Genomic DNA, 115,343 nt, shown 5'->3' with positions numbered 1-115,343 from the left:
TATTGAGGGACTTTTCGAGCAAAATTATTACTTTAAAAAGAGCATGTTGGTATGGCTATATTTAAAAAGGTATTTTTCTAGTTTATTAGATTTTAATTATATATTTGCATTATTTTCCAAATGTTCTCTGTATCAGCTTAAGCAATGGTAAATGTCTTATTATTTAGAATAATGAGTCTTTATTCATATTGTAATCTCGTCGTTTATTTTTTTTATGTGATAACATGTTTCAAACCGGCGCGGAAATAATCCCATCCTGTCCATAATGTAAGCAGAGCTGCAATCCATAGCATAGTAATGCCGAATTCTGTTGTGTAAGGAATTATTTTATTACCAGCAGGTCCTGCTAAGAGTAATATAATAGCTATCATTTGTACAAAAGTTTTCCATTTTGCAAAACGAGAGACGGGAACACTCACTTTTAACTCAGCTAAATATTCACGTAGTCCAGAGACAAGAATTTCTCGGCAGAGAATAATAATCGCTGCCCAAAGTGACCAGCCGGCGATAGTACTTTCTGCAGCAAGTAAGAGTAGGCAGGCAGAGACGAGAAGTTTATCTGCAATTGGATCCAACATGCGACCAATATTAGAGGTTTGTTGCCAAATACGGGCAAGATAGCCGTCCAAAAAGTCGGTAATAGATGCAATAATAAAAATAGAAACAGCAGTCCAACGAGCAATATCACTTGATTGTAGGCGACCTTCTAAGAAAAAGCACGCTACAACCAATGGTACAGCAATGATTCGTGCATAAGTTAGAATATTAGGAAAAGAAAAAGTATGATTTTTCATAGAGCAATTTTCAGTTTTTAGAGTATAATGTATTGTATAAAAGTAACAAGGCAAAGCTTATGAAACAAGCCTTATTTTTTATTAAAATAATTATGAATTTTGTACGCAATTTCTTTAGAAATGCCTGTAACTTTTGTTAAGTCTTCAACAGATGCTCTGGAAACTGCTTTAGAGCTTCCGAAATAGTTAAGCAAAGCACGCTTTCTCGTAGGGCCTATGTTTTCAATTTCATCAAGTGGATTTTTGAATGTTTCTTTTTTTCGTTTTGCTTTATGAGTTCCAATTGCGAAACGGTGTGCTTCATCGCGTAGGCGTTGTAGAAAATAAAGAATAGGATCGTGTGGGGGGAGTGTAAAAGGTTGCTTCCCTTTCATAAAAAAACGTTCTAGACCAGCTTTCCGGTCAGGGCCTTTAGCTATGCCAATTACTGTGATAAAATCATCTAAACCTAATTCAGATAATACCGTATTAGTAATATTTATTTGTCCTTGCCCTCCATCAATTAAGATAAGATCAGGCCATAGAGGATAAGAATCTTCATAGCCAATATTTTTATTTTTGTTAGGTAAACCATATGTTTTAAGAAGGCGTAAAAATCTTCTTTCAATTACTTCTTTCATCATACCAAGATCATCACCAGGTTTGATATCGGTCGAGCAAATATTGAATTTACGATATTGATTTTTGACAAAACCTGTTTGGTCAACAACAATCATTACGCCAACTGCATTAGTTCCCATAAGATGTGAGTTATCATAGACTTCTATACGGCGTGGAGTATGGGATAGCTGAAATGTTTTAACGATATTACAAAGGAATTTTTTATGTGCTGATGTTTCAGAAAGCTTGCGTTGGAGTGCTTCATAGGCATTTGTGTAAGCATGATTCACGAGAGCTTTGCGTTCTCCTTGTTTTGGTAAAGATAGAGATATTTTATGGTTTGCTTTCAGGCTTAATGCTTCAGTGAGAAGTATTTCTTCGTCAATTGTATTAGATAAAAGAATAAGCTTTGGAATTGGCTTATTATCATAAAACTGTATAAGAAAACTTGCTAGAATTTCGGAGCTGGAAAAAGAGGGATCTGCTTTTGGAAAATAGGAACGATTTCCCCAATTTTGCCCCATACGGAAAAAAAATACTTGAATACAAGTCATTCCTTCTTGTTGTGCAATTGCAAAAACATCTGCTTCTTTTACAGTTTGAGGATTAATACTTTGATGGCTTTGTATGTGAGAAAGAGCTGATAAGCGGTCACGATAGGTTATAGCACGCTCAAAATCAAGATTTTCTGCAGCTTTATGCATAGCTTGAACCATATCATTTTTAACTGATTGACTTTTTCCTGAAAGAAAAGCTTTTGCTTTTTTGACAAGTTGTAAATAATCACTACTGCTAATTTCATGTGTACAAGGAGCTGAGCAGCGCTTAATTTGATAAAGCAAACAAGGCCGTGTACAGTTTTCAAGGACTGAATCAGTGCAGGTTCGTAATAAAAAGGCGCGTTGTAGAACATTAATTGTTTGTGTAACCGCTTCCGAAGAAGCAAAAGGACCAAAATAATGAGCTTTTCGTGTTCGGGCACCACGGTGTTTATACAGTGCAGGTGCTCGGTGATCATCCGTGATAATGATATAAGGTAAAGTTTTGTCATCACGCAGTAAAACATTAAAACGTGGTTGTAATCTTTTAATTAAATTAGCTTCTAAAAGGAGTGCTTCTGTTTCTGTATGGGTAACAACAAATTCCATATGATTTGTTTCACGAATCATACGTGTAATACGGTTATTGTGTCCATGTTCACGAGTATAATGTGAAACACGTTTTTTGAGGTTTTGTGCTTTGCCAATATAGAGAATATCACCATTTTCATTGAGCATCCGATAAACCCCTGGTTTATGAGGGAGATTTTTGACAAAATATTGGATGAGTGCACTACCTTTAAATTGATTATTCTCATTTTTTTTATGAGCATCATGCCATATAATGTCAGATGAAAAAGGTAATTTTTCTTCATTTTTTGTACGGTGGAGTATATGCTTTTCTAAGCTCATTAATTTACCTGAAACTATTTTATATTTGTGAGATATGAAATGATTGTTTCTAGTCAAGCGCTTTGTTTATGAATTGCTGTTTTTTCTATTTATGGTATCGGAATTGATAATCTTTAGTGTGTATTTTTATTAAAAATACTAGAGAATAGGTTAGTTCTATGAAAGCCATTTTTGTATAATATGCGCATGCTCATCTCTTCTAAGATGATTGATAAGGAAAGGAGCGATTTTTTTAATTTCGTCTTCAAGAAGATAAGGAGGATTAATAAGAATCATTCCACTACCATTCATTTTAGGTGGGGATGTGCTTTTCCCAATATGCATCTCGAGCTGTAAAATTTTTGGAATTTCTGTTTTATGAAGTGCATGAAGAAAAAGTTCAATCTCTTTATTATATTTAACAGGGTACCATAAAGCATATACTCCTCCAGAGAAACGTCTATATGCTTTCACTATTCCTTCAATGAAGCGGGAAAATTCTCTCGGTTGTTCAAAACAGGGATCAATGAAAATAAGTCCACGCTTTTCTTTTGGTGGTAGATGGGAATTTAAAGAAAGCCAACCATTTAAGTGCAGAATTTTTGTTTGGTAATCACCAGAAAAGTAACTGGCTAAAATTTGGTAATCTTCACGGTGCAATTCAATTGCGGTTAATCGATCTTTTTTACGCAATAGTTGGCGAATAAGAATAGGTGATCCAGGATAGAATGAAATTTCTTTAGTTCCTTTATTGATTGCAAAAATAACATCATACCATGGGGTAAGAAGCTCTTTTAAGTCTTGGGGGATGGGAATTGATAGAAGTCGTCCGATGCCTTCACGCCATTCTCCTGTTTTATGTGCTTCTGCAGAAGAAAGATCATAGAGTCCAATACCCGCATGCGTATCTATAACGCGAAAGGCTTTTTCTTTGCGCTTAAGATATTCTATGATACGTGTGACAATAATGTGTTTAAAGACATCAGCAAAATTGCCAGCATGATAAATATGCCGATAATTCATTAACAAACTTTATCATATATCTAATTGTTTACCAAATTTCTTTTTAATGTAAATAATGACTTTTATACCAGTAAAAGATTTAAGATTTAGAAAAATTTAAATCCTTGAAATCTATGAAGATTATTAAAGTTTTAACAGCATTTAGATTTTATTGTAAAATTTTTATGATCTTTAATGTAAAAGTAAAATTTTCAGAGTGATAAAAATTTTTGAGGACTATTGATATTTTCAAGTAGGTTAAATACGTCCTTCTAATATCAGGATATTTTTTAGAGATAAATGGTAAAATACTTTTTAGATTTAAGAGTACACTGAATTTAAGGTAAATCAATTTTGAGCAGAAAAGATACTTAAATCTAATGGCAGTATATTTTTATAATTTTATTTGTGTTTTTTTATTAACAAATTAGCTTTATTGGTGGGTGATGAGGGAATTGAACCCACGACCCGCTGATTAAGAGTCAGCTGCTCTACCATCTGAGCTAATCACCCACAATTTTTAAAGAGGTAAAAATGAAAAATCCTCTATAACGCTCTAAAAAGGGGATGTCTAGATGGCCTTGTTGTTTTTGATCTATTTCTATGGAATAAAAAGAGCTTATAGTTACGCTATAAGTTAAAAAATATTCTTCTCCTCTTGATATTATATAAAAATAAACCTATTAATTAGGGTATGCTATAAATAGATGTTCTACTCGATATAGAACGATAATTGGAGGGTTGTCGAGCGTAATGCCTGGGCAAGATTCAGGAGAGCCTTCTTGTAGTAACAAGTGGTGTGGGTTATTGTTATATTTTATCAACAATCATAAGAGTTCAAGCACTGCTTTGAATATACTTAGCTACTTATTTTTCCATGTAGTTTATTTGTATTCGACATTATTGATGACTTATGCGGATGAAAGTTTATGATTTCTTTCATCAGCAACGTGTATTTAAGCTTTTTAATTTTCAAGATATTTTTAAATGGTGAGTTATAATGGAATGGATCACTGATCCCCATGCGTGGTTTGGCTTGGTTACATTAATTTTTCTCGAAATTGTGTTAGGCATAGATAATCTTATTTTTATTGCGATTTTAGCAGAAAAATTACCATTACATTTACGTGATCGTGCATGTTTTATAGGTCTAACTTTAGCGTTATTGATGCGACTTTTTCTTCTCACGGTTATTGGTTGGGTAATGAGTTTTGATAAGGTAATTTTTTCTATTTCGTCCTTTGTATTTAGTTGGCATAACCTAATCTTGATTAGTGGTGGAGCTTTTTTATTAGCAAAAGGAACACTAGAGTTACACGAAAGACTAGAAGGTACGATGCATACACAAAAAAAAGGAGTTATTTATGCTGTTTTTTGGCAAGTAATTATTCAAATTGTTGTGCTTGATGCAGTGTTTTCTCTTGATAGTATTATCACTGCAACGGGTATGATTGCTAAAGACCAAACAATGGTTATGTATATAGCGGTTATTATCGCTATGGGGGTGATGATGTGGGGATCAGGAACTCTTATGCGTTTTATTAATCGTCATCCCACTATTGTGATTTTGTGTCTTGGTTTCTTGATGATGATCGGTTTTACTCTCATTGTTGAGGGCTTTGGTTTTCATATTCCCAAGGGTTATTTGTATGCTGCTATTGGTTTTTCAGTTGTGATTGAAGTTTTTAATCAAATTGGACGTCGTAATCGTGAAAAGATGATTACAACAAATGATCTACGTGAACGGACGGCTGATGCTGTCTTGAGGCTTTTAGGAGGTGGGAAAAAAGGTGGAAATCTTAGTGAAACTGTAGATGTTATTGTTGAACAAGCTGCTACTTCAGAAATTTTTCGGCCAGAAGAAAAAGAGATGATTCGTGGTGTCCTTGATTTAGCAGATCGTCCTGTACGTTCTATTATGTCTCCACGTAATGAGATTGAATGGTTAGATTTAAATGGTGATGAAAATGAAATGCGTGAAGAATTGCAACGCGTTAAGCATAGTCGCTTAGTTCTTGCACGTGAAAAAATAGATGAATTTGTTGGTGTTGCTTTAACGAAAGATCTTCTTTTAAATCTAGCTGAAGGTAAAAAGATTAATTGGCAAAAAGCTATGCGTGAGCCACTTGTTGTTCATGAGAATACAGGTGTTTTACGATTAATGGAGAAATTACGCCATTCTCCAATTCAAATTGCGATTATTGTTGATGAGCATGGATCTTTGAAAGGTATTGCGACACCAACAGATATTTTTGAGGCGATTGCAGGTGATTTTCCTGATGATGAAGAATCTGTTGTGGCAGAAAAGCTCGAAGACGGAAGCTTACTTATTGAGGGATATGCTGATATTCGTCGTTTAAGCGGTTACCTTGAATGTAATCTTGTTGATGAAGCAGATCGTTATACTACGCTTGCAGGGTTTATGCTTTGGCGTTTAGGGCATTTACCAAATGAAGGTGAAAGTTTTGAAGCGGAAGGTTTATGTTTTAAAGTCATTGAAATGGATCGACGGAATATCGCTAAAGTTCTTATTTCTCCAATTGTTTTACATTAGAAGGACTAATTATCATGGTAATGAAATCAATGGAGAAGCAAATTTAGTTATAATTAATATTGCAATATAATAGAAGAATCATTTGCATCGATTATATAACCATTATCATAATCGCAGATTACTAATTATATGGAACAGATTAAGTTTTAAACGAGTTTTCCTGTGGGTATCCTTATTAGTTAAGTTTAGCTATTAGCTTGTATCAATATAGTATAAAAAAGAAGAAATTATTTTTTATTCAGGCGGGGTTTGTTGTATTCGTTTAAAATATTGTTTAGTTTCAAAGATTGCTATAAAGAATAGTGAAATGATAAATGGTATGATCAAATAGAGCATCCTAAATACGATAAGTGCTGCAATAACATCGGTTGGGTCTGTATTAGGCATGCCTGTTATAAATAAAGCTTCAAGTACTCCCATACCTCCTGCAGGAGCATTGGAAAGAAGAGTTATAGAGAAAGATGCAAGGAATACACCAAGTACAGAGATGAAATTAATATCAGCATTATGTGGTAGTACAGCATATATAATTCCTGCTGCTCCTAAAATCTCTAATGGGCTAATAATAAGTTGTCGAATAACAATTTGAAGACGTGGATAAAAAAGATAAATTTTTTTGCTTATACGTAAAGGTTTTAATTGCAGCCAACTACCGAAAATATAAAGAGCTATACAGGAAAGTAAAATCACACCAATTACCTTCCCTAACCATTGAGGAAGATCATTATGAATAAGGGTAATAATTTCTGGTTGTAAAATTAAAACAATGCCGGAAAGTAAGATTGTACCAATTACAAAAGTGAATGAACAAAAACCCACTAATATAGCAATTTCTGTTCCACTGAGCCCTTTTATTGTATAAGCGCGATAACGTATAACAGCACCGGAAAAAACTGATGCACCGATATTATGTGAAAGTGCATAAGTAGTGAATGAACATAAAGCTATAAATACCCAAGAAATTTTACGACCAAGATGTTGCAAGGCAATTCGATCATAACCAGCGAGAGCTGTATAAGCGATGAGTGAGCAAAGACATGCTAAAAGCCAATGATGCGTGCTTAAATTAGAAAGACGTTCTAATACAGCACTAAGCGAAATAGTAGATAATTTTATATAAAGAATGCGAATCGATATCAACATTGCTAAGATGCCAATCAATGGCCATATAAATTTCTGTAGTTTCACACTTCTTTATCCGTTTTTGTTTTTATTTACATTTTTTGTAAAGTTAATTCATTATTAGGCGTATTCATTACAAATTTCTGTCCAATGATATATCCAATAAAACTATTAGCGATTTCTTTGTCATTCGTCACTACAATATCTGCTCCTAAATCCATTAAATAAGATGTTTCTGATTCAGATAGTGCATGAGCAATTATTTGAAGGTTTTTGTTCAGGTGGCGTATGTTTGCTATACATTGTCCTGCTTCAATAGTGCTTCGCATTGTAATAACGACTTTACATGCACCTCTAATGTTGGCTGCATTAATAATTTCTTTTTTAATGATATTACCACAAATTGTTTCGATTCCGTCTACTATTGCTTTATCAGCAAGGCGCTTTGATTCTTCAACTACTATAATAGGCTGACCTCTTTCCATTAAAGATAGTGTTATGTATTTTCCAATACAGCTATAACCAATAATCACAATATGATCAGTTTTTGAAGTAATTGACAGAGCTTCTTCGTCGGAATCTTCAGGATCGATATTAATAATTGTTTGTTTATCTTGCGCGTTAGCAGAAGAATTTTCTAGATATTTTTTAATTTTATCAACAGCAACAAAAACAAGGGGATTGAGTAGGATAGAAAGGATTGCACCTCCAAGAATTAAATCGCGAGCATTGTTATTTAGAAGTCCAAGGTTTGAGCCTAGTCCTGCAAGGATAAAAGAAAATTCTCCGATTTGTGCTAGGCTAGCCGAAATAGTTAAAGCTGTTCCATTAGAATAGCGAAAAGCTTTAACAATAAAAAAAGCAGCAGCAGATTTTCCTATGATGATAATTGATAAGGTTGCGAGAAAAGAAAAAAAGTTGGTTAGAATTTTCATAGGATCAAATAGCATGCCTACAGAAACAAAAAAAAGAACTGAGAATGCATCTCGCAGTGGTAAAGATTCTTCTGCAGCACGATGACTTAATTCTGATTCACTCATCATCATACCTGCAAAAAAAGCACCAAGAGAAAGTGAAACACCAAATAAATGAGCGGCTCCGAAAGCTACTCCTAATGCAATAGCAAAAACACTAAGACGAAATAATTCACGCGAGCCAGATTGTGCACTCACTTTTAGTAACCACGGTATAAAACGTCTTCCAATAACGAACATTAGAGCAACAAATACAATAACTTTTAAAATCGTTAGTCCAACAATTCCCCAGACATTTAAATGAAACCATTGAACAAGAGGGCCGATTGGTTCTTTTTTTGTACTACCGAGGATGTTTGCTAGTGCAGGTATAAGAACTAGTATTAGAACCATAGCTAAATCTTCAATGATTAACCAACCAACGGCGATACGTCCTTTTTCTGTTTCAATCAAGCATCGTTCTTGCAGAGCACGCAGCAAGATCACAGTACTTGCTGTTGATAATGCTAAACCAAATACTAAACCATCACTAAATCCCCATCCCATAATCCAACCCAGGCATAAACCAAGAAAAGTAGCAAATACCATTTGTGTAATGGCTGCAGGAATAGCTATGGCTTTAACAGATAAAAGATCTTTTAATGAAAAATGCAGGCCAACACCAAACATCAGCAAAATAACACCGATTTCAGCAAGTTGGTTGATCAAAACAGAATCTACTTTAAAACTACCTATATTAGGTCCCACAATGACACCAGCTAATAGATACCCTACTAATGGAGAGATACGCAAACGGTTAGCAATCATTCCGAAAATAAATGCTAAACATAAACCTGCAACAATAGTTGTAATTAATGGCGTATCGTGAGGCATAATTGTAATGTAGTGCTTTCTTTAGAAATAGTTGTCACAATGATTATAATTAAAAAAAAAGAAATAAAGTAACATATTATATAAATTAACGCGCTATTTTAATTGGTAGTTATATAATTTGAGTTGTTGTTTCTTTTATTCTTTTTATAGCACCAATTATTTAATAATAATAAAATGGGAGCTGCAATAAAAATAGAAGAGGATGTTGCAATAATAATGCCAAACACTATAGGCCATGCAAAATTATTAACAGTATTTCCTCCCCATAGAGCCATAGGTAACATAGCTAATATCGTAGTGGTTGATGTAAAAATACAGCGTACAAAAACCTGATTAATTGAAAGATCAATTATTTCACGCAGTGGTTTTTGTTTATAAAGGCGCATATTTTCACGCATTCGGTCATATACAACAACTTTATCATTAATTGAATAACCAACAATTGTTAAAAGAGCAGCAATAGCTGTTAAATTGAAATCAAATTGAAATAAAACAAAAAAACCAACCATTTTCGTAATATCAAGGATAAGTGTAACTATTGCTCCAATAGCAAAAAACCATTCAAAGCGCCACCATATATAGAGAGACATAGCGACTGTTGCTAAAATGACAGCAATAATACCAGCTGTAGCAAGCTCTCCTGAAATTTTAGGACCAACAACTTCCGTTTGATCGAATGTTGTATCTGGGTAAATACTTTGCACAGTTTTTTTGACTTTATCAATAGCGATAGCATGTTGAACTTCTCCACCACTTTGTTGCTGTGTACGAAGCAGTATCGTATTTTCGTTATCAATATTTTGTAGTGTAACTTCACCAATATTAAGAGCAGAAAGATTTGAACGCAAAATTGCTAAATTTGCGGGTGTTTTTGTTGTAATGGTCATTTGACTGCCACCAACAAAATCAATTCCAAAGTTTAAACCAGGTTTAAAAAACAAAAAAATTGAAGATAGAGATAAAATAATTGAAATACCAATACCAATGAAACGAGCGTTCATGAAAGGAAAAGTAGTGTTTTTAGGGATAAAATTAAAAAAAGATTGAAACTGCAGTTTTTTTATTTTCCATTTATTCACTACCCAAATCATCATAATTCTTACTATGGTGATTTCAGTAAACATGGATATAATGATGCCAAGTAACATTGTTACAGCAAAACCACGAACTGGGCCGGTACCAAACCAAAATAGTAAAACAGTTGCAATAACAGCTGTCACATTGGCATCAAGGATAGTTGCAAAAGCTTGTTTAAAACCACGATCTAAAGCAGCAAAGGCACTTATACCTTTTTGACTTTCTTCGCGAATACGTTCATTAATTAAAATATTGGCATCAACAGCAATACCAATACCTAAAATAATACCGGCAATTCCAGGTAAAGTTAGTGTTGCACCGAGGAGGCTTAGAGCTGAAAATATCAAAATAGTATGTAGTGCTATCGCTATATCAGCAATAATACCCCAGATGCCGTATAAAAGAAAAATAAAGACTGTAACGAGAATAAAACCTATGATGCCTGTATATAAGCCCATTTTAATAGAATCAGCACCAAGATTTGGACCTACAGTTCTTTCTTCAATAACGGTTAATGGCGCGGGCAAAGCACCAGCTCGTAGTAGCGCAGCAAGAGTTGAGGCTTCTTTAGAATCAAAATTTCCTGTAATTTGTCCTTGTCCATTAGGGATGACACTATTAATGACGGGAGCAGTTAAGACTTTATTATCCAGAACAATTGCAAAAGGACGGTTAAGATGTTGGCGTGTTATGTCTGCAAATATTTTTGAGCCGATAGAATTCATAGTGAATGAGATGATAGAGCGTCCTGGTATTTGCGGATCAAATCCTGACCGCGCATCTTTAAGAACATTTCCATCCAAAGCAATTTGGTCATAAATTGCATATTTTTGATTTACATCTGTATAACCAGAAAGAATTGAAACACCTACAGGTGGGTTATTGATATCAATATTAGAAGGTACAAGATGAAAAGTCATTTTAGCAGTAGTTCCTAGAAGATCACGTAATTGTTTTGGATCTTGTAGGCCAGGCAATTGTATCATAATACGATTGGTTCCTACCTTTTGGATGGCAGGTTCAGTAACACCGACTTGGTCAATACGGCGGCGAATAATTTCTAAACTTTGCTCGATAGCTTTGCTAACACGATCATTTATGCCAGATTCAGTTAATGTTACACGAATAGTTTCATTTTGATTGTTGATTGCAATATCACTAGCTGTGGTACCAAAGCTATTGTGTATAGGCATAATTAATGTTTCTAAGGTAGTAATGGCTTTTTTATTTTGCGTGGTATCAGAAAGAACAACGACAATATTATCTTCAATGATACGGACACTCGATGTGTGAATTTTTGCTTCACGCAGTTTTTTACGTACATTACTTAAAACTGTATGTAACTGATCGTGTTTTAATGTTTTGGTATCTACTTCGAGTAAGAGGGAAGATCCTCCCTGAAGGTCAAGTCCAAGTGTTACATGGGTATTCGGTAGGAATTTTGAATTTTTGATTTGTTCTTGCGAAAATAAGTTAGGCAAGGCAACGTAGATGCTGCTTAAAAGAATAAAACAATAAAGAGTAGCCAGCCAGGCAGGTGTACGCATGATATATTCCAATTAGTAGATACGTTAAAATAATTAAAATGAGATGAGAAGCATACAATAGAATTATTTTTATAGATCAAGGTGAGAAAGGTGCATGTTGATTTAAAAATTTTGTATTTGAAGGTTTTGAAATTGTATAGGAAAATTATGACAGGAATTGAAAACACATTCAATACTAATATACTTCAAAAAAGTACAGCTGTTAAGTTATGGTATCTATAGGGTATTACAATTTTTTATTTACGACTTTTGTAATGGAATTAATTATATCTGTTTCTTTGAGAAAAGAGCACTATTTAAAATTTTATAATCAGTATGTTGTTTATATAGAGATAGGTTTTTGAACTAAACGTTATCCAAAATGCTAGAATTGGACAAAAAAAGATAAATTATAAAGGAAAAGAATTTCTTTTTTCAATATGAATGCAAAAAAAACAGTTAAATGTTTTTTCTCTATTGCTGATTTTAACTTAATTTATCTATTTTTTTATCAGTATTATTGGATGAGGGAAGGCTTTATAAGCTTGTTTGATAAAAAACTGAAGTGTTTGTTGCACATCATAATTTTAAGGGAGTACTTAATAAATGCTTATTCTGAGGATGAATATGTATTCATTTTTAAATGGAACCTTCCTTTTTTTCTTAATTTTTCTGACCAATGTTTTCTCTAGTTTTTGTGCATGGGGAGTTTTTGCATCGCCAACTGCGATAGTTGTACAGTCAATAGAGTTACAATCAGTGGATAGAATTATTCAACAACAAGAAACGGTTATTGATACTCTTGTACAGGATATTAAAATTTTACAAACAAATTTAGAAAGCAAACCAGAAAATGAACATGTTTTGACAAAATGGAGATTACAAGCACGAGATATCAGTAAACGAGCTTTGGAGGGAGCTTTTATTTTGCGCACTTCTCTTAATGAAATTAATGAGATTATAAACCGATTGAACGCACTAGATGATAATCGAAAAAATTTCGAAAGCGAAAGAAAAAAATACTCAAATATCATACAACAAAAAAATAGAATTAATAATGCAATTCATAAATTAGAGGCAATATTTTTAGCTGCAAATGAGATAGTAAAAGTTACAATTTCTCAGTCTCGAGAGCTTTTTGGATATATTTTTAAACAAGTTAAATTTTCAACATCAATGGTTCAAGAGGTTGTTGAAAAAACAAAAGAGGCATTTTCAAACGTTACTTTATTTTTTGATTCTTGGTGGAAATTTGCATTTTATTTTAAACCTCTACAATTATTTTGTGCTTTTTTTATTCCATTTGTTGTTACCCTAGGTCTTTCACATTTTTCTAATAAATTTATTGGATATGTAAAGCATGATGTTTTCAAAGAAAATGATGAGGTATCTTATCTACAATGTTTATTGGTTGTTTTAATTTCAATTTTACTGCCTTCTTTTGTATGTGCTATTTATGTTTATCTGACATTATTTTTATTTCGCAGTTTTGGTTTAAATTTAGGGACACTTACAGATGTATTTCATACGATTGGGCATCAAATTATATTGGTCTTTTTGTTGAATCGTGTAGCAGTTATCCTTTTATCACCGTATAGACCGCATATACGTCTTTTAAATGTTACACCATTGGCAGCATATCAATTGATAATTTGTATAACTCTTTTAGGTGTGGTGTTTGCACTAGATACAGTTCTGGATAGTATCTATCGAATGATATCAGCATCTTTTTCTTTGATTATTGCGAAAAGTTTTATTGCTGTTTTCCTTATAGGAGTCTTGTTGTTTATTATCTCGTTTGTACCTTTGCAATTTAGACGCCAAAGTACAAGAGAGGGAACTCCATCTTGGCTGTTGTGTATACGTATTCTACTCATGACACTTGGATTATTGTTAATTGTAATGAATTTCTTAGGTTATATTGGTTTTGCTCGTTTTATTATGCAACAGATTGTGATCTGTAGTACATTTTTAGTGTTGATGTATTTGGGGATGCGAAGCGCTTATGCCATGGGAAACGAAGGAGAGCTTATCAGAACGAATGTTGGTCGTGCTTTGATGAAAAGGTTTCATCTAGAAGAAAAAACAATGAATCGATTGGGTATTGTTAGCAGTATTTTTTTCAATTTGGTTGTTATTGTATTTTGCGCAATGCCAATTTTTATGCAGTTTGGTTTTTCGTATTCCGATATAAAAACAATATTGTGGCAATTAATGACTAATATTCAAATTGGGAATATATCTATTTCTTTGATTTCTATTATCATAGGAATAATCTTCTTTTTTGTTTGTTTGTTTGTTAGCCGCTTATTTATTAGTTGGTTAGATAGTACAATAATGGTGCGTGGAGAGTTCGATTCTGGTGTACGTAATTCTATCAAAACGGTCATAAATTATGTTGGTATCGCTTTATCAGCTTTAGTAGGATTATCAATTGCAGGATTAAATGTTAGAAATTTTGCGCTTATTGCTGGTGGGCTTTCGCTTGGTATTGGTTTTGGTTTGCAGAACATTGTCCAGAATTTTGTGTCTGGTCTTATTATTTTAATTGGGCGGCCATTTAAATTGGGGGACTATATAGAAGTTGGATCAGTACATGGTATTGTAAAACGTATTAGTGTACGCGCGACAGAACTTGAAACATTTCAGCGACAAACAATTATTGTTCCTAATTCAAGTCTTATTAATAATAATGTAAGTAATTGGACCCGTCCTAGTAAAATGGGGCGAATTGATATACCTCTCACTGTTTCGATTAACGTTGATCCAGAGCGTGTTGTTGAAATGTTATTAGAGGTTGCTTCAACAATAGAAGGAGTTTTAAAAAATCCTGCACCACAGGTAAGTTTTACAGCATTTGATAGTAAGAATTTTTCATTTACTTTAGCTGTTTATGTGTCGAATATTACTTCTACATCTAAGGTGACTAATGCACTTCGTTTTGTACTTTATAAACGTTTTGTGAAAGAAGGAATTTTGGAATGCTAAGATATGGCTGTATTTTTATTGTGATGATCCCTCAACGGTGAAAAATACATGTCTTAGAGATGTAATAGTTTTTCTGGAGGGAATGCATTTTTCAAGTATTTGGTTAGATCCTAGTTAAGCCATTAAAATGTTTAGAGAGAACTACTTTATTATTATTTTCAGGTAAGAATTTTGTTGTAAAAGCAGAAGGTCTTATGGAAGATCTGTGAAGATAAAAAATTGTTCAAATAAGGTATTTTAAAACTTGAATATAAAAAAGTTTAATTGTTTTTTTCAAGTATTTTGTACAAGAATAGCACACTTTATTTTCATTAAAGAAATTTTGTATCTTTTAGGAATATTATTATTTGCTATTCAATAATCTTTGAAGCTTATTTCTAGATCCAAATATGCTTTTATTTTTTATAACTTTAAGGTCTTGTTATTTGCAATAAGAAAATTTAAATTTATTCAGCTGCTATTTTATCATAAATGATAGCATGATTATCTGTGAAATATAAAATGTTCAATGTGTGTTGCTTGTTGTTCGTCAAAGTTCTGAAGTTCAATTTAAATATGTCTATGGGAAAGTATTATTATGCATGTTTATTATGATAGTGATGCAGACGTTAATTTAATTAAAGAAAAGAAAGTGGCTATTATTGGTTACGGTTCTCAAGGACGTGCGCATGCATTAAATCTTAAAGATTCTGGTGTTAAAGATATAAAAATTGCTTTGCTATTAGAATCAGAAACAGTCAAAAAAGCTGAAACAGATGGTTTTGAGGTTGTAAATGTTGTTGATGCAGCAAAATGGGCAGACTTCATTATGATGGCAGTACCTGATGAATTACAAGCCGATATTTATAAAGATTCTATTCGTGATTATTTGCGTGATGGAGCAGTAATTGCTTTTGCTCATGGCTTGAGTATTCATTTTGGCTTAATTGAAGTCAAAAAAACAGTTGATGTCGTGATGATTGCACCCAAAGGGCCAGGATACAAAGTACGTAGTGCATATCAACGTTGTGGTGGCGTGCCTTGTTTAATCGCAGTTGAACAGGATAATTCAGGGCACGCTCATGATATAGCATTGTCGTATGCTTGTAATATTGGTGGTGGACGTGCTGGTGTGATTGAAACAACATTTAGAGAAGAATGTGAAGCAGATTTATTCGGAGAACAAGTCGTGCTTTGTGGTGGACTTGTCGAGCTTATTCGTGCGGGCTTTGAAACACTTACAGAAGCAGGTTATGCACCAGAAATAGCCTATTTTGAGTGTTTACATGAAGTTAAATTAATTGTGGATCTTCTTTATGAAGGTGGTATCGCAAATATGAATCGTTCAATTTCTAATACAGCTGAGTGGGGCGAGTATGTATCTGGCCCCCGTTTAATTACTAGTAAAACTAAGGCTGAAATGAAGCGTATTTTGAAAGATATTCAGACAGGTAAATTTGCATCAGATTGGATACAAGAATGTAAAGCGGGTTCTGCACGTTTTAAAAGTATGCGGCGTTTAAATGACATCCATCCTATTGAAGAAGTTGGTAAAAAAATTCGCGCTATGATACCATCGATTAAAGAGTGCAACTAAATTTTATATTGAACTAATAAAAATTGATGAACTATCTCTAAAAGAGCAATCTTTGATATATTTTTATATGAAAATTTATTCTTTGTTTTTTCTGAAAATAAAATACATGCTTTCTAAGAAAATAAACCACAGTGGAGTGTACTTTAGAGCTATTAAAGTATCAGATTCTAATGTTAGTAAAAAGAGAATAAATATAAAAAAAGCTAAAACAAACCAACACATTAAAATCCCTCCTGGCATTTTATACGTAGAAGTAATGTGTTGCATAGGGTAATCACGGCGATAAATAATATAGCTGATTAAAATTATAGACCATACAAATATAAATAAAATAGCTGCAATGGTAGTAATAATTGTAAAAGCACTTATAGTCGTTGGAGATAATGACAAAAGTATATAGCTTAACAAAACACATAAACAAGAGAAGAATAATGCATTGGCTGGAACATAATTTTTAGAAAGTTTTCCTAAAAAACTAGGTGCTCCTCGTTTAGTCGCAAGGCCATATATCATCCTGCTCGTAGAAAAAATGCCGCTATTTGCTGAAGATGCTGCTGACATGAGAACAATGAAATTAACTAATCCAGCAGCAGTTGGAATACCAGCTAGCAAAAACATTTCTACAAATGGGCTTTTATCTGAAGCAACTTGATTCCAAGGGGTAACTGACATAATCACAATGAGAGAGAAAATATAAAAGAGTATGATACGAATAGGGATTGAATTGATTGCTTTTGGTAAAACTTTTCCTGGTTCTTTGACTTCAGCTGCAATTGTTCCAGCAAGTTCAATACCAACGAAGGAAAAAATACTAATTTGAAATCCAGCAAAGAAGCCTCCAAGACCTCGAGGAAAAATATCTCCATCATTCCATACATTACGGAGAGAAGAAAGAGTACCATGTGGGGAGATAAAGCCAATAAAGATCATATAAAATCCAATAAAAATTAATGCTAAAATTGCTAAAATTTTGATCAGGCCAAACCAAAATTCAAGTTCACCAAATAATTTTACCGCGACGAGATTAAATATTAAAAAGAAAACAATACAGATGAGAACAGGAATCCATGGATTGAGTTCAGACCACCAAAATTGTGCATAACTGCCTATTGCAATAATATCTGCTGTTCCAGTTACTATCCAACATAACCAATAAGTCCAGCCAATAAAAAATCCAACTTTTGGTCCTAGAAGATGAGCTGAAAAATCAATAAAAGACCGATATTGTTGTGTATTTGAGAGAAGCAATTCTCCCATAGCACGCATTACAAAATAAAGGATGCAACCAATAATAGCATAAACTAATATGATTGAAGGGCCTGCAATACTAATTGTCTTCCCTGATCCCATGAATAGACCGGTTCCAATAGCACCACCAATGGCAATGAGTTGTACATGACGATTGTCTAATCCGCGTTGTAATTTCCTTTGATGATTTTCAGCTAAATTTTGTTTATAGTCCATTTTTATGAAGACCTCCTTATTATTAAGGTTCAATTACGCTAATAAAAAAGGCAATTACTCGTATAGAAGCATGATATGAGTGAACCGAAAAACATTTTGGATGATTTTAGATAACTTATAGATTGAAAAAATTAAGCGAGTTGATAAAGATTTGATTGTTGTGTTGAGACGAGTAACAATAAAAACTCTTAGATATAAGACTTTAACTACTCTTTGGAAATTGATATCGTTTTTTTGCTGGGGTAATGCATAAATGCTATTCTCATTTATATAGGAAAAACTATTTTCATGCTTATCAATGTATTTTAATATCTGTTCGGTTGTAGGGGCTTTTTGATTATATCAATCATTTTTTCTAACATTGATTGCAAATACCTTCATTTTCATTATATTTACTATACTCGAAATTCAAAATGGTATCAATATTATATGTTTATATTAGTGCCATTATTTTATCTTTATACAATCAAAATTTTAAAGAAATCAATAAAATACTTTTTGTTCTTATTAGTTGGTCCTTTAGGCAGGAATAAGGTTTCTTAAGTAAAATAGCAGATGTAAATGAATCAGTTGAAGGCTAAGAGACATACATTAGTTATAATTTTCTTTTTTACAAATTGAAGTAACCAAGGCTAATTGTAGTACTGATTTCGTTTACTATGTTTGTTAGGATAGGGATATTAAATGTTATGATAGACTAAAAGATGAAACTTGTACATATCGAGAAAGTTTTTTAGATCGGCTATTAAAGGTAAGTAAAGCCAATATAGTTTTAAAATGGATAATATAGTTGTGGGAGGAAAATAATATTAATTATTACTAATGATTTAGATCAAGAAAAAGTTATTCTGAAGAGAAAGAGTTTAGATTTATCAGCTATTTTAATAGGCCTTGAAACTAAGAGGTACTAATTAATATGCAGGGATAAATAATCGGAGAAATTTCTCCTAAATCAAAAGTTAGAGTTGTTATCCCACAAGTTTCAGGTCTATCTTCTTTTACTTAATGCTTTCTTTCTATAAGAATTTATAAATATAAGCAATCAGTACAACTAGTTGATTTGAGCGGATCATTAGGTATAGCTACTGGTTGTTTGCAATATAACTAGGCTTTATATGAGTGCATTTATAGCTTATAATCTATATTCAAGATGATATTTTGTGCAAGCTCAAGTAAAAATAGCAACACTAAGAGGAAAAGCATCTGAATGCTTTTTTGAATAGGGGGATAAGTTTCAGTAACAAGTTATCTTTTTATTGAGGCATAATTTCGGATACTTATCAATGTCTCAAGTTTAGAAAAGCTCATAATGTTAATTATTTTGTTAGAGAGACGTGATTAATAATAGCGCATGATTGGTAGTTATTTAGCAAAATTATGATCATTCCTGAAAAAGAGCATGTTGTTTCCTTTGATAGTAAATTTCATTTTACCTATAGTTATAGATGCAAAGAAGATCTGCATTATTTTTCAACTGGATATATTCAGTTTAGCTATAAAATTTGCTTTAAGAATTGATACTTAATTTTTTGATATAATAGTAATTTTTTATGATCTTCTATTTAAAATAAGCTTTTTAAAGTAAGATTTTCCCGACTAATTTTTTAGTTGAAATATACTATATAGTTCTAATTCATTTATCAGGAAGTGATTCAAGAAAATTAAAAAGGTTAAATCATACTAGAAGTTACAATAGTTATAATATCTTTTTCTTAATTAGCAGTTATTACTCTGTATATTCAGCAATTATTTATCACAAGGATAATGAAGGTTTCATTGAACATGTTTCATATATATTAATAGTTTATGATAAATATACTCATTGGGTTAGGTAATGTGTATTTTTATTTAGACAAGAAAAAATTATAATTTTAGTACTTTATTGAAAATTATTGAAAATCCGAGTGTAATTGGAATTATTAATTTCTATAGGATATTCTTTGTTTGCAACCTGTAACATTTCTAATTTTAAATCTTCTCTTATCATCTTATCTATATTAGTACGTATATCAGGTGAAAGAGTATGAGCTGTAATATTTTTAGGTATGATTGATGCCGTTATTTTATAAACAATACGATTTGCTGCATTTACGCTTTTTACTACGCCGTAATGATCTTTGGTACCATAAAAAAGTGCTTTAACTCCTTCAACGCCGAAAATTTGTGATCGGTTTTGACGCTGGAGAGCTGGAGTTGTTTGTTTTATGATACCAAGCTCAGTTGCAAGAGCGTCAAGACTTTTTCCTTTAGCGAGTTGCTTGAGGATGTTTTGAGCTTTTTCATCAAGAAGACGTTGGATTTCTTCTTCTTTCCATTGAAAAATGGCGTTTTGTTTTACTTCTGAAAGTGTTCTATCACGGGCAGGGATAATTGTATCGACTTGATACCAGAGATATCCTCCTTCTGGAAGAGAAAGGGGATCCATATCAATACCTTCACGTGATTGATAAATAGCATTTAATAAAACCTCTTTTTCAGGTAGGTCTGTGAGTGTGATTCCTTCAGTTGTTTTTCCTGTTTTATCAATAGTAATTTTGCGGTGAGGCAATTTATACTGTTTTGCTAGCTCTTTAAGAGAAGCACCTTCAAAACGAGCATTTTCAATTTCTGTATACTTATTGCGCAGATGAGTTACAGCATAGTTTTTGGCAAGCGTTTGGCGAATATCGTTTTCTACCTTTTGAAGGGGAATTTGAGTTGAGGGTGTAATATGTGCAACGCGAATAATGACAGGACCTTGCAGATCATTAATGACAGCACTAATTTCTCCTTTTTTGAGTTCAAAAATCTCAGATGCTAAATGATTAGGAAGCTCATTTTCTTCTAGAGGCCCCCTCGTTATATCACTGAGGTTTTTTTTCTCTTCTTTAACTAAAGCATCAAAATTTAAGCCCTCTGCTATTTTTTTTGCTGCATTATCAGCGGCTTCACGTGTAGAAAAACGGAGTTCTTCAATTATACGTTTTTCAGGAGTAATAAAACGTGAGGCATTTTGAGTATAATAAGTCTGTATTTCATTTACTGATATGTTTTGTGGTTTTAAAAATTCTTCTGATGTTATAGAGAATAAAGAGACAGTACGATATTCTGGAGCACGAAATTTATTCTTGTGAGTATCAAACCATTTTTCTAATATCTCTGGATTAGGATCAGCAATTTTTTTCTCTTTTTTTAGGTCTATAACAAGATAATCAGCGATACGTTTTTCTTCGTGATAAGTAGCAAGTGCTTTATAGAAAATATCGGGCGCTCTCATACCAGCTAACGAAGCTGAAATAAGCTGATTACGTTTTTCTTTTTTTGTATAGTATTTTAAGAAATTATTTTCGTTAGTCTGTAATTGTTGAAGATAGTTGAGAAATAAATCGCGATTAAAAACTCTATTATGCTGAAAAATATCATCATTACCAATGATACGGGCTATCATGTCTTTTGAAAGATTAATTTTCATTTTACGCGCTTGTTCATCAAAAAGCACATCCTGTTGCAATTGATTGAGAACAAAAAAGGGAATTTTATATTTCTGTATTTCATCTGGTGTAAACATTCGTCCAAGATGAGAAGTAAGGGCTAAACGTAAACTTTGGTCAGCAAGTGCGAGATGATAAGTATCAACAGTTATTGTGGATTTTCCGGAAGTAAGAAGCTCATTTTTATTCGTTGTATGTAATTGCGGTACACCCCATAGAAGGATAAAGCACAAAAGCAAAGTGCTAAGAAAAATCTTGGCAACCCAAGAATTTACAGAGTTTCTCATGGTTTTAAGCATTATTCAATTAATCCTATAATTGGGTATATTGATTATCAGCAATGATAGAATTTGCAATAAAGATGAAGAAGATGCAAGCTTAAAGACTTGCTTTCGTTGTATAATTTGATACTTAAAGCAAAAAAATATTAAGATAGCCTTTGAGGTGAAAATATGGCTTCAGATCTTCGACCTTTGGTTGCTGGAAATTGGAAAATGAATGGAACAGGCGAATCTCTTGGAGAACTGCGCGCTATTGCTGCTGGTGTTAGCTCTGATTTAGGTCGTTTGTTTGAAGCACTTATTTGTATTCCAGCCACACTTTTGTCACGTGCTTCTGAAATATTACATGATGAAAAGCTTCTTTTAGGAGGGCAAAACTGCCATTTTAACAGCAATGGCCCTTATACCGGAGATGTTTCGGCATTTATGCTTAAAGAGGCCGGAGCGAGTTATGTTATTATTGGACATTCAGAACGTCGTATAGCTTATCATGAAAATGATGCTATTGTTTGTGCTAAAGTGAAAGCTGCATGGCGAGAAGATCTTGTTCCTCTTGTTTGTATTGGTGAGACGTTGGAGGAGCGTGAAGGTGGTAAGGTATTTGATGTCCTCATACAGCAACTTGAGGATTCTTTGCCAGATGATTCAACAGGAAAGAATATAGTTATTGCTTATGAGCCGGTATGGGCTATAGGCACAGGAAAAATTCCTGCTTTGACAGATGTTGAGAAGATCCACAGTTTTATTCGTGAGAAGATTAGTTTTCGCTTTGGTGATGAGGGGTGTAAAATACGCCTGCTTTATGGTGGATCAGTAACGCCATCTAATGCATTTGAGCTTTTGAGTATTCCCCATGTTAATGGTGCTTTGATCGGTGGAGCAAGCCTAAAAGCAGTTGATTTTTTAAATATTTGTGATGTTTATCGTAGATTATAAGGAGAAAATCATAATTACCTCTTGGATTATACTTAATTTGTGTGTAGGTAGTTGTGAGTAATTATTAAAGAGCAGAATTTATGCAAACAGTACTCATTGTTATTCATTTTTTGGTTGTTATTGCTTTGATTGGTGTTGTGTTACTCCAGCCTTCGGAAGGTGGTGGGTTTGGAGGTGGCGGCTCAAGCTTTATGAGTGCGCGTGGTACCAAAAATGCATTGACGCGTTTGACAACTATTTTAGCAGCTTGTTTTTTCATGATATCAATTGGGCTTATTGTGGTTGGAAACTTATCAAATTCTGGTTCTGATATTCTCAATCGTATTCCAGTTAATGCAGGACAAAATTCAACAAAAGAGAATGCATCAGGGAGCACGCCTTCAGTTGAGGGTGAAGCTCAGCCTTCTATTATTGATCAATTGGGCGGTGGTCCTGAATCTTCTCAACAACAAAATGGCTTAGCTATACCTGAAAATGAAGATCCACTTCCTCCACCAGTAGGTAATCCGGTTTCTAAATAATAAACCTAAGTAGTTTTATGTAAAGTTGGTATAGATTATTATGAAATATGATTTTTCTATGTTTCTGTTTTGTGAAAGAAAGGTTATTTTTTTTCATTTTTTACTGGAAAAATCATCATGAATTATTTATTATCATAATCCCATGGCACGTTATATTTTTATTACTGGTGGTGTGGTTTCTTCTCTTGGAAAAGGCATTGCAGCAGCAGCTTTAGCTGCATTACTTCGGGCTCGTGGTTATCACGTACGGATCCGAAAGCTTGATCCTTATTTAAATGTTGATCCAGGAACAATGTCGCCTTACCAACATGGTGAAGTATTTGTCACTGATGATGGTACAGAAGCAGATCTTGATCTTGGCCATTATGAGCGTTTTACTGGGTGTTCTACGAATAACCAAGATAATATTACGACGGGACGTATTTATCGCAATATCATTGAACGAGAACGGCGTGGTGATTATTTGGGAGCAACTGTTCAGGTTATTCCGCATGTTACAGATGAAATTAAGACATTTATTACTACGGGGAATGAAGAGTTTGATTTTATCTTGTGTGAAATAGGTGGAACCGTTGGTGATATTGAAGCTATGCCTTTTCTTGAAGCAATTCGTCAGTTGCATAATGAATTGCCAAAGCAAAGTGCTATTTATATGCATCTTACATTAATGCCCTATATTTCTTCAGCAGGAGAACTAAAGACAAAGCCGACACAACACTCTGTTAAAGAGCTGCGAGCAATTGGTATTGTTCCTGATATTCTTTTAGTACGTACAGATCGATCTATTCCAGAGGCAGAACGGCGCAAGTTATCGCTTTTTTGTAATGTTCGTCCAAGTGCAGTTATTCAGGCATTAGATGTTCCAACGATTTATGATGTGCCTATAGCATATCATAAAGAAGGCTTAGATTTGCAAGTTCTTTCTGCTTTTGGAATTGATTGTGCTCCTGAACCGAACATGGATTGTTGGAAAGATATTACATATCGGATTCATCATCCTGAAGGAGAAGTTACGATTGCAATTGTTGGAAAATATACTGGTTTGAAAGATGCTTATAAATCTCTAATCGAAGCGATTGTGCACGGTGGGGTAGCAAATAAAGTAAAGGTTAATATTGAGTGGATTGAAGCAGAACTTTTTGAGGAAGTAGATCCTACTTCTTATTTAAAAAAGGTTCATGGGATTTTAGTTCCTGGAGCTTTTGGCGCACGTGGTGCAGAAGGTAAAATCGAAGCGATTCGATTTGCAAGAGAAAATAAGATTCCCTTTTTAGGTATTTGTTTGGGTATGCAATTAGCTTGTATTGAGGTTGCACGCAATGTTGCAAATATTAAAAATGCTTCATCAAGTGAATTTTGCAAAACAAATGACACAATTGTTGGTTTGATGACTGAATGGTTTAAAGGGGATGTTTTTGAAAAGCGCACTGAATTTGGAAATCTTGGTGGCACAATGCGTCTTGGTTCTTTTGTGGCTGAATTAAAAAAAGGTAGCCATATATCGGAAATTTATGGTACTACAAAGATTTATGAGCGGCATCGTCACCGTTATGAGGTGAATATTCATTATAAAGATAGGCTAGAACAATGTGGATTAATTTTTTCTGGTATGTCATCAGATGGTATGTTGCCAGAAACAGTAGAATATATAGATCATCCATGGTTTATCGGTGTTCAATATCATCCAGAATTAAAGTCGCGTCCATTTGATCCTCATCCACTTTTTTCTTCTTTTATTAAAGCTACTGTAAAGCAAAGTAAGTTAGGATAGTTTATAAGTTTATTTGCTTACTTTCGAGGAATAAAATGCTTAAATCAAACATTACTGTTAAAGTTGGAAATGTTGTTTTTTCGAATGAAGCACCACTTTCTTTAATTGCAGGTCCTTGTCAGATGGAGAGTCGAGATCATGCTTTTGAAATGGCAGGGCGGATTAAAACAATTGCTGATCAGTTTGGTATTGGCTTTGTTTATAAATCTAGTTACGATAAAGCCAATAGAACATCCTTAAATGCGACACGTGGTATTGGTCTTGAGAAAGCAATCGCTATTTTTTCTGATCTTAAGAAGGAATTTGGATGTCCAGTTTTGACTGACGTGCATACAGAAGAGCAGTGTATGGCCATTGCTTCAGTTGTAGATGTTTTGCAAATACCAGCTTTTTTATGTCGTCAAACAGATCTTTTAGTTGCAGCAGCTAGAACAGGACGTATCATTAATATTAAAAAGGGACAATTTTTAGCTCCTTGGGATATGAGAAATGTCTTAGAGAAGGTGACAAAAAGCGGCAATCCTAACGTTATGCTTTGTGAGCGAGGTACTTCATTTGGTTATAATCGTTTAGTTTCTGATATGCGTTCATTACCAATTATGCGTTCATTCGGTGCTCCTGTTATTTTTGATGCTACGCATTCTGTGCAGGAGCCAGGTGGTCAAGGGAATTCATCTGGTGGACAACGTGAGTTTGTTGAAGTATTAGCACGTGCTGCTGTTTCTATTGGAGTTGCTGGTATTTTTTTGGAAACACATCAAGATCCCGATAATGCACCGTCTGATGGTTTGAATATGATCAAAATTGATAATTTATACAGATTACTTGAAATTTTGATAGATTTTGATCGTTTAGCAAAAAAACAAATTCAATATTGAGTATAGGAAGTATTTTAGCACTATGTTGTTTGTGGATAAAATTAATAAGGATTTTTGCTGGATGAGGGATTTCGTATGACTATAATTACAGGTATTATTGGGCGTGAAGTTCTTGATAGTCGCGGTAATCCCACTGTAGAAGTTGATGTTCATTTAGAAGATGGAGCTTTTGGTCGTGCTATTGTTCCTTCGGGCGCATCGAAAGGTGCGCATGAAGCTGTAGAACTTCGTGATGGTGGTTTGCGTTATCAAGGTAAAGGTGTTGAAAGCGCTGTTGCTGCAGTTAATGGTGAAATTTTTGAGGTTCTTATCGGAAAAGATGCAAGAAACCAAAGAGAAATTGATCAAACAATGATTGATTTGGATGGAACACCTAATAAATCTCGTCTTGGTGCTAATGCTATTCTTGGTGTTTCATTGGCAGTTGCAAAAGCTGCGGCAGAATCATTAAACTTACCCTTGTATCGTTATATTGGTGGTACGCAAGCGCATGTTCTTCCTACTCCAATGATGAATATTATGAACGGGGGTGTTCATGCTGATAATCCGATCGATTTTCAAGAGTTTATGATTATTCCAATCGGGGCTCCTACATTGAAGGAAGCAGTTCGTTATGGTGCTGAAATTTTTCATACGTTAAAAAAACATTTGCAAAGTGCGGGCTATAATACCAATGTTGGTGATGAGGGTGGCTTCGCACCTAATCTTAGGGATGCTAGTCAAGTAATTGATTTTATTTTAGATTCTATAATATCGTGTGGATATAAACCAGGTGAAGAAATTGCTATTGGTTTAGATTGTGCTTCAACAGAGTTTTATAAAGATGGTTCATATTTTTACGAAGGTGAGAATAAGTATCGTAATACACAAGAACAGATAAAATATTTGACTCAACTTGTTGATACTTATCCTATTATTACAATTGAAGATGGGATGGCTGAAGATGACTGGGAGGGATGGAAGTTACTAACTGGTTCGATTGGTAAAAAATGTCAGTTGGTTGGTGATGATCTGTTTGTCACAAATTCAGCACGTTTACGCAATGGTATAAAAATGGGTGCAGCGAATTCTATTCTTATTAAAGTGAATCAGATTGGGACCTTAAGTGAAACTCTTGATGCTATAGAAATAGCCCATAAAGCAGGTTATCGTGCTGTTATTTCTCATCGTTCAGGTGAGACAGAAGATTCTCTGATTGCGGATCTTGCGGTTGCGACTAACTGTGGACAAATTAAGACGGGCTCATTGGCACGTTCGGATAGATTAGCGAAATATAATCAACTTATTCGTATTGAAGAAATGTTAGGAAAACAGGCTCGTTATGCAGGTAATTTTTATCATTAATGGTTTTTAGCAGAAAGATGGAAAACATTGTATTTTAAATATAATTTACAATGACAAACTTAAGCATTTATAGACAGCATTTTAATATACTGAGTTTTTTGAGAGGTAAGAGTGAGAGGTATAGTTATTAGCCAAGATCAGGGTATTTATCTTGTATCAGGTGATGATGGCAAGCGTTATCAATTTGCGACTTGGGATTGGTTAGGAAAAAGTTCACCACAAATTGGTGATTATCTTGATTTTGTATGTGAAGATGGGGTTGCTAAGTCTGTATTTCCGATTTTAAAAAAAGAAACAAAACAATTAAAATTGATGCTTGCACTTATTTGTTGGTTTACTGGTATGTTTGGTATTCACCGTTTTATAGTTGGTAAAATTGGGACTGGTATTGTAATGCTTATTCTTTCTTTATCAGTTGTAGGATTAGTCGTTACTACGGTTTGGGCAATTATTGATTTTATCTTTATTTTATCGGGAAACTTTACTGATAAAAACGGGAATAAAATTACGTATTAGCAGGTCTTTATTGTGCTAAGATAGTTTAAAGAATGGTAATAAACTACTTGTGTATGATTGTTTTGGTAATGAGGTGTTAATTAAAATAATGCATAGTTAAAATAAATCTTAAAAAAGACTGTGCTGTATGTGGACAAAACAAAAACAGAGATCAATAAAGGCGCGCTTTATATTACCGCTAATAACAGTGGGGGTGTTAGGTTATTTTAGTTATCATATTTATCATGGGAAATATGGACTTTATTCACGTAGCAAGATTAATCAACATATTATTGAGTTGAAAGAGGAACTTCATCAAGTAAAAGCTGAGCGGATATCTATTGAAAAGCGTATTTCTCTTTTACGTGATGGGCATATTGAGAAGGATATGCTCGATGAGCATGTCCGGAAAAATTTAAACTTTTCCAAGCCGAATGAGCTAACAATTTTAATTTCTCCTTCTGATCTGAATGAAATAGAAATTAATTAAGCTAAAGAGATATTTTAAACAATTACTATAGTATAGTTTGAACTGATTTATAATACTTGTAACTTTTATTCGTAGAGGTTATTTCTAATAATCATTGAAGGGAGTTTAAGTATGGCAGGACGGGCTAAAAAAAGTTCTATGTCGACAATGTATGCTGGATCACCAGATACTACTAAAACGGCACAGATAGCTAATTTCACCAAAGAAGAAGAAATTGATGCTTATCGTGAAATGCTTTTGATTCGGCGTTTTGAGGAAAAAGCAGGACAATTATATGGTATGGGCTTGATTGGTGGCTTTTGTCACCTTTATATCGGACAAGAAGCTGTTATTACTGGTACATTAAAAGCAACAAAAGTAGGTGATCAAATTATTACATCTTATCGTGATCATGGTCATATGTTAGCAGCTGGTATGAGTCCACGTGGTGTGATGGCAGAATTAACGGGGCGTCAGGGCGGCTTTTCCAAAGGAAAAGGTGGCTCGATGCATATGTTTTCTAAGGAAAAAAATTTTTATGGGGGGCATGGTATTGTTGGTGCGCAGGTTCCAATTGGCTCAGGTCTTGCATTTTCGAATCAGTATCTTGGTAAAGATAATGTGACATTAGTTTATTTTGGTGATGGGGCTGCAAATCAAGGACAGGTTTATGAGAGTTTTAACATGGCTGCGCTTTGGAAACTTCCTGTTGTTTATATTATTGAGAATAATCAGTATGCTATGGGGACATCGGTTTCACGTGCATCTGCAGAAACTAATTTTTCTCGCCGAGGTCTTTCTTTTGATATTCCAGGCATTGCTGTTGATGGTATGGATGTTCGTGCAGTGAAAAAAGCTGCTGACGAAGCAATTGTTTGGGCACGTTCTGGTAAAGGACCAATGATTCTTGATATGCAAACATATCGCTATCGTGGTCATTCTATGTCTGATCCAGCGAAATATCGATCAAAAGAAGAGGTAGAGAAAGTAAAATCTGAGCACGATCCGATTAGTCAAGTAAAAAGTCGGTTGATTAAACAAGGTTGGGCAAGTGAGGATGATTTAAAATTTATTGATAACGAAGTCCGTGCAATTGTAGCGGATGCAGCGGATTTTGCACAAAATGACCTAGAGCCAGATTCTTCTGAGCTCTATACTGATATTATAGTTTAAAGCAGGGGAAGCAAGTATGCCCATTGATATTTTAATGCCGGCACTTTCGCCAACAATGGAAGAAGGTAAGTTATCTAAATGGCTTAAAAAAGAAGGTGATAAAGTTAGCCCTGGTGATGTGATGGCTGAAATTGAAACCGATAAAGCAACAATGGAGGTGGAAGCTATTGATGAGGGTATCGTTGGGAGAATTTTTGTACCTGAAGGTACTGAAAATGTGAAAGTTAATACTGTTATTGCAGTATTATTGGAAGAAGGTGAAAGTATTGAAAATATTTCGCAAACTTTAAAAAAATCACAAGGAGGAGAGGCCGCTACTGTGCTATCAATTCCGGTACAACCTATTTCTGCAATTGCTTCTGATCCTGATATTCCTGTAAATACGGAAATGATTATGATGACAGTGCGTGAAGCACTTAATCAAGCTATGGCTGAGGAAATGCGGCGCGACGGGACAGTTTTCTTAATGGGGGAAGAAGTAGCGCAATATCAGGGCGCCTATAAAGTTAGTCAAGGTTTATTAGAAGAATTTGGGGCGCGCCGAGTTATTGATACACCTATTACAGAGCATGGTTTTGCAGGGTTGGGTGTTGGTGCTGCATTTGGAGGCTTACGTCCTATTATTGAGTTTATGACATTTAACTTTGCTATGCAGGCGATAGATCAAATTATCAACTCAGCAGCAAAAACTCGTTATATGTCTGGTGGACAAATGTCCACTCCTATGGTTTTCCGTGGTCCCAATGGTGCTGCTGCGCGCGTCGGTGCTCAGCATTCGCAATGTTATGCTGCATGGTATAGTCATGTGCCAGGCCTTAAGGTTGTTATGCCTTATAATGCAGCAGATGCCAAGGGTTTGCTGAAGGCTGCTATTCGTGATGATAATCCTGTTATTTTCTTAGAAAATGAAATTCTTTATGGTCATCAGTTTGAAGTTCCAAAGATAGATGATTTTATTTTACCTATTGGAAAAGCACGGATCCATAAGCCTGGTAAGGATGTAACAATTGTTTCTTTTGGAATTGGGATGCATTATGCAGTTCAAGCATTGCCAGAAATTGAAAAGCTTGGCATTGACGCTGAATTAATTGATTTACGAACTATTCGTCCAATGGATTTGCCAACAATTATTGCTTCAGTTAAAAATACAGGTCGTCTGGTAACAATTGAAGAAGGGTATCCTCAATCATCTGTTGGCACTGAAATAGCAACGCGTGTTATGCAACAGGCTTTTGATTATCTTGATGCACCAATTGCTACAATTGCTGGAAAAGATGTTCCTATGCCTTATGCAGCAAATCTTGAAAAATTAGCTTTACCAAGTGTTGCTGAAATTGTCGAAGCTGTTAAGGCTGTAACTTATAAAGCGTAATTAAGGAGAACACTATGCCTATTAAGATTACGATGCCTGCGCTTTCTCCTACAATGGAAGAAGGAAATTTATCAAAATGGAATATTAAAGAAGGTGATAAGGTTGCATGTGGTGATGTTATTGCTGAAATTGAGACAGATAAAGCGACTATGGAAGTAGAAGCTATCGATGAAGGAACGGTTGCTAAAATTGTTATACCTGCTGGAACACAGGGTGTTAAAGTTAATAGTTTGATTGTCATTTTAGCAGAAGAGGGAGAGGATTTATCTGAAGCTGCAAAAATTGCAGAAGAATCTTCTTCTGTTGAGATGAAAGAACAAGTCGTTAAACAATCTATGGAAGCAGCAAGTGTACAAGTTGTTCATTTATCAACAAACCAGAAATTAGCAAAACAAAATGGAGATAATAAAGGTCTTTTTGCGTCTCCTTTAGCAAGACGACTGGCAGCTCAGGCAGCAATTGATTTATCACTTATTTCTGGTACTGGTCCTCATAAGCGTATCATTAAGCGTGATGTGGAAAAAGCTCTGAATGATGGTATTGCAAGTTCTCATTTATTGCACATCGATCAGTCAATAGTTTCAGGTACTTCTGATAGACAGATTTTGCAACTATTTAAAGAAAGTGAATATACATTCGCGCCCCATGATAATATGCGTAAAACAATTGCTAAGCGTTTGGTTGCATCAAAACAGATGGTACCGCATTTTTATGTAACTGTAGATTGTGAATTAGATGCATTATTGGAATTACGTACGCAATTAAATGCTATAGCTCCAATGGTTGAGATACAAGAAGGTATGAAACCTGCTTATAAGCTATCCGTCAATGATATGATTATTAAGGCTGTAGCACTTTCTTTAAAAGCTATACCTGATGCTAATGTATCATGGCTTGAGGATGGAATGCTGCATCACAGACACTGTGATGTTGGTGTTGCTGTTTCTGTTCCGAATGGATTAATGGTACCAATTATTCGCTGTGCAGAAGAAAAATCTTTGTCAATTATTTCTAATGAAATGAAAGATCTTGCAACGCGTGCTCGTGAACGTAAATTGAGAATGGAAGAATACCAAGGAGGGACAACAGCTGTATCAAATATGGGGATGTATGGCATAAAGAATTTTTCTGCTATTATTAATCCGCCGCATGCAACGATTTTTGCAATTGGTTCAGGTGAGAAGCGTGCTATTATTAAGGATGAAGCATTAGCAATAGCAACAGTTATGTCAGTTACTCTTTCAGTTGATCATCGTGCTATTGATGGAGCATTAGCGGCAGAAGTTGCTCAGACTTTTAAGAAGATAATTGAAAATCCATTAACAATGTTAATTTAATTATTTTTAAATATTGCACTTAAGAATAGAGAGAATGTGATGGAAATAGCAGATCTCAATAGTTTAATGATGGTTTATAACCTCTTTTGATTTTATATAGCTTTTTCTATAGTATTTGAAGCGGTATGCAGGAAAGAGGCTTATTTATTTTGGGTCTAAAGTTTGGATAATACATCCATTTTTGCAGATATCCATGGAGGGATTATTGTGGCGGGTCTTTATGATGTAATTGTGATTGGTTCAGGACCAGGTGGATACGTAACCGCGATTCGTGCGGCACAATGTGGTTTTAAGACTGCAATTGTTGAACGTGAGCATTTAGGTGGAATCTGTTTAAATTGGGGATGTATACCAACAAAGGCACTCTTGCGTTCAGCAGAAATGAAACATTTTGCTGAACATGCAAAAGACTATGGATTAAAGCTTAATGGTTCAATAGAAGTTGATATTAAAGATGTTGTAGCGCGTTCTCGTGGGATTTCAGCCCGTTTAAATACTGGTGTTGGGTTTTTATTGAAAAAGAACAAAATTGATATTATTTGGGGAGAAGCGAAACTAACGAAGGCAGCTAACGGTAATCAACCTGCAGAAATTATGGTTTCTACATCATCCAAAAAAGTTATGCAGCCACAAAATCCAATTCCTAAAGGAATATTAGGGGAAGGGGCTTATCAAGCAAGGTATGTAATTATCGCTACTGGTGCGCGTCCTCGTGTTCTTCCTGATATTAAACCAGATGGAAAACTCATTTGGACTTATTTTGAAGCTATGGTTCCTCCTGCTATACCAAAGTCTCTTGTAGTAATTGGATCTGGAGCGATAGGTATTGAATTTGCTTCTTTTTATCATGATATGGGCACTGAGGTAACTGTTATTGAAATGATGCCTCAAATTATGCCAGTTGAAGATATTGAAATTTCAACATTCGCTCGTAAACAGCTAGAGAAAAAGGGCATACGTATTTTTACTGAAGCAAAAGTGATTAAAGTTGAAAAAGGTGCTGATTCTGTTACAACGCATATTAATGTCAAGGATAAGATAGAAACAATAATGGTTGATCGATTGATTTCAGCTGTTGGGGTTCAAGGTAATATTGAAAATCTTGGATTAGAGGTATTAGGTATTAAAACTGATCGTGGATGCATTGTTACTGATGAATGGAGTTGGACAGGAGTGAAAGGAATTTACGCTATTGGTGATGTTGCTGGTCCTCCTATGTTGGCTCATAAGGCAGAAGAGGAAGGTGTAATATGTATTGAACATATTGCTGGTTTAAAGAATGCTCATCCGCTGGATAAAACAAAAATTCCAGGATGTACATATTGTACGCCACAAGTTGCTTCTGTAGGATTTTCAGAAATGGCGGCAAAAGAAGCAGGTTATGATATACGCGTTGGACGTTACTCTTTCTCAGCGAATGGTAAAGCAATTGCTTTAGGAGAAGATCAAGGATTAGTTAAAACTATTTTTGATAAAAAAACAGGACAGCTTCTTGGTGCGCATATGGTAGGGTCAGAAGTGACAGAGCTCATTCAAGGTTTTGTTATTGCTATGAATCTTGAAACAACAGAAGAAGAATTAATGCACACTGTTTTTCCACATCCAACATTATCAGAAATGATGAAAGAGAGTGTATTGGATGCTTATGATCAGGTTTTAAATGCTTAATGATTAGGTTATATGCAAATTTAGATTATGTGATTTTTCATCAACGTTTTATATCTAAAAGACAGAGGTCTTGAATGGTTACGGTGCTTGATAAAGTTACGAGTAGACGTATGCGGCACCCTGAAAAGGCGCATCTTCCCGATACAAGTATTCAGAAAAAACCGAGTTGGATTCGTGTAAAAGCACCAGTATCACCAATATATAAGGAAACGCATGATGTGGTGCGTACCAATAAATTGGTTACCGTGTGTGAGGAAGCAGGTTGTCCAAATATTGGCGAATGTTGGAGTAAACGACATGCCAGCTTTATGATTTTAGGTGAAATATGTACGCGAGCTTGTGCTTTTTGCAATGTTGCGACAGGTGTCCCATTTGCAGTTGATGATAATGAGCCCGAACGCATAGCAGATGCTGTTGTGCAAATGGAGCTAAAGCATGTCGTTATTACATCTGTTGATCGTGATGACCTTTCTGATGGTGGTGCACAGCATTTTGCTAAAGTTATTTATGCTATTCGTCAGAAAGCTCCAACGACAACAATTGAAGTATTGACGCCTGATTTTCGGAATAAGGATGGTGCATTGGAAATTGTTGTTGCTGCGAAGCCTGATGTTTTCAATCATAATTTAGAAACAGTGCCATCAAAATATTTAAAGGTCCGTCCAGGAGCACGTTATTTTCATTCGATTCGGTTATTACAACGCGTTAAAGAACTTGATCCGACAATCTTCACAAAATCAGGAATTATGGTTGGTCTTGGGGAAGAGCGGAATGAAGTTCTTCAACTGATGGATGATTTGCGTTCTGCAGATGTTGATTTTATGACAATTGGGCAATATTTGCAGCCTACACGTAAACATCATCCTATTATTCGTTTTTTAACTCCTGAAGAGTTTGAGTCTTTTGCCAAAATTGGTAAAGTAAAGGGTTTTTTACATATGGCGTCTAATCCTTTGACACGTTCATCTCATCATGCAGGAGATGATTTTAAAGCTTTGCAAAAAGCACGTGCTGAAAAATTTTCCCAATAGAGATAATTATGCCGACTTTTACAACACATCGGCAAGTTTCCTATACTGCTCATGAAATGTTTGAGCTTGTTGCCGATATTGAGTGTTATCCTGAATTTTTACCGATGTGTGAGTCTTTAATTATACGTTCTCGGAAGGAACGTGAAGAGAAGACTTTGCTTCTTGCTGATATGACAGTTGGTTATAAGATGTTTCGAGAAACTTTTACAACTCAGGTGTTTCTTCATCCTAAAGAAAATCTTATTGAAGTTAAATATATTGACGGTCCATTCAAATACCTTGAAAATCGTTGGGTCTTTCATGATCTTAAAAATACAAATGCATGTGATATAGAATTTTTTATTGATTATGAGTTTAAGAGCAAAATGCTTGGGTTGGCTGTAGGATCAATGTTTAGTATTGCTTTTCATAAATTTACTGATGCTTTTGAAAAACGTGCACATCAAATTTATGGTTTTTCAACAGTATGATTTTTCAGTTATGAAGGAGAGCTATGAGAAATATCTAAGAATAAGACTTAAAGCACTTTCAACGGTTTTATGGCGAATAATATTGCGATCAGAATTCTCAAAACGCATTTCTTGATGCATAGTTGCGTGATTTTTATAAGCTGTCGCACAATGGACAAGTCCTACTGGTTTATTTAAATATGCTCCTCTAGGTCCAGCAATGCCTGTTACAGCAACTGAAATTGAAGCTCGTGAGTATTTCAGTCCACCTTCAGCCATTGCAATAGCAACTTCTTTTGAGACCGATTTATATGTTTTGATAAGTTCAGGGCACACGCCAACAAGATTAGTTTTAGATTCATTTGAATAAACAATAAATCCACAGTCAAATACATCTGATGATCCTGCAATGCTGGTAAGATTTGCAGCAATAAGCCCTCCTGTGCAAGATTCTACAGTGGTTAAGAGCAAATTTCTTTCACGACAAGCTTTAAGGACAGCCTTCGCCAGTGTTTCACAAAGGTATGTCATCGTGGAATTTCTCCTGGATAAATAACTGTAGTAACTGCAAGAGCTGCAATGCCTTCTTCACGACCAATGAAACCAAGCTTTTCATTGGTTGTTGCTTTAATAGAGATGCGATTAGTTGAAAGTTTGAGTATGTTGCTAAGGTTTTCTGTCATTATATGACGATAAGGATTAATTTTAGGTTCTTCAGCAATCAAAGTAATATCCACATTAGCAATACGGCCATCTGCTTGCTTAATTATATTAATGGCATAACGTAGAAAAACTTCTGATGATGCATTTTTCCATTGAGGATCAGAAGGAGGAAAATGCGTTCCGATATCTCCTGCTCCTTGAGTTGCTAAAAGAGCATCTGTTAAAGCATGAAGAGCAACATCAGCATCAGAATGTCCACTTAATTTCTGTTTAAAAGGGATTTTTATGCCACACAAAATGAGATAATCACCTTTTTCGAAAGCATGGACATCATAACCATGTCCAGTACGGATATCAGGGAACATTTGCGTCCTCTTTTGTAAATATGAATAGGCAGTTTCAAAATCTTCTGGCCACGTAATTTTTATATTATTCGGATTTCCAGGAACCGTTTGCATAGGGATTCCGAACCATTCAGCGATCGCTGAATCATCAGTAAAATTTTGTTGGTCAGATTGTCTTGCTTTTTCATGAGCTGCTAAAATGAGTTCAAATGGAAAACATTGTGGCGTTTGTGCAGTATAAAGATTTGTTCGTGGGATTGTATCTAAAACATGGCCTGTGTTACTTAAACGTTTAAGGGTATCTGATACAGGAAGGATGGGGAGTACACCTTTTCGATGATCAACAATAGTGTGTATTTGTTCAAGAAGCTTTTTTTCTACAAAGGGACGTGCACCATCATGAATATGAATATACTTTGGTTTGATATTTTTGAGTGCATTTAGTCCATGTAAAGTGGATATTTGACGTGTATCACCTCCTTCAACAATGATGAGGTGCTCTTTCAAATCAGCTATAGCATTTTCACATATTTGACGATCATCTGGATGGATAACCAAAACGATAGTTGTAATAGAGGTGTGTTGCAAAAAACAATGTATAGTATGATAAATAACCGGTTTTTGTCCTAAAATCCGGTATTGTTTAGGGCCATTTTGTGAAGATCCTGCTCTTTTGCTGCGTCCGGCAGCTAATATTATGGCTGCAATAGAAATATCGAGTTTCCTTTTGAAATTTCATCTTAATTAGCGAGTTGTTTGCTGTTTCCTTTATCAATTTTAAATTGAGGTTGAGAGGATAATAATTGCAAATCAGCAATGGATGTTAATGATAATACATCAAAAAAAGAGTCTAAAGCTTTTTTTAATACAATATTTAGACCACAGAAATTTATTAGTGGACAATTACTTGATTGATTATCGAAGCATTCTGCCATGGAAAAGTTATCTTCTGTTATCTTAATAACATCAGCTACTGAAATTTCTGTTGCAGGTTTAGCTAATTTAACACCGCCATTACGTCCTCTTACTGTTTTTATAAAGCCTGCTTCGACTAGTGGTTGAAGGATTTTGAATAAAAAAAGTTCAGAAACAGCATATGTGCTTGCAATTTCAGGAATACGGCTTAGTGCTTCCTGATTAGAAGCACAATACATGAGCATCCGGAGTGCATAATTTGTTTGTTTGGTTAATCGCATTGCAAATCCTATGAATATCCCCTGAATAATATAACCACTTTTAAAGTGACTATGAAAAATGTGGAAGCTCTTTCTTAATTTTAGATTAGTTATATTTTAAATCATAGTATTGTCAATTTTTGACATAAGGATTTATATGAAAGCAGTAAAGAAAGTATTGTAAGGTAATTATGAATACAGCATTCGTAACGAATCCCAAAGGTATCGATCAAAATATCTCTAAAGATGAATCGCGACGTTTGAACAGTGTGTATACGTTTTTAGGTATTACAATTATTGTATTAGCTTTGCTGACCGCTTCTATCTCATTTATTATTCTTATTGGATTAACACCTATTGTTCCTAATAGGGCTGTAACATTATTTTTTATAGCTATTAATAGTATTTGGATTTTGGGACTTATAGTCATTGTCTTGTATGAGGTAATTCCCATTATTTATGCTTGGAGATCAAGGCGTGCTGGCTCGCGCCTTCATGTACGGCTTATTTCTTTGTTTGCGCTTGTTGCGACATTGCCAGCTGTTGCTGTTGCTCTTGTATCTGGGCCCGCTCTTAATCTAGGCCTTGATCGATGGTTTGATACGACGACTCGACAAATTGTAGGTTCTTCTATTGATTTAGCAAATGCTTATGCAGATGAAATGCTTCAAAATTTAAAGAATTTATCCTATGCTATGGCATTAGCACTAGATGATAAAAGACTTTTGGCACGTAATCCAGCTGAATATCGAATGCAATTGACGCGTCATGCTGTAGGGCGTAATCTTCGGGGTGTTTTTTTATTAAGCTCAGATGGAACTATTTTTGCATCAAGTGATCTTGGTGATGAGGAAAAGCTCCCTATCCCACCACCTTATCTCATTGGTCAGGCAACCAGTGCAAGGCCTTTTTCTTTTCAGCCAGGAGTTCATGATTATTTTGGTATTATTTTGAAATTTAATAATATTTCAAATACATTTTTGTATTTGGTGCGTGATGTTGATCGAAGTGTTTTGTCTGCTTTGCGCTTGACAGAGGTTAATACAGACCGTTATCGTGATTTGAATGAAAATCGGCTACCGACACAAATTGCATTTGGTATGCTTTATTTATGCCTTTTTTTAAGTTTATTCTTATCCGCTATTTGGACTGGTATCGCTGTTGCTGATCGTTTGGTATGTCCTATCCGGCTTCTTATTAGCGCAGCTGATGATGTTGCTTCTGGAAATATGGAAGTTTTTGTACCAGTACGTGCGAGAGATGGGGATATTGGACAGCTATCAAAGACTTTTAATTATATGGTTAGTGAGCTTAAAAGCCGGCGTAATGAGCTGATTGCAGTTCGTGATCAAATTGATGAGAGACGGCGATTTTCTGAAGCTGTTTTATCTGGTGTAACAGCAGGAGTAGCTGGGATTGATGTTAATGGCAATATTACAATTATTAATCGGTCTATTGAAACAATGTTTGGTATTCGTTCTGAGCAAGTTATTGGGTGTAATCTTGTATCGTTAAGTTCTGAAATTGGGCAGGTTTTTAAGCTTGCTTGTTCATTAGGGCGTAAGAATTATCGTGAGCAAGTGACTTTAAAAGTTGCAGGGCAAGAGCGTGTTTGTAATGTGCAAATGACAATGGAAGAGAATGATGGACAGGAACAGTCATGGGTATTAACAATCGATGATATTACAGATCTTGTAGAAGCGCAGCGCTCATCAGCATGGGCAGATATTGCGCGTCGTATTGCGCATGAAATTAAGAATCCCCTCACACCTATTCAGTTATCCGCTGAGCGTATTCGTAGACGTTATAACAAAATTATCACACAGGATCGAGGAGTTTTTGATCAGTGTATTGATACGATTATTCGGCAGGTGGGAGATATTGGGCGTATGGTCGATGAATTTTCTTCTTTTGCACGTATGCCTAAACCGCAAATGCGTATTTCAGATATACGGGGATTATTGCATGAAGCCTGCTTCTTGATAGAAGTTACTCGTCATGATATTCATTTTGAGAAAGATTTAGGAAATGTACCACTTATAGGTGCATTTGATACTCGTCTTATTGTTCAGGCTTTTGGAAATGTTATCAAAAATGCGAGTGAAGCAATTGATGCTGTGGCGCGAGAAAAAAGTGTTTGCGGTCATATTCTGATACGCTCTTATCGCCAAGAGGAGTGTTTAGTTGTTGAAATTATTGATAACGGTAAAGGATTTCCTAAAGAGCAAAGACATAAATTATTAGAACCTTATATAACAACGCGGGAGAAAGGCACAGGGCTTGGATTAGCCATTGTACGTAAAGTTATTGAAGATCATGGTGGTTACATGGAGTTGCATGATGCATTAGAAAATTTTTATGAAGGCCGTGGTGCAATGATTCGCATGGTATTTCCAGTCGATAAAACAGAGCATAAAAGCGTTACACAGAGCACAAATCATGAGATAGGTGAGTAAAGATGGTGTCAGATATCTTAATTGTTGATGATGAAGCAGATATTCGTGAACTTGTTGCTGGTATTTTGGATGATGAAGGTTATGAAACGCGTATTGCATGTAACTCTGATGAAGCATTAGCACAAATTAGTGAACGTGTTCCAAAGTTAATTTTTTTAGATATTTGGTTACAAGGGAGTCGTCTTGATGGTTTAGCGTTGTTGGATGAAATCAAAGTTCAATATCCTTCTATTCCGGTTATTATGATTTCTGGTCATGGTAATATTGAAACCGCCGTTTCTGCTATAAAACGGGGAGCATATGATTTCATTGAAAAACCTTTTAAAGCTAGTCGACTCCTATTAGTTGCAGAGCGGACTCTTGAAAATTCGCAATTAAAGCGTGAGCTTTCAGAATTACGAGAGCGATCAATTGAAACACCGGAATTACTTGGAACATCTAATGTTATGAAGCATTTGCGTCAAGTCATAGAGAAAGTAGCTCCTACTAACAGTCGAGTTATGATTGTTGGCCCTTCTGGTGTAGGAAAAGAGATGGTAGCTCGTTCTATTCATGCACTTTCAGCGCGTTCTAATGGTCCATTTGTTACAATAAATGCTTCAACAATTACTGCCGAAAAAATGGAAATAGAGTTATTTGGTAGTGAATTGGAAAGAGAAGAACGCAAGATTGGTGCATTAGAAGAAGCTCACGGCGGAGTCTTATATATTGATGAAGTGGCTGATATGCCGCGTGGAATTCAAAATAAGTTTCTTCAGGTATTAACGAATCAGACATTTGAAAGAGTTGGTGGCACGAAACGTGTAAAGGTAGATGTTCGTGTCATTTCTTCAACAACGCAAAATCTTGAGCGTCTCATTGCTAATGGACAATTTAGAGAAGATTTATTTCATCGACTTTCGATTGTTCCTATTGTTGTTCCACCGCTTTCTGCACGCCGTGAAGATATTCCAGAACTTGTACATCATTTTGTTAAAAAGATATCGCAGCAAGTTGGTATTAAACCTCGTGAAATTAGTAATGACGTTATAACTATTTTGCAAACGCATACTTGGCCAGGGAATGTGCGTCAGCTACGCAACAATATTGAACGTTTATTGATTCTTGTGCGTGACGGTGATGGACCAATAACAAAAGAATTACTTCCTGCTGAAGTTAATGATTCTATCCTACATATTCAAATGGATACAGATAAAAATATAATGGATTTGCCATTACGTGAGGCACGAGAGTTATTTGAAAGGAGGTATTTGATGACACAGATTGAGCGCTTAGGCGGAAATATATCACGTACTGCTGAATTTATAGGTATGGAGCGCTCAGCTTTGCATCGTAAGCTTAAGGTGCTTGGAGTTTCATAGGTTATGCATGTTATTATTTGTGGAGCAGGGCAGGTTGGTTATGGGATAGCAGAACGTCTTGCTGCAGAGAATCATGATGTTATTGTTGTTGATACCGAAGCAAAACTAATTGAAAAAATTCGTGATACATTAGATGTTAGATGTATCATTGGTCATGGTTCAAGGCCTGAAGTTCTTTTGGCTGCGGGTGCTGATGAGGCTGATATGTTGATTGCGGTGACTTTATTTGACGAAGTCAATATGGTAGCTTGTCAAGTAGCACATTCATTATTTAATATTCCAACTAAGATAGCTCGTATTCGCTCACAATCATATTTAGAACCGCGTTATAAGAATCTTTTTGCGAGAGAGAATATTCCTATTGATGTGGTTATTTCTCCAGAAGTTGAAGTTGGGGAAATGGTTTTGCGTCGTATTACTTTGCTTGGAGCTATAGATGTTCTTTATTTTTGTAATGATGCTGTTGTTGCACTAGCTTTAGAATGTATGGAGGACTGTCCGGTTATTAATACGCCTTTACAGCAACTAACAGAGCTTTTTCCTAATTTACAAACGACCGTTACTGCTATTAAACGTGGTTCAGAATTATTAATAGCGTGTTCAGATACACAATTACGCGTTGGTGATATCATTTATCTTGTTTCAGCTCGTGATCAAGTACGTCGTGCACTTAGACTTTTTGGTCATAAAGAACAAGAAGCACATCGTATCATTATTGTAGGTGGTGGTCATATTGGTCTTTATGTGGCTCAAGCTATTGAAAAGCGATTACATAAAATAAAGTTGAAGATTATAGAAATAGATAAAGAAAGAGCACTAACTATTGCTGATCAACTAGAAAAAACAACTGTTTTATATGGCAATGTTTTAGATCCAGTTATTCTTCAAGAAGCTGGCATTGGTCAAGCTGATTTAATGATTACATTGACCAATCAAGACCAAGTGAATCTCTTGAGTGCTATTATAGCTAAAAGACTAGGATGCAAGGCTAATATGGTGTTGATTAATAATGTGGCTTATCAAGAATTTAGTCGTGCGGTTGGTGTGGATGCATATTTTAATCCTCGAAGTGTAACTGTATCAAAAATTTTACAACGAATGCGTCGTGGACGTATTCGCGCTGTGCATTCTGTTTTTAATGGCGCTGCGGAAATTATTGAAGCTGAAGCAATGCAAACATCTTCATTAGTTGGTAAACCGTTGAGAGAGCTTAATTTACCAGAGGGTTTGAGAATTAGCGCTATTTATCGTAATGAGACAGTCATACAGCTTTCAGGAGATACACGTATTTTGCCTGGTGATCGGGTAGTAATTTTCGCTCTTGCTGATAGTGTGCGTGATGTTGAACAATTATTTCGTGTAAGCTTGGAATATTTTTGATAGATTATTTATGGATATTTGTACTTTTTGGTATGGAAAACAATTGAGGCTAGTTGATTGGTTGTGTTTGTCATCAATGGTTAAGGTTGGTCAGCGTGTTAAGCTTTTCAGCTATGAAAAAGTAGAGAATATACCTGTTGGTGTTGAATTGCATGAAGCCGAGTCAATTTTGCCACATTCAGTATTTTATCGTCTTGATCCCAATTTTCCTGATTATGAACCTTGTCGTACAATTGTTCAATTTTCAGATCTTTTTCGCATTATGTTAATGAAATATGAGAAAGGGGTTTGGTTAGATACGGATGTTTATCTTGTTAAACAGTTCCATCCAGAAGTAGGTCAGGTTTGGTTAGCAAAAGAAAACGCTGCAAGAGTAGGAGTCTCTGCACTTTATTTACCACCTGATAACCCTATTATAAAAGCATTTGAAGATTATTTGGCGGGTGCAGAGATTATTCCTAATTGGTTAGGTTTTAAACGTCGTGTTTGGATGCCATTTTTGCTGAGAAGAAGGAAATTGCCGGTTTTACCGGGAAGGATTGGAATTACTATATTTGGTAATGATGGTATTTCACGGTTAGCGAAAAAGAATGGTTTTTTTCGAGAAGCAAAGAATAAAAAAACTTTTTATTATTGGACAGGACGAAAAGCTGAAAGGATTTTTGATCCAGCTTTTGGTGTTGAACTAATGAGAGATCCAAACTTTATAGGATTTCATATTCACAGAAAGGAAAAAACAATTCAGAAACCTCAAGAGGGAAGCTTTTACCATTGGGCAGTATCACGTATTTCTGGTGCTCAGAGTTTATTTGAGTAGGTATTATTATCATTTTAACTATTAATATTTTAATCTTACTGAAACATAATTGATTGTGACTTGCGTAAAAGAGCATTGTTGGCCTATGGATAGGCTATTAAAAATGTAAATGTAAATGCCAATTTTTAGTTATTAATGGAAGTGAAGATATGAGTGATCCAGTAAAAAAAGTCTTAAGTTTAGTTCCTATGGTTGTTGAACAAACTAATCGTGGTGAGAGAGCTTATGATATTTTTTCTCGTCTTTTAAAGGAACGGATTATTTTCATTAATGGTCCTGTTGAAGATAATATGGCAATGCTTGTTTGTGCACAATTGCTTTTTTTAGAGGCTGAGAATCCTAAAAAAGAAATTAATCTTTATATCAATTCTCCAGGTGGCGTTGTAACATCCGGTATGGCGATTTATGACACTATGCAATTTATTCGTCCTTCTGTTTCTACTTTGTGTATGGGACAAGCTGCATCTATGGGATCATTACTTTTGACAGCTGGGGCGACAGGTCGCCGTTTCGCCTTACCGAATGCACGTATCATGGTGCATCAACCTTCTGGTGGTTTTCAAGGACAAGCTTCAGATATTGAACGGCATGCGCAAGATATTATAAAGATGAAACGGCGTTTGAATGAAATTTATGTGCAGCATACAGGGCAGAGTTATGAGGTGATTGAAAATACTCTTGATCGAGATCATTTTATGACAGCAGAAGAATCTAAACAGTTTGGTTTGATTGATGATGTTATACAATATCGTGCAGAAACTGAAAAAGAAGAAAAAGATTAAGAGTTTTTATAGAAAAGGCAGTTAATTTGTGAAGCGTATAAGAATTGCCATTAAAATAGCTATTTTTAAAAATACGATCTCGTAAAAATAATAAAGAAAATTACCTAAAGATATTATGTATGTTTTTAATTGTAGTTAAGAAAAATTATCTTTAAATAGATAAAATATTCATATATCGCAGTGAAAGGAAAGTGAAATGAGCAAAACTAGCAATAGCGAGAGCGAATCGAAGAATACTCTCTATTGCTCATTCTGCGGCAAAAGCCAGCATGAAGTGCATAAGCTTATTGCAGGGCCTACCGTATTTATCTGCGATGAGTGTGTAGAGCTTTGTATGGACATTATTCGTGAAGAAAATAAATCTTCTGGAATTAAGGCGCGTGATGGTGTTCCTACTCCGCAGGAAATTCTAACGGTTCTTGATGACTATGTTATTGGTCAACGTCATGCAAAGCGTGTTCTTTCTGTTGCTGTTCATAATCATTATAAACGACTTGCTCATCAATCTAAGAGTAGTGATGTTGAATTAGCAAAATCAAATATTCTTCTTGTTGGACCAACAGGATGTGGTAAAACATATTTAGCACAAACATTGGCACGTATTATTGATGTGCCTTTTACTATGGCAGATGCAACGACTTTAACTGAAGCAGGCTATGTTGGTGAAGATGTTGAAAATATTATTTTAAAGCTACTTCAATCTGCTGATTATAATGTTGAACGTGCGCAACGTGGTATCGTATATATTGATGAAGTTGATAAAATCTCTCGTAAAGCTGATAATCCCTCAATTACAAGAGATGTTTCTGGTGAAGGTGTTCAGCAAGCGCTATTAAAAATTATGGAAGGGACAATAGCGTCGGTTCCTCCGCAGGGAGGACGTAAGCATCCACAGCAAGAATTTCTTCAGGTTGATACAACGAATATTCTGTTTATTTGTGGAGGAGCTTTTGCTGGTTTAGAGAAAATTATTTCAGGACGTGGTGAAAAGACTTCAATTGGTTTTTCTGCTGCTGTTAAGGCTCCTGATGAGCGTCGTGTTGGTGAGATATTCCGTGATTTAGAACCTGAAGACCTTATTAAATTTGGCTTGATACCGGAGTTTATTGGTCGTCTTCCTGTTATAGCGACTTTGGAAGACTTAGATATTTGTGCGCTTGTTCAAATTTTATCACAACCCAAAAATGCGTTAGTGAAACAATATCAACGTCTTTTTGAAATGGAAAATGTTCAGTTAGTTTTCCATGAAGATGCTTTACGTGTTATTGCTAAAAAGGCTATTGAGCGTAAAACTGGTGCACGTGGTTTACGCTCTATTATGGAAAGGATACTTCTTAACACTATGTTTGAATTACCAGCTCTTGTAGGTGTTCAAGAAGTGGTAATTTCTAGCGATGTAGTTGAAGGCAAGGCTTGTCCTCTCTACATTTATTCAGATCATATAGAAAATAAAGAAAATGTATCAGCGTGATCTATAATATAAATTTAGCTATTGTGTTATTTTGGTATAGATATTTTGTATATAACAGCGTAATTACTTGATTTATTGGTCCATAATTATCATTTCATTTATTGTAGAGAGTTGGCTTTTTAAAGAGTGACTTGTATTATGAGCGAGTCAGAGGCTCTAGAAAGGAAAAATATGCAATATATTGATGAAAAGACAGGCGAGGAAATAGAAGGGTTTTACGCTATTTTGCCACTTCGTGATATTGTTGTCTTCCCACATATCATTGTTCCGCTTTTCGTAGGCCGAGAAAAGTCGATTTGTGCTCTTGAAAAGACAATGGTAATGGATAAACAGATATTACTGGTTACGCAAAAAAATGCTTCTGATGATGATCCAACTTCAGAAGGTCTTTATGATGTTGGTACTATTGCTAAAATTCTTCAGCTTTTAAAACTTCCCGATGGAACTGTAAAGGTTTTGGTTGAGGGGACTGCACGTGCAAAAATTAACCAATTTATTGATAATGATGATTATCTTCAAGCTTATGTAACGATCGCAGAGGAAACTAAAGATGATGATGTTGTTGAAATCAAGGCTCTTTCTCGGTCAGTGATTTCTTATTTTGAAAATTATGTAAAGTTAAATAAGAAAATTTCTCCTGAGATTGTCAGTGCTGTTAGTCAAATTAGTGATCCTTCTAAACTTGCTGATACTATTGCATCTCATTTGGTTATTAAACTTGCAGAAAAACAAGAAATACTAGCACTATTGCCTATACGTAATCGTCTTGAGCGTGTACTTTCTTTTATGGAAGGAGAAATTTCCGTTTTGCAAGTTGAAAAGCGTATTCGTTCACATGTCAAACGGCAGATGGAAAAGAATCAAAGGGAATATTATCTTAATGAGCAGTTAAAGGCTATTCAGAAAGAATTAGGGGCAGGTGATGAGGGGCAGGATGAACTATCTGAACTAGAAGAGCGTATCAGAAAAACTAAGCTTTCGAAAGAAGCACGAGAAAAAGCTGGGGCAGAGCTCAAAAAATTACGTAATATGTCTCCAATGTCTGCAGAGGCAACGGTTGTACGTAATTATCTTGATTGGCTTTTAGCTATTCCTTGGAATAAAAAATCAAAAATTAAAAATGATCTTAGTTTTGCTGAAAAAGTTATGGATAATGAGCACTTTGGTCTTGAAAAAGTCAAAGAGCGAATCGTTGAATATCTAGCAGTGCAGAGCAGATCATCAAGAATACGAGGTCCTATTATTTGTTTGTTAGGCCCTCCTGGTGTTGGAAAGACATCCCTTGCGCGTTCTATTGCAAAGGCAACGGGTCGGGAATATGTTCGTATCTCATTAGGAGGTGTTCGTGACGAGGCTGAAATTCGTGGGCATCGCCGAACTTATATTGGTTCTATGCCTGGAAAAATTATTCAGTCTATGAAAAAAGCAAAAAAATCTAACCCGCTTTTTTTGCTTGATGAGATTGACAAAATGGGACAGGATTTTCGTGGAGATCCTTCATCAGCTTTATTAGAGGTTCTTGATCCTGAACAGAATGGCACATTTATTGATCATTATTTAGAAGTAGAATATGATCTTTCCGATGTTATGTTTATTACAACTTCTAATACACTGAATATTCCAAGTCCATTAATGGATAGGATGGAAATCATTCGCATTGCTGGTTATACTGAGTGTGAAAAGATGGAGATTGTTAAACGGCATCTTTTGCCAAAAGCGTTAAAGGATCATGCTCTTTCTAAAAGAGAATTAAGTGTTTCTGATGATGCGATAAGATCAATTATTCAATTTTATACGCGTGAGGCTGGTGTTCGGAATCTTGAGCGTGAGTTGATGAAAATAGCACGTAAATCAGTTACAAAAATTCTTAAGACTGATCAAAAGTTTATAGAAATTAGGAATGATAATATTGATGATTTCCTAGGTGTTAAGCGTTATCGTTTTGGACAAATTGATGGTGAAAACCAAATTGGTGTTGTTACAGGGCTTGCTTGGACTGAAGTAGGTGGGGAGTTGCTAACCATTGAAGGCGTTATGATGTCGGGCAAAGGTAAGATGACTGTAACTGGTAATTTGCGCGATATTATGAAGGAATCAATTTCTGCGGCAGCGTCTTATGTACGTTTTCGTGCTGCTGATTTTGGTATTGAGCCTCCATTTTTTGACAAACGTGATATTCATGTTCATGTTCCGGAAGGTGCTACACCTAAAGATGGGCCATCAGCAGGGATTGCAATGGTAACAGCAATTGTTTCAGTGTTAACAGGAATACCTGTTTATAAAGACGTTGCTATGACTGGTGAAATTACTTTGCGTGGATGTGTGTTACCGATTGGTGGACTAAAAGAAAAATTGCTTGCGGCTCTTCGAGGAAGAATCAAGAAAGTACTTATTCCTGAAGAAAATGCGAAGGATTTGGTTGATATTCCCGATGATGTCAAAAATAATATGGAAATTATTCCGGTAACTCATGTAAGTGAAGTTCTTAAACACGCTTTGATTCGTTTTCCCGAACCTATTGAATGGACAGAATCTTCCACAATATCTGAAACTGTTAAACCAGAAAGTGATAATGAGGGAATGTTAGTTGCGCACTGATTCACGTTATGAGCTATAATTATGCTATAAAAAGCACAAAAGAGCCATGTAGGGAGCTGTAATTTTATCTATTTTAGATAAATAATGAAAAAATTCCGTGAATAACTACGATTATTTCTAAAAAACAATGCATTGAGGAAAAATAGCACTTCTGTTTCCTGTACTTTTCAATAAAATTACTCATAGCCGATTAAATTTTATTATTCGGCAATATAGGGAAAGGAAATGTTTAATGAATAAAAGTGAATTGGTTAATTCAGTTGCTGAAAAAGCAGGTATCTCGAAAGCTCAAGCTGGTGCTTCTGTTGATGCTTTTATTGCTTCTGTTACAGAAGCTTTAGCTTCAGGAGGTGATGTTCGTATTCCAGGTTTTGGTTCTTTTGAAGTTTCTCATCGTGCTGCTACAAAAGGACGAAACCCTTCAACCGGTGCTGAAATTATTATTCCTGCGCGTTCTGTACCTAAATTTTCTGCGGGAAAAAGTCTTAAAGAAGCTGTCAATAATAAATAATTCAAACTACTTTTTAAAAAACCGGTTTATTTATAAACCGGTTTTTTCTAGAAATGCTTAGAAGTAGTCAGTACATACTTGTGAGATATATTATTTTAGCTTTATGGATGAAATATAAAAACTGTATGCTGATTTATGTAGCGGGAATTCAAGTAATCAATCGAGTATTTATATTAAACAGTAATTGAGATACATTTATTTAATTATTTTTTATCGTTATCATTCAAGTGTCATCATAGCTATTTTAAATTAATAGCCTATCTCTTTAGTTTTTTTGTGTAAAAAAGCGTAGATGTTTCTACTGACGTTATTAATGTTAGCTAGTGTATCTAGCTGACCAGTAGTGCTCTTTCATTTGTTATATTAAAATATTTATATAAGTTGTTGTTAAATAGTGTTTTTATAATAATAGAAATATATTATTTAGAGTATTAATACTTATATAATTACGACATTTTCTTTTTATAGCGAATTATAGTGAAAAATGAGACATATTTTAACAAAACAAACAATCTTAAATTATTTTTTAGCAATAAACTAAATTACTTAATAGATCAAAAATTAGATTAGCAAATGTCGTAATTATAATCAAATACAATGGTTCAGTTAAAAACTATTTTTTAACCATTGAATACAATCGTTTAAAGCTTGTTCAATTATAGCTTGTTTTTTTTCTTTATGTGATCGTTTTTCTAAGTCATTGGTGGAAATAATAGGCGGAAAAAGGCCAAAATTGATATTCATTGGCTGGAAGGATTTTTTTCCTTTTTCGATAGTAGCAATATGACCACCAGTAATATGATTCAATAGAGCTCCAAATGCTGTAGTTTTTGGTGGTAGAGAAGGGCAAGCATGATTATATTCAGCAGCAGCAAAACGTCCAGCGAGCAATCCTATCGCTGCTGATTCTATGTAGCCTTCACAGCCTGTAATTTGTCCAGCAAAACGCAGTTGTGGTTTTTGTTTTAAACGAAGACTTTCATCAAGAAGGATTGGTGAATTGAGATACGTATTGCGGTGAAGGCCACCAAGGCGTGCAAATGCTGCTTTTTCAAGACCAGGAATCATTCTAAAGATGCGTGTTTGCTCACTATATTTCAATTTTGTTTGAAAGCCGACCATATTGTAAAGCGTACCCAGTTTGTTATCTTGACGTAATTGTACAATAGCATAGGGTTTGATTGTGGGGTGATGAGTATTGGTGAGACCCATAGGTTTCATAGGACCATGTCTTAGAGTTTCAAGTCCACGTTCGGCCATCACTTCGATTGGTAAGCATCCATCGAAATAGGATATATTTTCAAATTCACGAAATTCTACTTTCTCTCCACTTATCAATGCTTCAACAAAAATTTTATATTGTTCTTGATTTAGAGGACAATTAAGATAATCTTTTCCTGTTCCTTCAGGACCAATTTTATCATATCGAGATTGGTACCAACAAATGTCCATATTAATACTTTCAGTATAAATAATGGGTGCAATAGCGTCAAAAAAAGAAAGCGCTTCTGTTCCAGTTATTGCTTGTATTGCTTGAGAGAATTCTGGTGTGGTAAGAGGACCAGTGGCAATAATAACATTATGCCAGTTTTCAGGAATCTCATGAATTTCTTTGCGTTGTATGGTTATAAGAGGATGTTTTTCAAGTGTTTCTGTAACAGTTTTTGAGAATTCATCACGGTCAACAGCAAGTGCACCTCCAGCTGGTACTTTATTACTATCTGCAGCCTTCATGATTAACGATTTGGCTAATCGCATTTCGGCATGTAAAAGTCCTACAGCATTTTTTGATGCATCATCTGAACGAAATGAATTTGAACAGACGAGCTCTGCAAGTTTATCTGTTTTATGAGCATCAGATTTTCTTTTTGGGCGCATTTCATGCAAGACAACAGGAATTCCTAATTGAGCAATTTGCCAACTTGCTTCACTGCCTGCAAGACCGCCGCCGATAATATGGATTGGAGTTTTCAATTTATTTAACATGACTTACTTTATTAGTGGAAGGAGTCCTTTTTGAAAAGGATGAATTTTATCTCTATAATTTTGTGAAAAGAATTATTTATTGAGTTAATAAAGGATAGTCATTTGCTTTTTTTCTTTAATTGGTTGGAATTGAATGCTATAGAAACGCCGCTGACATGAAGTTTTTGTTTATAAATTTGAGCGGATGTGGCGAAATTGGTAGACGCACCAGATTTAGGTTCTGGCGGGAGACCGTGGGGGTTCGAGTCCCTCCATCCGCACCAAAGTAATAGCTTTAAGCGCTACGGATAGCTGTGTATACGAAGTCCGTTTATCTAGATCTAGCATTTAAAGTGTTAGAATTATTGTTGTTATTGGAGTAGGTTTATCTATCTCCTCAGAGAAATAAAGGTTGTTCGATGCAAGTTACTGAGATGCTTAACGAAGGACTGAAGCGCGAAATTAAGATTGTGGTTCCAGTGAAAGATTTGGAAGCAAAATTAAATGAACGGTTGGATGATACCAAAGGTAAGATCAAACTTAAAGGATTCCGTCCGGGTAAGGTTCCATCTGATCATCTCCGAAAAATGTACGGTAAATCTTTTATGGCTGAAATTCTTAATGAGATCATTAACGATGCTCCGCGTTCTATTTTAGCAGAGCGTAATGAATATTCAGCAATGCAACCGCAAATTGATATAGATGAAGATAAAAAAGTTATAGATGGTAAGGCTGATTTTGTTTTTAGTTTGAAGTACGAGGTTTTGCCAAAATTTGAGGTTAAAGACTTCAAAAATATTGAAATCGTTCGCGAAATTGCTGATATACCTGAACAAGAAGTTGATGAGCAAGTAACGCGGATTCTTTCTTCTACTCGTAGTTATTCGCAAAAGAATGGTCCTTCAAAAGAAGATGATCGCATAACAATTGATTATTTAGGGAAAATTGATGGCGTTCCGTTTGATGGTGGTTCTGATAAAGATGCACAGCTGATTCTTGGTTCGAAACAGTTTATTCCTGGTTTTGAAGAGCAATTAATTGGTCTAAAAGCAGGTGATGTAAAAACAATTTCTGTTAAATTTCCTGATGATTATAGTGCTGCGCATTTAGCTAGTAAAAATGCAGAGTTTGATATTACTGTTAAAACTGTTGCTAAACCGGATGAATTGAAAATTGATGATGAAGCAGCAAAAAAACTTGGTTTAGAGTCTCTTGATCGCTTACGTGAAGTCGTTCGTGGACAGGTTGAAAGTCGATATGGTTCTATGACACGTCAAAAAATTAAGCGACAAGTTCTTGATGCTTTAGATGCAGATTATAGTTTTGATATTCCTGAACAACTTTTAGAGATTGAATTTAATAATATATGGAATCATATCAATGAAGATTTAAAAAGGATGGGCAAAAGTTTTGAAGATGAGGGCATCACAGAGGAACAAGCGCGAGAAGAATATCGCATGCTTGCGAAGCGTCGTGTTCGCCTTGGTTTAGTACTTTCTGAAATTGGTACAAAAGTTGGAGTTCAAGTAAGTGAAGATGAATTAAAGGCTGCAGTTTTTGAACAAGTTCGCCAATATCCTGGACAAGAAAAAGAAATGATGGATTTTTTCCGCCGCACGCCAGAAGCTATTGCTAATCTCCGTGCTCCAATCTTTGAAGAAAAAGTTATTGATTATTTGCTTACACAGATAAAAATAACAGATAAAAAAGTGACAATTGAAGAGTTGATGAAAGAATATGATGAAGCAGGTTTAACTGACAAGACTTCTGCCAAGAAAAAATCGGCAGTAAAAGAAAAAGGTATAAAAAAGGCTTCAACTAAAAAGAAAATTCCTAAAACAAGTTAAAATTTATGCTAATAAAATAGTTCTGATAAATTATTTTTTGATGTGTATTCTAGATTTGCTCTGGCAATAGTTTTAGGTTAGCCATTGGGTGTATTTGAAATGTTGATAGTGAGTTGATAATGGAAATTGTTGATACTCGTCTTCCTGATCCTAAGCGTTTTATTTCTGGAACTACAGGTGATTGGGAAGTTATTATTGGCATGGAAGTTCATGCGCAAGTCATATCAAATTCAAAACTTTTTTCAGGTGCATCAACTAAGTTTGGGGCTGAGCCGAATAATCACGTGTCACTTGTTGATGCAGCTATGCCTGGTATGTTGCCTGTTATTAATCAAGCATGTATTCGTCAAGCTGTTCGAACTGGTTTAGGGTTAAAAGCTAAAATTAATTTAAAATCTGTTTTTGATCGTAAAAACTATTTTTATCCAGATTTACCCCAGGGGTATCAGATTTCACAGTTTCAGTATCCTATCGTAGGTGAAGGGAAAGTAGTTGTATCTACTGGACCAGATTCGAATGGTCAGTTTGAGGATATTGAAATTGGGATTGAAAGGTTGCACCTTGAGCAAGATGCTGGAAAGTCTATGCATGACCAGCATCCAACAATGTCTTTTGTAGATCTTAATCGCTCAGGTGTTGCTCTTATGGAAATTGTTTCTAAACCAGATATGCGATCATCAGAAGAAGCAAAAGCCTATATGACAAAATTACGTACAATTGTTCGTTATTTGGGTACTTGTGATGGGAATATGGATGAGGGCTCTATGCGTGCAGATGTAAATATATCTGTTCGCCGTCCTGGTGGACCTTTTGGAACGCGCTGTGAAGTTAAAAATGTTAATTCGATTCGTTTTATTGGCCAAGCAATTGAATATGAGGCACGTCGCCAAATTGCAATTTTAGAAGATGGGGGTGTAATAGATCAGGAAACTCGACTTTTTGATGCAACAAAAGGTGAAACAAGATCTATGCGTTCAAAAGAGGAAGCATATGACTATCGTTATTTTCCTGATCCTGATCTTTTACCGTTAGAGCTTGATCAGGTTTTTGTAGATACTTTAGCTTCAGAATTACCTGAATTACCTGATGATATAAAGGCGCGTTTTATCAATGAGATGGGGTTAACCGCATATGATGCTTCTATTCTTGTAACAGAAAAAGCAATTGCAGATTATTTTGAAGAAGTAGCACATGGGCGGGATGGAAAGATGGTTGCTAATTGGGTGATTAATGATCTTTTAGGCGCTTTAAATAAAGATAATCGTGATATTGAAGATACTCCAATTACAGCAAACCAATTGGGAGCAATTATTGATCTTATCAAAGATGGAACTATTTCTGGAAAAATTGCAAAAGATCTATTTGAAATTATTTGGAATGAAGGTGGAGATCCACATCAGATTGTAGAAAAGCGTGGTATGAAGCAGGTAACGGATGCAGGAGTTATTGAAAGAGTTGTTGACGAAATTATTATCAATAACCCTGATAAAGTTTCTCAAGCACGGGAGAAGCCTGCTTTGATTGGTTGGTTTGTTGGACAGGTAATGAAGGCAACAGAAGGTAAGGCAAATCCTCAAACAGTTAATAAATTAGTTAAAAGTAAGCTTGGGGTAGATTAATATATCAGGATGAAAATCCTGTAAGTGTGATATTAACTTATGATATAGTTCGTACAGATTAATAGTTAGTTATTTGGTTCAACTGCAATTGATGTTTCTAAGTATCATAATAAATTTATTCTTGTTAGAGTGATCTAATAAGGATTCGAAAGAAATAGGAGAAGAAATGTCTGGTTTTTTCAAGCAAATTTTTACATGGTGGAATGGTAATACTATTAATACACGCTTTTTTACATGGCGCCATGGTAAACGTATAGGAGAAGACCAGTTTGGTAATGTTTATTATGAAGGTAGTCGCCATAAGGATGGCTATTTACGCCGCTGGGTGATTTATAAAGATTATTCTGAGGCTTCTAGTATTCCTCCAGGTTGGCATGGATGGATTCACCACCGTTGTGATGTACCACCTACGGAAGAAAATTATCAATCATATAGTTGGGAGAAATCGCATATTTTAAATATGACGGGTACAAGTGAAGCTTACCGGCCAAAAGGATCTATTGCTTATAATCATGGGAATTTTTATGCTCGTGAAGATTACGATGCATGGTTACCTGAGAAGTAATAGGTGTATTTTTTCTTTGGCTATGTTTATAATGATGTTTGTCAGGTGTAATTAATTTGATATTATGAAGTTTTTATTATCAAAATTTAAGTATTTTTTTTATACTTCTTTATTAGGGGGGATGGCGGTTTTATTTACAGTTAGCTTTTTACAAGCTGAACGTATTAGCAATGAAATTGTTATTTTCACAGGTCTTGATAAAATTACGGGGCAGGTTACTAGTTTTGAAGTTCATATCGGTCAGGTTTATCAATATGGTGCTTTGCAAGTAATACCGCGAGTGTGTTACACAAGTTCTAAAAATGAACCAGCTCGTACTACTAGTTTTATTGAAGTTAGTGAAATGACATTGGAGAAAAAAACACGGCGTATTTTTACAGGATGGATGTTTGCAGATAGTCCTGGCTTAAATGCTGTTGAGCATCCCATTTATGATGTATGGCTAAAAGATTGCAAAAAAAATTCTGATATTCTTACAGATGAATGATTGTTATTACTTGGTTATGTAAGTCAAGAAATATGTGGTTACCTTTTTGATTAACAGATAAGTGATTTCCATTCGTACTTTTACTTATATTGTGGGATGCTATTTATTAAGCTAATCAGCTATTTAAGCATAATAGTTATAGGCAAGTAATGAGAAATTCGTTTTCCAGATCCATCGTCGAATCCATATTTAGCCTTTTCAGCGCTTATTATGGCTGGTCTAGATGGTATAAAGAATAAGATACATCCTGGTCCAGCTATGGATAAAGATCTTTATGATCTCCCACCGAAAGAGTTCAAAGATATTCCTACAGTTTCCAGAAGTCTAAGCGAAGCACTTGAATTTCTTGATAAAGATCGGGATTTTCTTAAATCTGGTGATGTTTTTGATGATGACCAAATTAATTCCTTTATTGAATTAAAACTGAAAGAAGTTCTGCGTTATGAAACAACCCCTCATCCTGTTGAATTTGATATGTATTATTCTGTTTAATGCAAGAATGAAAATTTTTGTTTGATTGTGATAGGAATGCTAGAGCATTCTTCTCATTAGAGGATTATCCTTCTATCAAATAGATTTTTATAAGGCATGTTTATGAGGAAACAAATAATGTAGATCATTTAAAACTAGCGATGAGAAAATTCTTATCATTACGCATTTAGACTATTTTTTCGAAAATTGTTATGATTGTTTTATTTTTGTATTTTGAAGTTTAATGGGACGTTTCTGCATTTTATTTTGATTCAGACATGAATTGATGCTGATTATCGAAAGGGTTATAGGTTCCATACTTTTTGCGCCACTGTATAGGCTCAGTAAAGTTGCTAGACCAAAGGCCAATTTTATTGTTATATGCGCTTTGTTCGGCACTTAAATACGTTGTTGGAATTGGGTATTTATTATCTTTTGATAGGATCAGCATACCTTCTGCAAGTCCTATTTCTGCCAGATCGACTCCTTGCACAAAGCACTGAGCATAGTGAGTTTCTTTTTCTATAATAGTTTGTTTACAAGATAAGGTATGTCCTAGAGTTTTGGTGACTAGCCATGCTGTTGTGACAGCTCCACATGGCCATTCTTGGTTATCTAATTTTGCTTTTTGACGGGGTGCACATGTATCTACACCATATAAGTGAATATTTCGGACGATAGGTTTATGTTGAGGCTTTTCAGCAGGAATTATTAATTGAAATGTGACACCGCTAGTCACAGATGCGATACCATTAAATATACCTTCATGATTATTTGAATCGCTATTGATCCAATTGAGATCTGGCGCATTTTCTTCTAATTTTTTTTGCACACTTGTTTCGTAGTGCTTATTTTGTTCGAGATCGATCTCGCTTATATCTTGATTTTCTTGCATTTTTAATGGCTCGAGAATATCTAGATTTGTTTTGTAATGGTTTTGGCTTATTATCCATATCCCTATAGAGCAGATAATGTAGACAATAATTATCGATTTAAATCGCATTTATTCAATCCTTATTGTTTCTATATCCTATAATTTTTATGCATCTCTGTTTTTCTCCTAGATCCTAAAGAAAGCGTATCAATAGCATTTGTTGCAAATTAAACACATTTTGCAAAGAAAAACATTATTTTACGCACTTGATATTGTCATTTTGATAAAATAACAATATCTACGCTAGGTTTTTTGGTTATAGATTTGATTAATTTCTGTCTCTCAGTTGGGAAATTCTAGGAAAGGTTTTTGTAATAGTTTGATGAAGCGCTTGCGATTAAAGAAGCTTAAAGTTGTAAGCCTGTAGTTTTAAAGTTTTTAAATTTGTAAAAATAATAGGATGTTAGTTTGTAATCAATATTCTTTCTGAAGAGGAGATTAAATGACAAACATTATATCTAAGCATATTTACTGTATCGCTTTTGCGCTACTTTTAGCGATGTTTGCGGTATTAACCCCAGCTTATGCTGATTCTGCTGCTAGCGGTATGGGGAATCTTGATACGGTTTTGCGAAATATTGTTTCGATGATGACAGGTACAACAGCGAAGCTTATTGCAACAATTTGTGTTGCAGCTGTGGGTATTGGTTGGATGTATGGTGTTATTGATTTACGCAAAGCAGCGTATTGTGTTCTTGGTATCGGTATTGTTTTTGGTGCTTCGGCTTTTGTTACATTATTAATGGGGAGTTCAACATAAATGAACGAAGATACTCTTTTTCTTGCTTGTACACGACCAGCGATGTTTGCAGGTGTTACCATAGAAGCAATGGCCTTGAATGTCATAGCAATATCTACTCTTTTTATCATTACAAGCAGTTTTTCAATGATCGGTCTTGGTGTTGGTTTACATTTTATCTTACGCGAAATCACAAAGCGCGATCATAATCAATTTCGTATTCTGTTCGTGTGGCTCAATACTCGAGGCAAACAAAAGAACCTAACAAGATGGGGTGGAGGATCTACATCTCCTCTTCGTCTTATTCGTACTTATAAGGAGCTAAAATAAGTGAGACAACTGTCAGTTATGAAACGGGAATCTCTACCTGAGGAATTTATTCCTTACGTCCGTCATGTCAATCACCATGTGATTGCATTAGACTCCCGTTGCTTAATGACAGTGATTTCTATTGAAGGAATAAATTTTGATACTGCAGATATCGAAGGATTTTTATAATTTTCATTAGAATTAATTCATGAAAAAAACAGATAAATTAAAAAAATTTAAACTTTTAGGAAAAAAAGGAGAAGAATTATTAGACTTGTCTTCTTGTTGTGATTATACTTATCCTGACAGTGATACATTAATAAATAAACATGGAATAAAGAATTCTCAAGCTCTTGATGAAAAGTGCGCGTATCATTCAGAGCAAGCAATTATTCGTTTGCGTCGAGAAGCACTGCCAAATAAGTTTAATTCCTCTTATTTAAAACATATTCATAAATGTTTATTTGAAGATACTTTCGAGTGGGCTGGTTATACTCGCGATCTTACATTTAAATTTAAAAATGGTGTAACTGCTAACATCTCAAAGATGCGAATACCAAATACAGATGCTTTTTTTAAAAAGAGTAAAGCGGTTTCAAAAAGTTTACATAAATTTGATCAAGTGCTTTCGAAAAAAAATAATTTACAAGGCTTATCACGTGAAGAATTTGTTGATGAAGCAACGAAGCTTTTTTCCTTTCTCAACTATATACATCCATTTAGAGATGGGAATGGGCGTGCACAACGAATATTTTTTGAAAAACTCGCAGAGGCTGCAGGCCATAAGCTTGATTTTTCAGTTGTGACTCAAAGACGCATGATACATGCTTGCAATGATGCGATACCTGTAAAAAATAATGTAAATTATGAAGCAATGCAACATTTGTTCGAAGATATCTCCAATCCAGAAAAAAGACGTATTTTGAAGGATTATTTACATTCTGTGTCTAATAATAAGCATGCATGTAATTTTTTGGATGATCAAATTATTATAACACCACGTGAAGGTGTGACCTATACAGGTATTTATAAGGATAGTAATGCGGATTCTATTATAGTTGAAACAGTAGACTTGTATATCATATGCTGTAAAGATTATTTTACACCAGAACAGCTTAAGGCATTAAAACCCAATGATAAGCTTACTTTTACAGTTCCAATAAATAAAGATTTAGATCAAATTCTCATCCCAGCAGAAAGATTACCTCCTTTAACGTTAGAAAAAATACTTCGAACAATTGAGAATCATACTGAACTTCAAAACAATCGAAAAGAAATCGAGAATTTATCACAAATTGTTTATGGAAATTCAAAAGTATTAAATTCAAGTATTGATGTGATTAATAAAGGACGAGAGGTAAGTAAAAAAATTCCTGAACAAATTTTAAATAATCCTGAATCTATTGCTAAGCTCGCTGGTTTTAAAATATGTGGTATAAGGACTCCAAGACGCAGAATAGCTGAAAAGAATCTTGCACCACTTAGTCAAAAAATTAAAAATTATACGCGTTCCATACAAATTACTAAAAATATAATCATTAGAAATCATGTAATAGAACAAAAACGCCTTTTACAAGAAATAACACTACCCCGTGAAATAATGCAAGATATCCTTAGCGTGTCTGAAAGTGAAAGATCAAAAGCTTTAAATGTAGAAAATTGTGTTAAGACCCAAAAAGAGCTTATTTCCTTTTTGTCTAAATTTGAATCTCGTCTTTCAGAGACAGAGTCTCAAGCATTCAGAGAAGGTGATTATAAACAAATCGCTCAAAGTATTGGTATGTCAGAACATAAAGCAAAAAAACTTATAAGTATTGTTAATCAAGTAAAAAAAGTATATCGACAACTTCAACAATTGAAAGTGAATAAGTCAGTACAGATGGGCGTAGCTGTTTAAAATATAAGGTTTCTTTATAACAAAATTATAACAAAATAAAAACATATTTTTATTTTACAAAAATGGAAAAATAGAAGAGGTCACTTGTCACTTAATGAGAAAATCCAAAGATTCTCCATCTCTAACAGTAGAAGAGCTTCGAAGACGTCGCCAAATTATTGATTCAGCGATTCATACTCATACTATTGAACGTATCCCTTTGCATCCTGACACACTTCTAGTTTTAGAAAAATATGCAGAGGGAGGTTCATTAAATGAGTTTAATATCCTTATGGATAGTGTTATACAAATGATATTGCAAGAAATGGGAAATGTACAGGTGGAAAAACTACAATCTGCCTCTTTATCATCGTACGACAACTATATTTATCCTGCAAGCCACGTACTAAAAAATAAATATGGAATAATAGACTCAGACAATTTATCCATGGTAAGCGGACATCATGCAGCGAAAGCAATAGTTAATTTGCACCATGAACCACTACCAGAAAGGTTCGATTCTTTCTATCTAAGATATATCCATAAACGCTTGTTTGAGAATACATTTGAATGGGCTGGGAATAGTCGTAATTTCCCATTTACATTTAATGATGGCACTACTGCTATTATACAAACAATGAAAAAGGTAAATTCTGACGATCAGTTTTTAGAGAGTAAAAAAATTGCTCAATACCTAGATAATGTGGATCAAACGCTTGCAGAACAGAATAATTTTCAAGGCTTATCGCGACAAGCTTTTATTAGTAAAGCAGCGAGTATGTTTGCTCTTATTAATTATATACACCCATTCAGAGATGGTAATGGTCGCACACAACGAGTGTTTTTTGAAAGACTTGCTGAAGCTGCAGGTCATCAACTAGATTTCTCAATTGTTACAGCAGAGCGTATGAGAGTTTGCAGTATACTTTCTATGGTGCGTTCTAATGTTATGGGCGATATAGGTGCTATGAAGCATATGTTTGAAGATATTTCAAATCCAGAAAAAGTAAGTATTATGAAAGAGTTCATAAGCTCCATGAGTAAGTCTGAGTATAAAAATGCTCAAAAAATGATTATTGTAATGCCAAAAAGAGGGCATAACTATCTAAGTTTTTATGAAAGTGAGACTGCAGAACATCTTCTACTCAAAGTAGATCTTAATTATATTTCAAAACCGCTTTATGTGATATTCAAAAAAGATTATTTTTTACCCAATGAAGTTAAGGAATTAAAGTCTGGTTGTCCGCTAAGTTTTAAAGTTCCTATGAGTAGAGATATAAAAGATTTGGAAAGTATTCTTATTCCAAAAGAAACGGTAGCTTCTTTAACATCAGATCAACTTATTGAAAAAATTACGAGTCATCTCGCTGTCCAATTAAAGCGACAAGAAGTTGATATTTGTGCAAAGTATGTTTATAAAAATTTAGAAGACTTTAATGAAAAGATAAGTGTAAAAAACATTCTTGAAAATAGAAATTTTCAGGAAGTTTTTACAAAGAGAATAGTTGATTTTCCTGAGTCTATTTCTAAATTAGCAGGCACAAAAATATTATGGTTGAAAACTTTAAAATACAAAATTGCTGAACAAAATGTTGAAGCACTTGCTCAAAAGGTTCATGATTATGTCGATATTGTAAAAGAGGTAGAAAATGGAATTATTAAAGAGAATCTAATAAAGAAAAAATGTCTTATGACAGTAGTAGCAATGCCTAGCAAAAAATTGCAAGATATTTTTAATTTGTCAAAAGATATGCAAAAAGAAACTTTAAGTTCCTCTCCTTCACTCCAAGAAGAACTCAATATTTTTATAAAAGCAGTCAATCAGCGTCTTATGCCATTAGAACATAAATGGCTTCGTGATGCTAATTATGATTTGTTAGCTGAAAGCATTGGCATATCACAAAGTAAAGCAAAACAAATTGGAGAGCTCTTTATGCAAGGCAAGCGCCTACAAAATTTGTTAAAAGAAATCAAGCGTGATCATTCAGAAGTAATCAATATGGCTTGTTAAAATGTGTGGATTTATAATTCATTTAATATTTATAGATGACAATTGTTGTAACCGCTCTATGCATGGAAAGGCATAAATATTTTACATAAGCTATTTAAGTTTCTAAATAATAATAGAGGACGGAACAAACAAGAAGATATGCTTCTGTTTTATGAGAATAAGTAAAAGAAAGGAAGAGTTCATGAAAAAAACAACTGATCATTCTACATCTTTAACGCCAGAAGAATTACAAAAGCGCCGTGAAGCGGTTGATGCAGCTATTAGTACACATGCAATTGAGGGGATCACTCTTCATTCTAAAACGCTTGAAATTTTAGAAGGATATGCGAAGGGAGAATATTCATTAGAAGAATTTAATACTCTTATGGACAATGCAACACTATAAAGAGCGAATAATAAACAATAAATGTTGAGATACAATAATATCCTGTTTATCTTTAACTCGTGATTATATTTATTCTGGCAGCAATATATTAAAAATGGATATAGGATAAAAAATTCTCAATCTCTTTATGAGAGGTCTTCTTGTTATTTAGAGCAAGTAGATTACTCATTTACATTAAGAAATGCTGCCAAATAAGTTTGATTTCTCTTATTTAAAATATCTTCTATAAATGCTTATTAAGAACGCGTTCAAATAGGTAGAGCGTATTTGTTGATCTTACATTTAAATTTGAAAATAGTATAACCACTCACATTTCAAAGATGCAAATACTAACTCAGGTGCTTTTCATCAAAATCTATGTTATTTTATGAGTAAAATCAATTTACGTTTTTTATTAAGAAATTGAGAATTCTTTATCCTACATTCATTTTTAATTTAAATGTATTATTGCCTGAATAAATTTAATTACAATAAGAAAATAATGAATAAGACAACGTTGGCTCTTTATCTTAATTTATCACTAAAAGAACTTATTATAGAATTAGATGAACTATAAATAAAAATGATTTTAAATAAATAATTTTCTAAAATTTAAATATTTTGTATATTTTATTAAAGCTTTAAGTGTTTTAGGAAGCATATCTTCTTATTTATTACGCATCTATTATTCGTTTAGAAATTTCAATAACTTATGTAAGACATTTCTACTTTTCCATGAACAGAATATTTTACAATAAGTACTATATTTATTATAGATAACTATATCGTAGATCATAATATGCTATGCTATAACAATTAAGAAACCTAATTGATGGTTTACAGCTTCAGTAAATTTTTCAAAAAATATTTGTTGTATGTGCCTATTACCATCTCTAATCAGTCTTTCTTTCCTTTGGGAGCAAAACGATTCTGTTCAGTAGTAGCTAGCATCTCTTTTCTTCTAAAATAAATTGCTCGCCCACAGCGCAAAGGTGGTTGCCCTTGCATAAGAATGATTTGTTCATCTTGTCGCATCTTTTGAATAATTTCATGAGGTAAAATCAGTGCTCTTTGTTGATAATTTATATTTTTAGAGCCTTTTAAAAATTGTCCTTTAGATTTACTTGCTCCAGTCACTTCTATCGTCATTTGACCACAACGTTCTGAAATATCTTTAGCTGTCTGTAAATCTTTAATAGCAGCATAACTCACAAACGAACAACTCTCAAACCATGATTGCGCTCCTGATTTTCCAAAGTGATTTACCAACTGACCAGAGGACTGATAAAATAACATTAAGGATATGCCATATTTACGTCCACGGTCACGCGCTTCTTCTAAAATATTCATATAGCCAAGCAAATCAACTTCATCCAAAACAAACAAAACACGCTTTTTATAGTTTCCATCAGCTATAACCATTGCATTTAAAAAAGCACCAATAATTACACGCCCAATTCCTGGATAGCTATTTAAAATACTTGCTGGAAGATTAAGAAAGATATCTGTATTCCCATCCGCTATATCTGAGGATGAAAAATCATCACCACAAACAAGATCTGCGTAATTAGACAAAGAAAGCCACTGAGTATCTTTTGAGGCCGTTGTATAAACACCTGAAAAGGTTTGATCTGCCATTTCTGTGAAAATACCAACCATTTCGCGAATAAAAGGAGAAGGTGATGTATCTTGAATATGGCGTAGTTGATTAACAACCGCTGTTTCTGATTGAGAAAGGATCTTTCGCAATGTTTTTAGATTACGCTCACAATCATCGTATTCATCAGAAAATATGACATGCGCAAGAAGAGCAGTTAAAAGATTATGAGCTTGTGTTGAAAAGTATTCTGCTGAAGAATTTTCTGATTTTTTGTCAGTGAGTAGCAGTTTAGAAAAACCTACAATATTAGCTTCACGTTGTGTTCGAGGTACACTATTGTCTAAAAGCCAATCGAGAACATTAAAAGTTTTCGTTGATATTGAAGTTGGATCAAGAACAATAACATTCCTATTGTCCATCTTTTTACGCGTCAATTGAACCATTGGTGCAACTTCTGTTGAAGGGTCAAGACAAATAATAGAACCTGGATATTTTAAACATACTGGTATTACTGTACTTGTTGTTTTATATCCACCAGAACCAGCAAAAAAAATCATATGAGTTGAACCAAAATCAAGATTAAAGGTTAATAAGGGTGATGTTCCACCTTTCCCCCATGTTGCTTTATTTCCAGGGGAAAAGGGAATATTACACACAGTATCTTCATCAACACGGTATCTTTCACCAATAACAATTTGACCATTCGCAGGAAAAATTTTTTTTGCTTCACTTAAATTCATCCATGATGCATCACCAAAAATTCCTTTTTTGGCACGCTTTACCTCTTTTTTATTTTTAGGAATAGTTATTAAGAATTGAGCTGCCAAAAGAAAAATACCGCCAATTATGCCAAAGATAATCATGACATCAATAAATTGCAGAGCATAACTCCATGTTATTCCCTGTTGGCCGATATAAGGACTTAAGCGTTTAACTTCGTAATTAAGATAGTAAAGAGAAACACCCGTAAAAAAAAACGCCGTAACAATTGTAATCGCTTTGCGTAGATATAATTTTTGCGATATGGTGTAAACAAATGATACAGCAACAACAAGAAGCTCCACTAATAATGGTTCTGAACGGATATACCAATATTTCTCATCATCTTGTAATCCGTTTATTACAAATAATAACCCGTAAGGAACAAGAAATATTGTTAAACCACCTAAAATTATTGGCATTAAAATAAGAAATAATTGCGTTTTAGTATATCTCATTACGCCCTACTTTTGCTTTTATTATGCCACAAAATCACACTTTATTAACTGAACATATAATGTAGATGATATCTTTAAAAGTTATAATATTATTACAAATAACTCTTAATTTATGAATGTTAAACGAAACCTTACATTTTCAGAGAGTCATAAATTGCATTTGTGGATTTTTAGGTTGCAATATGTTCAAAATTTTATTCACTTTATTAACAGTTTCTATAACCATTTTCGCCTTATTGACTGATATGCCAATACTTTCAGACAGTTCTTTATAATTAGAATTACACATCTTTTGATGTTCTTTTTTTGATAAACGCACAGTAATTTGACGTATGAAATCATTCATTTCTATATAAGTTTCAGGAGAGGAACGTAAAGCATGTAGTTGCAAATTTACAGACAAATTAAGTATATCTTGTAATTTTTTGCTAGGCATCTTTACTGTTTGTAAAAGACGTCTTTCTTTTGCTCTATGTTTTCTAATAATTGTACATCTAATATTTGATACTTTATCTCCATAATTAGATATTTCATTACCAAGCATTTTAGAATTACGTTCAGAAGTTTTATATGTTTGACTTTTGATGCGCCCAATTTTACTACCCTTTAGCCGACCAATAGATTTAGCAGAATTTATAATCCGTTCAGAAAGCTCTATACTTATTTTAGGATTTATATTAATACGACTTATATCTTGTTCTAGTATTTTGGGATTATCGTAAACAGATTTTGATAACTCTCTAATTTTTTGTAAGCTTTCTTGAATACAAGCATTATTTTCAATCTTTTCAATTACTTCTTCTTCCTTTAAAGGGGGTAATTGTTCTGCTGGGATGAGAAATTGATTTAAATTTTTATTTATTGGAGCTGTAAAGTTAAGCTCATCATTAGGTTTTAATGCCTTAAGTTGTTCTGGTGTAAAATAATCTTTACAGCATAAGATGTATGAATCCACTGTGTCTATCATAATAGAATTAAATTCACTGTTTCTGTAAATACCAGTATAGGCAACATCTTCATGTGCTATCACCACAATTTTATCATCTAGATTTTTGCGCTTCTTCCCAGATTGGGTGTAGATAGCTTCCTGCAAAAGATATACTTTTTCTGGGTTAGAGATATCTTCGAATAAATGCCGCATCGCTTCATAATTTGCATTTTTAGGCATCGCTTGACTACAGGCATGTATCATGCGTTTTCGGGTTACAACTGAAAAATCAAGCTTATGGCCTGCAGCTTCTGCAAGTTTTTCAAAAAATATTTGTTGCGCACGCCTATTTCCATCTTTGAATGGATGTATATAGTTGAGAAAAGAAAAAAGCTTTGTTGCTTCATTGACAAATTCTTCGCGCGATAAGCCTCGTAAATAATCTTTTTCAGAAAGCATTTTATCAAATTCTTGAAAGCTCTTTTCGATTTTGTAACCAGTTAAAAACGAGTCTTGCAAATCTTCTGTTTTTACTATGTACTGTTTGGCAGCTGTGCCATCTGCAAATTTAAATGTACGACCTCGAATACAGCCAGCCCATTCGAATGTGCTCTCAAATAAGCGTTGATGAAGATATTTCAGATAAGAAGAATCAAATTCTTCAGGCGATGGCTCCTGACGCAGAGCAATCATTATTTTTTTTGTCTCACGAGAACATTGCCTATTTAATTCTCGTTTATTTGTTATTCCATATTTGTTTTTTAATACTTCAGTATTAGGATAATAATAACCAGAATACATAATTTATCTTTTTTATTAATTTTTGTAAAACAGAAAAACGTTTTCGATTTGTCATATTCTTTTGATGTTATATACTCATCAAAAACAATTTTTTTATAAAAAGGCCATTATCGCAGAATTTTTGCCTATCTATACAAAAATAAAAGCAAAAAACTGTATTTTCAAACGGCTATAGCCATTATTTCTGAACGATCAACTTTTATTTCTTTTGCGATCTTTTCAAATTGTTCGCGTAATTTTATACTTTTATTAACAGTCTTTATAATTATCGCTGCTTTATTTTCCGATACACCAATACTTTCGGAAAGTTTTCTATTATTATAGCCATAGATACAGTCTTTCTCTTTTGCTGAAAGACGAGAATCGACTTGCTTTAGAAAGCTGCAAAGCTCTTCGTAAAGGACAGGAGAGGACTCTAAAGCTTTTTTCTGCTCTTCCTTTGGCAAATTAAGAATATCTTGTATCTCTTTGCTAACTTTTACCACTTGCTCAACACGTTTTTGTTCTTTTTCAAATTCTAGAACAATTTCATCTTTAACAGATTTCACAATTTCCGCATGTTTTTCAATTTCTTGAACGAGTCTTGACACATTTTCTTCAGCTATTCTACGTTTTGAACTTTTTATACCGAATATTTTAAAGCCAGAGAGCTTAGCAAAATTTTGAGGAGATTTTCTAATCTGTTCGCACAACTGTTTATTTATTTCAGGACGCTCATGAATAGATAGCATATATTCGTCTAATACTGCTACGTCTCCATAAACAAGCTTTAAAAAACGATCAACTTTCTTTTGGCTTTCTTTAACATAATCAGAAAGCTTAATCTTTTTAACTATTTCTTCTTCCTTTAAAGAAGTTAATTTTTCAGCTGGAATGAGAATTTGATTTAAGTCTTTTTCTGTTGGAACTGTAACGGTACACTCAGCTCCAGGTTTTAATACCTTAAGTTGTTCTGGTGCAAAATAATCTTTCGTGCACAGAACACAAGAATCGGCTACTTTGATAATAACAAAATTTACACTACTTACATTATAAATACCTGTATAGGTCATACCTTCCTTTGGCATTATAACATATTCATCGTTCAAACGTTCACGCTCTAATCTAGGTATGCGTCTAAGAAAATTCTTTAAAGCGGCTATTTTTTTTGGATCAGAAATATCTTCAAACAGAGATTTCATCTCTTTATAAGCCATATTATCCTTTAGAGTCATTCCATCAATACAGGCACGCATTATACGTTTTTCTGTCGCAACTGAAAAATCTAGTTGATGACCTGCAGCCTCAGCAAGTTTTTCAAAAAATACTCGTTGTGTAGGCTCATTACCAGCCCTGAAAGGAGCTATAGAATTGAGGAAAACAAAAAGTTTTGCTGCTTCATCAACAAACTCTTCACGCGATAAACCTTGCAAATTATTCTTTGAAGCAAGTAATTGATCAAATTTCTTTAAGTTTTCTTGAATGTCGTTACCTTGTACATAAAAAATATCTAAGTTTGGAACTTTCATCATTGGCATTTCAGCAACAGTGCCATCATCAAACGTAAACGAAAAATCACGAGTATATCCAGCCCACTCAAATGTACTCTCGAATAAGCGCTGATGGATATATTTTAAATAAGAGGAATCAAATTTTTGTGGTAATGGCTCCTTATTTAAATTGATTATTGCTTTTTTTGCATAATGCTCGCACACGTGTGCAAGCTTTTTAGTACTCATTATATTATGTTTATTCTTTAGTGTGTTCATGTGAGGATAAGCATAATTACGAGCTAAAGATATATCAGAAAATGTTACCATTGTTTACTGTAAGTCCTAAAATTAGCTATTGTATCTTTTCTTGATCAAGATCCCTTCATAACCCCTCTTATGGATTATAAAATAAAAATATGTTATAATTTTGTTATAAAGAAATCTTGTATTTTAAACAGCTACAGCCATCTGTACTGACTTATTTACTTTCAATTGTTGAAGTTGTTGATATACTTTTTTTACTTGATTAACAGTGCCTATAAGTTTTTTTGCTTTATGTTCTGACATACCAATACTTTGAGCGATTTGTTTATAATCACCTGCTTTGAGTGCTTGATACTCTGTCCTTGAAAGACGAGATTCAACTTTAGACAAAAAGGAAATAAGCTCTTTTTGGGTCTTAACACAATTTTCTGTATTTAAAGCTTTTGCTCTCTTACTTTGAATACTAAGGACATCTCGCATTAATTCACGGGGTAGTGTTATTTCTTGTAAAAGGCGTTTTTGCTCTACATCATAATTTCTAATAATTACATTTCTATTAGCTTGTACAGCAGATATATAATTTTTAATTTCTTGACTAAGTGGTACAAGATTCCTTTCAGCTATTCTGCGTCTTGGAGTCCTTATACCAAATATTTTAAAACCAGCGAGCTTAGCAATAGTCCTAGGGTACTTTAAGATTTGTTCAGGGATTTTTTTACTTACCTCTCGTCCTTTATTAATCACATCAATACTTGGATTTAATACTTTTGAATTTCCATAAACAATTTGTGATAAATTCTCGATTTCTTTTCGATTGTTTTGAAGTTCAGTATGATTCTCAATTGTTCGAAGTATTTTTTCTAACGTTAAAGGAGGTAATCTTTCTGCTGGGATGAGAATTTGATCTAAATCTTTATTTATTGGAACTGTAAAAGTAAGCTTATCATTGGGTTTTAATGCCTTAAGCTGTTCTGGTGTAAAATAATCTTTACAGCATATGATATACAAGTCTACTGTTTCAACTATAATAGAATCCGCATTACTATCCTTATAAATACCTGTATAGGTCACACCTTCACGTGGTGTTATAATAATTTGATCATCCAAAAAATTACATGCATGCTTATTATTAGACACAGAATGTAAATAATCCTTCAAAATACGTCTTTTTTCTGGATTGGAGATATCTTCGAACAAATGTTGCATTGCTTCATAATTTACATTATTTTTTACAGGTATCGCATCATTGCAAGCATGTATCATGCGTCTTTGAGTCACAACTGAAAAATCAAGCTTATGGCCTGCAGCCTCTGCGAGTTTTTCAAAAAATATTCGTTGTGCACGCCCATTCCCATCTCTAAATGGATGTATATAGTTGAGAAAGGAAAAAAGCTTCGTTGCTTCATCAACAAATTCTTCACGTGATAAGCCTTGTAAATTATTTTTTTTCGAAAGCACTTGATCAAATTTATGTAAACTTTTTGAAACCGCTTTACTCTCTTTAAAAAAAGCATCTGTATTTGGTATTTGCATCTTTGAGATGTTAGCAGTTACACCATTTTTAAATTTAAATGTAAGATCGCGAGTATAACCAGCCCACTCGAAAGTATCTTCAAATAAACATTTATGAATATGTTTTAAATAAGAGGAATTAAACTTATTTGGCAGTGCTTCTCGACGCAAACGAATAATTGCTTGCTCTGAATGATACGCGCACTTTTCATCAAGAGCTTGAGAATTCTTTATTCCATGTTTATTTATTAATGTATCACTGTCAGGATAAGTATAATCACAACAAGAAGACAAGTCTAATAATTCTTCTCCTTTTTTTCTTAAAGGTTTAAAAATTTTTTTTAAAGATTTTAAATTTTTCTTCTTCATAATCACTTTCTCAAATATTATTTTAAATAAATATGGCTTTTTCACATAGATTTTTATAAAATTTCAAATGTTTTAGTACTGATATTTATATTGATACTAAAATCTGATTTTTTTATTATACTTTTTTATTTAGTTACCTCCAAAAATATTTCGTTGTTTGAAAGGATCATAATAAATCTCTGTAACTTTAAATTTTCCTTCAATCCGTTTGCATTGAACAATAATATCAATCATTGAAATTAATAACCCACGAATATCATCACGCTCTAAATGTCCTCCTCCTTCACTTTCTTTAACCAACAACGTCATTTGCTCAAATGCAGCCAATGCTGTTGATGCATGAACTGTAGTAATAGAACCTGGATGTCCTGAATTAACATTGCGAATATAATAGAAAGCAGTACCATCTCGTAACTCTTGTAGAAGAATGCGATCAGGACGCATTCGCAATGCAGATTCTAATAATTCTTTTGGCCCAACAGAAGCTAAACCATGCCCATCTTTCGCATAAATCATGGAAACATAATTAAGATGTGGTACAACTAGCTCTGGTGTATCCTCAATAGTTATAATACGCTCATCATCAGGAATTTTAGCTATTAATGCTTTTGACAGCGTTGTTTTGCCAGCTCCTGTTTTCCCTGAAATAAGAATATTTTTTTGCAATTTCACAGCTTGATTTAAAAAGGAAACAAAATTTTTATTGTAATAATCAATTGCTAATTGATGCTCGGTGTTTTTGAGTTCATTAAAACGCAATTGATAGTCATTCAACGGAGTGAAAGAAACCTGTTCACATATTGAAAATATACCTTTGTTGGCTAAATCTTCGAGTAAATAACTTCGGGATGATGGTTTACGAATCGTCATGCTAACAGTATTTTCTTTTACAGCTGGTGGCATAACAATTTGAATACGCTCATTATTTGGCAAAGTAGCGGATAATATTGGGTTTTTATCGGAAATACTTTGCTTAGAATAGGCCGCGATCACTTTAGCCATACCCATGAGTTCATTAAAGGAGAATTCTGGTACTTCTATTGTTTTCCACCCTGAAATTCCTTCAATCATGACTTGATAGGGACGATTAATAACGATCTCGAAAAGACTTTCATCTTTGAGAAAGTTATCAATTGGTTTGAGTTTTGTTAAAACGATAGCAGTGGTTTCATCACTTACATTTTGGAAGTTTTGTTTCATTTTAATGTCACTGTAGAATTTTTATGAAAGTCTCCTGAAAAGGCACGATGAATGATCTGTTTCTTATTTTCAACAATTTTTAATTTATATACAGTTGAGAAATCAAGATCGCGGGCAACAAAAACATTAACCATTTCACCCTGATTTTTTGTCAAAGTTGGAGGGATATGGGTATAATTTCCTGCGATAATCTTTGCCATATCTGTTCCTGCAGAAAGGGTATGTTTTTCTGAAGACACGGTATCTGTTGTTTGTTCTTGTATTGTTGGTGTTTTTAGTGAATCTAGCTGGTCATTTAAATAATTTGTTCCATCTCTGACGATTGAAACAAGAAGTGCAGAACCAAGTCGTTCAAACCAATGATTGTCAATATCACCATCAACACCCGATCGACCTAAGAAATCTGTTGCTGGTGAAGACAGTGTTATAATAATACCATCTGGTGTTTTGGCTCTATTCCATAATATAAAGAGACGCGATTGACCTTTTTTTAAACCGGCACGATATTCGCCGACGATTTGCGTTCCTTTATCGAGCAAGACGATACGACCATTGTCTGACAAAATATCTCTAGAAACGATACAGCTAACAAATCCTTGTTGTTCACTGCTGATTGCTGTTTCTAAGATACATGGGATAGAAGCTCCCATTGCAATGATGTAATTTCGGTTACCGAGTGTTGAGGCACGAACACCATCCAACTTTGTTGGTTTGAGGAGTTGATTAAAGGATTGTGTTGTTTCATTCGAGCTATCGTTGCTTTGGTTAGGAGAAACGCTATTATTTTCTGGAATACCTTGTTGCTGATTTGGATTAAAATAGGCTAAAACGGGAGCACGTTGCGCTGCTTCTAATAATTTATGATCAGATTTTGGCTGATTGATTGTTGGCGCTGGTATTTCAACCTTAGGCAGCAGGGGGGTATTTTTATCAGCTAGCTCTAGAGGAGCTATTGTTGGTTTTATTGATTGGAAAAGCTCTGTTTGTCTGCTTCTTTCTTCTTTCGGCAATTCTATAGACTGTTTTTTTGTGTCTTTTGAAGTTGAAAGGATTGCATATATTAAATAAATACAGACACCAAAGAGAATAAGAAGAGCAATGGCTTTTCCTAAATTAAAGCCCTCTTTTTTTTCTTGACCATCCTTTATTACATCGCGGTCATTAAGATTTATTTCGTCCAATTCATCATTATTCATGGCTATTTCTCTACGTTTATTTCACGTTGGACAGAAGGTGATGTTGTACCGGTTTCTGGGTTAATTCCTCTTGGTATGAACCCTTTATTAAAGATACACAGGACTTCGTTACCACGCCGCAAAGTGAATTGCATGGCTATGGCGTGAACAATGACCTGGTTTCCTTTAATTGATTTTGGAACGATAGTTTCTTGTCCATCAAGTGTGACAAGATAAATTGCGGGGATTTCATTATTGTCTAAAAAGGTAAATGTTGTAGTTTTACCGTTATCATAGACTGAACTTGGTTCAAGGAGGGGTGAACCTTGAGCGATATAAGCCCAATTGCGTGGTCCAAAATGTTCATGCATATTGAGGATATTATCGACAAATTCTTCTTCATTTTTTTGTGCTTTAGCTTGTTCAGCTAATTGTTTACGCAACGCTTCATCTTCTGGATAACGAAACTTGACAAGGAAATATGTGTCATTACCGACGGAAACATCACCTTCACGCACTTGAAGTTCAAATTGATAAGATCGTTTTGTTCCATCTTGACGAGTTGTGACGATTTGTAGATTGGTAATCGGCTGAACTTCACGCGGTTTGAGAAAGACAAAGTGACCAGCTGGTGCTACTTGCCAAGCAACTGAATTGCCAATTCCAATATAGGCAATATTTTCATCATTAGCGAATTCAATCTGTACTGAAGAGCGAATAGATCCAATGATTTTTGTGACATTGTGTGGATCATAATTAATAAATCTAATTCGGTTGTCTTTGTGTGCACTTACGGGAGAAATTTCTGCCCATAAGAAAGACGCATGACAGTTTATTGCAACGAGGAGAGTTAAAAAAAATATTTTTATGACTCTAGTCATTGGACCACCTCTGGATCAGATCTATATGCTGATACTTGAAAGCCAAGCGGGTTAATTAAGCGATCTTCTACTGAAATGCGTGCATTAACGTAAGAAAAATTTAAGACTGAAACCCAATGGAAAATATCTTCTTTTCCATTGGAGTCTCTAATTGTTTTATAGTAACGCACTTGAATGAGATCTTTACTTAAAAAAGAGATCGATTTTATTGTGATTGTCACGGACATATTTTTATAGATATTTTGCGGACTGTCTGGATTATTTCCAGAATACCATTTGGCAAAGCGATTTTGTTCTTCTAGGGAAGATAAAAGAGAAACGATATGAAAATTATTTTCTGTCTCTGATAGTTGGAAACCTTCGCGTGCACGAATATATTTGCTGGCGAAGTAGCGCGTTATTATTTCATCGTAGTTTTGGGGTTCTTCTTTTAGAACACTGACAACATCGACAATACCTGTAGAATTATCCACACGGATAACAAAAGGCTCTACGGTTTTTAAGGGTGTCAATGCCACTACAGCTAAGGCTAAAGCGATTGTCATCAATCCAAAAAGCACGGTCAAGGCTACAGCAATTTTCATTTGTAATCGCGCACTACGCATACGGTCAATATCAAATGACCGCGCTTCTCTTATATATTCTTTAAATTCATCACTTTTCATACGTGATCTCCGCATTTTTATAAGAAGGCGTTTGATGGTTTATTGTGTCTGCAGAAGATGTAGGGAGTCCAATATGAGCTTTTGGTGCCTCATTTTCTTGTGTGTTCAGAATAATAGGAGTTGTAATGGGCTTGATCGCCGTATTGTGGATGATGTTATGAGGATTCCAGTTCCACTTACCTTGATTGAGCATACGAGTATTCTGTCCATTACAGTGTGGAAGTTTTCGGGCTCCACTTTTTAAAGAAGCACAACTGGTAAGTGTTATTAAAAGGATCAAAATGATAGTGATTTTTAGTTTCATCATTTGGACTCGCAAATATTTTGAAAAATAAAATATTGGTGTTTTGCAGTGTATGATTTTACGAAAGCATGAATACGAATCTTTTGAAAAAGCTGAGAGAGCTTTGCATGGATTGTGCATACAGTTAATACCTCGTATATGAAGGCATTGATTATAGCTGCATTGAAGAGACATTTGAGATTAAAACGAACCACGTCCACCTCCCTGCATCATTTGCGCAGCTTGTGCAGCTTGTTGTGCAGCTCTAGAACCTCCTGAAACTGCACCTCTTGCTGCACTTCCACCGGCACTAAAACCTCTTCCAGCAAAATTCAAGGCACTAGAAGCCATTGAAAGTATTTGTGATCCTGCTGACATCCCAGCATGATGATATGGTCCTCCACTAGAAAGTGCAGAAGCAATGGTGGGAAGTGATTGGAAGAGAACTACGCCCACTATTGAGACGACAAGAACAGGGGGGAGCAAGAGATAGATTGAATTATATGAATCATCGAAAACATAAAGCATAATTTTGCACATCATTGTCCCAAGCATCATTACGAGAACTTGCAAAACTGTAAAATTAACTAATGTTGTAATCCATGCATCGGCATATCTGCGGGTTACATTGAACAAATATAAACTAATAAAAAGAGGTCCAAGACCTATCACCATGATTAATGTAATTTTTGCAAACATTTGGATAATAAAACCGACTGTACAAAAAAAGATGACTGCCAAAAACATTAAACCACCAATCAGTGCAACCGTAATTTTATTAAAAAATGAAGCATTATTTAGAAACTCTTGATAACGCGTATTTGTAATTAACAAGAGATAATCAAAAACATCAGAGTCGACTGGACTGCTATTAAACGCATTTCCAATAGCATTGGCTAAATTACCAAAAAATATATCTTTTATATAAATATTAAATACGTCTGCATTAGTTGCCATTGTTGTCACAACAACGATTTTAATAACATTATTAAGAAGACTATGCATTGAAAGGGCAACATGACCAGTCATGACATTGTAGCCATATAAAAAGATAAAAATAATGGCTGCAAGATTTAATGGTGCTGCAACAGCAGAAGATAAGCTAATGACTGTCGTATCTACCACATGATTAAGTGGTGTTAAAATATACGAAGAAACAGTTTCGAATGGATTAAATTTAAATTCTGAATCTGACATTTGTTTTTAATGTTTGATAAATATAAATTTATGATTTTTTTCTGCATTTTCTCTATACTCTTTCTGTGATTGATGATTTCCATTTAATAATAGAAAGAGCCTGAATGAGAGGATTCATTTGAAGATTAGTCAACTACATTTGAAGAGCTTCCTTTTCTTCTTTTTGACTAACTGGAGTCAATTTAATGCTTGACCTTAGCTTTAGCTTGATCCAATTTCTCTTGTAGTGTTTTTTGAAGAGTTTCCTGACTTTTCTTTTCTTCTTTTTCACGTTCTTGTTCTTTTGATTGAGCATTTTCCGATTTCATAATAGAAGAAGCCTGAAGTTTTAGATTATCTACTTGAAGATTAGCTTGAAGAATAGCCAACTCTGTTTGAAGAGATTCTTTTTCTTCTGGTTTAAGAGTTGTTGATAAAAGTTTGTTATTGATTTCTTGAATCTTTTTCTGATTTTCAACTGCTGAAGTATAAATAGATGCAGCTATTTCTGATGTGCGCCGACTATCTTCTGATAGTGATGTTTCTGGTTGTATGACACTTTGATAATATGAATCAACTTCTGTGGATCCCGATTGTGATATTGCATGAGAGATAAAGCTTAATGATAAAAACATAATCAGATATTTTTTCATTGGGTTTGTTTCCTTTTGTAAAATATAGGTAGCCATATATTGGGATTTGCTCCGTATTCATCTATAATTTGGTTTACGAGTTCAACATTTCTGCTTGTTCCGCTTAAGACCGCAATTTCGTTATCCATTCCACGTAAGTTAAGTTCTGCAACAATGGAACTTTGCCCTTGTTTAATGAGAAAACGACGAGATTCCCTGCTTAATTCTGATTGGATTAGCTCAAATTCACGTTCAGTGAGTTTAAAGCTTTCAACATAATCATTGTAATTGGCTTTTTGATTTGGAAAAAACAGTTGGGTAGGACATTGCTCAATGATTGTGTGAGCGATTGTTGAATTCAAAGCATCTTTGGGGCTTTGTGTTGCAAAGAGCATCATGCCATTTTGTTTACGAATTGTTTTGAGACGATCTTGAGTAAAAGCTTTAAATGAATCATCTTCAAGAGCTTTCCAGAATTCATCGATAACAATAATGATACGCCGACCATCAATAAGGTCGAGAATGCGGTTAAACAGATACATCATCAAAGGGCGACGAATTTCTTCATTATCTAAGAAATCGGTCATATCATAACCTATGAATTGAGCATCTAAGTTGAGATCATCGTGATCATTATCAAAGACCCACCCTAAAGGATTACCTTTGGTCCAACGTTGTAAGCGTATGGCGATGCCTTCTGTGGAAGTATTATCAAAAAACAGTTGCAGTGCACTAAGAGACCGTTGTGATAAAGGAAGACTTTCTAAGGAATTGATCGCTCTAGCGATATCTTGTCGCTCTTGTTCTGTTACTGTTTGGCCATCTGTAGTAACTAGTTTTAAGACCCAGTGTTGAAGAAAGAGTTTGTTTTTTTCAGTGTATTCCATTCCTTTTAATGGGGCAATACCGGTAGGTTGACCATTTTTCAAAGGCTTATATTTACCACCTCCAGCACGGACAAAGATCTCTGCTCCTTGGTCTTTATCAAAAAAGACTATTGTTGGGTTATGTTTTTGTAATTGTGCAAGAAGAAAATTAACAATGACTGTTTTTCCAGATCCCGATGGACCACAAACAAAGGTATTACCAACATCACCAAAATGAAAATTAAAATAATAAGGAGAGCCAGCTTGTGTTTGTAATAAGGCGACAGCAGAGCCCCAAATATTACCCTTGAGTTTACCAATAGGAAAGGAATGGAAGGGGGATAATGCTGCGAAATTCCTGCTACTAATAGCTCCAGAACGTGCTCGATAGCTAAAGTTTCCAGGAAGTTGTGCCCACCATGCTGCTTCTAATCCTAAATCTTCTCTGGCTATAACAGCCCCACCATTAGTGAGATACGAACGCGCTTTCGACAGATATTCTGTCAATTCTTGTGGACGATCAGAAAAAACAGCTAAAGAAAGATGATGTTCTCCCAAAACAAAACGATTCGATTCTAAATCATCAAGGGCTTCATCGAGGCCGTCAATTTGTGAGCTGGCACGATCAGCCACATTAATCATTTGATTTTGTTTACGGCTCATAATAGCACTGGCAACGGCTTTACTTTTAAAAACAAAGGATTGCGTTAAGATGAATTCGAAGGGCGCTGTTAACAAGCCATTTGTCATGCCAGGACGTGTTTTAGAAGGATATTCTTTCCATCCAAACATACCAACAAAGCGCTCATTGCTTTCATGACGAATTTCAATAATTTCTTTGCCGAAAATAACACGATCTGAATAAATCGTTGAGGCAATAGTACCAAATGTAAGGGGTATGCGCTCACGTCTTCCTCCCACCAATTGGTGAAGAAATTCACTTTGCTCAGAAAATACAATGCCATTGTATTCGTAAGTAGACAAAAGCCGTGCTCCATAACACTCCAGACCTTGTATAAGATCTTGACTTAATTCGCCAATTTTCCGAATAGCTTCAGAATCTGGTTCCGATTGCATCTTCTTTGCTTGTGTTAAGCGATGAAAAAAAGAAGCTAACTGTTCAGTTTTATCTGCTGCAGGATTCCAGATAACCGAAAGGAACAGATCATTTCGATAAAGATCTTGCAAAATCATTTTTTGTTTGTATTGCCGATCTAAAGCTGTTGCAAAAGATGAAGAAAATTGGCTCTCTGGGTAATTTTTTTCGCGTCGGCGAATGATGTGAGAATATAAAGCGACACGTTCATCGGCTATATTTTTCAAAAGCGTGTTTAATTGAGTATGTAAAGAATTTAATTGGCTGATATCTGCAGTATCAAAATTTATTCCTTCAATAGAAATCACTGTCATTAAGCAACGGGAGTCTAATGCAATCACATGGTGATTGACATGACGGACGTAAGGAATAAATTCCTCAGGTAGAGATTCCCGTTTCATAACTGACAGTTGTCTCACTTATTTTAGCTCCTTATAAGTACGAATAAGACGAAGAGGAGATGTAGATCCTCCACCCCATCTTGTTAGGTTCTTTTGTTTGCCTCGAGTATTGAGCCACACGAACAGAATACGAAATTGATTATGATCGCGCTTTGTGATTTCGCGTAAGATAAAATGTAAACCAACACCAAGACCGATCATTGAAAAACTGCTTGTAATGATAAAAAGAGTAGATATTGCTATGACATTCAAGGCCATTGCTTCTATGGTAACACCTGCAAACATCGCTGGTCGTGTACAAGCAAGAAAAAGAGTATCTTCGTTCATTTATGTTGAACTCCCCATTAATAATGTAACAAAAGCCGAAGCACCAAAAACAATACCGATACCAAGAACACAATACGCTGCTTTGCGTAAATCAATAACACCATACATCCAACCAATACCCACAGCTGCAACACAAATTGTTGCAATAAGCTTCGCTGTTGTACCTGTCATCATCGAAACAATATTTCGCAAAACCGTATCAAGATTCCCCATACCGCTAGCAGCAGAATCAGCATAAGCTGGGGTTAATACCGCAAACATCGCTAAAAGTAGCGCAAAAGCGATACAGTAAATATGCTTAGATATAATGTTTGTCATTTAATCTCCTCTTCAGAAAGAATATTGATTACAAACTAACATCCTATTATTTTTACAAATTTAAAAACTTTAAAACTACAGGCTTACAACTTTAAGCTTCTTTAATCGCAAGCGCTTCATCAAACTATTACAAAAACCTTTCCTAGAATTTCCCAACTGAGAGACAGAAATTAATCAAATCTATAACCAAAAAACCTAGCGTAGATATTGTTATTTTATCAAAATGACAATATCAAGTGCGTAAAATAATGTTTTTCTTTGCAAAATGTGTTTAATTTGCAACAAATGCTATTGATACGCTTTCTTTAGGATCTAGGAGAAAAACAGAGATGCATAAAAATTATAGGATATAGAAACAATAAGGATTGAATAAATGCGATTTAAATCGATAATTATTGTCTACATTATCTGCTCTATAGGGATATGGATAATAAGCCAAAACCATTACAAAACAAATCTAGATATTCTCGAGCCATTAAAAATGCAAGAAAATCAAGATATAAGCGAGATCGATCTCGAACAAAATAAGCACTACGAAACAAGTGTGCAAAAAAAATTAGAAGAAAATGCGCCAGATCTCAATTGGATCAATAGCGATTCAAATAATCATGAAGGTATATTTAATGGTATCGCATCTGTGACTAGCGGTGTCACATTTCAATTAATAATTCCTGCTGAAAAGCCTCAACATAAACCTATCGTCCGAAATATTCACTTATATGGTGTAGATACATGTGCACCCCGTCAAAAAGCAAAATTAGATAACCAAGAATGGCCATGTGGAGCTGTCACAACAGCATGGCTAGTCACCAAAACTCTAGGACATACCTTATCTTGTAAACAAACTATTATAGAAAAAGAAACTCACTATGCTCAGTGCTTTGTGCAAGGAGTCGATCTGGCAGAAATAGGACTTGCAGAAGGTATGCTGATCCTATCAAAAGATAATAAATACCCAATTCCAACAACGTATTTAAGTGCCGAACAAAGCGCATATAACAATAAAATTGGCCTTTGGTCTAGCAACTTTACTGAGCCTATACAGTGGCGCAAAAAGTATGGAACCTATAACCCTTTCGATAATCAGCATCAATTCATGTCTGAATCAAAATAAAATGCAGAAACGTCCCATTAAACTTCAAAATACAAAAATAAAACAATCATAACAATTTTCGAAAAAATAGTCTAAATGCGTAATGATAAGAATTTTCTCATCGCTAGTTTTAAATGATCTACATTATTTGTTTCCTCATAAACATGCCTTATAAAAATCTATTTGATAGAAGGATAATCCTCTAATGAGAAGAATGCTCTAGCATTCCTATCACAATCAAACAAAAATTTTCATTCTTGCATTAAACAGAATAATACATATCAAATTCAACAGGATGAGGGGTTGTTTCATAACGCAGAACTTCTTTCAGTTTTAATTCAATAAAGGAATTAATTTGGTCATCATCAAAAACATCACCAGATTTAAGAAAATCCCGATCTTTATCAAGAAATTCAAGTGCTTCGCTTAGACTTCTGGAAACTGTAGGAATATCTTTGAACTCTTTCGGTGGGAGATCATAAAGATCTTTATCCATAGCTGGACCAGGATGTATCTTATTCTTTATACCATCTAGACCAGCCATAATAAGCGCTGAAAAGGCTAAATATGGATTCGACGATGGATCTGGAAAACGAATTTCTACACGTTTTGAATGCGGTGAAGCACCAAATGGAATACGACATGCTGCAGAACGATTGCGTGCAGAATAGGCAAGAAGGACAGGGGCTTCATACCCAGGAACTAAGCGTTTGTAAGAATTAGTTGATGGGTTTGTGAAAGCATTGAGTGCTTTTGCATGCTTGATAATACCACCAATAAAAAATAAACAAGTCTCTGATAGCCCAGCATATTCATTACCTGCAAATATTGGTTGTTTATCTTTCCAAATTGATATGTGGACATGCATACCTGAACCATTATCACCTAGAATTGGTTTAGGCATAAAGGTTGCTGTTTTTCCATAACTATTGGCAATTTGATGCACGGCATATTTAAAAATTTGCATTTTATCAGCTTCACGAACCAGTGTATCAAATCGAATACCTAATTCATGCTGAGCTGCAGCTACTTCATGATGATGTTTTTCGACATGTACACCCATATCCTTTAACGCAGTAAGCATTTCAGAACGCATATCTTGGCAAGAATCAATAGGAGGGACTGGAAAATAACCGCCTCCCATACGTGGGCGATGACCAAGATTGCCCATTTCATATTCAGTGTCATCATTTGACGGATTTTCACTTGAGTCGAGTTTAAAACCTGTATTGTAAGGATCAATTTTATAGCGTACGTCATCAAAAATAAAAAATTCAGCTTCTGGTCCTATATAAATTGTATCACCGATCCCTAAAGATTTCATATAAGCTTCAGCTCTTTTAGCAATAGAACGTGGATCTCTATGATAGAATTCTCCTGAAACAGGATCAAGTACATCACATAATATGATCAAAGTCGATTGAGCAAAAAAAGGATCAATGTGAGCTGTTGCTGCATCTGGCATCAAGACCATATCGGATTCATTGATTGCTTTCCAACCAGCAATTGACGAGCCATCAAACATAACACCATCGGTGAATGTATCTTCGCAAATTTCAGCAATATCCATTGTAACATGATGCAATTTGCCTTTTGGATCAGTAAAACGTAAATCAACAAAGCGTATATCGTTATCTACAATTTGTTTAAGAATGTCTGAAACGGTTGTCATATTCAATTTCCTTATTGGATTGAGGTGAATAGAAAAGATAAAAATTTATAGATATTTAAAGAGCATCAATGCCAGTTTCACCAGTGCGAATACGAATGACATCATCGATAGGTAAAACAAATATTTTTCCATCTCCTATGTGTTTTGTTTGAGCTGCTTTACGGATTGCTTCAATTGCTTTCTCTAGGATTTCATCAGGAACAACAACTTCAACTTTGACTTTAGGTAAAAAATCAATAACATATTTCGCACCTCGGTAAAGCTCTGTCTGTTCTTTTTGGCAACCAAAACCTTTTGCCTCCGTTATTGTGATACCTTGTAGGCCAATTTCTTGAAGCGCTTCTTTTACTGCATCAAGCTTAAAAGGTTTTATGATGGCTTCAATTTTTTTCATACTGAGATTATCTCCAATGCTTTTATTTTATCAATTTATATACCATTATACTATATTTACGATTACGATAATGAGATGTATCAAAAAGTACTTTTTCACGAAAAAATCAAAAATAAGGCCTTTTATTCTTATTAGAAATAACTATATTGCATTATAGAATGTAGCGCTATTGTTTTATAGAATAAAAAATTATAAAATTTATAAAAGGTAATAATGGTGTAAATTAAGGCGTTATTTTTTATTAGTGTTTTATTAAATATTTGATAATTGTGTGATCTATTTTAAGGTTTTAAATTATATAAAGGTCGACGTAGCAAAAGTTCTTTTAGAAATTTACCAGTATAAGAACAAGGGACATTAATAATGTCTTCAGGGCGACCGGCAGCAACAATTTCGCCTCCATTATCTCCACCTTCTGGTCCTAGATCAATAATCCAATCAGCTGTTTTTATGACTTCAAGATTATGTTCAATGACTGTAACTGTATTACCTTGCTCGACTAGTTCATGGAGTACTTCAAGAAGCTTGGAAATATCGTGAAAATGTAAACCGGTTGTTGGTTCATCTAAAATGTAAAGTGTGCGCCCAGTTGTTTTACGTGAAAGTTCTTTAGCGAGTTTTACACGCTGAGCTTCTCCACCAGAGAGTGTTGTGGCTTGTTGCCCGATTTTAATATAACCAAGACCAGCTTTAACGAGAATGCCCAGTTTGTTGTGAATAGTAGGAATAGCTTGAAAAAAATCTTCTGCTTTTTCAACTGTCATATCAAGTATATCAGCAATGGATTTACCTTTGAATTTCACTTCAAGTGTTTCTCTATTGTAGCGTTTTCCTTGGCATACATCGCAAGTAACATAGACATCAGGTAAGAAATGCATTTCGATTTTGATAACACCATCTCCTTGACATGCTTCACAGCGTCCTCCTTTAATATTAAATGAGAAACGTCCGGCTTGATAACCGCGAGCTTTTGATTCGGGGAGTTCTGCGAACCAATCGCGAATTTGAGTGAAAATGCCAGTATAAGTTGCTGGGTTGGAGCGTGGGGTACGTCCAATAGGTGATTGGTTGATATCAATTACCTTATCAAGAAACTCTAATCCTTCAATTTTGTCGTAGCTTGCTGGGATTTGATGGCTTCCCATGATATGACGTGATGCCGCTTTGAAGAGGGTTTCAATAAGAAATGTTGATTTTCCCCCACCAGAAACACCAGTTATGCAAGTAAAAGTTCCGAGAGGAATATTTACATTGATGTTTTTCAAATTATTACCTCTGGCTCCAATTACTTTAAGTGTTTTTGATTTTGATATTTTGCGTCGTTGAGTAGGAGAATTAATTACCATTTTTCCTGAAAGATATTGACCTGTAAGTGAAGATGGATTGTTTATAATTTTTTGTGGGGGGCCTTGAGCTATGATTTCTCCACCATGGACGCCTGCAGCAGGACCAATATCGACAATATGATCTGCGGTGAGAATAGCATCTTCGTCATGCTCAACAACAATAATTGTATTGCCAAGATTGCGTAGATGACATAGCGTCTTTAAAAGACGTTCATTATCACGTTGATGTAAACCAATGGATGGTTCATCTAATACGTATAAAACTCCTGTGAGACCAGAGCCAATTTGCGAGGCTAGTCTAATACGCTGACTTTCTCCACCTGAAAGTGTACTTGAAGCTCTGGATAAGGTAAGATATTCGAGTCCCACACGGTTCAAAAATGTTAAGCGCTCACAGATTTCTTTTAAAATTCGTGCTGATATATTGCGCTGTTTTTCATTGAGATATTGATGAACGTTAGAAAACCAATGACTTGCTTTTAAAATGGAAAGTTCTGATATTTGTCCAATATGCATTCCATGGATTTTGATAGCAAGTGCTTCTGGTTTTAAACGGTAACCATTACAGGTTGGGCAGAGTGAAGAAGATATATAAGGTTCAATGTCTTCATGAAAATGTGTAGAATCTGTTTTTTTCCATTTTTGCTCCATGTTTGGAATAACACCTTCAAAGGTTTTTTTTGTAGTGTAAGACTGTGCATCATCTTCATAGAAAAAAGATATCTCTTTTTTTGTTCCATATAAAATAGCGTGTTGTGCTTCATTTGAGAGCGTGGACCATTTATCTGTGAGCTTAAACCCATAAACCCTTCCTAATGCTTCTAAAGTTTTATGATGATAAGGTGAGGATGATTGAGACCAAGGAGCAATAGCTCCAGCTTTTAAAGTAAGATTTTCATTTGGTATAATTTTTATCGGATCGATTACTTTTTTTGTACCAAGTCCATCACAAGCAGGGCAAGCTCCAAAAGGACTGTTGAATGAAAACAAGCGTGGTTCAATTTCAGGAATTGAGAAACCAGATATAGGACAAGCAAACTTTTCTGAAAAAATGAGTCGTTTGTGGGTTTCATTTGTTGATTTATTGAAAGATCCTTTTACAATTTCATTTTCTGTTAAAGGTTGATCTGCCATTTCAGCAATTACAAGCCCATCTGCTAATTGTAAGCAGGTTTCTATACTATCAGCTAGTCGAGCAGTAATATCATTATGTACGATAATGCGGTCTACTACTACATCTATATCATGTTTATATTTTTTATTAAGAGGAGGTATATTAGTTATTTCATAAAATTTTCCATCAACTTTTGCACGTTGAAATCCTTTTTGTAAAAGTTCTGTTAGTTCTTTTTTATATTCGCCTTTTCTTCCTCTAACTAAAGGCGCCATAATAAAAATTCGAGTACCTTCTGAAAGTGTCATAATTTGATCAACTATTTGACTCACTGTTTGGCTTTCAATAGGGAGGCCCGTAACAGGGGAATAAGGGATACCAATACGAGCAAAGAGCAGGCGCATATAATCGTAGATTTCAGTGACAGTACCAACTGTTGAACGAGGATTGCGGGTGGTTGTTTTTTGTTCAATGGAGATAGCGGGGGAAAGTCCATCTATTTGATCGACATCTGGTTTGTGCATCATTTCCAAAAACTGGCGCGCATAAGTGGAAAGACTTTCAACATAACGACGTTGGCCTTCAGCGTAAATTGTATCAAAGGCTAAAGATGATTTCCCTGAACCGGAGAGACCCGTTATAACAATGAGTTTATCACGGGGGAGGTCAAGATTAATATTTTTTAGGTTATGTTCACGTGCGCCGCGAATAGAGATATATTTTTGATGAGACATATTAATCCTTGGCACATATTAGCAAAACTTAAGTCATGAATATGAAATAAGATTATTTTTTGAAAATTACAATGTGCTCAATTGCTGCATTTAGAAAAGAATGCAAACTTTGGTAAATGAATAAAGTGAAGGTAGTAGTTTTTTGTGTTTTATGTAAAATAAACTATACGTTGATGTTAGCTTTTGTTATAATATAAATGGTTTGAAATTGTGGAGTTTATACAATGGCTGGCAGCCTTAATAAAGTTATTTTGATTGGTAATCTTGGTGCAGACCCTGAAATTCGTCGATTGAACTCTGGTGATCAGGTAGCAAATTTACGTATTGCGACTTCAGAGAGTTGGCGTGATCGCAATACAAATGAACGTAAAGAGCGGACAGAATGGCACAATATCGTTATTTTTAATGAAAATCTGATTAAAGTTGTTGAGCAATATTTAAAAAAGGGAAGTAAAATTTATATTGAAGGTCAGTTGCAGACACGTAAATGGCAAGATCAAAATGGAAATGATCGTTATACAACGGAGATTGTTTTACAAAAATACCGTGGTGAACTACAAATGCTTGATAGCCGTGGAGTAGGAAGTGGAGAGCAAATATCTAATGTGAATCAGTCAAGCAGTGGTTTTGATCAAAGAGATGATTTTGATCAGAAAAATACTCAATTAGAAGGAAATTTTTCACACCAATTGGATGATGATATTCCTTTTTGATACCTTTAGTAGTGATATTCTATTTCGGAAATATTTGTGTATTTTATCATATATGTTTATTTTACTTTTTATTGAGGAGCGTGTGCGTTATTTATTTCATATACGATTTTTAATAAAAGAAAATAACATATTGAAAATTATCATTAAATTTTTACTTTTTGTAAAGAGCTGAATTAGCATTTTGCAATTTTTTTCGATATAAAAGATCAAAATGATTCTTTTTTGAAAGTATTGAAGTTGTGACCGATCTTACTACACAATCAGAACATGATGTCCTGACCGGTATTGAACCAGTTAGTATTATTGAAGAAATGCAACGCTCTTATCTCGATTATGCGATGAGCGTTATTGTATCGCGTGCATTACCTGATGTGCGCGATGGTCTTAAGCCTGTTCATCGGCGTATTCTTCATGCGATGAATGAAATGGGGCTTTCTTTTAATAAATCTTATCGTAAGTCAGCAGGTGTCGTTGGGGAAGTTATGGGGAAGTTTCATCCCCATGGCGATGCTTCAATTTATGATGCATTGGTGCGTATGGCACAGGATTTTTCTTTACGAAATCCATTAATTGATGGACAAGGAAATTTCGGTTCTGTGGATGGTGATCCTCCTGCTGCAATGCGTTATACAGAGTGTCGTTTAGAAAAAGTTGCAGAAGAACTTTTAGCTGATATCGATAAAGAGACGGTTGATTTTCAAGATAATTACGATGGACGTGAGCGTGAACCTATAGTTTTACCGGCACGTTTTCCTAATCTTTTAGTTAATGGATCAGGTGGGATTGCTGTAGGAATGGCAACCAATATTCCTCCACATAATCTTGGTGAAGTCATTGATGGATGTATCGCTTTAATTGACAGTCCTAATATAACACTTGATGAAATAATTGAAATTATTCCTGGTCCGGATTTTCCTACAGGTGGCATTATTCTCGGTCGTTCAGGTGTTCGTTCAGCTTATGAAACGGGACGTGGTTCAATTATTATGCGTGCTAAGGTTGATATTGAAGAAATTCGCAATAACCGACAGGCAATTATTGTAAGCGAAATTCCTTATCAGATTAATAAAGCAACGATGATTGAGAAGATAGCTGAATTAGTACGCGATAAGCGCATCGAAGGAATCTCTGATCTGCGTGATGAGTCTGATCGTGATGGATATAGGGTTGTTATTGAACTTAAGAGAGAAGCTGTTGCGGATATTGTTTTGAATCAATTATACCGCTATACGCCATTACAAACTTCTTTTGGCTGTAATATGGTCGCGCTGAATGGCGGAAAGCCTGAGCAAATGACGTTGCTTGATATGCTTCGTGCTTTTGTTTCTTTTCGCGAAGAGGTGGTCAGTCGGCGCACAAAATATCTTTTGCGTAAGGCACGTGAGCGTGCGCATGTTTTAGTTGGTCTTGCTATTGCGGTTGCAAATATTGATGAAATTATAGCATTAATTCGCACAGCACCTGATCCTCAGACGGCGCGTGTACAGTTAATGGAGCGGCGTTGGTTGGCAGCTGATGTAGCGCCTTTAATTAAGCTTATTGATGATCCTCGTCATATTATCCATGAGGATAACACATATAATTTATCTGAAGAACAAGCTAGAGCTATTCTGGAGTTACGTTTACAGAGGCTTACTGCACTTGGACGTGATGAAATTGCTGATGAGTTAAATAAAATTGGGGTAGATATTACAGAGTATCTTCATATTTTGTCATCACGTTTACGGATTATGGGCATTGTTAAGGATGAACTAAGCACTCTTCGCGAGGAATTTGTTACTCCCCGGCGCACTGTCTTTGGTTTTGGTAATGCTGAGATGAACAATGAAGATCTAATTGTGCCAGAGGATATGGTGGTAACGGTTAGCCATAGTGGTTATATTAAACGTGTACCTCTCAATACATATCGTGCTCAGCGTCGTGGAGGTAAAGGGCGTTCTGGTATGTCCACAAAGGATGAGGATTTTGTAACGCGCTTATTTGTGAGTAATACACATACACCCGTTCTTTTCTTTTCATCACGAGGGATCGTTTATAAAGAAAAGGTTTGGCGTTTGCCTATTGGTACACCGCAGTCGCGTGGGCGCGCGTTGGTCAATATGCTTCCTTTACAGGAAGGAGAGCGTATAACAACAATTATGCCATTGCCAGAAGATGAAGCAGGTTGGAGTGAATTAGATGTTATGTTTGCAACAACTCGTGGAACAGTACGCCGCAATAAATTATCGGATTTTATTCAGGTAAATCGTAATGGTAAAATTGCCATGAAACTTGATGACGAAGATGAAATTTTATCTGTAGAAACTTGTACAGAGCGTGATGATGTTGTTCTGACAACAGCCAATGGACAATGTATTCGTTTTCCAGTCATTGATGTTCGTATTTTTGTGGGACGTAATTCGGTAGGGGTACGTGGTATCAATATGGTTGATGGTGATAAGGTTATTTCTATGACTATTTTAGAGCATGTTGAGGCAACGTCAGTGGAGCGTTCTGCTTATATTAAACGTGCAATTAATGAGCGACGTTCTGCTGGTGCAGATACAGAAGATGTTGTGATTGTTGATGAAAATGAAGATGGAGATGAAACAGAACTAACAGATGAGCGTTATGCAGAGCTTGCTGCTCGTGAACAAATGCTTTTAACAGTTAGTGAGTTTGGATATGGAAAGCGATCTTCTTCTTACGAATTTCGTATTTCAGGGCGTGGTGGAAAAGGAATTCGCGCAACTGATCCAAATAAAACTGTTGAAATTGGTAAGCTAGTAGCAGCCTTTCCAGTAGAAGCGCAAGATCAAATAATGCTGGTTTCAGACGGAGGACAACTTATTCGAGTTCCCATTGAGGGGATTCGTATAGCTGGTCGTTCTACAAAAGGAGTAACAATTTTCAATACAGCAAAGGGTGAAAAAGTTGTATCAGTTGAGCGCATTTCTGATCCTGAGGATGATGCAAATCAATTAGATGATGACAGTGAAAAACATTCTGGTATGGTTGATGTTAATTAAGATAAATAACTCTAAAATCATCGGAAAAAATAGATGACAGTTGCCCTTTATGCAGGATCTTTTGATCCTATTACAAATGGTCACCTTGATATTTTGCGAAGTAGTTTAGTTTTAGCTAATAAAGTGGTGATGGCTATTGGTATACAAGCTATAAAAAAGCCATTTTTTAGTTTTGAAGAGCGTGTTGATTTAATTGCACAAGTGAGAAAAGATATATTGAATATAGGTTCTGATCGGTTACAAGTTATTTCATTTGACAATCTCCTTATTGATAAAGCGCGTGAAATTGGTGCTTCATTTCTTATTCGTGGATTGCGTGATGGTACTGATTTTGATTATGAAATGCAAATGGCGGGAATAAATGAAATAATGGCTCCTGAGTTGCGAACGATTTTTTTACCAGCAAGTATTTCTAGCCGTATGATAAGCTCTACATTGGTGCGTCAAATTGCCACTATGGGAGGAGATATTAGGCCTTTTGTTCCTCCAAATGTTGTACAAGCTTTGTATTCAAAATTTAAATCTCAAAGGGAAGAATGATTGTGTTTTTTAGAATTTTTACTTTTTTAACATGTTTTTTTTACTTATTTTCATTTAGTGCTGCTGCAGATGAGCATAATATTCTTGTTTTATCTCTTAAAAATGGTGATGTAATTATTCAGTTGCGTCCAGATCTTGCACCAAAACATGTTGCTCGAATTAAGAAACTAACAGAAGAAGGTGCTTATAATAATGTCGTATTTCATCGCGTTATTCCTGGTTTTATGGCACAAACTGGCGATGTGAAATTTGGAAAAAAAGATAGTATTGATTTTGATTTCAAAAATGTTGGTAAAGGTGGTTCAAGTTATTCCAATTTACCAGCAGAGTTTTCAAAACAACCTTTTAAACGTGGTACCGTTGGTATGGCTCGTTCACAAGATTTAAATTCAGCAAATTCTCAATTTTTTATTTGTTTTAATGATGCTACTTTTTTAAACGGTCAATATACTGTTGTTGGAGAAGTTGTAAAAGGAATGGAAGTTGTTGATAAAATTAAAAAAGGAACTGCAGATAATAATGGGTCTGTAACAGATCCTGATGTTATTAATGCTGCTTATTTACAAATTGAGAAAAAAGTGGAAGTAGAAATAAAGGAATGACACTATGGTCGAGCCTAAAGACCCAGAAAATACTTTAATTCTTGAAACAACAAAAGGAGAAGTAGTAATTGAGCTTTTCGCTGATTTAGCTCCTGCTCATGTTGCACGTATCAAAGAACTGGTGCGTGAGGGCGCCTACGATAATGTTGTTTTTCATCGCGTTATTGACGATTTTATGGCACAAACTGGTGATGTTCAGTTTGGCAAAAAAAATGGTGAGAAATTTAATTTGTCACGTGTTGGTATGGGTGGTTCAGATAAACCCGACTTAAAAGCAGAGTTTTCAAATCTTCCTCATAAACGTGGGACAGTTTCTATGGCACGTAGCCAGAATCCAAATTCGGCTAATTCTCAGTTTTTTATTTGTCTCGCAGATGCTCCTTGGCTTAATCGTCAATATTCTATATGGGGACAAGTGCTTAAAGGTATGGAAAATATTGATCAAATTAAGCGTGGTGAGCCTGTTATGGATCCAGACGCAATTATTAAAGCTACAATTGCTGCAGATGCCAAATAATAGAAATATTACGTAACATTTTTTGCTTTTGCAATTTTATAGTATGAGAGCTGCATATAACGTATTTTCATGTAGAAAGAGTTGTGAATGTTGAGATTTCAAAATAGAGAATGGCACTAGAAACTTGCTTGTCTAGATGAAAATATATTTTTCACAAGATTTTTATTTTTATCGTTTTCTAAAGATTTTCAATTAAAAGAATGATATTGGCTAGGATTATAAAATATTAGATATTTTTTATTGCACTAAATAATTTTTTTATTTTATTGATCGTTTAATAGCTGATTTTTTTAATTTTTTTGACTAATTTTAGTGTTAGTGGATAAAAGAGATCCATAATTTTTAACTGCAGTGAAAAGATTATTACTTTTATTTTAGTAGTGATATGGGATCCTGAGATTAAAAAGATAAAAATGATGATAAAAGCATTTCACTATGAAAAAAAATTTCAAGATGGATATGCTCGTCAAGGTGAAATTATAACGGGACGAGGGCGTATTCGCACACCTGCATTTATGCCAGTTGGGACGGTTGGAACCGTTAAAGCTATGTACATGGACCAATTACATGATCTTGGTGCAGATATTATTTTAGGTAATACTTATCATTTGATGTTACGACCAGGAGCTGAGCGCGTTGCGCGTTTAGGAGGGTTGCACAAATTTATTCGTTGGTCTGGGCCTATTTTAACGGATTCTGGTGGTTTTCAGGTTATGTCTCTTTCGGGAATATGTAAGATTACGGAGCAGGGTGTTATTTTCCGCTCTCATATTAATGGGGCGTATTATGACATGAGTCCAGAACGTTCTATCGAAATCCAAGGACTTCTTGATTCTGATATTCAAATGCAGCTTGATCAGTGTATTGCATTACCAGCATCAGAGAGAGAAATAGAAGCTGCTATGGAACTTTCATTGCGTTGGGCACAGCGTTGTAAAAAAGTTTTTGGTGATCAACCAGAAAAAGCAATGTTTGGTATTGTTCAAGGCGGAGATAATATGAAATTACGTGAACGCTCTGCTCAAGCATTAAAAGAAATGGACTTGAAAGGCTATGCTATTGGAGGGCTTGCGGTTGGTGAGCCTCAGGATGTTATGACAGCTGTTCTAGATGTTACTTGTTCAATTTTACCGGAGGATAAGCCCCGTTATCTCATGGGAGTAGGGACGCCAGATGATATCTTAAAAAGTGTAGCTCGAGGTGTAGATATGTTTGATTGTGTTATGCCAACGCGTGCAGGCCGTCATGGCCTAGCTTTTACTCGTTTTGGAAGAATTAATTTGCGAAATGCACGTTATGCAGAAGATCCAAATCCTCTTGATCCACAATCACCTTGTTCTGCTGCACGTGATTATAGTTGTGCGTATTTGCATCATTTAATCAAATCTGGTGAATCTCTTGGAGGCATGTTATTGACTTGGAATAATCTTTTTTATTATCAGCAGTTAATGCAAGGTATCCGTGACGCTATTAAAGCAGGATGTTACGTCGACTTTTGCTCCGATACAGTAGCTTTGTGGATGCAAGGACGGATAAAATGTCTGTAAAGAAAATTGTATTAATAAAAAAGGTATTCATATAGCTCTTTTAGGGAATATAAATCGCTACTTTAAGGTAAATATGCGGTGCGGTATTATTTATTTCTCTATGATATACTCTATTGAATAAAAATTATTGCTCCGGCACGCACTACCTGATCCGGAGAGAAGCAGTTTGTTTTCTGTTTCTAATCACTATCTAAATTAACAATGTTAATTCTAAGTTAGTAAATCCTTAAAGAAGTATGAAAATTATCTTTTTAATATGCTTTTTGTTTATTTTTATAAAACATCATAAAAGTAAAACGTAAAAGTTGTATATCTTTTTGTTTCAAGAAATTGCTTTTGATATTAAAAACGTATTATTTGCTCATTTTACAGCATATTTAATAGAATAATATTTAGTATAAAAATAATAAGATAAAGATTTTCTAAGGATAAAATTCTTTCATGTCTTTTAGAATTGATTTTAAAACCAAGTATTTGGGCATTTTAGCTCTTGCAGTAGGAAGCTTTGCTATTGGTACTTCTGAGTTTGTTGCAATGGGTTTACAACCGGAGATGGCGCATAGCTCACATGTTAGTATTGCTACAGCTGGACAATATATTTCTTCTTATGCTTTAGGAGTTGTGGTTGGAGCACCTATTTTAGCTATCGTAACAGCTAAGCTGCCACATAAGGCTGTTTTGATAGGGTTGATGTTTTGTTATGCTTTGGCGAATATTGTTAGCTCATTTTGTTCTGTTTTTAATGTATTGGTCATCTTACGATTTATCAGCGGTCTTCCACATGGCATTTATTTCGGTATTGCAACTATGGTTGCATCTTCGATGGTAGAAAGAAGTGAACGGTCAAAAGCCGTTGGTAATGTTATGCTTGGTTTGACAATTGCAACAGTTATTGGAGCACCGAGTGCAACTTGGATTGGTCAACTTGTTGGTTGGCAATTTGCATTTCTTCTTGTAGGTATTATTTCTTTGGTGTGTTGTTTTCTTATTTGGAAGTTTTTACCTTCTGTTTCTAACATTGCTAAAACAAGCATTTTGAACGAATTAAGTGCATTAAAGAAAAAAGAAGTATGGTTTCTTTTGGCTATGGTTTCAATCGGTGCATCAGGATTATTTTCTGTTTTTACGTATATTAAGTCAACATTGCTTGGTATTTCTAATGTTTCTCTTGAATGGGTACCATTTATTATGCCATTGATGGGACTGGGAATGGTTGTAGGTAATATTTTAGGTCCTAAATTTGCAGTTAAAATTGGTTCTTCAGCAACGATATTTTTTGCTATGCTTTGGAGTACATTTGTTTTTTTTCTTTTTTTCTTTTTATCATATACTCCGCTAACAGCAGCATTAGGATGTTTTCTTATTGGGACTTCTTTTGCATCTATGCCTTCTATACAAGCAAAAATCATCGATATTGCTATGCCTGCACAGATGTTAGCAAGCGCTTTGATGCAATCTGCTTTTAATATTGCGAATGCTATTGGAGCGGAATTTGGAGCATGTGTTTTGAAATTAGGCTATAGTTATGAATATACAGCTATCCTTGGAGGTATTTTAACTTTGTGTGGACTGCTGATGTTCTGTTTTTTATGGTACATGGAAAAATATAATCAATATTTTCCTGAGTAAAAGTGAAAAGATTTTTAAAAGTTATTTTAGCCTTTATATATATAAGCGTAGTAATCATCAAAAGAGAGCAGCATAGTAGTAACTTCGATAAAGAATAACCGGCATAGATAATAAAAAGTATTTTTATATATAGAGAGATTGCTGTTAGAGTGAGTCATAAAATTTGTATTTGAACGGTTTAATAATTTATAAAAAAATTCAAAGTTTTCTAAATAGAAAACTTTGAGTTTGGAATCGTGCTAGTGAGTCATTTCTTTTTTTAGGTTTTCATTAATTTTATCAAGAAATCCTGTTGTGGATAGCCATTTTTTTTCGGGACCGATTAAAATAGCGAGATCTTTTGTCATGAAACCTGCTTCAACAGTATTAATACAAACTCTTTCCAATGTAGTAGCAAAGTTTTTTAATTTTTCATTATTATCAAGCTTAGCACGATGTGTTAGTCCACGTGTCCAAGCAAAAATAGAAGCAATAGAATTTGTTGATGTTTCTTTATTATTTTGATGCTGACGGTAATGACGCGTTACTGTACCATGAGCAGCTTCTGCTTCAACAGTTTTACCATCTGGTGTCATGAGAACAGAAGTCATTAGACCAAGAGAACCAAATCCTTGAGCAACGATATCTGATTGAACATCACCATCATAATTTTTACATGCCCAAACGTAACCACCTGACCATTTAAGCGCAGAAGCCACCATGTCATCGATGAGACGATGCTCATAATATAATTTACGACTTTCAAATTCGGTTTTAAATTCTGAGTCAAATATTTCTTGAAAGATATCTTTAAAACGACCATCATAGGCTTTTAAAATAGTATTCTTTGTCGAAAGATAGACAGGAACATTGCGTTGAAGTCCGTAATGAAAGGACGCGCGGGCGAAATCGCGAATTGATTCATCAAGATTATACATTGCCATTGCAACTCCTGCACTTGGAGCATTAAAGACATCATGTTCAATAATTTGGCCATCATCGCCAATAAATTTAATACTTAATTTTCCTTTACTCGGAAATTTGAAATCTGTTGCTTTATATTGGTCGCCAAAAGCATGACGTCCGACAATAATTGGTTTTGTCCAATTTGGAACGAGACGTGGAATATTTTTGCAGATAATAGGCTCACGAAAAATAACGCCTCCTAAAATATTGCGAATTGTTCCATTTGGTGATTTCCACATTTTTGTTAAATTAAATTCTTTAACACGTGCTTCATCAGGAGTAATGGTTGCACATTTTACACCGACTCCATATTTTTTGATTGCGTGAGCAGAATCAATTGTTATTTGATCGCTAGTTGCTTCTCTATTTTCAATGGAAAGATCATAATATTTAAGATCAATATCGAGATAGGGATGAATGAGTTTATCTTTAATATATTTCCAGATAATACGAGTCATTTCATCACCGTCGATTTCAACAATCGGGTTTGTCACTTTAATCTTTGCCATTAGGAGTCCCTTTTTGTATTGAAATAATATTTTTCTTATAGCACTTTCAGATCCATGATGGAAATTAAAAACAGAAATCTAGAAAAAGCTTTCTGTATATATAACTCAGTTTTTATTTTAAATATTTGTTCTTTTAATTCTTCGTTTTTATTTTGAAATCTTTTTATTTGTGTTATATTAATTACAATATAGGGTATTATTGGGGTGCATCATTTAAATGGGGGGAAATAATGGTTTCTATTAACTCGTTTCAAGTAAATCCAGGAATTGATAGCTACCAAAAACATAGCTTACATAAAGAGCAGAATTTAAGTCAGATACTTCAGGATACTCTTCAGGTGCCATCTGCGCATATTAGTAATAAAAATATTATTCCTTCAGTTTTTCATGATACATTATCACGTCTTCAAGAGTTGTCTGATAATTCTAATAATAAAATTCAATTTACAGAAATCTTACCTTCTTTAATTGATAGTACTTATTCTCTTTCTTTATGGAACACTTTTGAAGCTGATGCATCACAATTTCAAGATTATGATGGCGTTCCAAATGGTCGTTTTCAGGTTTATGTTCCTTTAATAATGGACAATAATCAATTAAAAAATCTGGTGCATTCTTTAGCAAGAGAAGAGAAATTAATTGGAGCACCACAAGCTTTGTTTACAGCTCTAGAACATGATACTGCTAGAATATATAATCAATCAGATATAGAAAATCTTATTGGAAAATCAGTTAATTGGAAACAAGGTAATGTGTTTGGTACAATGTGGGATCGCCGTATGATTGATGAGCAATTAATCCAACAATTTCAACAGGAAGGTAAGCAAATATTTACGGGCTCTATAGGATCTCTTCGTTTTTCTATTATTTATTGAATATCAGCATTAAGCTATGTAGTTTTAATGATATTGCCTTGTTTGCATTAATTAAGTACAAGGATTTATTTTATTACATGATAAAAACTCACAAGCTAATTTAGAGATTACATTGGCCAAATAAAAAAACGATAAAATCAATACTTTACTTTCTTATCAAGGTGAGGGGTTTTATAGTTTGTTGGTTTTGTTTACGTTTTTTCACTATTCTTCCTCTTTTTTTGGTTTTTTATCGTTTAATTTTTATTCCAACATTTTTATAGAAATAATAATCATTTATATTGTTATTTTAAAACATATAATTAATATTTTTTATAATAAAAAACATATTGACAATAATAAATAATATTTAATAAATGCCTTGTATTTACTGTAAATAATAATCCATAAGCTTTTAAAAAGCTGAAAAGTATGCGCTGATCGTTAAGGTGTGCATGGAAAAATCTCCTAATTCTAAAGTTTCTACATCACAGAAGTATGAAAATAGAATGATTAGTATAGACAATAAATCGAGTACAGAGTCGATGGATATCTCTCAAAAGGAACTACGAAAGTCTATAGAGATGTCTATCAACATATACATGATTAATGGGCTTTACATTCTTCCTGAGGAGCTCGCCTTTATAAAGAAGTATATGACTGCAGCTGATAGTTTTTTACGCGAAGATTTTTCATCTAGTGATTTTTCTCTTAAAGATTTTTTACTTAGAGATTTGTTATTCAGAGATCTTACACGGAAGAAATTTAACATTCCGATAGATGAAATTTGATCAAATGGCTATATCTATTCTAATAATTTAACGCTAAAAAATAAATATGAATTGCAAGGCATAGAGTTTCGAAATGTATGTGCCTATGATGTACTAAAAGCAGAGTACAGGCTAAAAAAAGAACCGCTACCAGAAAAGTTTGATTCGTCTTATCTAAAATATCTTCATAAATGTTTATTTGAAGAGACGTTTGAATGGGCTGGGCATACCCGTGACATTCCATTTACATTTTTAGATGGCTCAGTTACCATGGTGCCAGTCAATGATAAAATTAAAGACGGTTTAGAGAGAATCGACCAAATACTAGCCGAAAAGAATAATTTGAAAGGTTTATCACGTAAAGAGTTTGTCTATGAAGCATCGATGCTCTTTGCTTTGTTTAGTAATTTACGACCTTTCGCGGTTGGAAATGGGTGCGCACAACGAATATTTATGGAAAAAATAGCCGAAGCAGCGGGGCATAGGCTTGACTTCTCGGTCGTGACAGAACAACGCATGCGATCTGCTAATAATGCTGCGTTACCACATGATGGCAAAGCTGTAGGCAATATCACTCCTATGTGTCATCTGTTTGAAGATATCTCCAATCCAGAAAAAGTGGATGTTTTAAGAGAATTCATGAATGCCATAAGGAATCGGGGATCTTTTGATGAGTACGCAAATATAAGAAATAAGATTATTGTAGCGCCAAATGAAGGTTCTACTTATACAGGCATCTATAAAGATAGTAGCCCAGATTCTATTATGCTCATGGTGAATGATAAGTATGTTATATGCAAAAAAGATTATCTTGCACCAGAAATATTAACAGCATTACGGCTTGGTGATAAACTTACTTTTAGAGCTTCTGTGCCAGAAAATTTTGAGCATATTCTTATTCCAGAAGAAAAAGTAGCCTCTTTGACAGAAAAAGAAATTGTTGCAAAAATTGTAGGAAATGTTTTCGTCCAAAAAAGTCAGCAAAAAATCAAAACTTTATCAAAATCTGTCTATAAAAACTCGAAAATGTTGGATGCTGATATCAATCTTGTTAATATAGATTCAAATCTAGGTGAACAGTATATTAGGCAGAATATCAGTCCTTTTAAATATATGTCTAAATTGTCAGGTACGGAAATATTGGGTATTAACAGTCCACAGCGTAAACAAGCTAAGAAAGATTACTTTAATCTCAGTCAGGAGTTTGATAATTATATAAGTGTTGTACTCTCTACTAGAGAACAAATTCTTCAAGTGCACCAAGAAAAACAAGAACGTTGTCAGCAATCGATAAAAATGCCTAGTCAAGCAGTGCAAAATGTCCTTTCTTTGTCTGAAGAAGATCAGATCAAAGCTTTAAATGCTAATCCTTCACTTCACGAAGAGATTACAGGTCTTTTGGATAAGGTCAAAGATCGTCTTACATTTTGGGAGTATCAAGCCCTTGATGATAGAGATTATGAGAAACTCTCTAAAAGTATCGGCATATCAGTCAGCAGAGCACAGAAAGTTACAGAAATTATTAAGAAAGCTCAAAAGGTATGTCAGCTAACGAGAAGCAGAGCTCATGAGTTGAAAGCGATGGAATGTAATCGGTTACAAATATAAGATTTACTTTTTATATTCATGGGGACAAAGTATCTGTATAAAATATCCGCCTCTACCTCGATTGTAATAATCTGAGGTGCTGTAGTTTTTTATTCAGTCAGTATTGGATTTATCTAAACAAAAAATAGCTTGGAAAGAACTTTCAATTTATAATGCGCTATAAAAGGAAAATATAAGCCCCTATTTCTTTATCTTTTAAAAAAATTAATCAAACCAACAGATTATGTGAAGGAAAGAAATTGGTACGCCCAAGGGGAATCGAACCCCTGTTTCCGCCGTGAAAGGGCGATGTCCTAACCGCTAGACGATGGGCGCAGACCAATGATGAGGCTTATAGAGAGGATCTTTTTACTTCGCAAGTCCTATAAGTGATTTTTTTAAAAAAAAATGCATTTTATTGAATTATTTTTTTGAGATATGCTTAGGAGATTAGATAATCCAGCTTATTTTACAAGATTTTAAATGATACAATATCTGATAACAATCGGTAATACATTTTAGTGTACAACAATAATAATACTTTTATTTTTTCCAATAAAAACAGATAAAGATAACCAAGTTAGAGATTTTATAATATGTAATATACTTTTGAGTATTATTTTATTCGTTATTGTAGGATTGATACATAAAAATGCATTACTAACATAAAAAGTTATTCCAGAGAAGATCATTATCTGCATTTTTTAATAAAAATTGCTTATAGAACAATTGACTGAAGTACGGTGAGTATATGTTTCTGATCCATTAATTAAATCAATCGCAAGCTACTGTTTATATGATGTAAATAAGCTGGAAGAAAATACGCATCGCGAATCTGAAAATAATGTATATTAAAGTGAGAAGAGTTCATTAAAGAAGATAAATATTTACAAGCTACAATCCTATATAAAGATTCCTAGGTTAGTTAATGGGTACTAAGAGGAATTAGGTTATAGTTTTTTTCTTGTGAAAATCTTTCATCTTTGCAAAAGCTGTATTCTTGATATTTAAGAATAAAATGCTAATGTCGTTTTGTGAATACTAATTCAATAGGATTTTTTATATGACCCAATCAACTCAAAAGATCTTAAATGGACTCGATCGTATTTTAACCCTTGAATTAGTACGTGTGACTGAGTGTGCGGCTGTTGCAGCTGCGCGTTGGCGAGGGCGTGGTGATGAAAAAGCAGCCGATCAAGCTGCTGTGGATGCGATGCGTCGAGAACTTAATTGTTTACCTATTGATGGCATGGTTGTAATCGGTGAGGGAGAGCGTGATGAAGCTCCTATGCTTTATATTGGAGAAAAAGTAGGACTTCAAAATGGAGTAGCTGTTGACATCGCTCTTGATCCACTTGAGGGAACAACTATTTGTGCAAAAAATCTTGCTAATTCACTTGCTGTGATTGCAATTGCCCAAAAAGGGAATTTACTTTATGCTCCTGATGTTTATATGGAGAAAATAGCTATTGGTCCTAGTTATCCAAAGGGAGTGGTTGATATAGATGCGAAGCCTGCTGATAATATTCATGCTCTTGCAAAAGCCAAAGGGGTAGATGTTAATCAAATTACTGTCTGCATTATGGATCGGCCTCGTCATGCAGAATTGATTAATAAAGTGCGTATGACTGGTGCAGCAATTCGTTTAATTAGTGATGGAGATGTTGCCGCTGTTATTCATACAACTGATTCAGATGCAACAGGTATTGATATTTATATGGGTATTGGTGGAGCACCAGAAGGTGTATTAGCTGCGGCAGCTTTACGTTGTACTGGTGGACAAATGCAAGGACGTTTACAATTTAATACAGAAGAGCAAATTGCTCGTGCTGCTAAGATGGGGATTAAGAATCCTAATAAGGTTTATACAATGGAAGAAATGGCCAAGGGTGATGTTTTATTTGCAGCAACAGGTGTAACTGATGGTAATATGTTGTCTGGTGTTAAATTTACTCGTGATTATATTCAAACAGATAGTCTTGTGATGCGTTCACATACTGGTACAATTCGAAATATTAGAGCACAACATAGAAATCAATTGAAATTTGGCTGATGATTTTTAGCCGATATTGCATAAAAATAGAACGCACTGATTAGATAAATATATCTTTGATAAATTTTTAAGATATTTTTGTTTTTTATATAGATACTATGATAATTGCACAGAGCGTGTCCAGCCGTTTTTATCTTCTACATTTCCTTTTTGTATATCGATAAGTTGCGCGCGAAGTTTTTCTGTGATCTCACCATATACTCCATTTCCAATTATACATTCTCCACCTTTATATTTAATACGTCCGATTGCTGTTATAACAGCAGCTGTGCCACATGCAAAAGCTTCTTTAAGGTAACCATTTTGCACATCTTCTTTTAGTGAATTAAAAGAATAAGGGCGTTCTTCTATTGTTAAACCCATTTGTTGTGCTAACTTCAAAATTGAATGACGCGTTATTCCTGCTAGAATAGTACCATTGAGCGCAGGTGTTACAAGTATATTATTAGCCATAATAAAGCAAATATTCATTCCACCAAGTTCTTCAATCCATTTTCGTTCAACCATATCAAGAAAAAGTACCTGACTACAATTATTTTGAGTTGCATTGTTTTGTGCGATTAAGCTTGCTGCATAGTTTCCGCCACATTTAGCAGTTCCTGTACCACTAGGGCCAGCACGACTGTAGTCTGTTTCGAGCCATACGCTAATAGTTGTTTTTTGTCCTGTAAAATATGATTCAGCTGGAGATGCTATGACACAAAAAATATATTCTCGAGAAGGATGAACTTTCAATAGGCTGTCGTTGCCAAACATAAAAGGGCGTAAATAGAGGCTAGCATTTGGATCATTAGAAACCCATTTTTGGTCAATTTTTACTAATTGGTTCACTGCATCCAAAAAGATATCTTTTGGTAATTCAGGCATAGCTAATCGTTTCGCTGATTCCATAAAACGTTGTGCATTAGCCTCAGGGCGAAATAATAAAATACGTCCATCCTTTGCTCGATATGCTTTTAAGCCTTCAAAGATTCCCTGAGCATAATGCAAAATGACACTTGATGGACTAATTTCTAAAGGTTTGTATTGAGAAATAATAGCATCATGCCAACCTTTATCTTCAGTCCATTTAATAATAGCCATATGGTCTGTAAAAAATTGACCAAAACTAGGACTTTTCAGAATTTCTTCACGCTTTTTATCTGATAAAGGTGAAGGATGTTTATCTATTTTAAACACAAATGATGATTTAGGAGAATTCATAAGTTAAACTTTCTGAAACAAGATTTTATTTCTATATCTTTTGGCAAGATAATAAAAAGTTTCTATAATAATATTATGATTGGCAACTTTCTTATGTCAATATTTTCATCATATAATATAGACTCTAGCAACTATTAATAGATATTCTATTATTAGAATTTTGATTATAATTCTTATCGAGAAGTTTGGAACTTTTATATATATACAGCGTTTTTCGAGATACTGTAAATGTTTTTATCATTGAATTATGATTAACAAGTAAAGGAATTCGCTATGATTGAAAAAAAATATCCAATACATGATCAGCAGAAAGCTGTAGAAAAAAGAAACTGTAAATGGTCTAATTCAATTGGTAAAAGTATTTTTACTATTGTTCTTTCTCTTCTCGTTATTTGGCTTATTGTAGTCTTTTTAGGGTCTTTTTGGAATAAATCACAAGAACACATGCATAATAGTAATAAAACAGGAGTAAATCATACAACAACGAGTCCAATACAAAACCAATAGTATCTCCAATACCTTAAAAAGAAAGATATTTTATCATTTTATGAAGTAAATTCTATATATATAAAAGGTGAAATTGGCACAAGTAAAGAAAATGAAGCATCCTAAAAGATAATTTTGATATTAACCATAACATCTAGAGAAAGAGAAGAAAACGGATAAAATAGAATGACAGTTGTTTGGACTGTCATTACGTTTGTTTAGTTTGTGATAAAACAGCTCCCCCCAGATTGTTTGATATTTTCACAAAGGCTTACAGCTTCATTACGGTTTTGTGTTTGAATTCGAACACGATAGTAGGTACCTTTCCCTGATATGAGGGCAGATTGAATATTTAATGGCCGAGAACCAATAATAGATCCAAATTTAGATTTTATTTTTCTCAAAGAATTTTGCGCTAATTCAGGAGTGGGTTGGGATGAAAGTTGCACATAATATTTTTCATCACTTTGCTCTGTTGTTTGTTCTAAGGGACTTGAATGAGCGGAAGTTGGCATTGGAATCTTTGAATTCAATTGGGCAGGTGAAGGAATTGGTATAAGTGAATTTCGAGTTTTTTCTTGAATAGTAGAGATAGCATTACTTTCTGTGATAATGTGGTCAATGTCAGTTGTAGGAGTATGTTGCATCTTTTCTTGATTTTTTTCATTGTTCTTTACATCAGGTAATTGCGAAGAAACAGATGATTGCTTTTGAGATTGTTCAGGTACAGTTTTTTTAGTTACTTCAGATTGAGCAAAAGGCTCTTCATTTTTGTGGTGGATTTGATTTACTACAATTGTACCATCTGATTTTACAACAACAGTTTTAACTTCATGTGTCGGAACAGTATGATTAATCGCTGCAGTGATTGCATTTTCAACATAAGCTTCATTAAGAGGAGAAGCTGTAGGATTTTCAGGTTCTTTCTTATTTAACGCTGTTAAATCTTCTGATGGGGCTTCATTAAGAGGAGAAGCTGTAGGATTTTCAGGTTCTTTCTTATTTAACGCTGTTAAATCTTCTGATGGGGCTTCATTAAGAGGAGAAGCTGTAAGATTTTCAGGTTCTTTCTTCTTTAATGTCGTTAAATCTTCAGGAGCTTCAGAATTATCAAAAAGAAATTGTTGTGCATTTTCTTGCTTCTCATTTTTTTCGGTTATCTGTTTGTAAAGGTCTAAATTATGCGTAATATTACTTTCAGATTCGGTTATTTCTGGTTTGACTTTAAAAGGCGTATTATCAGCACGGATAATATTTGGACTTTCATTCATGTCTGATAACATAAAAAAGTGAACATAACTGACAAGACCAATTGCAGCCAAAATAAGAAAAGCAATACTTTTAAAGAGAATTCCTATAATAGAAAAACTTTTTGGGGAAGAATTTTCTAATGTATTAGCAGGTATTTCATTTGCGTACCCATATTGTGAATCTTCAGGAAAAGAAGAGGAATAATGTTTTCCATTTTCAGGAGAAGAATAGTTGATATTTGGTTCTTGAGTATTTATATGTAAATTTGCTGTTAGATTTTTTTTAGCAGGATAAAAAACTTCGCTTTGCTGTTTTTGAGAAAAATTTTTGGTTATAGTGCTACCTACGCCGAATACATCAGTAAATTCTTTTTCTAAACCATCATTAGATACATCATATTTTGGTTCCTCATATGAAACTTCTGAGACCATAATTGGTTCAGTCCGTTCTACTATTTCCTCTGCAAATTTATAGGTATCAACATTAGGAGGAGAATTATCACTGTGCGAAGAGCTTTCTATAGAAAAACTATTAGTTTGTGAAATATTAAAAGTCTTTAATGAGGTTTGTGTATAATTTAAATTATTTTCGCTATATTGCTCTCTTTGTTCATTATTTTGAGAGTTATTTTTAATATTATGATTATCATTTTTAGTATATTGAATTTGAGCATTATTATATAATGAATATTTTGTTTCATTATCTTCTTTTAAAGGTTCTGTTTCATGATGATTAATGATATGCTGTTCTTGTGAAAAGTCTTCTAAACTAACGGATTTATCAGTAGGTGACGAATCCATCATAGATGAAACATTCGTTGATTTATCCATTGTAGCGCTGTCTATATTTGAAACTGTATTAACAGATGAAGAAAATATACGCGTATCCGTGGAAGAAATTGGTATATCAACTTGATAATCTTCAACAAAATTTTGTTGAGAAGTTGGTCTTTCATATGAGTAATTTACAGATGTATTGTAAATATTTTTCTGATAAGCATACTTTGGCTTTACACTATAAATATCTGACTGTTGGTCTCGCATTTGTAAAGGAGTCTCAGCCTCTTTATAAAAAGCTGCATTAGAAGATATATATTCACTTTGTGCATTCACCTTATCAGGAAAAGAATTTTGCATTTGTGCATTGAAATTATTGGTTTCAAAAGAAGAGTTGATATTAACAGTCTCTGAGGTGTTTTGTGTTGTCTGAGAGTTTGGGATAGGCAATGGAGAAAGTGTATTTAAAATTTGTTCTTCATTATTATCAATATGAGGAGAATGTTCGACTACATTTCTATAGTTTTGGTTATCGGTATTTAATTGTGGGTCCCATTGTTCATTATCATCAAATGGTAATTCGCCAGCTAAATTATTTTCAGTAATTTCTTCTAGGAAAGGCAAATCAAATGAAGAAGAGCCTCCAGAATTTTCAGACTCCAAATGTTCTGATTTTAATGAAGAATCAGCATTCTGAGCATTATTTTTTTTATTTTCTAAATTTGAATTGAAAATTTGCGTAAGCCTTTCCACTGGATCATAATGCTCATGATCTTGTTTCATTTCCTCTGGATTTTTGCGATCATTATCGCTCATAGGTCTTCTCGCATGAAAATCTGTATTTTTTTATGTACAACTATTAATTCCATTCCATTGTATATTAAACTAATTTACTGTATATTAAATTTAATTTTTTACCAATTAAAGAATATACAAAAAATATCCTAAATCAAATATTCATTTTATATATTTATAGAACTTTTTCAACGCATTTCTGTTAGTGCTTTTACTCCAATAATTGTGAGCCCTGATGATAAAATATTAATAATAGCTTGAATTAATCCAAGTCTGGCTAATGATAATTCTTTATTATCAGGTTTAATAAAACGTAAATTAGGATTGTCATTGCCCTTATTCCAATGTCCATGGAAGTTTGATGCAAGGTCATAAAGATAAAACGCTAGTCGATGTGGTTCTTTGTAAATGACGGCTTGTTCAATGATCCGTGGATATTCGGTGAGTTTGCGTATTAATAATATTTCATTCTCATCGACTAATTGGTCAAGATGCGCAATCATTGTACTGTTTGAAGGATTTTCAGTAAGAAAGACTTCTTGTGCTTGACGAAAGACTGAATGACAACGTGCATGTGCATATTGTACATAAAAAACTGGGTTATCTTTCGATTGTTCTGTTACTTTTGCGAAATCAAAATCAAGAGGTGCTTCACATTTACGATAAAGCATCATAAAACGAACTGGGTCACGGCCAACTTCTTCTACAACATCACGAAGAGTAACAAAGGATCCAGCTCTTTTGGACATGCGTACGGGTTGACCATCGCGAAAAAGTTTCACTAACTGACACAAGAGAACAGTTAGTTTGACTTTATTTCCAGAAATTGCTTTTGCTACAGCTTCTAATCGCTTTACATAACCAGTGTGATCAGCGCCTAGAATGTAAATCATTTCATCAAAGTGGCGATTAAATTTATCACGAAAATAAGCAACATCAGCTGCAAAATAAGTATAAGAATTATCTGATTTAATTAGAGCACGATCTTGGTCGTCACCAACGTCAGTTGAACGAAATAAGGTCTGTTCGCGTGGTTCCCAATCCTCTATATTTTTCCCTTTTGGTGGTGGCAGTGTACCCTTATAGATATAACCACTTAAAGTAAGATCAGTAATAGTACTACGGATGGCTTGCGCGTTATTTTCGTAAAGCGTACGTTCCGAGAAAAAAACATCATGATAAATATTAAGAGCTGCTAGATCTTTGCGAATCGTTGCCATCATTGCATCAATTGCATGTTCTTGTATTATAGATAAAGCTTCTTCTTGATCTATAATTAATAATTTGTCACCGAATTTTTTAGCAAGAGATTGCCCCAATGGTATGAGATATTCACCTGGATAAAGCCCTTCTGGAATTTCACTGATTATTTGTCCAAGTGCTTGACGATAACGCAACATTACAGAACGAGCGAGTATTTTTATTTGTTCACCAGCATCATTGATGTAATATTCTTTAGTAACTTCATAACCAGCAAACTGAAGCAAATTAGCAAGAACATCTCCAATAACAGCACCCCGGCAATGCCCAACATGCATAGGTCCGGTTGGATTTGCAGAGACATATTCGATATTGATTTTTTTCCCTTGTCCTATTTCAATTTGACCATAGGATATTCCTTTTTCAATCATTGACTTTAAGGCATTTTGCCAAAATGATTGTTTAAATTTAATATTAATAAATCCAGGGCCGGCTATATCGATGTGATCAATGTCGCTAACAGATTGATCACTATTGAGGAGCTTTATAATTTTTTCAGCAAGAGCACGTGGACTTAGTCCAACGGATTTAGCAAGTACCATAGCAGCATTTGTTGATAAATCGCCATGTAAAGAATCACGTGGAGGGTCAGCAACGATTTTTGATAAATCTAAGATTTCACCATTTTTTCCTTTTATATCAGATGATTCAATTAATTTTTTAATTTTATTTTCGAAATTCTTAAAAACATTCATATTCAAATTCCATGTTGTATTCGAAATAGTGAATCGAAATCATCTGTATGCTTAAATAACCGATGGTATTCACGCAAAGCATAATAATCGGTCATACCTGATAAAAAATCAGCAATAAGTCGTGCTAACTCTTGATCGGTTAAATGAGTTATTTTAATATACCAATTTTCAGGCAATAAGCTTGGATTTTCATAATAACAGTCGAATAATTTTTGTACAATAGATTTCGCTATGTTGCGACGTACAAGAACCTTATCGTGATAATAAAGATTTTGAAAGAGAAAATCCTTTAATTGCTTTTCTTGAGTAGCCATTCTTGGAGAAAAAGTAATAATAGTTTGTTTCGCTTGATAAACATCACTTGTGCTCTTTGGTTTGATAAGAGATAAATTGCTTTGTGATTGTTCAATAACATCTTCAACCATGATTGTTATTTGTCGACGTACTAACTCATATCCGCGTCGAGTTTGGTCAAGTTTAGGATATTTTTTTTCGATATCTTTTAATAATGAAGCAGTCAAGGAAACTTGCTCGAACTGATCAATTGTTAAAAAGTGCGAACGTAAACCATCATCGATATCATGAGCGTTGTAAGCAATATCATCAGCAACAGCTGCGCATTGCGCTTCTAGTCCAGCATAGCAATTAAGCTCAAGATTCTGTTGTGCGTTATAGTGTAAAATATCGATAGAAACATTTTTATTTTTAGAATGAGGACCTAAAAGAGGACCATTATGCTTCACAAGTCCTTCAAGTGTTTCCCAAGTAAGATTTAATCCGTCAAAATCTGCATAACGCTGTTCTAGTTTTGTAACAATCCGTAGCGTTTGTGCGTTATGATCAAAACCTCCATAAGGAGCCATTGCTTCATTCAGAGCATCTTCTCCTGCATGGCCAAAAGGTGTATGCCCAAAATCATGCGCGAGGGCAATCGCTTCTGCGAGATCTTCATCAAGATTGAGTGCGCGGGCTAATGTGCGTGCAATTTGAGAAACTTCGATTGAATGAGTTAAACGTGTCCGATAATGATCACTCTCATCGGCAATAAAAACTTGAGTTTTATGTTTAAGACGTCGAAATGCATTAGAGTGAATAATACGATCACGATCGCGTTGAAAAGGTGTACGTGTCGTACTTTCTGCTTCGTAAAATAGTCTGCCGCGACTTTTTCGAGGATTCGTGCTATATATCGCTCGAGATTGATAATTGTAATTGATATTGCTTATATCCATTGCAAGTTATCCATTCTCACCTTAAATTTAGAATCATTCATTATTAACAAAATTCTATGTATTTGGGATACTCTTTCTTTACAATTGAGTTCACTAATTCAAGGAACTAGTAGCGCATGAGTGTAAATATTTCAGATATTGCTGCCAAACAAATTGCGCAGATACTTGCAGAGCAACCTAGAAAAACAGCTTTACGTATTTCTGTTGAAGGGGGAGGATGTTCGGGTTTTTCTTATAAGTATGATTTGGTCTCTGAAAGTAAAGAAGATGATTTTATTATTAAAAAGGGTGGAGCGGTTGTATTTATTGATTCAATATCTCTTGCTTTCATGGAAGGAGCTGAAATTGATTTTGTCGATGATCTTATGGGGCAATCTTTTCAAATTCATAATCCTAATGCTACTTCATCATGTGGTTGTGGTGTTAGCTTTTCAATTTAGAATAATTACTTTTCCATATTACTCCTTGAAAAGATTACCAATTTGATCAACAATGTAAAAATGGAAATTTTTATAAAAAAGTCATATCAGATTTTGTGGTTGATAATAACATTTATCTTGTTGACTTGGATTAATGTCGCCTTTTCTGAAGAAGGAGAATTTCAAAGGAATCAAGGAGAAGAATTAGCTACTTCTATTATGGATTCTCATGATCATGAAAAGGATAATTCATACTCGCAACTTGTATTAAACGCTCAACTAACAAATAAGAGTGAAAATATTATGAGTGGGTTAGTGTGGCGTGTTTATGCACCTATTTTGGGAAGCGACAATAAATTGCCATTGGTTGCAACTTATGAAGGTGGCTCCGCACGTTTTGATTTAAAACCAGGGAGCTATCTTGTTCATGTTTCATTTGGTCATGCAAGTGTTGTGCAACGTGTAAGTTTAGAGAATAGACAACACCTTGTTAAAAATTTTAATCTTGATGCGGGTGGTATTATTTTAAATAGCATATTATTTAATGGTACAATTAATGAAAAGGAATTGCGTTTTACTATATATGAGGATGAAAGAGAAAATGATGATACAGGTGTGATCTTAGCAAATGTTAAACCACAATCGATGGTGCGTTTAAAAGCTGGTCACTATCGTGTTGTTTCTCATTATGGTTCAGTTAATGCCATTATACGTTCAGATATTCAGGTAGAAGCTGGTAAAATTACTGAAGTAACCCTTGAACATCAAGCTGCTCAAATTATTTTAAAGTTAGTACGTCAAGAGGGAGGAGAAGCACTGGCAGATACAAGCTGGTCTATCACTAATGACTCTGGTGATATTATTTATGAAACAGTTGGTGCTTATGTTTTGCTTGTTTTAGTAGAGGGTGATTATATTGCTATTGCTAAAAATAAAGATAAAATTTATCGAAAGGTTTTTTCGGTGGTTTCTGGTCAAGATAAAGATGTGAATGTTATAGCAAATTCGCAAAATATACAGCAATTTGATGACTCAATAGAGTGATTCATTATTTTGAATGTACATTGTAATTATTAAAGGGGATATTTAAAGTTTTGGTTATAGAGTTTTCAACATTAAGTGTTTTTTTTGCTGGTGCATTATCTTTTTTATCACCCTGTGTTTTGCCATTAGTTCCTCCTTATTTGTGCTATATGGCAGGTGTTAGCATTGACGATTTTCGATCAAAAAAGCAAGACAGAAGAGCATCCGTACGCTTAGTACTTTTGTCTTCTGTTATTGCTTTCGTTTTTGGGTTTACAACTGTTTTTGTTCTTTTGGGTGCAAGTGCAAGTACACTTGGCAAATTCATCGGTTACTATCGTGATTGGTTTGCTATTGCATCTGGAATTATCATTATTATTTTTGGCTTAAATTTTTTAGGGCTTTTCAAGATTGGTTTATTATTGCGTGAGGTGCGCTTTCAAACACGAAAAACGCCTGCTGGACCTTTAGGAGCTTATATTATTGGGTTAGCTTTTGCATTTGGTTGGACACCATGTATTGGTCCAATTTTAGGGCCCATTATAACGCTTGCCGGAACGAAAGAAACTGTAGGTGAAGGGGCTATGCTTTTGGGTGTTTATGCATTGGGTCTTGGAGTGCCTTTTCTGTTAGCAGCTTTGTTTTCAGGTAGCTTTATGGGATTTTTAGGGGCTTTTCGTGTTCATTTAGGAAAAGTTGAAAAAATTATAGGTATTTTTCTGATTATTACAGGTATTTTATTTTTGACAGGTTCTATGCAAAACTTATCTTTTTGGCTTTTAGAAAATTATCCTTCGTTAGGTAGTATTGAAACGATTAGTTGGCATGATATTATAAATTTATTTGGATTTTTTCGTTAATTATATGTGCTTTTATGGTTAGAAGTTGTCTTTCTATTGTTCTCGCAGCAGGTGAGGGGACGCGTATGAAATCGTCTCTTCCTAAGGTCCTCCATAAAGTAGCTGGGTTACCACTTGTGTGTCACGTGATAAGACAAATAGAATTATTAAATTCTTCGCAATTAGCAGTGGTTGTAGGGGTTGGTGCAGAAGACGTTACTAAAATTGTACAATCATTTGTAAAAAATGTGATGATTTTTGAACAAAAAGAGCGGTTAGGCACTGCTCATGCTGTTTTATCTGCACGAATTGCTTTGGAAAAAGAAGTGGATGATGTTCTCATTGTTTTTGGAGACACTCCTTTAATTGAGCAAAATACATTGGTCAAAATTCGTGAACAACTTGCTAAGGAAGCAGATGTTGTTGTCACTGGTTTTTATACTTCTAATCCAACAGGTTATGGTCGTCTTCTCAATAAAAATGGTAAGATTATTGCGATTGTAGAAGAACAAGATGCAAGCGATGAAGAGAAAAAAATCTCTTTTTGTAATGGTGGAATAATGGCCATTAAGGGAAAGTATGTTCTTTCTCTTCTAGATAAAGTTAATAATAACAATTTGAAAGGAGAATATTATCTAACAGATATTGTTTCTATTGCAGCTTGTGAGGGCTTAAACATTCAAGTTGTGGAAGTTCCTTTCGATCATGTTGTAGGAATTAATAATTGTTTTGAGCTTTTTGAGGTTGATGTTTTATGGCAAAAACGTAAAGCGCGCGATTTCATGTTATCTGGTGTTCGAATATTAAAGCCAGAAAGTGTTTATTTTTCTTATGACACAGAAATTGAATCAGATGTTGTGATTGAACCAAATGTTTATTTTGGATCAGGAGTAAAAGTGCGGTCTGGCGCAGTTATTCACGCATTTAGTTACCTAGAAGGTGTTGTGATTGGTATAGATACAGAGATTGGACCTTATGCGCGTTTGCGGACTGGAACAGAGTTAGAACGATCGGTTAAGATTGGAAATTTTTGTGAAATTAAGCAAGCAAAAATAGGAGAGTGTTCCAAGATTAACCATTTGAGTTATATCGGGGATGCAGAAATTGGGAAACATACTAATATTGGAGCTGGTACAATTACTTGTAATTATGATGGTTTTAACAAACATAAAATTGTGATTGGAGACAATACTTTTATTGGTTCTAATTCAGCACTTGTTTCTCCTTTGATCATAGGGGAAGGAGCCTATATCGCTTCAGGAAGTGTTATCACTGAAAATGTTCCCGCTGATAGTATGGCTTTGGGGCGTGCACGGCAGATTATAAAAGAAGATCGTGCAGAAAAATTACGTGAGCGTTTATCAGCAAATAAAAAAAAGAATTAATTGTTTTTATTTATTTCTCAGTTTTAATAGTGATCTAATAATTGTGCAGATACTTGTTCTTAGTTATGACCATGCCATATCAATTTATATGGCTGTTTAGATTAGAATGTAGATCGTTTGATTTTTATAGTGTTTATTATCAATTTAGGATGTAAATTGGAGCTTTTTAATGTGTGGAATTATTGGAATTCTTGGAAATAAATCTGTTGCATCCTATTTGATTGATGGCTTGAAACGTCTTGAGTATAGGGGATATGACTCGTCTGGTTTAGCGACAGTGCATAATGGATGTCTTCGTCGCGTTCGGGCTGAAGGTAAATTAGTTCATTTAGAAGAAAAATTAGGAAAAACACCCTTGGAAGGTAATTTAGGAATTGGTCATACTCGCTGGGCTACGCATGGGATTGCTGTAGAGCGAAATGCTCATCCTCATATGACTGAGAAACTTGCAGTTGTTCATAATGGCATTATTGAAAATTTTGTAGAACTACAAAAGGAACTCGTTGGGGAGGGTTATACCTTCGAAACAGAAACGGATACTGAGGTTATTGCTCATTTGATTACGCGCGAATTGAAAAAGGGTCTTTCTCCACAGGAAGCAACGTATACAGGTTGGAAAAAACTCCAGGGTGCTTTTGCTTTTTCTCTTATTTTTGAAGGCGAAGACAATCTTATGATTGCTGTTCGCTCTGGACCACCATTAGTGATTGGTTATGGCAAAGATGAGTTTTTTGTGGGGTCTGATGCGATTGCTTTAGCTCCATTTACAAATCGTATAAGCTATCTGGAAGATGGAGATTATGCAGTTATCAAACGTGAAGGAATAAAAATTTACGATACGGATAATCGGCAAATAGAGCGCCCTATTACGACCTTATTTGAAGGGTCTTTGCTCGTTTCTAAAGGTCATCATCGTCATTTTATGCGTAAAGAAATATTTGAACAGCCTGAAGTTATTTCACATAATTTGACGCACTATCTTGATTTTAGACAAGGTATTCTGCTTGACAGTTTGATCGATTGGAGCAAGATTAACCGAGTATTATTCGCTAGTTGTGGGACGGCTTACTATTCAACTTTAGTTGCACGTTATTGGTTTGAAAATTTCGCTGCTTTAAGTATTGATAATGATGTAGCTTCTGAATTCCGTTATCGTGAACCACCGATAACATCTGATGTGTTATCAGTATTTGTTTCCCAGTCTGGAGAAACAGCTGATACTTTAGCATCTTTACGCTACTGCCGAAATCTTGGTATAAAAACAGCAACAGTTGTGAATGTTATGCAATCAACGATGGCAAGAGAAGCTGATTTTGTTTTACCAACCTTTGCAGGACCAGAAATTGGTGTTGCTTCGACAAAAGCCTTTACTTGTCAATTATCCACTCTTGCTGCAATGGCACTTAGTGCGGCTAAACAGCGTGGATATCTTCCGAAAATAACAGAACAGCAATTGGTTCAGCAATTAGCAGAAGTTCCTAGGATTTTAAATAAAGTTTTAAAGCTGGATGAAAAAATTGAAAAATTATGTCGTAGTTTAGTAAATGCAAAAGGCGTACTCTATCTTGGACGAGGTACTTCTTATCCAATTGCTTTAGAGGGAGCGCTCAAACTAAAAGAACTTTCTTATATTCATGCTGAAGGTTATGCTGCTGGTGAACTAAAACATGGGCCGATTGCGCTGATTGATGAAAAAATACCGGTTATTGTTGTAGCCCCTTATGATAAATGGTTTGGAAAAACTTTCTCTAATATGCAAGAGGTTGCTGCGCGCAATGGCCATATTATTTTGATAACGGATACAAGAGGAGAATCAGCAGCAACTCATTTTAACTCCTTATCGACTATTATTTTACCAGATGTTCCAGAGTTTATTGCTCCTATTATTTATGCTTTGCCTGTTCAGTTAATTGCTTATCATACAGCCGTTTTGTTGGGGACAGATGTTGATCAACCACGTAATTTAGCAAAATCAGTGACCGTTGAGTAAAAAATGATTTATTTTTTAAGAATTATAGAAGTGATAAATCAGTTTATTTTATCAATAATGACTTTTAAATATATCATCAACAGTAATCAGAGTGCTTTTAATAAGCTTTTTGATTTTATAAGAAGATATACTTTCTTTATGCTTATTGAAGTGGATAAAAGTCTTTTCTAATTAATTGGTTTTTTGTTGGTTGCGTTGACAAAACTATTAAAAAATTAACCTGCACGTAATAGCTGAAGAGCATCATCGCGTCCAAAAAGATAAAGAAGTAAACGCACAGCTTGTCCCTGTTCTGAAGAAAGATTAGGATCGCGTTGTAACAATAAATGTGCATTCTTTTTTGCTATAAGTAAAAGATTACGATGGACTGCAAGGTTTGCTATATAGAATTCAGGCATACCAGATTGTCGTGTTCCTAACAATTCGCCTTCACCCCGTAGACGCAAATCCTCTTCAGCAATTGTAAAACCATCTTCTGTATTTCGCATGATGTTGAGACGTGCTTCAGCTGTTTTGGTGAGAGGGCCTTTGTAGAGTAAAATACAGGAGGATTTTTTATTTCCTCGTCCAACACGTCCACGTAATTGGTGCAGTTGCGCTAAACCAAAATGCTCCGCATGCTCGATAACAATAATTGAAGCATCAGGAATATCAACTCCCACTTCAATGACTGTAGTCGCAACTAAAATGCATATATTAGCCTTTTTAAAGGATGTCATTACAGTTTCTTTTTCATCAGTAGACATTTTTCCATGTATCATACCGACACGAGTTCCAAACCGTTTTTGTAAGCTCGTAAAGCGACTTTCAATAGAAGTAAGCTGGAGAGTTTTGGATTCTTCCACAAGAGGACAGATCCAATAAATCTTTTCTTCTTTTTGTACTGCAGTAGCAATTCGTTCTATAAGTTCATTGATCCGTTCTGAAGGAATTGTTGCGGTTGTGATAGGATGCCGCCCAATTGGTTTATCTGTAATTTTTGATGCATCCATATCACCATAAGATGTTAGTATCAACGTACGTGGAATAGGCGTTGCTGTCATAACAAGCATGTCAGGTTTATTGCCTTTTGCAGTAAGGGTGAGACGTTGCTGCACACCAAAACGATGTTGCTCATCAATAATAGCTAGCGCAAGGTTATTATAAGTGACATGCTCCTGTATCAAAGCATGGGTACCGATAATGATAGAAGCTTCTCCTGATAAAATAGTGTCAAGAATTCTTGCGCGTACTTTTCCTTTTTCTCGCCCAGTTAATAG

General features: G+C 34.6%; 88 protein-coding genes, 3 tRNA genes and 1 pseudogene (1 of these 92 cut by a window edge). 54 read left to right on the top strand and 38 right to left on the bottom strand.

The window, feature by feature from the left end; all coding sequences use genetic code 11:
* Positions 1–212: 212 nt before the first annotated feature.
* From pgsA to B11cv2_RS03845, 4 genes are all read right to left on the bottom strand, one after another.
* A complete protein-coding gene (gene pgsA, locus B11cv2_RS03860; protein ID WP_078688659.1) occupies positions 213–794 on the bottom strand; it encodes a CDP-diacylglycerol--glycerol-3-phosphate 3-phosphatidyltransferase in 582 nt (193 codons plus the stop codon).
* 71 nt (positions 795–865) lie between these two features.
* Positions 866–2,845 (bottom strand): excinuclease ABC subunit UvrC, encoded by a 1,980-nt coding sequence (gene uvrC, locus B11cv2_RS03855; RefSeq protein WP_100693395.1) that lies wholly within the window; start codon positions 2,843–2,845, stop codon positions 866–868.
* A 156-nt stretch (positions 2,846–3,001) separates the two neighbouring features.
* On the bottom strand, positions 3,002–3,847 hold the full coding sequence (locus B11cv2_RS03850) for a 23S rRNA (adenine(2030)-N(6))-methyltransferase RlmJ (protein WP_100693394.1): 846 nt from the start codon (positions 3,845–3,847) through the stop codon (positions 3,002–3,004).
* 416 nt (positions 3,848–4,263) lie between these two features.
* A tRNA-Lys gene (locus B11cv2_RS03845) sits at positions 4,264–4,339 on the bottom strand.
* 487 nt (positions 4,340–4,826) lie between these two features.
* On the opposite strand from B11cv2_RS03845, the gene B11cv2_RS03840 reads away from it, so the two are divergent.
* Positions 4,827–6,380: a TerC family protein gene (locus B11cv2_RS03840; RefSeq protein ID WP_100693393.1), complete on the top strand. Its 1,554-nt coding sequence runs from the start codon at positions 4,827–4,829 to the stop codon at positions 6,378–6,380.
* Between the two features lie 234 nt (positions 6,381–6,614).
* Here B11cv2_RS03840 and B11cv2_RS03835 read toward each other — a convergent pair whose 3' ends face one another.
* From B11cv2_RS03835 to secD, 3 genes are all read right to left on the bottom strand, one after another.
* A complete protein-coding gene (locus B11cv2_RS03835) occupies positions 6,615–7,568 on the bottom strand; it encodes a YbhN family protein (RefSeq protein WP_100693392.1) in 954 nt (317 codons plus the stop codon).
* A 26-nt stretch (positions 7,569–7,594) separates the two neighbouring features.
* Complete coding sequence (ybaL, locus tag B11cv2_RS03830) at positions 7,595–9,349, bottom strand: YbaL family putative K(+) efflux transporter (RefSeq protein WP_100693391.1); 1,755 nt, start codon at positions 9,347–9,349, stop codon at positions 7,595–7,597.
* Between the two features lie 98 nt (positions 9,350–9,447).
* On the bottom strand, positions 9,448–11,973 hold the full coding sequence (gene secD, locus B11cv2_RS03825; RefSeq protein ID WP_100693390.1) for a protein translocase subunit SecD: 2,526 nt from the start codon (positions 11,971–11,973) through the stop codon (positions 9,448–9,450).
* A gap of 606 nt (positions 11,974–12,579) precedes the next feature.
* Between secD and B11cv2_RS03820 the strand changes: the two genes are divergently transcribed.
* Complete coding sequence (locus B11cv2_RS03820; protein ID WP_100693389.1) at positions 12,580–14,940, top strand: mechanosensitive ion channel domain-containing protein; 2,361 nt, start codon at positions 12,580–12,582, stop codon at positions 14,938–14,940.
* Between the two features lie 577 nt (positions 14,941–15,517).
* Positions 15,518–16,516 carry a ketol-acid reductoisomerase gene (gene ilvC / locus B11cv2_RS03815; protein ID WP_100693388.1) on the top strand — a complete coding sequence of 333 codons (999 nt, stop codon included), beginning with the start codon at positions 15,518–15,520 and terminating at the stop codon, positions 16,514–16,516.
* Between the two features lie 75 nt (positions 16,517–16,591).
* Here ilvC and B11cv2_RS03810 read toward each other — a convergent pair whose 3' ends face one another.
* Positions 16,592–17,980, bottom strand: a complete 1,389-nt coding sequence (locus B11cv2_RS03810; protein ID WP_100693387.1) for an amino acid permease — start codon at positions 17,978–17,980, stop codon at positions 16,592–16,594.
* 1,879 nt (positions 17,981–19,859) lie between these two features.
* Positions 19,860–21,749, bottom strand: coding sequence for a peptidyl-prolyl cis-trans isomerase (locus B11cv2_RS03805; RefSeq protein ID WP_100693386.1), 1,890 nt, complete (start codon positions 21,747–21,749; stop codon positions 19,860–19,862).
* Between the two features lie 153 nt (positions 21,750–21,902).
* Here B11cv2_RS03805 and tpiA point away from each other — a divergent pair, with 153 nt between their 5' ends.
* The 13 genes from tpiA to B11cv2_RS03740 all read left to right on the top strand — a co-directional run bounded on the left by tpiA (position 21,903) and on the right by B11cv2_RS03740 (position 35,196).
* Positions 21,903–22,667: a triose-phosphate isomerase gene (gene tpiA / locus B11cv2_RS03800; protein ID WP_100693385.1), complete on the top strand. Its 765-nt coding sequence runs from the start codon at positions 21,903–21,905 to the stop codon at positions 22,665–22,667.
* 80 nt (positions 22,668–22,747) lie between these two features.
* The gene (gene secG, locus B11cv2_RS03795) at positions 22,748–23,188 is read left to right on the top strand and encodes a preprotein translocase subunit SecG (RefSeq protein WP_100693384.1); all 441 of its coding nucleotides are present in this window, start codon (positions 22,748–22,750) and stop codon (positions 23,186–23,188) included.
* Positions 23,189–23,330: 142 nt separating this feature from the next.
* On the top strand, positions 23,331–24,959 hold the full coding sequence (locus B11cv2_RS03790) for a CTP synthase (protein WP_100693383.1): 1,629 nt from the start codon (positions 23,331–23,333) through the stop codon (positions 24,957–24,959).
* Between the two features lie 35 nt (positions 24,960–24,994).
* Positions 24,995–25,837, top strand: a complete 843-nt coding sequence (kdsA, locus tag B11cv2_RS03785) for a 3-deoxy-8-phosphooctulonate synthase (protein ID WP_100693382.1) — start codon at positions 24,995–24,997, stop codon at positions 25,835–25,837.
* 75 nt (positions 25,838–25,912) lie between these two features.
* Positions 25,913–27,181, top strand: coding sequence for a phosphopyruvate hydratase (gene eno, locus B11cv2_RS03780; protein ID WP_100693381.1), 1,269 nt, complete (start codon positions 25,913–25,915; stop codon positions 27,179–27,181).
* Positions 27,182–27,292: 111 nt separating this feature from the next.
* Entirely contained in the window at positions 27,293–27,697 is a 405-nt protein-coding gene (locus tag B11cv2_RS03775; protein WP_100693380.1) for a TM2 domain-containing protein, read from the top strand.
* Between the two features lie 127 nt (positions 27,698–27,824).
* Positions 27,825–28,166 carry a septum formation initiator family protein gene (locus B11cv2_RS03770; protein WP_100693379.1) on the top strand — a complete coding sequence of 114 codons (342 nt, stop codon included), beginning with the start codon at positions 27,825–27,827 and terminating at the stop codon, positions 28,164–28,166.
* 111 nt (positions 28,167–28,277) lie between these two features.
* Positions 28,278–29,318 (top strand): pyruvate dehydrogenase (acetyl-transferring) E1 component subunit alpha, encoded by a 1,041-nt coding sequence (gene pdhA, locus B11cv2_RS03765; protein WP_100693378.1) that lies wholly within the window; start codon positions 28,278–28,280, stop codon positions 29,316–29,318.
* Between the two features lie 16 nt (positions 29,319–29,334).
* Complete coding sequence (locus B11cv2_RS03760; protein WP_100693377.1) at positions 29,335–30,690, top strand: pyruvate dehydrogenase complex E1 component subunit beta; 1,356 nt, start codon at positions 29,335–29,337, stop codon at positions 30,688–30,690.
* Between the two features lie 14 nt (positions 30,691–30,704).
* Positions 30,705–32,027, top strand: a complete 1,323-nt coding sequence (locus B11cv2_RS03755; protein WP_100693376.1) for a pyruvate dehydrogenase complex dihydrolipoamide acetyltransferase — start codon at positions 30,705–30,707, stop codon at positions 32,025–32,027.
* A gap of 207 nt (positions 32,028–32,234) precedes the next feature.
* A complete protein-coding gene (lpdA, locus tag B11cv2_RS03750; protein WP_100693953.1) occupies positions 32,235–33,695 on the top strand; it encodes a dihydrolipoyl dehydrogenase in 1,461 nt (486 codons plus the stop codon).
* A 74-nt stretch (positions 33,696–33,769) separates the two neighbouring features.
* Positions 33,770–34,726 carry a lipoyl synthase gene (gene lipA / locus B11cv2_RS03745; protein ID WP_100693375.1) on the top strand — a complete coding sequence of 319 codons (957 nt, stop codon included), beginning with the start codon at positions 33,770–33,772 and terminating at the stop codon, positions 34,724–34,726.
* An 8-nt stretch (positions 34,727–34,734) separates the two neighbouring features.
* Positions 34,735–35,196 (top strand): type II toxin-antitoxin system RatA family toxin, encoded by a 462-nt coding sequence (locus B11cv2_RS03740; protein WP_100693374.1) that lies wholly within the window; start codon positions 34,735–34,737, stop codon positions 35,194–35,196.
* Between the two features lie 21 nt (positions 35,197–35,217).
* Here the strand turns inward: B11cv2_RS03740 and B11cv2_RS03735 are convergent, their stop codons facing one another.
* Genes B11cv2_RS03735 through rirA form a run of 3 tightly spaced genes read right to left on the bottom strand, consistent with a single transcriptional unit; the run spans position 35,218 to position 37,378 of the window.
* Positions 35,218–35,706 carry a CinA family protein gene (locus tag B11cv2_RS03735; protein WP_100693373.1) on the bottom strand — a complete coding sequence of 163 codons (489 nt, stop codon included), beginning with the start codon at positions 35,704–35,706 and terminating at the stop codon, positions 35,218–35,220.
* Complete coding sequence (locus tag B11cv2_RS03730) at positions 35,703–36,896, bottom strand: bifunctional 2-C-methyl-D-erythritol 4-phosphate cytidylyltransferase/2-C-methyl-D-erythritol 2,4-cyclodiphosphate synthase (protein WP_100693372.1); 1,194 nt, start codon at positions 36,894–36,896, stop codon at positions 35,703–35,705. Before B11cv2_RS03730 ends, B11cv2_RS03735 begins: the two co-directional genes overlap by 4 nt.
* Before the next feature lie 26 nt (positions 36,897–36,922).
* Complete coding sequence (gene rirA / locus B11cv2_RS03725; protein WP_100693371.1) at positions 36,923–37,378, bottom strand: iron-responsive transcriptional regulator RirA; 456 nt, start codon at positions 37,376–37,378, stop codon at positions 36,923–36,925.
* Between the two features lie 170 nt (positions 37,379–37,548).
* Here rirA and B11cv2_RS03720 point away from each other — a divergent pair, with 170 nt between their 5' ends.
* From B11cv2_RS03720 to B11cv2_RS03685, 8 genes are all read left to right on the top strand, one after another.
* Positions 37,549–39,813, top strand: a complete 2,265-nt coding sequence (locus tag B11cv2_RS03720) for a PAS domain-containing sensor histidine kinase (RefSeq protein ID WP_100693370.1) — start codon at positions 37,549–37,551, stop codon at positions 39,811–39,813.
* 2 nt (positions 39,814–39,815) lie between these two features.
* Positions 39,816–41,174, top strand: a complete 1,359-nt coding sequence (locus B11cv2_RS03715) for a sigma-54 dependent transcriptional regulator (RefSeq protein ID WP_100693369.1) — start codon at positions 39,816–39,818, stop codon at positions 41,172–41,174.
* 3 nt (positions 41,175–41,177) lie between these two features.
* Positions 41,178–42,554: a Trk system potassium transporter TrkA gene (gene trkA / locus B11cv2_RS03710; protein ID WP_100693368.1), complete on the top strand. Its 1,377-nt coding sequence runs from the start codon at positions 41,178–41,180 to the stop codon at positions 42,552–42,554.
* 10 nt (positions 42,555–42,564) lie between these two features.
* Positions 42,565–43,371, top strand: coding sequence for a hypothetical protein (locus B11cv2_RS03705; RefSeq protein WP_100693367.1), 807 nt, complete (start codon positions 42,565–42,567; stop codon positions 43,369–43,371).
* A 149-nt stretch (positions 43,372–43,520) separates the two neighbouring features.
* On the top strand, positions 43,521–44,153 hold the full coding sequence (gene clpP, locus B11cv2_RS03700; protein WP_035007350.1) for an ATP-dependent Clp endopeptidase proteolytic subunit ClpP: 633 nt from the start codon (positions 43,521–43,523) through the stop codon (positions 44,151–44,153).
* A 196-nt stretch (positions 44,154–44,349) separates the two neighbouring features.
* Positions 44,350–45,624, top strand: coding sequence for an ATP-dependent Clp protease ATP-binding subunit ClpX (gene clpX, locus B11cv2_RS03695; protein ID WP_100693366.1), 1,275 nt, complete (start codon positions 44,350–44,352; stop codon positions 45,622–45,624).
* 171 nt (positions 45,625–45,795) lie between these two features.
* A complete protein-coding gene (gene lon, locus B11cv2_RS03690; protein ID WP_100693952.1) occupies positions 45,796–48,222 on the top strand; it encodes an endopeptidase La in 2,427 nt (808 codons plus the stop codon).
* 232 nt (positions 48,223–48,454) lie between these two features.
* Positions 48,455–48,733: an HU family DNA-binding protein gene (locus B11cv2_RS03685; protein ID WP_100693365.1), complete on the top strand. Its 279-nt coding sequence runs from the start codon at positions 48,455–48,457 to the stop codon at positions 48,731–48,733.
* Positions 48,734–49,339: 606 nt separating this feature from the next.
* Here B11cv2_RS03685 and trmFO read toward each other — a convergent pair.
* Complete coding sequence (trmFO, locus tag B11cv2_RS03680; RefSeq protein ID WP_100693364.1) at positions 49,340–50,719, bottom strand: methylenetetrahydrofolate--tRNA-(uracil(54)-C(5))-methyltransferase (FADH(2)-oxidizing) TrmFO; 1,380 nt, start codon at positions 50,717–50,719, stop codon at positions 49,340–49,342.
* A gap of 180 nt (positions 50,720–50,899) precedes the next feature.
* Here trmFO and B11cv2_RS03675 point away from each other — a divergent pair.
* The 6 genes and pseudogenes from B11cv2_RS03675 to glnA (B11cv2_RS03650) form a co-directional block, all read left to right on the top strand.
* Positions 50,900–50,982, top strand: a tRNA-Leu gene (locus B11cv2_RS03675).
* Between the two features lie 135 nt (positions 50,983–51,117).
* Positions 51,118–52,545, top strand: coding sequence for a trigger factor (gene tig, locus B11cv2_RS03670; protein WP_100693363.1), 1,428 nt, complete (start codon positions 51,118–51,120; stop codon positions 52,543–52,545).
* 119 nt (positions 52,546–52,664) lie between these two features.
* A complete protein-coding gene (gatB, locus tag B11cv2_RS03665) occupies positions 52,665–54,164 on the top strand; it encodes an Asp-tRNA(Asn)/Glu-tRNA(Gln) amidotransferase subunit GatB (protein ID WP_100693362.1) in 1,500 nt (499 codons plus the stop codon).
* 166 nt (positions 54,165–54,330) lie between these two features.
* Positions 54,331–54,729, top strand: a complete 399-nt coding sequence (locus B11cv2_RS03660) for an NADH:ubiquinone oxidoreductase subunit NDUFA12 (protein ID WP_100693361.1) — start codon at positions 54,331–54,333, stop codon at positions 54,727–54,729.
* 121 nt (positions 54,730–54,850) lie between these two features.
* On the top strand, positions 54,851–55,216 hold the full coding sequence (locus tag B11cv2_RS03655; protein WP_245406958.1) for a DUF2155 domain-containing protein: 366 nt from the start codon (positions 54,851–54,853) through the stop codon (positions 55,214–55,216).
* A 153-nt stretch (positions 55,217–55,369) separates the two neighbouring features.
* Positions 55,370–55,708, top strand: a pseudogene (gene glnA, locus B11cv2_RS03650) (glutamine synthetase); the annotation flags it as partial.
* A gap of 241 nt (positions 55,709–55,949) precedes the next feature.
* Here glnA (B11cv2_RS03650) and B11cv2_RS03645 read toward each other — a convergent pair.
* Complete coding sequence (locus B11cv2_RS03645) at positions 55,950–56,690, bottom strand: hypothetical protein (RefSeq protein WP_100693343.1); 741 nt, start codon at positions 56,688–56,690, stop codon at positions 55,950–55,952.
* 373 nt (positions 56,691–57,063) lie between these two features.
* On the opposite strand from B11cv2_RS03645, the gene B11cv2_RS03640 reads away from it, so the two are divergent.
* The 6 genes from B11cv2_RS03640 to B11cv2_RS03620 all read left to right on the top strand — a co-directional run bounded on the left by B11cv2_RS03640 (position 57,064) and on the right by B11cv2_RS03620 (position 61,941).
* Positions 57,064–57,381 (top strand): TrbC/VirB2 family protein, encoded by a 318-nt coding sequence (locus B11cv2_RS03640; protein ID WP_100693344.1) that lies wholly within the window; start codon positions 57,064–57,066, stop codon positions 57,379–57,381.
* Entirely contained in the window at positions 57,382–57,690 is a 309-nt protein-coding gene (locus B11cv2_RS03635) for a type IV secretion system protein VirB3 (protein WP_100693345.1), read from the top strand. It abuts the gene before it with no gap.
* Positions 57,691–57,858: a hypothetical protein gene (locus B11cv2_RS07145; RefSeq protein ID WP_158521545.1), complete on the top strand. Its 168-nt coding sequence runs from the start codon at positions 57,691–57,693 to the stop codon at positions 57,856–57,858.
* A gap of 19 nt (positions 57,859–57,877) precedes the next feature.
* Positions 57,878–59,566, top strand: coding sequence for a BID domain-containing T4SS effector (locus tag B11cv2_RS03630; protein WP_100693359.1), 1,689 nt, complete (start codon positions 57,878–57,880; stop codon positions 59,564–59,566).
* Between the two features lie 94 nt (positions 59,567–59,660).
* Positions 59,661–61,556, top strand: a complete 1,896-nt coding sequence (locus B11cv2_RS03625; RefSeq protein ID WP_100693358.1) for a BID domain-containing T4SS effector — start codon at positions 59,661–59,663, stop codon at positions 61,554–61,556.
* Positions 61,557–61,737: 181 nt separating this feature from the next.
* Positions 61,738–61,941 carry an antitoxin VbhA family protein gene (locus B11cv2_RS03620; RefSeq protein WP_100693357.1) on the top strand — a complete coding sequence of 68 codons (204 nt, stop codon included), beginning with the start codon at positions 61,738–61,740 and terminating at the stop codon, positions 61,939–61,941.
* A gap of 876 nt (positions 61,942–62,817) precedes the next feature.
* Here B11cv2_RS03620 and traG read toward each other — a convergent pair.
* The 14 genes from traG to B11cv2_RS03545 form a co-directional block, all read right to left on the bottom strand.
* The gene (traG, locus tag B11cv2_RS03615) at positions 62,818–64,737 is read right to left on the bottom strand and encodes a Ti-type conjugative transfer system protein TraG (protein WP_100693356.1); all 1,920 of its coding nucleotides are present in this window, start codon (positions 64,735–64,737) and stop codon (positions 62,818–62,820) included.
* A gap of 139 nt (positions 64,738–64,876) precedes the next feature.
* The gene (locus B11cv2_RS03610; RefSeq protein WP_100693355.1) at positions 64,877–66,466 is read right to left on the bottom strand and encodes a BID domain-containing T4SS effector; all 1,590 of its coding nucleotides are present in this window, start codon (positions 66,464–66,466) and stop codon (positions 64,877–64,879) included.
* Positions 66,467–66,627: 161 nt separating this feature from the next.
* Positions 66,628–68,265 (bottom strand): BID domain-containing T4SS effector, encoded by a 1,638-nt coding sequence (locus tag B11cv2_RS03605; protein WP_100693354.1) that lies wholly within the window; start codon positions 68,263–68,265, stop codon positions 66,628–66,630.
* A 123-nt stretch (positions 68,266–68,388) separates the two neighbouring features.
* A complete protein-coding gene (locus B11cv2_RS03600) occupies positions 68,389–70,083 on the bottom strand; it encodes a BID domain-containing T4SS effector (RefSeq protein WP_100693353.1) in 1,695 nt (564 codons plus the stop codon).
* A 129-nt stretch (positions 70,084–70,212) separates the two neighbouring features.
* A complete protein-coding gene (gene virB11 / locus B11cv2_RS03595) occupies positions 70,213–71,283 on the bottom strand; it encodes a P-type DNA transfer ATPase VirB11 (RefSeq protein ID WP_100693352.1) in 1,071 nt (356 codons plus the stop codon).
* Complete coding sequence (gene virB10 / locus B11cv2_RS03590) at positions 71,280–72,479, bottom strand: type IV secretion system protein VirB10 (RefSeq protein WP_100693351.1); 1,200 nt, start codon at positions 72,477–72,479, stop codon at positions 71,280–71,282. The genes virB11 and virB10 overlap by 4 nt, the downstream gene beginning before the upstream one ends.
* 2 nt (positions 72,480–72,481) lie before the next feature.
* A complete protein-coding gene (virB9, locus tag B11cv2_RS03585) occupies positions 72,482–73,339 on the bottom strand; it encodes a P-type conjugative transfer protein VirB9 (RefSeq protein ID WP_100693350.1) in 858 nt (285 codons plus the stop codon).
* Complete coding sequence (locus tag B11cv2_RS03580) at positions 73,336–74,004, bottom strand: virB8 family protein (RefSeq protein ID WP_100693349.1); 669 nt, start codon at positions 74,002–74,004, stop codon at positions 73,336–73,338. The genes virB9 and B11cv2_RS03580 overlap by 4 nt, the downstream gene beginning before the upstream one ends.
* Positions 73,994–74,311: a conjugal transfer protein TraJ gene (locus B11cv2_RS03575; RefSeq protein ID WP_371410313.1), complete on the bottom strand. Its 318-nt coding sequence runs from the start codon at positions 74,309–74,311 to the stop codon at positions 73,994–73,996. The genes B11cv2_RS03580 and B11cv2_RS03575 overlap by 11 nt, the downstream gene beginning before the upstream one ends.
* A gap of 177 nt (positions 74,312–74,488) precedes the next feature.
* Positions 74,489–75,484, bottom strand: a complete 996-nt coding sequence (locus tag B11cv2_RS03565; protein ID WP_100693347.1) for a type IV secretion system protein — start codon at positions 75,482–75,484, stop codon at positions 74,489–74,491.
* 182 nt (positions 75,485–75,666) lie between these two features.
* Entirely contained in the window at positions 75,667–76,116 is a 450-nt protein-coding gene (locus tag B11cv2_RS03560) for a type IV secretion system protein VirB5 (RefSeq protein ID WP_199570330.1), read from the bottom strand.
* Positions 76,113–78,467, bottom strand: a complete 2,355-nt coding sequence (locus tag B11cv2_RS03555) for a VirB4 family type IV secretion/conjugal transfer ATPase (protein WP_100693950.1) — start codon at positions 78,465–78,467, stop codon at positions 76,113–76,115. Before B11cv2_RS03555 ends, B11cv2_RS03560 begins: the two co-directional genes overlap by 4 nt.
* Positions 78,468–78,476: 9 nt before the next feature.
* A complete protein-coding gene (locus B11cv2_RS03550) occupies positions 78,477–78,785 on the bottom strand; it encodes a type IV secretion system protein VirB3 (protein WP_100693345.1) in 309 nt (102 codons plus the stop codon).
* Positions 78,786–79,103, bottom strand: a complete 318-nt coding sequence (locus tag B11cv2_RS03545) for a TrbC/VirB2 family protein (protein ID WP_100693344.1) — start codon at positions 79,101–79,103, stop codon at positions 78,786–78,788. It abuts the gene before it with no gap.
* 373 nt (positions 79,104–79,476) lie between these two features.
* Between B11cv2_RS03545 and B11cv2_RS03540 the strand changes: the two genes are divergently transcribed.
* The gene (locus B11cv2_RS03540) at positions 79,477–80,217 is read left to right on the top strand and encodes a hypothetical protein (protein ID WP_100693343.1); all 741 of its coding nucleotides are present in this window, start codon (positions 79,477–79,479) and stop codon (positions 80,215–80,217) included.
* Positions 80,218–80,458: 241 nt separating this feature from the next.
* Here the strand turns inward: B11cv2_RS03540 and glnA (B11cv2_RS03535) are convergent, their stop codons facing one another.
* The 3 genes from glnA (B11cv2_RS03535) to uvrA form a co-directional block, all read right to left on the bottom strand.
* A complete protein-coding gene (gene glnA, locus B11cv2_RS03535) occupies positions 80,459–81,868 on the bottom strand; it encodes a type I glutamate--ammonia ligase (RefSeq protein WP_100693342.1) in 1,410 nt (469 codons plus the stop codon).
* Between the two features lie 55 nt (positions 81,869–81,923).
* Positions 81,924–82,262, bottom strand: coding sequence for a P-II family nitrogen regulator (locus B11cv2_RS03530; protein ID WP_100693341.1), 339 nt, complete (start codon positions 82,260–82,262; stop codon positions 81,924–81,926).
* 281 nt (positions 82,263–82,543) lie between these two features.
* Positions 82,544–85,456: an excinuclease ABC subunit UvrA gene (gene uvrA, locus B11cv2_RS03525; RefSeq protein ID WP_100693340.1), complete on the bottom strand. Its 2,913-nt coding sequence runs from the start codon at positions 85,454–85,456 to the stop codon at positions 82,544–82,546.
* A gap of 224 nt (positions 85,457–85,680) precedes the next feature.
* Here uvrA and ssb point away from each other — a divergent pair, with 224 nt between their 5' ends.
* From ssb to B11cv2_RS03490, 7 genes are all read left to right on the top strand, one after another.
* The gene (ssb, locus tag B11cv2_RS03520; protein WP_035006333.1) at positions 85,681–86,169 is read left to right on the top strand and encodes a single-stranded DNA-binding protein; all 489 of its coding nucleotides are present in this window, start codon (positions 85,681–85,683) and stop codon (positions 86,167–86,169) included.
* 239 nt (positions 86,170–86,408) lie between these two features.
* Entirely contained in the window at positions 86,409–89,177 is a 2,769-nt protein-coding gene (gene gyrA / locus B11cv2_RS03515) for a DNA gyrase subunit A (RefSeq protein WP_100693339.1), read from the top strand.
* A gap of 33 nt (positions 89,178–89,210) precedes the next feature.
* Positions 89,211–89,717: a pantetheine-phosphate adenylyltransferase gene (coaD, locus tag B11cv2_RS03510; protein WP_100693338.1), complete on the top strand. Its 507-nt coding sequence runs from the start codon at positions 89,211–89,213 to the stop codon at positions 89,715–89,717.
* Positions 89,714–90,319, top strand: coding sequence for a peptidylprolyl isomerase (locus B11cv2_RS03505; protein WP_199570347.1), 606 nt, complete (start codon positions 89,714–89,716; stop codon positions 90,317–90,319). Before coaD ends, B11cv2_RS03505 begins: the two co-directional genes overlap by 4 nt.
* 4 nt (positions 90,320–90,323) lie before the next feature.
* Entirely contained in the window at positions 90,324–90,836 is a 513-nt protein-coding gene (locus tag B11cv2_RS03500) for a peptidylprolyl isomerase (protein ID WP_100693337.1), read from the top strand.
* 416 nt (positions 90,837–91,252) lie between these two features.
* Positions 91,253–92,383, top strand: coding sequence for a tRNA guanosine(34) transglycosylase Tgt (tgt, locus tag B11cv2_RS03495; RefSeq protein ID WP_100693336.1), 1,131 nt, complete (start codon positions 91,253–91,255; stop codon positions 92,381–92,383).
* Positions 92,384–92,824: 441 nt separating this feature from the next.
* Positions 92,825–94,012: an MFS transporter gene (locus tag B11cv2_RS03490; RefSeq protein ID WP_100693335.1), complete on the top strand. Its 1,188-nt coding sequence runs from the start codon at positions 92,825–92,827 to the stop codon at positions 94,010–94,012.
* A 239-nt stretch (positions 94,013–94,251) separates the two neighbouring features.
* Here B11cv2_RS03490 and B11cv2_RS03485 read toward each other — a convergent pair whose 3' ends face one another.
* The gene (locus B11cv2_RS03485) at positions 94,252–95,466 is read right to left on the bottom strand and encodes an NADP-dependent isocitrate dehydrogenase (protein WP_100693334.1); all 1,215 of its coding nucleotides are present in this window, start codon (positions 95,464–95,466) and stop codon (positions 94,252–94,254) included.
* A 230-nt stretch (positions 95,467–95,696) separates the two neighbouring features.
* Between B11cv2_RS03485 and B11cv2_RS03480 the strand changes: the two genes are divergently transcribed.
* The 3 genes from B11cv2_RS03480 (at position 95,697) to B11cv2_RS03470 (ending at position 98,698) form a co-directional block, all read left to right on the top strand.
* Positions 95,697–96,341, top strand: coding sequence for a hypothetical protein (locus B11cv2_RS03480; protein WP_100693333.1), 645 nt, complete (start codon positions 95,697–95,699; stop codon positions 96,339–96,341).
* Positions 96,342–96,775: 434 nt separating this feature from the next.
* The gene (locus B11cv2_RS03475; protein WP_100693332.1) at positions 96,776–97,111 is read left to right on the top strand and encodes a hypothetical protein; all 336 of its coding nucleotides are present in this window, start codon (positions 96,776–96,778) and stop codon (positions 97,109–97,111) included.
* Positions 97,112–97,162: 51 nt separating this feature from the next.
* Positions 97,163–98,698 carry a BID domain-containing T4SS effector gene (locus B11cv2_RS03470; RefSeq protein ID WP_148664924.1) on the top strand — a complete coding sequence of 512 codons (1,536 nt, stop codon included), beginning with the start codon at positions 97,163–97,165 and terminating at the stop codon, positions 98,696–98,698.
* A 240-nt stretch (positions 98,699–98,938) separates the two neighbouring features.
* Here the strand turns inward: B11cv2_RS03470 and B11cv2_RS03465 are convergent.
* A tRNA-Glu gene (locus tag B11cv2_RS03465) sits at positions 98,939–99,013 on the bottom strand.
* A gap of 727 nt (positions 99,014–99,740) precedes the next feature.
* Here B11cv2_RS03465 and glpX point away from each other — a divergent pair.
* Positions 99,741–100,730 carry a class II fructose-bisphosphatase gene (gene glpX, locus B11cv2_RS03460; protein ID WP_100693330.1) on the top strand — a complete coding sequence of 330 codons (990 nt, stop codon included), beginning with the start codon at positions 99,741–99,743 and terminating at the stop codon, positions 100,728–100,730.
* 96 nt (positions 100,731–100,826) lie between these two features.
* Here glpX and B11cv2_RS03455 read toward each other — a convergent pair whose 3' ends face one another.
* Entirely contained in the window at positions 100,827–101,933 is a 1,107-nt protein-coding gene (locus tag B11cv2_RS03455; RefSeq protein ID WP_100693329.1) for a branched-chain amino acid aminotransferase, read from the bottom strand.
* A gap of 273 nt (positions 101,934–102,206) precedes the next feature.
* Between B11cv2_RS03455 and B11cv2_RS03450 the strand changes: the two genes are divergently transcribed.
* A complete protein-coding gene (locus B11cv2_RS03450) occupies positions 102,207–102,440 on the top strand; it encodes a hypothetical protein (protein ID WP_100693328.1) in 234 nt (77 codons plus the stop codon).
* Between the two features lie 197 nt (positions 102,441–102,637).
* Here the strand turns inward: B11cv2_RS03450 and B11cv2_RS03445 are convergent, their stop codons facing one another.
* From B11cv2_RS03445 to B11cv2_RS03435, 3 genes are all read right to left on the bottom strand, one after another.
* Positions 102,638–105,262, bottom strand: a complete 2,625-nt coding sequence (locus tag B11cv2_RS03445) for an SPOR domain-containing protein (protein WP_100693327.1) — start codon at positions 105,260–105,262, stop codon at positions 102,638–102,640.
* Positions 105,263–105,429: 167 nt separating this feature from the next.
* Positions 105,430–107,196 carry an arginine--tRNA ligase gene (gene argS, locus B11cv2_RS03440; RefSeq protein WP_100693326.1) on the bottom strand — a complete coding sequence of 589 codons (1,767 nt, stop codon included), beginning with the start codon at positions 107,194–107,196 and terminating at the stop codon, positions 105,430–105,432.
* Positions 107,197–107,198: 2 nt separating this feature from the next.
* Positions 107,199–108,428 carry a deoxyguanosinetriphosphate triphosphohydrolase gene (locus B11cv2_RS03435; protein WP_100693325.1) on the bottom strand — a complete coding sequence of 410 codons (1,230 nt, stop codon included), beginning with the start codon at positions 108,426–108,428 and terminating at the stop codon, positions 107,199–107,201.
* Between the two features lie 116 nt (positions 108,429–108,544).
* Between B11cv2_RS03435 and B11cv2_RS03430 the strand changes: the two genes are divergently transcribed.
* The 5 genes from B11cv2_RS03430 to glmS all read left to right on the top strand — a co-directional run bounded on the left by B11cv2_RS03430 (position 108,545) and on the right by glmS (position 114,084).
* On the top strand, positions 108,545–108,868 hold the full coding sequence (locus tag B11cv2_RS03430) for an iron-sulfur cluster assembly accessory protein (protein ID WP_100693324.1): 324 nt from the start codon (positions 108,545–108,547) through the stop codon (positions 108,866–108,868).
* 60 nt (positions 108,869–108,928) lie between these two features.
* Positions 108,929–109,891 carry a hypothetical protein gene (locus B11cv2_RS03425; protein WP_100693323.1) on the top strand — a complete coding sequence of 321 codons (963 nt, stop codon included), beginning with the start codon at positions 108,929–108,931 and terminating at the stop codon, positions 109,889–109,891.
* A 50-nt stretch (positions 109,892–109,941) separates the two neighbouring features.
* A complete protein-coding gene (locus B11cv2_RS03420) occupies positions 109,942–110,730 on the top strand; it encodes a cytochrome c biogenesis CcdA family protein (protein WP_100693322.1) in 789 nt (262 codons plus the stop codon).
* A gap of 14 nt (positions 110,731–110,744) precedes the next feature.
* Positions 110,745–112,094: a bifunctional UDP-N-acetylglucosamine diphosphorylase/glucosamine-1-phosphate N-acetyltransferase GlmU gene (gene glmU, locus B11cv2_RS03415; protein WP_100693321.1), complete on the top strand. Its 1,350-nt coding sequence runs from the start codon at positions 110,745–110,747 to the stop codon at positions 112,092–112,094.
* A 169-nt stretch (positions 112,095–112,263) separates the two neighbouring features.
* Entirely contained in the window at positions 112,264–114,084 is a 1,821-nt protein-coding gene (gene glmS / locus B11cv2_RS03410; protein WP_100693320.1) for a glutamine--fructose-6-phosphate transaminase (isomerizing), read from the top strand.
* A gap of 215 nt (positions 114,085–114,299) precedes the next feature.
* Here the strand turns inward: glmS and recG are convergent, their stop codons facing one another.
* On the bottom strand, positions 114,300–115,343 hold the final stretch of the coding sequence (gene recG, locus B11cv2_RS03405) for an ATP-dependent DNA helicase RecG (protein ID WP_100693319.1). It continues 1,062 nt past the right edge of the window; the window shows 1,044 of its 2,106 coding nt (coding positions 1,063–2,106); its start codon lies off the right edge, out of view; it ends in the stop codon at positions 114,300–114,302.

It is taken from the genome of Bartonella sp. 1-1C, from assembly GCF_002810325.1.
GTDB classification, from domain to species: Bacteria; Pseudomonadota; Alphaproteobacteria; order Rhizobiales; family Rhizobiaceae; genus Bartonella; species Bartonella rochalimae.
Note: the sequence above shows the minus strand (reverse complement) of the source record. Positions and strands in the feature narration are given on the sequence as shown.

Excerpts from the sequence above, each read along its gene's own strand:
- pgsA (WP_078688659.1), bottom strand. The coding sequence starts at position 794 with ATGAAAAATCATACTTTTTCTTTTCCTAATATTCTAACTTATGCACGA.
- uvrC (WP_100693395.1), bottom strand. The coding sequence starts at position 2,845 with ATGAGCTTAGAAAAGCATATACTCCACCGTACAAAAAATGAAGAAAAA.
- B11cv2_RS03850 (WP_100693394.1), bottom strand. The coding sequence starts at position 3,847 with ATGAATTATCGGCATATTTATCATGCTGGCAATTTTGCTGATGTCTTT.
- B11cv2_RS03840 (WP_100693393.1), top strand. The coding sequence starts at position 4,827 with ATGGAATGGATCACTGATCCCCATGCGTGGTTTGGCTTGGTTACATTA.
- ybaL (WP_100693391.1), bottom strand. The coding sequence starts at position 9,349 with ATGCCTCACGATACGCCATTAATTACAACTATTGTTGCAGGTTTATGT.
- secD (WP_100693390.1), bottom strand. The coding sequence starts at position 11,973 with ATGCGTACACCTGCCTGGCTGGCTACTCTTTATTGTTTTATTCTTTTA.
- B11cv2_RS03820 (WP_100693389.1), top strand. The coding sequence starts at position 12,580 with ATGTATTCATTTTTAAATGGAACCTTCCTTTTTTTCTTAATTTTTCTG.
- ilvC (WP_100693388.1), top strand. The coding sequence starts at position 15,518 with ATGCATGTTTATTATGATAGTGATGCAGACGTTAATTTAATTAAAGAA.
- B11cv2_RS03810 (WP_100693387.1), bottom strand. The coding sequence starts at position 17,980 with ATGGACTATAAACAAAATTTAGCTGAAAATCATCAAAGGAAATTACAA.
- B11cv2_RS03805 (WP_100693386.1), bottom strand. The coding sequence starts at position 21,749 with ATGCTTAAAACCATGAGAAACTCTGTAAATTCTTGGGTTGCCAAGATT.
- tpiA (WP_100693385.1), top strand. The coding sequence starts at position 21,903 with ATGGCTTCAGATCTTCGACCTTTGGTTGCTGGAAATTGGAAAATGAAT.
- secG (WP_100693384.1), top strand. The coding sequence starts at position 22,748 with ATGCAAACAGTACTCATTGTTATTCATTTTTTGGTTGTTATTGCTTTG.
- B11cv2_RS03790 (WP_100693383.1), top strand. The coding sequence starts at position 23,331 with ATGGCACGTTATATTTTTATTACTGGTGGTGTGGTTTCTTCTCTTGGA.
- kdsA (WP_100693382.1), top strand. The coding sequence starts at position 24,995 with ATGCTTAAATCAAACATTACTGTTAAAGTTGGAAATGTTGTTTTTTCG.
- eno (WP_100693381.1), top strand. The coding sequence starts at position 25,913 with ATGACTATAATTACAGGTATTATTGGGCGTGAAGTTCTTGATAGTCGC.
- B11cv2_RS03770 (WP_100693379.1), top strand. The coding sequence starts at position 27,825 with ATGTGGACAAAACAAAAACAGAGATCAATAAAGGCGCGCTTTATATTA.
- pdhA (WP_100693378.1), top strand. The coding sequence starts at position 28,278 with ATGGCAGGACGGGCTAAAAAAAGTTCTATGTCGACAATGTATGCTGGA.
- B11cv2_RS03760 (WP_100693377.1), top strand. The coding sequence starts at position 29,335 with ATGCCCATTGATATTTTAATGCCGGCACTTTCGCCAACAATGGAAGAA.
- B11cv2_RS03755 (WP_100693376.1), top strand. The coding sequence starts at position 30,705 with ATGCCTATTAAGATTACGATGCCTGCGCTTTCTCCTACAATGGAAGAA.
- lipA (WP_100693375.1), top strand. The coding sequence starts at position 33,770 with ATGGTTACGGTGCTTGATAAAGTTACGAGTAGACGTATGCGGCACCCT.
- B11cv2_RS03740 (WP_100693374.1), top strand. The coding sequence starts at position 34,735 with ATGCCGACTTTTACAACACATCGGCAAGTTTCCTATACTGCTCATGAA.
- B11cv2_RS03735 (WP_100693373.1), bottom strand. The coding sequence starts at position 35,706 with ATGACATACCTTTGTGAAACACTGGCGAAGGCTGTCCTTAAAGCTTGT.
- rirA (WP_100693371.1), bottom strand. The coding sequence starts at position 37,378 with ATGCGATTAACCAAACAAACAAATTATGCACTCCGGATGCTCATGTAT.
- B11cv2_RS03720 (WP_100693370.1), top strand. The coding sequence starts at position 37,549 with ATGAATACAGCATTCGTAACGAATCCCAAAGGTATCGATCAAAATATC.
- B11cv2_RS03715 (WP_100693369.1), top strand. The coding sequence starts at position 39,816 with ATGGTGTCAGATATCTTAATTGTTGATGATGAAGCAGATATTCGTGAA.
- trkA (WP_100693368.1), top strand. The coding sequence starts at position 41,178 with ATGCATGTTATTATTTGTGGAGCAGGGCAGGTTGGTTATGGGATAGCA.
- B11cv2_RS03705 (WP_100693367.1), top strand. The coding sequence starts at position 42,565 with ATGGATATTTGTACTTTTTGGTATGGAAAACAATTGAGGCTAGTTGAT.
- clpP (WP_035007350.1), top strand. The coding sequence starts at position 43,521 with ATGAGTGATCCAGTAAAAAAAGTCTTAAGTTTAGTTCCTATGGTTGTT.
- clpX (WP_100693366.1), top strand. The coding sequence starts at position 44,350 with ATGAGCAAAACTAGCAATAGCGAGAGCGAATCGAAGAATACTCTCTAT.
- lon (WP_100693952.1), top strand. The coding sequence starts at position 45,796 with ATGCAATATATTGATGAAAAGACAGGCGAGGAAATAGAAGGGTTTTAC.
- B11cv2_RS03685 (WP_100693365.1), top strand. The coding sequence starts at position 48,455 with ATGAATAAAAGTGAATTGGTTAATTCAGTTGCTGAAAAAGCAGGTATC.
- trmFO (WP_100693364.1), bottom strand. The coding sequence starts at position 50,719 with ATGTTAAATAAATTGAAAACTCCAATCCATATTATCGGCGGCGGTCTT.
- tig (WP_100693363.1), top strand. The coding sequence starts at position 51,118 with ATGCAAGTTACTGAGATGCTTAACGAAGGACTGAAGCGCGAAATTAAG.
- gatB (WP_100693362.1), top strand. The coding sequence starts at position 52,665 with ATGGAAATTGTTGATACTCGTCTTCCTGATCCTAAGCGTTTTATTTCT.
- B11cv2_RS03660 (WP_100693361.1), top strand. The coding sequence starts at position 54,331 with ATGTCTGGTTTTTTCAAGCAAATTTTTACATGGTGGAATGGTAATACT.
- B11cv2_RS03655 (WP_245406958.1), top strand. The coding sequence starts at position 54,851 with ATGGCGGTTTTATTTACAGTTAGCTTTTTACAAGCTGAACGTATTAGC.
- B11cv2_RS03645 (WP_100693343.1), bottom strand. The coding sequence starts at position 56,690 with ATGCGATTTAAATCGATAATTATTGTCTACATTATCTGCTCTATAGGG.
- B11cv2_RS03640 (WP_100693344.1), top strand. The coding sequence starts at position 57,064 with ATGACAAACATTATATCTAAGCATATTTACTGTATCGCTTTTGCGCTA.
- B11cv2_RS03635 (WP_100693345.1), top strand. The coding sequence starts at position 57,382 with ATGAACGAAGATACTCTTTTTCTTGCTTGTACACGACCAGCGATGTTT.
- B11cv2_RS03630 (WP_100693359.1), top strand. The coding sequence starts at position 57,878 with ATGAAAAAAACAGATAAATTAAAAAAATTTAAACTTTTAGGAAAAAAA.
- B11cv2_RS03625 (WP_100693358.1), top strand. The coding sequence starts at position 59,661 with ATGAGAAAATCCAAAGATTCTCCATCTCTAACAGTAGAAGAGCTTCGA.
- B11cv2_RS03620 (WP_100693357.1), top strand. The coding sequence starts at position 61,738 with ATGAAAAAAACAACTGATCATTCTACATCTTTAACGCCAGAAGAATTA.
- traG (WP_100693356.1), bottom strand. The coding sequence starts at position 64,737 with ATGAGATATACTAAAACGCAATTATTTCTTATTTTAATGCCAATAATT.
- B11cv2_RS03610 (WP_100693355.1), bottom strand. The coding sequence starts at position 66,466 with ATGTATTCTGGTTATTATTATCCTAATACTGAAGTATTAAAAAACAAA.
- B11cv2_RS03605 (WP_100693354.1), bottom strand. The coding sequence starts at position 68,265 with ATGGTAACATTTTCTGATATATCTTTAGCTCGTAATTATGCTTATCCT.
- B11cv2_RS03600 (WP_100693353.1), bottom strand. The coding sequence starts at position 70,083 with ATGAAGAAGAAAAATTTAAAATCTTTAAAAAAAATTTTTAAACCTTTA.
- virB11 (WP_100693352.1), bottom strand. The coding sequence starts at position 71,283 with ATGAAACAAAACTTCCAAAATGTAAGTGATGAAACCACTGCTATCGTT.
- virB10 (WP_100693351.1), bottom strand. The coding sequence starts at position 72,479 with ATGAATAATGATGAATTGGACGAAATAAATCTTAATGACCGCGATGTA.
- virB9 (WP_100693350.1), bottom strand. The coding sequence starts at position 73,339 with ATGACTAGAGTCATAAAAATATTTTTTTTAACTCTCCTCGTTGCAATA.
- B11cv2_RS03580 (WP_100693349.1), bottom strand. The coding sequence starts at position 74,004 with ATGAAAAGTGATGAATTTAAAGAATATATAAGAGAAGCGCGGTCATTT.
- B11cv2_RS03575 (WP_371410313.1), bottom strand. The coding sequence starts at position 74,311 with ATGATGAAACTAAAAATCACTATCATTTTGATCCTTTTAATAACACTT.
- B11cv2_RS03565 (WP_100693347.1), bottom strand. The coding sequence starts at position 75,484 with ATGTCAGATTCAGAATTTAAATTTAATCCATTCGAAACTGTTTCTTCG.
- B11cv2_RS03560 (WP_199570330.1), bottom strand. The coding sequence starts at position 76,116 with ATGAAAAAATATCTGATTATGTTTTTATCATTAAGCTTTATCTCTCAT.
- B11cv2_RS03550 (WP_100693345.1), bottom strand. The coding sequence starts at position 78,785 with ATGAACGAAGATACTCTTTTTCTTGCTTGTACACGACCAGCGATGTTT.
- B11cv2_RS03545 (WP_100693344.1), bottom strand. The coding sequence starts at position 79,103 with ATGACAAACATTATATCTAAGCATATTTACTGTATCGCTTTTGCGCTA.
- B11cv2_RS03540 (WP_100693343.1), top strand. The coding sequence starts at position 79,477 with ATGCGATTTAAATCGATAATTATTGTCTACATTATCTGCTCTATAGGG.
- glnA (WP_100693342.1), bottom strand. The coding sequence starts at position 81,868 with ATGACAACCGTTTCAGACATTCTTAAACAAATTGTAGATAACGATATA.
- B11cv2_RS03530 (WP_100693341.1), bottom strand. The coding sequence starts at position 82,262 with ATGAAAAAAATTGAAGCCATCATAAAACCTTTTAAGCTTGATGCAGTA.
- uvrA (WP_100693340.1), bottom strand. The coding sequence starts at position 85,456 with ATGTCTCATCAAAAATATATCTCTATTCGCGGCGCACGTGAACATAAC.
- ssb (WP_035006333.1), top strand. The coding sequence starts at position 85,681 with ATGGCTGGCAGCCTTAATAAAGTTATTTTGATTGGTAATCTTGGTGCA.
- coaD (WP_100693338.1), top strand. The coding sequence starts at position 89,211 with ATGACAGTTGCCCTTTATGCAGGATCTTTTGATCCTATTACAAATGGT.
- B11cv2_RS03505 (WP_199570347.1), top strand. The coding sequence starts at position 89,714 with ATGATTGTGTTTTTTAGAATTTTTACTTTTTTAACATGTTTTTTTTAC.
- B11cv2_RS03500 (WP_100693337.1), top strand. The coding sequence starts at position 90,324 with ATGGTCGAGCCTAAAGACCCAGAAAATACTTTAATTCTTGAAACAACA.
- tgt (WP_100693336.1), top strand. The coding sequence starts at position 91,253 with ATGATAAAAGCATTTCACTATGAAAAAAAATTTCAAGATGGATATGCT.
- B11cv2_RS03490 (WP_100693335.1), top strand. The coding sequence starts at position 92,825 with ATGTCTTTTAGAATTGATTTTAAAACCAAGTATTTGGGCATTTTAGCT.
- B11cv2_RS03485 (WP_100693334.1), bottom strand. The coding sequence starts at position 95,466 with ATGGCAAAGATTAAAGTGACAAACCCGATTGTTGAAATCGACGGTGAT.
- B11cv2_RS03480 (WP_100693333.1), top strand. The coding sequence starts at position 95,697 with ATGGTTTCTATTAACTCGTTTCAAGTAAATCCAGGAATTGATAGCTAC.
- B11cv2_RS03475 (WP_100693332.1), top strand. The coding sequence starts at position 96,776 with ATGGAAAAATCTCCTAATTCTAAAGTTTCTACATCACAGAAGTATGAA.
- glpX (WP_100693330.1), top strand. The coding sequence starts at position 99,741 with ATGACCCAATCAACTCAAAAGATCTTAAATGGACTCGATCGTATTTTA.
- B11cv2_RS03455 (WP_100693329.1), bottom strand. The coding sequence starts at position 101,933 with ATGAATTCTCCTAAATCATCATTTGTGTTTAAAATAGATAAACATCCT.
- B11cv2_RS03450 (WP_100693328.1), top strand. The coding sequence starts at position 102,207 with ATGATTGAAAAAAAATATCCAATACATGATCAGCAGAAAGCTGTAGAA.
- B11cv2_RS03445 (WP_100693327.1), bottom strand. The coding sequence starts at position 105,262 with ATGAGCGATAATGATCGCAAAAATCCAGAGGAAATGAAACAAGATCAT.
- argS (WP_100693326.1), bottom strand. The coding sequence starts at position 107,196 with ATGAATGTTTTTAAGAATTTCGAAAATAAAATTAAAAAATTAATTGAA.
- B11cv2_RS03435 (WP_100693325.1), bottom strand. The coding sequence starts at position 108,428 with ATGGATATAAGCAATATCAATTACAATTATCAATCTCGAGCGATATAT.
- B11cv2_RS03430 (WP_100693324.1), top strand. The coding sequence starts at position 108,545 with ATGAGTGTAAATATTTCAGATATTGCTGCCAAACAAATTGCGCAGATA.
- B11cv2_RS03425 (WP_100693323.1), top strand. The coding sequence starts at position 108,929 with ATGGAAATTTTTATAAAAAAGTCATATCAGATTTTGTGGTTGATAATA.
- glmU (WP_100693321.1), top strand. The coding sequence starts at position 110,745 with ATGGTTAGAAGTTGTCTTTCTATTGTTCTCGCAGCAGGTGAGGGGACG.
- glmS (WP_100693320.1), top strand. The coding sequence starts at position 112,264 with ATGTGTGGAATTATTGGAATTCTTGGAAATAAATCTGTTGCATCCTAT.